At 53.5% G+C, this 115,343-nt stretch carries 95 protein-coding genes, 4 pseudogenes, 3 riboswitches and 1 other annotated feature (2 of these 103 only partly in view); of the genes and pseudogenes, 36 read left to right on the top strand and 63 right to left on the bottom strand.

Features of this window, described 5'->3' with window-relative positions:
* The 8 genes from RJP21_RS01915 to RJP21_RS01880 form a co-directional block, all read right to left on the bottom strand.
* Positions 1-188: the start of a carbohydrate ABC transporter permease gene (locus tag RJP21_RS01915; protein WP_310857869.1), read on the bottom strand. 712 nt of this gene lie to the left of the window's left edge; only the first 188 of its 900 coding nucleotides appear in the window; it begins with the start codon at positions 186-188; its stop codon lies beyond the left edge, outside the window.
* A 125-nt stretch (positions 189-313) separates the two neighbouring features.
* Positions 314-1,606 carry a glycoside hydrolase family 125 protein gene (locus tag RJP21_RS01910; RefSeq protein WP_310857868.1) on the bottom strand — a complete coding sequence of 431 codons (1,293 nt, stop codon included), beginning with the start codon at positions 1,604-1,606 and terminating at the stop codon, positions 314-316.
* 333 nt (positions 1,607-1,939) lie between these two features.
* Complete coding sequence (locus RJP21_RS01905) at positions 1,940-3,100, bottom strand: GntR family transcriptional regulator (RefSeq protein ID WP_160039101.1); 1,161 nt, start codon at positions 3,098-3,100, stop codon at positions 1,940-1,942.
* A gap of 272 nt (positions 3,101-3,372) precedes the next feature.
* The gene (locus RJP21_RS01900; RefSeq protein WP_310857867.1) at positions 3,373-4,116 is read right to left on the bottom strand and encodes an ABC transporter permease; all 744 of its coding nucleotides are present in this window, start codon (positions 4,114-4,116) and stop codon (positions 3,373-3,375) included.
* 1 nt (position 4,117) lies between these two features.
* Entirely contained in the window at positions 4,118-4,840 is a 723-nt protein-coding gene (locus tag RJP21_RS01895) for an ABC transporter permease (protein ID WP_310857866.1), read from the bottom strand.
* Positions 4,837-5,751 carry an ABC transporter ATP-binding protein gene (locus RJP21_RS01890; protein WP_212958084.1) on the bottom strand — a complete coding sequence of 305 codons (915 nt, stop codon included), beginning with the start codon at positions 5,749-5,751 and terminating at the stop codon, positions 4,837-4,839. Before RJP21_RS01890 ends, RJP21_RS01895 begins: the two co-directional genes overlap by 4 nt.
* A gap of 105 nt (positions 5,752-5,856) precedes the next feature.
* Entirely contained in the window at positions 5,857-7,302 is a 1,446-nt protein-coding gene (locus RJP21_RS01885; protein WP_310857865.1) for a sensor histidine kinase, read from the bottom strand.
* The gene (locus RJP21_RS01880; RefSeq protein WP_310857864.1) at positions 7,299-7,973 is read right to left on the bottom strand and encodes a response regulator transcription factor; all 675 of its coding nucleotides are present in this window, start codon (positions 7,971-7,973) and stop codon (positions 7,299-7,301) included. Before RJP21_RS01880 ends, RJP21_RS01885 begins: the two co-directional genes overlap by 4 nt.
* Before the next feature lie 255 nt (positions 7,974-8,228).
* Here RJP21_RS01880 and RJP21_RS01875 point away from each other — a divergent pair, with 255 nt between their 5' ends.
* On the top strand, positions 8,229-9,971 hold the full coding sequence (locus RJP21_RS01875) for an alpha-glycosidase (RefSeq protein ID WP_310857863.1): 1,743 nt from the start codon (positions 8,229-8,231) through the stop codon (positions 9,969-9,971).
* 220 nt (positions 9,972-10,191) lie between these two features.
* Here the strand turns inward: RJP21_RS01875 and RJP21_RS01870 are convergent, their stop codons facing one another.
* From RJP21_RS01870 to RJP21_RS01845, 8 genes and pseudogenes are all read right to left on the bottom strand, one after another.
* Positions 10,192-11,343, bottom strand: a complete 1,152-nt coding sequence (locus RJP21_RS01870) for an ABC transporter permease (protein ID WP_310857862.1) — start codon at positions 11,341-11,343, stop codon at positions 10,192-10,194.
* Position 11,344: 1 nt separating this feature from the next.
* Entirely contained in the window at positions 11,345-12,469 is a 1,125-nt protein-coding gene (locus RJP21_RS01865; protein WP_310857861.1) for an ABC transporter permease, read from the bottom strand.
* A gap of 27 nt (positions 12,470-12,496) precedes the next feature.
* On the bottom strand, positions 12,497-13,432 hold the full coding sequence (locus tag RJP21_RS01860; protein WP_310857860.1) for an ABC transporter ATP-binding protein: 936 nt from the start codon (positions 13,430-13,432) through the stop codon (positions 12,497-12,499).
* 146 nt (positions 13,433-13,578) lie between these two features.
* Positions 13,579-14,685, bottom strand: a complete 1,107-nt coding sequence (locus RJP21_RS01855; protein WP_310857859.1) for a sensor histidine kinase — start codon at positions 14,683-14,685, stop codon at positions 13,579-13,581.
* A gap of 20 nt (positions 14,686-14,705) precedes the next feature.
* Positions 14,706-14,906: pseudogene (locus tag RJP21_RS31205) on the bottom strand (response regulator transcription factor); the annotation flags it as partial.
* Positions 14,907-15,019: 113 nt separating this feature from the next.
* Positions 15,020-15,425 (bottom strand): annotated as a pseudogene (locus RJP21_RS31200) (response regulator); the annotation flags it as partial.
* Positions 15,426-15,534: 109 nt separating this feature from the next.
* A pseudogene (locus RJP21_RS31195) lies at positions 15,535-15,648 on the bottom strand (undecaprenyl-diphosphatase); the annotation flags it as partial.
* The gene (locus RJP21_RS01845; protein ID WP_397386158.1) at positions 15,645-15,908 is read right to left on the bottom strand and encodes a response regulator; all 264 of its coding nucleotides are present in this window, start codon (positions 15,906-15,908) and stop codon (positions 15,645-15,647) included. The gene RJP21_RS01845 and the pseudogene RJP21_RS31195, both read right to left, overlap by 4 nt.
* Before the next feature lie 237 nt (positions 15,909-16,145).
* Here RJP21_RS01845 and RJP21_RS01840 point away from each other — a divergent pair, with 237 nt between their 5' ends.
* Positions 16,146-16,691 carry a hypothetical protein gene (locus RJP21_RS01840; protein WP_310857857.1) on the top strand — a complete coding sequence of 182 codons (546 nt, stop codon included), beginning with the start codon at positions 16,146-16,148 and terminating at the stop codon, positions 16,689-16,691.
* Positions 16,692-16,783: 92 nt separating this feature from the next.
* On the opposite strand, the gene RJP21_RS01835 is transcribed toward RJP21_RS01840, so the two are convergent.
* Complete coding sequence (locus RJP21_RS01835; RefSeq protein ID WP_310857856.1) at positions 16,784-17,290, bottom strand: MerR family transcriptional regulator; 507 nt, start codon at positions 17,288-17,290, stop codon at positions 16,784-16,786.
* A gap of 176 nt (positions 17,291-17,466) precedes the next feature.
* Here RJP21_RS01835 and RJP21_RS01830 point away from each other — a divergent pair, with 176 nt between their 5' ends.
* Positions 17,467-18,324 carry an SDR family NAD(P)-dependent oxidoreductase gene (locus tag RJP21_RS01830; RefSeq protein WP_310857855.1) on the top strand — a complete coding sequence of 286 codons (858 nt, stop codon included), beginning with the start codon at positions 17,467-17,469 and terminating at the stop codon, positions 18,322-18,324.
* Between the two features lie 104 nt (positions 18,325-18,428).
* Here RJP21_RS01830 and RJP21_RS01825 read toward each other — a convergent pair whose 3' ends face one another.
* From RJP21_RS01825 to RJP21_RS01785, 9 genes are all read right to left on the bottom strand, one after another.
* Complete coding sequence (locus RJP21_RS01825) at positions 18,429-19,199, bottom strand: ABC transporter permease (protein ID WP_310857854.1); 771 nt, start codon at positions 19,197-19,199, stop codon at positions 18,429-18,431.
* Positions 19,200-19,958 (bottom strand): ABC transporter ATP-binding protein, encoded by a 759-nt coding sequence (locus RJP21_RS01820; RefSeq protein ID WP_310857853.1) that lies wholly within the window; start codon positions 19,956-19,958, stop codon positions 19,200-19,202.
* Between the two features lie 15 nt (positions 19,959-19,973).
* Positions 19,974-20,324: a DUF1048 domain-containing protein gene (locus RJP21_RS01815; RefSeq protein WP_310857852.1), complete on the bottom strand. Its 351-nt coding sequence runs from the start codon at positions 20,322-20,324 to the stop codon at positions 19,974-19,976.
* Between the two features lie 12 nt (positions 20,325-20,336).
* Positions 20,337-20,684, bottom strand: a complete 348-nt coding sequence (locus RJP21_RS01810) for a DUF1048 domain-containing protein (RefSeq protein ID WP_310857851.1) — start codon at positions 20,682-20,684, stop codon at positions 20,337-20,339.
* Complete coding sequence (locus tag RJP21_RS01805; RefSeq protein WP_310858113.1) at positions 20,681-20,989, bottom strand: PadR family transcriptional regulator; 309 nt, start codon at positions 20,987-20,989, stop codon at positions 20,681-20,683. Before RJP21_RS01805 ends, RJP21_RS01810 begins: the two co-directional genes overlap by 4 nt.
* Positions 20,990-21,283: 294 nt before the next feature.
* Positions 21,284-22,129 (bottom strand): sugar ABC transporter permease, encoded by an 846-nt coding sequence (locus RJP21_RS01800; protein WP_160039151.1) that lies wholly within the window; start codon positions 22,127-22,129, stop codon positions 21,284-21,286.
* Entirely contained in the window at positions 22,126-23,421 is a 1,296-nt protein-coding gene (locus tag RJP21_RS01795; RefSeq protein WP_310857850.1) for a sugar ABC transporter permease, read from the bottom strand. The genes RJP21_RS01800 and RJP21_RS01795 overlap by 4 nt, the downstream gene beginning before the upstream one ends.
* A 206-nt stretch (positions 23,422-23,627) precedes the next feature.
* Entirely contained in the window at positions 23,628-24,950 is a 1,323-nt protein-coding gene (locus RJP21_RS01790; RefSeq protein WP_160039155.1) for a sugar ABC transporter substrate-binding protein, read from the bottom strand.
* A gap of 279 nt (positions 24,951-25,229) precedes the next feature.
* Positions 25,230-26,969 carry an alpha-amylase family glycosyl hydrolase gene (locus tag RJP21_RS01785; RefSeq protein ID WP_310857849.1) on the bottom strand — a complete coding sequence of 580 codons (1,740 nt, stop codon included), beginning with the start codon at positions 26,967-26,969 and terminating at the stop codon, positions 25,230-25,232.
* A 416-nt stretch (positions 26,970-27,385) separates the two neighbouring features.
* On the opposite strand from RJP21_RS01785, the gene RJP21_RS01780 reads away from it, so the two are divergent.
* The 4 genes from RJP21_RS01780 to RJP21_RS01765 all read left to right on the top strand — a co-directional run bounded on the left by RJP21_RS01780 (position 27,386) and on the right by RJP21_RS01765 (position 32,895).
* The gene (locus RJP21_RS01780; RefSeq protein WP_310857848.1) at positions 27,386-28,423 is read left to right on the top strand and encodes a LacI family DNA-binding transcriptional regulator; all 1,038 of its coding nucleotides are present in this window, start codon (positions 27,386-27,388) and stop codon (positions 28,421-28,423) included.
* Positions 28,424-28,694: 271 nt separating this feature from the next.
* Positions 28,695-29,366: a beta-phosphoglucomutase gene (pgmB, locus tag RJP21_RS01775; protein ID WP_310857847.1), complete on the top strand. Its 672-nt coding sequence runs from the start codon at positions 28,695-28,697 to the stop codon at positions 29,364-29,366.
* A gap of 288 nt (positions 29,367-29,654) precedes the next feature.
* Positions 29,655-31,958 carry a glycoside hydrolase family 65 protein gene (locus tag RJP21_RS01770; protein WP_310857846.1) on the top strand — a complete coding sequence of 768 codons (2,304 nt, stop codon included), beginning with the start codon at positions 29,655-29,657 and terminating at the stop codon, positions 31,956-31,958.
* A 307-nt stretch (positions 31,959-32,265) separates the two neighbouring features.
* Entirely contained in the window at positions 32,266-32,895 is a 630-nt protein-coding gene (locus RJP21_RS01765; protein ID WP_310857845.1) for a hypothetical protein, read from the top strand.
* A gap of 112 nt (positions 32,896-33,007) precedes the next feature.
* On the opposite strand, the gene RJP21_RS01760 is transcribed toward RJP21_RS01765, so the two are convergent.
* On the bottom strand, positions 33,008-35,281 hold the full coding sequence (locus tag RJP21_RS01760) for a bifunctional 2',3'-cyclic-nucleotide 2'-phosphodiesterase/3'-nucleotidase (RefSeq protein WP_310857844.1): 2,274 nt from the start codon (positions 35,279-35,281) through the stop codon (positions 33,008-33,010).
* Positions 35,282-35,524: 243 nt separating this feature from the next.
* Complete coding sequence (locus RJP21_RS01755) at positions 35,525-35,965, bottom strand: pyridoxamine 5'-phosphate oxidase family protein (protein WP_310857843.1); 441 nt, start codon at positions 35,963-35,965, stop codon at positions 35,525-35,527.
* Positions 35,966-36,136: 171 nt separating this feature from the next.
* On the opposite strand from RJP21_RS01755, the gene RJP21_RS01750 reads away from it, so the two are divergent.
* Positions 36,137-37,381 carry an MFS transporter gene (locus RJP21_RS01750; RefSeq protein WP_310857842.1) on the top strand — a complete coding sequence of 415 codons (1,245 nt, stop codon included), beginning with the start codon at positions 36,137-36,139 and terminating at the stop codon, positions 37,379-37,381.
* A 13-nt stretch (positions 37,382-37,394) separates the two neighbouring features.
* On the opposite strand, the gene RJP21_RS01745 is transcribed toward RJP21_RS01750, so the two are convergent.
* From RJP21_RS01745 to RJP21_RS01735, 3 genes are read right to left on the bottom strand one after another with little or no spacing between them, the layout of a single operon-like run.
* On the bottom strand, positions 37,395-38,543 hold the full coding sequence (locus tag RJP21_RS01745; protein ID WP_310857841.1) for a Ger(x)C family spore germination protein: 1,149 nt from the start codon (positions 38,541-38,543) through the stop codon (positions 37,395-37,397).
* Complete coding sequence (locus tag RJP21_RS01740) at positions 38,540-39,988, bottom strand: spore germination protein (protein ID WP_310857840.1); 1,449 nt, start codon at positions 39,986-39,988, stop codon at positions 38,540-38,542. Before RJP21_RS01740 ends, RJP21_RS01745 begins: the two co-directional genes overlap by 4 nt.
* A complete protein-coding gene (locus RJP21_RS01735) occupies positions 39,985-41,028 on the bottom strand; it encodes a GerAB/ArcD/ProY family transporter (protein WP_397386166.1) in 1,044 nt (347 codons plus the stop codon). The genes RJP21_RS01740 and RJP21_RS01735 overlap by 4 nt, the downstream gene beginning before the upstream one ends.
* Before the next feature lie 252 nt (positions 41,029-41,280).
* Positions 41,281-41,392, top strand: a riboswitch (TPP riboswitch).
* Positions 41,393-41,570: 178 nt separating this feature from the next.
* Between RJP21_RS01735 and RJP21_RS01730 the strand changes: the two genes are divergently transcribed.
* The 6 genes from RJP21_RS01730 to RJP21_RS01705 all read left to right on the top strand — a co-directional run bounded on the left by RJP21_RS01730 (position 41,571) and on the right by RJP21_RS01705 (position 46,291).
* On the top strand, positions 41,571-42,623 hold the full coding sequence (locus RJP21_RS01730; protein WP_310857839.1) for an ABC transporter substrate-binding protein: 1,053 nt from the start codon (positions 41,571-41,573) through the stop codon (positions 42,621-42,623).
* Between the two features lie 51 nt (positions 42,624-42,674).
* Positions 42,675-42,968: a thiamine-binding protein gene (locus RJP21_RS01725; RefSeq protein ID WP_310857838.1), complete on the top strand. Its 294-nt coding sequence runs from the start codon at positions 42,675-42,677 to the stop codon at positions 42,966-42,968.
* Positions 42,965-43,726, top strand: coding sequence for an ABC transporter permease (locus tag RJP21_RS01720; protein ID WP_310857837.1), 762 nt, complete (start codon positions 42,965-42,967; stop codon positions 43,724-43,726). The genes RJP21_RS01725 and RJP21_RS01720 overlap by 4 nt, the downstream gene beginning before the upstream one ends.
* A 31-nt stretch (positions 43,727-43,757) precedes the next feature.
* Complete coding sequence (locus RJP21_RS01715; protein WP_310857836.1) at positions 43,758-44,594, top strand: ABC transporter ATP-binding protein; 837 nt, start codon at positions 43,758-43,760, stop codon at positions 44,592-44,594.
* A gap of 218 nt (positions 44,595-44,812) precedes the next feature.
* Positions 44,813-45,277: a DUF3888 domain-containing protein gene (locus RJP21_RS01710; RefSeq protein WP_310857835.1), complete on the top strand. Its 465-nt coding sequence runs from the start codon at positions 44,813-44,815 to the stop codon at positions 45,275-45,277.
* Positions 45,278-45,502: 225 nt separating this feature from the next.
* Positions 45,503-46,291 carry a TatD family hydrolase gene (locus RJP21_RS01705; RefSeq protein WP_310858111.1) on the top strand — a complete coding sequence of 263 codons (789 nt, stop codon included), beginning with the start codon at positions 45,503-45,505 and terminating at the stop codon, positions 46,289-46,291.
* Positions 46,292-46,306: 15 nt separating this feature from the next.
* Here RJP21_RS01705 and nfsA read toward each other — a convergent pair whose 3' ends face one another.
* The 6 genes from nfsA to RJP21_RS01675 form a co-directional block, all read right to left on the bottom strand.
* Entirely contained in the window at positions 46,307-47,050 is a 744-nt protein-coding gene (gene nfsA / locus RJP21_RS01700; protein ID WP_310857834.1) for an oxygen-insensitive NADPH nitroreductase, read from the bottom strand.
* Between the two features lie 93 nt (positions 47,051-47,143).
* Entirely contained in the window at positions 47,144-47,620 is a 477-nt protein-coding gene (locus tag RJP21_RS01695) for a YbaK/EbsC family protein (protein ID WP_310857833.1), read from the bottom strand.
* A 39-nt stretch (positions 47,621-47,659) separates the two neighbouring features.
* Positions 47,660-49,222, bottom strand: coding sequence for a 2-isopropylmalate synthase (locus RJP21_RS01690; protein ID WP_310857832.1), 1,563 nt, complete (start codon positions 49,220-49,222; stop codon positions 47,660-47,662).
* Positions 49,223-49,314: 92 nt separating this feature from the next.
* Positions 49,315-49,544: a binding site (T-box leader), on the bottom strand.
* 66 nt (positions 49,545-49,610) lie between these two features.
* A complete protein-coding gene (locus tag RJP21_RS01685) occupies positions 49,611-52,052 on the bottom strand; it encodes a heavy metal translocating P-type ATPase (RefSeq protein WP_310857831.1) in 2,442 nt (813 codons plus the stop codon).
* 190 nt (positions 52,053-52,242) lie between these two features.
* Positions 52,243-52,443 carry a copper ion binding protein gene (locus RJP21_RS01680; RefSeq protein WP_310857830.1) on the bottom strand — a complete coding sequence of 67 codons (201 nt, stop codon included), beginning with the start codon at positions 52,441-52,443 and terminating at the stop codon, positions 52,243-52,245.
* 46 nt (positions 52,444-52,489) lie between these two features.
* Positions 52,490-52,858 (bottom strand): metal-sensitive transcriptional regulator, encoded by a 369-nt coding sequence (locus RJP21_RS01675; RefSeq protein WP_310857829.1) that lies wholly within the window; start codon positions 52,856-52,858, stop codon positions 52,490-52,492.
* A 356-nt stretch (positions 52,859-53,214) separates the two neighbouring features.
* On the opposite strand from RJP21_RS01675, the gene RJP21_RS01670 reads away from it, so the two are divergent.
* Positions 53,215-55,062 (top strand): bifunctional diguanylate cyclase/phosphohydrolase, encoded by a 1,848-nt coding sequence (locus RJP21_RS01670; protein WP_310857828.1) that lies wholly within the window; start codon positions 53,215-53,217, stop codon positions 55,060-55,062.
* 114 nt (positions 55,063-55,176) lie between these two features.
* Here the strand turns inward: RJP21_RS01670 and RJP21_RS01665 are convergent, their stop codons facing one another.
* A complete protein-coding gene (locus tag RJP21_RS01665) occupies positions 55,177-55,344 on the bottom strand; it encodes a hypothetical protein (protein WP_310857827.1) in 168 nt (55 codons plus the stop codon).
* Positions 55,345-56,000: 656 nt separating this feature from the next.
* Here RJP21_RS01665 and RJP21_RS01660 point away from each other — a divergent pair.
* The 13 genes from RJP21_RS01660 to RJP21_RS01600 all read left to right on the top strand — a co-directional run bounded on the left by RJP21_RS01660 (position 56,001) and on the right by RJP21_RS01600 (position 69,180).
* Positions 56,001-57,674 carry a copper resistance protein CopC gene (locus tag RJP21_RS01660; protein ID WP_310857826.1) on the top strand — a complete coding sequence of 558 codons (1,674 nt, stop codon included), beginning with the start codon at positions 56,001-56,003 and terminating at the stop codon, positions 57,672-57,674.
* Positions 57,675-57,733: 59 nt separating this feature from the next.
* Positions 57,734-58,432 (top strand): YcnI family copper-binding membrane protein, encoded by a 699-nt coding sequence (locus RJP21_RS01655; RefSeq protein ID WP_310857825.1) that lies wholly within the window; start codon positions 57,734-57,736, stop codon positions 58,430-58,432.
* 278 nt (positions 58,433-58,710) lie between these two features.
* Complete coding sequence (locus RJP21_RS01650; protein WP_310857824.1) at positions 58,711-59,439, top strand: amino acid ABC transporter ATP-binding protein; 729 nt, start codon at positions 58,711-58,713, stop codon at positions 59,437-59,439.
* Between the two features lie 54 nt (positions 59,440-59,493).
* Positions 59,494-60,297: an ABC transporter substrate-binding protein gene (locus tag RJP21_RS01645; protein ID WP_310857823.1), complete on the top strand. Its 804-nt coding sequence runs from the start codon at positions 59,494-59,496 to the stop codon at positions 60,295-60,297.
* Between the two features lie 84 nt (positions 60,298-60,381).
* Positions 60,382-61,047: an amino acid ABC transporter permease gene (locus RJP21_RS01640; RefSeq protein WP_160039226.1), complete on the top strand. Its 666-nt coding sequence runs from the start codon at positions 60,382-60,384 to the stop codon at positions 61,045-61,047.
* A gap of 39 nt (positions 61,048-61,086) precedes the next feature.
* Entirely contained in the window at positions 61,087-61,737 is a 651-nt protein-coding gene (locus RJP21_RS01635; protein ID WP_310857822.1) for an amino acid ABC transporter permease, read from the top strand.
* Positions 61,738-61,939: 202 nt separating this feature from the next.
* Positions 61,940-63,172, top strand: a complete 1,233-nt coding sequence (locus RJP21_RS01630) for an aminopeptidase (protein ID WP_310857821.1) — start codon at positions 61,940-61,942, stop codon at positions 63,170-63,172.
* A gap of 283 nt (positions 63,173-63,455) precedes the next feature.
* Positions 63,456-64,004: a TetR/AcrR family transcriptional regulator gene (locus RJP21_RS01625; protein WP_310857820.1), complete on the top strand. Its 549-nt coding sequence runs from the start codon at positions 63,456-63,458 to the stop codon at positions 64,002-64,004.
* 76 nt (positions 64,005-64,080) lie between these two features.
* Entirely contained in the window at positions 64,081-65,253 is a 1,173-nt protein-coding gene (locus tag RJP21_RS01620) for an MFS transporter (protein ID WP_310857819.1), read from the top strand.
* 72 nt (positions 65,254-65,325) lie between these two features.
* The gene (locus tag RJP21_RS01615) at positions 65,326-65,874 is read left to right on the top strand and encodes an NADPH-dependent FMN reductase (RefSeq protein ID WP_310857818.1); all 549 of its coding nucleotides are present in this window, start codon (positions 65,326-65,328) and stop codon (positions 65,872-65,874) included.
* A gap of 181 nt (positions 65,875-66,055) precedes the next feature.
* The gene (locus RJP21_RS01610) at positions 66,056-67,834 is read left to right on the top strand and encodes a DUF5050 domain-containing protein (RefSeq protein WP_310857817.1); all 1,779 of its coding nucleotides are present in this window, start codon (positions 66,056-66,058) and stop codon (positions 67,832-67,834) included.
* A gap of 95 nt (positions 67,835-67,929) precedes the next feature.
* Positions 67,930-68,355: a DUF1801 domain-containing protein gene (locus tag RJP21_RS01605; protein WP_310857816.1), complete on the top strand. Its 426-nt coding sequence runs from the start codon at positions 67,930-67,932 to the stop codon at positions 68,353-68,355.
* Positions 68,356-68,544: 189 nt separating this feature from the next.
* Positions 68,545-69,180 (top strand): hypothetical protein, encoded by a 636-nt coding sequence (locus tag RJP21_RS01600; protein WP_310857815.1) that lies wholly within the window; start codon positions 68,545-68,547, stop codon positions 69,178-69,180.
* A 565-nt stretch (positions 69,181-69,745) separates the two neighbouring features.
* Here RJP21_RS01600 and RJP21_RS01595 read toward each other — a convergent pair.
* Complete coding sequence (locus RJP21_RS01595) at positions 69,746-70,105, bottom strand: coproporphyrinogen III oxidase (RefSeq protein WP_310857814.1); 360 nt, start codon at positions 70,103-70,105, stop codon at positions 69,746-69,748.
* An 89-nt stretch (positions 70,106-70,194) separates the two neighbouring features.
* Between RJP21_RS01595 and RJP21_RS31190 the strand changes: the two are divergent.
* Positions 70,195-70,390: pseudogene (locus RJP21_RS31190) on the top strand (helix-turn-helix domain-containing protein).
* A 152-nt stretch (positions 70,391-70,542) separates the two neighbouring features.
* Here RJP21_RS31190 and RJP21_RS01590 read toward each other — a convergent pair.
* From RJP21_RS01590 to RJP21_RS01580, 3 genes are read right to left on the bottom strand one after another with little or no spacing between them, the layout of a single operon-like run.
* Positions 70,543-71,055: a hypothetical protein gene (locus RJP21_RS01590; RefSeq protein WP_310857813.1), complete on the bottom strand. Its 513-nt coding sequence runs from the start codon at positions 71,053-71,055 to the stop codon at positions 70,543-70,545.
* Positions 71,056-71,090: 35 nt separating this feature from the next.
* Positions 71,091-77,243 (bottom strand): DUF6531 domain-containing protein, encoded by a 6,153-nt coding sequence (locus tag RJP21_RS01585; RefSeq protein WP_310857812.1) that lies wholly within the window; start codon positions 77,241-77,243, stop codon positions 71,091-71,093.
* A complete protein-coding gene (locus RJP21_RS01580) occupies positions 77,236-79,251 on the bottom strand; it encodes an S-layer homology domain-containing protein (RefSeq protein ID WP_310857811.1) in 2,016 nt (671 codons plus the stop codon). Before RJP21_RS01580 ends, RJP21_RS01585 begins: the two co-directional genes overlap by 8 nt.
* A 36-nt stretch (positions 79,252-79,287) precedes the next feature.
* Positions 79,288-79,383: riboswitch (cyclic di-GMP riboswitch) on the bottom strand.
* 419 nt (positions 79,384-79,802) lie between these two features.
* On the opposite strand from RJP21_RS01580, the gene RJP21_RS01575 reads away from it, so the two are divergent.
* Positions 79,803-81,056, top strand: a complete 1,254-nt coding sequence (locus RJP21_RS01575) for a peptidase (protein WP_310857810.1) — start codon at positions 79,803-79,805, stop codon at positions 81,054-81,056.
* Positions 81,057-81,348: 292 nt separating this feature from the next.
* Here RJP21_RS01575 and RJP21_RS01570 read toward each other — a convergent pair whose 3' ends face one another.
* A complete protein-coding gene (locus tag RJP21_RS01570) occupies positions 81,349-83,013 on the bottom strand; it encodes an MFS transporter (protein ID WP_310857809.1) in 1,665 nt (554 codons plus the stop codon).
* 166 nt (positions 83,014-83,179) lie between these two features.
* Between RJP21_RS01570 and RJP21_RS01565 the strand changes: the two genes are divergently transcribed.
* The gene (locus RJP21_RS01565) at positions 83,180-83,749 is read left to right on the top strand and encodes a TetR/AcrR family transcriptional regulator (RefSeq protein WP_310857808.1); all 570 of its coding nucleotides are present in this window, start codon (positions 83,180-83,182) and stop codon (positions 83,747-83,749) included.
* A 123-nt stretch (positions 83,750-83,872) separates the two neighbouring features.
* Here the strand turns inward: RJP21_RS01565 and RJP21_RS01560 are convergent, their stop codons facing one another.
* Positions 83,873-84,073 (bottom strand): nuclear transport factor 2-like protein, encoded by a 201-nt coding sequence (locus tag RJP21_RS01560; RefSeq protein WP_310857807.1) that lies wholly within the window; start codon positions 84,071-84,073, stop codon positions 83,873-83,875.
* A gap of 227 nt (positions 84,074-84,300) precedes the next feature.
* Here RJP21_RS01560 and RJP21_RS01555 point away from each other — a divergent pair, with 227 nt between their 5' ends.
* Positions 84,301-84,492: a WCX domain-containing protein gene (locus RJP21_RS01555; RefSeq protein ID WP_310857806.1), complete on the top strand. Its 192-nt coding sequence runs from the start codon at positions 84,301-84,303 to the stop codon at positions 84,490-84,492.
* A 169-nt stretch (positions 84,493-84,661) separates the two neighbouring features.
* On the opposite strand, the gene RJP21_RS01550 is transcribed toward RJP21_RS01555, so the two are convergent.
* The 4 genes from RJP21_RS01550 to RJP21_RS01535 all read right to left on the bottom strand — a co-directional run bounded on the left by RJP21_RS01550 (position 84,662) and on the right by RJP21_RS01535 (position 88,752).
* Positions 84,662-85,057 carry a VOC family protein gene (locus RJP21_RS01550; protein ID WP_310857805.1) on the bottom strand — a complete coding sequence of 132 codons (396 nt, stop codon included), beginning with the start codon at positions 85,055-85,057 and terminating at the stop codon, positions 84,662-84,664.
* 170 nt (positions 85,058-85,227) lie between these two features.
* Positions 85,228-86,790, bottom strand: coding sequence for an extracellular solute-binding protein (locus RJP21_RS01545; protein WP_310857804.1), 1,563 nt, complete (start codon positions 86,788-86,790; stop codon positions 85,228-85,230).
* Positions 86,791-86,833: 43 nt separating this feature from the next.
* Positions 86,834-87,718: a carbohydrate ABC transporter permease gene (locus RJP21_RS01540; protein WP_310857803.1), complete on the bottom strand. Its 885-nt coding sequence runs from the start codon at positions 87,716-87,718 to the stop codon at positions 86,834-86,836.
* Entirely contained in the window at positions 87,712-88,752 is a 1,041-nt protein-coding gene (locus RJP21_RS01535) for an ABC transporter permease (protein ID WP_310857802.1), read from the bottom strand. The genes RJP21_RS01540 and RJP21_RS01535 overlap by 7 nt, the downstream gene beginning before the upstream one ends.
* A gap of 202 nt (positions 88,753-88,954) precedes the next feature.
* On the opposite strand from RJP21_RS01535, the gene RJP21_RS01530 reads away from it, so the two are divergent.
* Positions 88,955-91,225: a helix-turn-helix domain-containing protein gene (locus RJP21_RS01530; RefSeq protein WP_310857801.1), complete on the top strand. Its 2,271-nt coding sequence runs from the start codon at positions 88,955-88,957 to the stop codon at positions 91,223-91,225.
* Positions 91,226-91,458: 233 nt separating this feature from the next.
* On the opposite strand, the gene RJP21_RS01525 is transcribed toward RJP21_RS01530, so the two are convergent.
* The 6 genes from RJP21_RS01525 to RJP21_RS01500 all read right to left on the bottom strand — a co-directional run bounded on the left by RJP21_RS01525 (position 91,459) and on the right by RJP21_RS01500 (position 97,347).
* On the bottom strand, positions 91,459-92,715 hold the full coding sequence (locus RJP21_RS01525; protein ID WP_310857800.1) for an N-acetylglucosamine-6-phosphate deacetylase: 1,257 nt from the start codon (positions 92,713-92,715) through the stop codon (positions 91,459-91,461).
* A 106-nt stretch (positions 92,716-92,821) separates the two neighbouring features.
* Positions 92,822-93,598: a glucosamine-6-phosphate deaminase gene (locus RJP21_RS01520; protein ID WP_310857799.1), complete on the bottom strand. Its 777-nt coding sequence runs from the start codon at positions 93,596-93,598 to the stop codon at positions 92,822-92,824.
* Positions 93,599-93,649: 51 nt separating this feature from the next.
* Positions 93,650-94,534, bottom strand: a complete 885-nt coding sequence (locus RJP21_RS01515) for a sugar phosphate isomerase/epimerase family protein (RefSeq protein WP_310857798.1) — start codon at positions 94,532-94,534, stop codon at positions 93,650-93,652.
* A gap of 238 nt (positions 94,535-94,772) precedes the next feature.
* Complete coding sequence (locus RJP21_RS01510; protein ID WP_310857797.1) at positions 94,773-95,708, bottom strand: Gfo/Idh/MocA family protein; 936 nt, start codon at positions 95,706-95,708, stop codon at positions 94,773-94,775.
* Between the two features lie 2 nt (positions 95,709-95,710).
* Entirely contained in the window at positions 95,711-96,754 is a 1,044-nt protein-coding gene (locus tag RJP21_RS01505; RefSeq protein ID WP_310857796.1) for a Gfo/Idh/MocA family protein, read from the bottom strand.
* A 230-nt stretch (positions 96,755-96,984) separates the two neighbouring features.
* Positions 96,985-97,347 carry a winged helix-turn-helix transcriptional regulator gene (locus tag RJP21_RS01500; RefSeq protein WP_310857795.1) on the bottom strand — a complete coding sequence of 121 codons (363 nt, stop codon included), beginning with the start codon at positions 97,345-97,347 and terminating at the stop codon, positions 96,985-96,987.
* A 141-nt stretch (positions 97,348-97,488) separates the two neighbouring features.
* On the opposite strand from RJP21_RS01500, the gene RJP21_RS01495 reads away from it, so the two are divergent.
* Positions 97,489-98,652 (top strand): MFS transporter, encoded by a 1,164-nt coding sequence (locus tag RJP21_RS01495; RefSeq protein WP_310857794.1) that lies wholly within the window; start codon positions 97,489-97,491, stop codon positions 98,650-98,652.
* Between the two features lie 79 nt (positions 98,653-98,731).
* On the opposite strand, the gene RJP21_RS01490 is transcribed toward RJP21_RS01495, so the two are convergent.
* From RJP21_RS01490 to RJP21_RS01470, 5 genes are all read right to left on the bottom strand, one after another.
* A complete protein-coding gene (locus tag RJP21_RS01490) occupies positions 98,732-101,941 on the bottom strand; it encodes an alpha-mannosidase (protein ID WP_310857793.1) in 3,210 nt (1,069 codons plus the stop codon).
* A 176-nt stretch (positions 101,942-102,117) separates the two neighbouring features.
* Positions 102,118-103,245: a GntR family transcriptional regulator gene (locus tag RJP21_RS01485; RefSeq protein ID WP_310857792.1), complete on the bottom strand. Its 1,128-nt coding sequence runs from the start codon at positions 103,243-103,245 to the stop codon at positions 102,118-102,120.
* Positions 103,246-103,426: 181 nt separating this feature from the next.
* Complete coding sequence (locus RJP21_RS01480; protein WP_310857791.1) at positions 103,427-105,814, bottom strand: glycoside hydrolase family 95 protein; 2,388 nt, start codon at positions 105,812-105,814, stop codon at positions 103,427-103,429.
* 380 nt (positions 105,815-106,194) lie between these two features.
* On the bottom strand, positions 106,195-106,467 hold the full coding sequence (locus tag RJP21_RS01475) for a hypothetical protein (RefSeq protein ID WP_310857790.1): 273 nt from the start codon (positions 106,465-106,467) through the stop codon (positions 106,195-106,197).
* A 174-nt stretch (positions 106,468-106,641) separates the two neighbouring features.
* On the bottom strand, positions 106,642-107,241 hold the full coding sequence (locus tag RJP21_RS01470; RefSeq protein WP_310857789.1) for a TetR family transcriptional regulator C-terminal domain-containing protein: 600 nt from the start codon (positions 107,239-107,241) through the stop codon (positions 106,642-106,644).
* 115 nt (positions 107,242-107,356) lie between these two features.
* Here RJP21_RS01470 and RJP21_RS01465 point away from each other — a divergent pair, with 115 nt between their 5' ends.
* Positions 107,357-107,548, top strand: a complete 192-nt coding sequence (locus RJP21_RS01465) for a hypothetical protein (RefSeq protein ID WP_310857788.1) — start codon at positions 107,357-107,359, stop codon at positions 107,546-107,548.
* On the opposite strand, the gene RJP21_RS01460 is transcribed toward RJP21_RS01465, so the two are convergent.
* Both RJP21_RS01460 and RJP21_RS01455 read right to left on the bottom strand, forming a co-directional pair.
* Positions 107,510-108,874 (bottom strand): MATE family efflux transporter, encoded by a 1,365-nt coding sequence (locus RJP21_RS01460; protein ID WP_310858110.1) that lies wholly within the window; start codon positions 108,872-108,874, stop codon positions 107,510-107,512. The two genes, RJP21_RS01465 and RJP21_RS01460, sit on opposite strands and share 39 nt — an antisense overlap.
* 372 nt (positions 108,875-109,246) lie before the next feature.
* The gene (locus RJP21_RS01455; RefSeq protein WP_310857787.1) at positions 109,247-110,677 is read right to left on the bottom strand and encodes an NAD(P)/FAD-dependent oxidoreductase; all 1,431 of its coding nucleotides are present in this window, start codon (positions 110,675-110,677) and stop codon (positions 109,247-109,249) included.
* 144 nt (positions 110,678-110,821) lie between these two features.
* Positions 110,822-110,921, bottom strand: a riboswitch (purine riboswitch).
* A gap of 282 nt (positions 110,922-111,203) precedes the next feature.
* Between RJP21_RS01455 and RJP21_RS01450 the strand changes: the two genes are divergently transcribed.
* Entirely contained in the window at positions 111,204-111,611 is a 408-nt protein-coding gene (locus tag RJP21_RS01450) for a VOC family protein (RefSeq protein ID WP_310857786.1), read from the top strand.
* A gap of 73 nt (positions 111,612-111,684) precedes the next feature.
* Here RJP21_RS01450 and RJP21_RS01445 read toward each other — a convergent pair whose 3' ends face one another.
* Together RJP21_RS01445 and RJP21_RS01440 are read right to left on the bottom strand one after the other, a co-directional pair.
* Positions 111,685-114,855: a GAP1-N2 domain-containing protein gene (locus RJP21_RS01445; protein ID WP_310857785.1), complete on the bottom strand. Its 3,171-nt coding sequence runs from the start codon at positions 114,853-114,855 to the stop codon at positions 111,685-111,687.
* Positions 114,852-115,343, bottom strand: the 3' end of a protein-coding gene (locus RJP21_RS01440) for a hypothetical protein (RefSeq protein ID WP_310857784.1). It continues 771 nt past the right edge of the window; 492 of the gene's 1,263 nt are visible here — the last part of the coding sequence; the start codon falls outside the window, past its right edge; it ends in the stop codon at positions 114,852-114,854. The genes RJP21_RS01445 and RJP21_RS01440 overlap by 4 nt, the downstream gene beginning before the upstream one ends.

Here is a 115,343-nt window from a genome sequence, read left to right as displayed (position 1 = left end):
GTGAACATGTATTTGAAATTATCGAAGCCGACAAACCGGGGCGTGTCGTAGCCGCTCCATTCAGTCAAGGCATAATAAAGGGACGACAACAGCGGATAAGCGACAAACACGCTGAAGCCGATGATCGAAGGCAAAATGAACAAATAACCTTTGGCCCAGCCGCGAAGTTTCCTTTTGTTGAACCCCATGTTTCACATACCTCCTGCACGTCTGTTTTTGGCGAAAAGATTGGGCGATGCCGCTTAGGCGGACCATAAGCTTTGTCCGGCTCTTTTTCCCGCACTTGCATCATTTTCCGGTCCGTCGAAAACTGTCACCGTTTCACCCGAATCCCGCAATAATCCATCAGCAGCTCGCAGAACATCATATTGGCCCAGGAGAACCACGGTCTGGTATATTCACTGGGATCGTCGGGATTAAAGCTCTCATGCATCAGGCCGGTTCCGGCATCGGTCTCGCTCATGAGCCGCAGCAGCCGTTCCTTTTCCTCCCGGCGTTCCTCGGTGAGGCCTTGCATCGCCAAAGCGATATGCCAGACGTAACCCCGGGGCGTATGCGGACTGCCGATGCCTTCCGCCGCGCTCCCCCGATAGAAGTAAGGATTATGCCCGCTCAAAACGAACCGCCGCGTATTCCGGTACACCTCATCGTCCGCTCCGCGGTATCCGAGGTAAGGAATGGACAGCAGGCTCGGCACGTTCGCGTCGTCCATCAGGTTGTAATGCCCCAGCCCGTCGGTTTCATAGGCGTAGACCGGACCGAACTCCGGATGCTGCACGATGCCGAACCGTTGGATGCCGTCGTCGATTTCCGCCGCCAGTTTATGCGCCCGGATGAATAACCGCTCGTCTTGCAGCACTTCGCGGGCGATTTCCTGAAGATAGCCGAGAACCACGACCGCAAACATGTTGGACGGGATCAGATAGCCGTACTCGCAGGCGTCGTCGCTGGGGCGGAATCCCGACCAGGTCATGCCGGTATACGCGGTTTCCGCCCCTTTCCCCTCGCGGATCAGCGTATCCGTAGGAGCGCCGCCCTTCCGCTCGAAGCGGTAGCCTGAGTCGGTCTCATGCTGCTGCTCCGTCGTCCACAAGTCCAAAATGACGTTCGCGGCCTGGACGAATTCCTCGCCGAACTGCGACATTCTGCCGGTATTTTTCCACAGCAGATAACTCAGCTGCAGCGGATAACAAAGCGAGTCGATCTCGTATTTCCGCTCCCAAATCCAAGGGGACATATCCGTGTCGTCGCTTTGATGGCCATGTCCGTTCGCCTCCTGATTGAAAGCGTTTGCATATGGATCGTGCAAAATGAACCGCAGCTGTCTAACCACCAGCCCTTCGATCAAGTCCGCTACTTCCCGGTCCTCGGCCGCCAACGCCAAAAACGGCCTGACTTGAGCCGCCGAATCGCGCAGCCACATGGCGGGAATATCGCCGGTAATGACGAAAGTGGTCCCATCCTCCATTTTTTTTAATGTCGTCCCCCACGTATTGCGGATGGCGTTCCGGAAAAGCTCCAAAAGCCGCGGCTTTTCGGCCAGCTTTTCGGACATTCTCCCGGCGAGCGTCCCCAACGAAACGGGTTCTATTCCCCATGTCTTCATGTGCATTCCCCTTTAGGTACGAATTATGATGACGGCATATCATGACATTCAAATTGCAAATAACAACGATATATCAACCTTGTGAGCGCTTGCATAGACACATTATAAAATCACTAATATAACATGTCAATATGTTTTTTATAACATTTTTATATACCAATATGATATTAAACACAGGATCGTTATCGAACAGCCTGCAACGCATAAAAACCCGCAAATTGCTCCCTTAGCCTCGATGCCAATTCTGCGCTTGCAGGGGAAATGCTCGTATGGAGCAAAAAAAAAGAATGCCATTCACATCGTGAGTGGCATTCTTCCATGAAGGCGCCGGCGTTATCCCTCCCGGGCGGGTCCCGAAGAGGAACCGACGATCAGCTCGGCGTCCAGCAGCATTTTATTCGGCACGCTTTCGCCGTTTCTCAGCTTCAGCACGTTTTCGAAGGCCAGCCGTCCCATCTCCTCCTGCTTTTGGCGCATGTGGGTGAACAGCGGTTCTCCGGCATAATCCGGGCTGTCGAAGCAGACGATCGACAAATCCTCCGGAACCCGGAGTCCCGATTCGCGGGCCGCTTCATAGGCAAGCAGGGCGATATTGTATTCCATCGCAAACAGCGCCGTAATTTCGGGATGCTCCCGCAGATGCTGTTTGATGTTTTCCTTCTCTTTTTCTTTATTCCCGGGGACAAAGGCAGCCGGAAGCGTAGCCGTAATGCGCTCCATCCACAGGCTGCGGTCCGCCGCGATGCCGCTTTCGGCATGGGCCTGAATAAAGCCTTCGATCCGATCCTCGATGGCCGTCGTATCCTGCGGCGGCGGCGTCATCAAGGAGATGCGGGTATGCCCCAATTCGAAAAGATATTCGATCATGCGTTTGGCCGCCGCCGCGTTGTCCGTGCTGATCGAACTTGCCGAGACGCCCTTGAGATGGCGGTCCAGCAGCACAAACGGATATTGGCCGATGACAAGCTTTAATATTTCGGCATTAAAATATTCGCCCTGCGCAGGGAAAATAATCAAACCGTCGACCCCCAGCTCCAGCAGGCCGCGAATCGCTTCTTCTTCGCTGGCGACCACGCCAAGCGATCTTCTTAGGACCAAATAGCCGTCATGCTGACGGGATGCTTCCTCCATGCCGTATATGAGCCCTGTCCCGTAGCTGTCCCCGAAATCCGTCATGACGAGCCCGATCAGCGGTTTATCGCGATGGATGCGCGGTTTGGCTGCCCCTTGCGCCATGGCGCCCTGCGCCGCTCCTTCCGAACCAAAATCCTCGGACACGAACGAACCGCGGCCGGGCTGCCTGACGATGTATCCATGCTGGGTCAGCATCTCCAGCGCTTTTTTGCTCGTAATGCGGCTGACGTTATAGGCTTCCCCCAGCTCCTTCTCCGAAGGAATCCGTTCGCCGGGTGCGTATTTGCGGGATATGATCTGATCGCGCAGCGCTTCGAATATTTGCTCGTACATCGGTTTTGAGGATGTTTCATGCGACATGATTAGTTCCCTCCACAAGAAAATATCTACCCTGCATGGATAGATACGTCGTCGATAATCTACACTGTATGCAAACATCATATAATAATATATCATGTTATATTTACTTTGTGAATAGCAAACCTTCGAAGCCGATTCAGGCATTTTGCGGGAACCTCGTAGATTATAATAAAACAAAGCGCCTTCGACGTTGCGAAGACGCTTTGTTTGAATGGATACGGCTGCTTTCTGCGATTTCATCCGCTTGAAGCGAACGTTATTTGCGTTATTTTCTAAATTTCCTTCAGTCTGAAATACGTCCAGCCGAAAATCAGGAAAACCACGAAGCTGCCCAGCACCGTAATCATCAAATTTTCGAACGGCAGGTTCATTGCCCCGAAGCCCCCGCCTTCCATCGCCTGACCGGGAATCGTGGCGAGAAACGGCTGCGCCCAAGGATAATAGGGGCCGTATTGGGCCGAGTTGACAACAAGCATGTTCGGGATGGTGAACACGACGTTCAGCGCCAGCGGAGCGGCGAAGCTGCTCCACATCAGCGATACGGCAAGCTGCAGCGCCGCCAGCGGCAGGCAGGCGACCCATCCGCCGAGCAGGCAGCGCCCGATGATCCCCCATTCGACGGGAGCATCGATGCCTTTGATCGAGCCGACAAGCAGCATCGCTCCGAGGAACAGGATCTGCATGAATGCCAGCATCCCGATCACGACCGAATATTTGGCGAAAAATACGCCCGTCCGGGTCACCGGCAGTACCAGCAGCTGCTTCCATCCTCCCCCGCTGTGTTCGTACCGGCAAATAAAAGCCGCGAATATGCCGGACAGGATCGGCAGAAACAGCAGGGCGTGCAGCATCCCCATCGTGCCCAGCAAAACCAGCCAAGGGCGGTCCGCGCCCTCTATATTCGACAGCAGTCCGACCAAAACCGCAATCGCCGGGCTCAGCAGCAGCAAAAGCACGATAAACGAACGCGACATCTTCAGGCGTTCCGAAGACAATACTTTAAAATAACCTCCCATGTCAGTTCACATCCTTTCCGCGAAAATGCCCCATACCCGCCATGTAGATGATAAAAGCGAGAATGATGCCCGCACCTACCGGAAGCGCGGGTTTCGCTTCGCTGATAAAGGACAAAAACGGCCAGGAAAGCGGAATGAATTCCGGGTAGTTCGCGGCAAACATCGAGGCGATGGCCGCCGTAATGCCAAGCGTGACGGGCAGAGCCTGATTTTTAAGCGACAAAGACAGCCACAACTGCAGCGCCAGCATCGGCAGCGCCCCCAGGTAAGGCAAAAAGCTAAGCTTCAAGATCATCAAATACGGGATATTCCCGGTTCCGAACTTCAGCAGAATCCCTAACACGACGGTTCCGGCAGATAAAATCAGGCAGGCGACTCCCATCGCGATAAAGCCGAGCAGAACCTTGGCGGTAAATACGGATGCCCTGGAGATCGGCAAAGCCAGCAGCTGCTTCCATGAATTGTTCTGATGCTCCACGTTCGCGATCTGCGAGGAGATCAACGTGGCCCCAAGATATAAGGCGATCGGCACGAAGGAGAAAATCTCCCGGATCAGCCCTTGCCACAAATCGGATTTATAATGATCGATCATGTAATCGTAACGAAGGCCGAAATTCAACGCCTGCATGGCCAGCAGCCCGACGGAGCCGAGCAGGACGAGAAACCAGACGCCTTTTCTGCGGATCTTCAGGAAATCGGACGACAATGCTTTACCGATCATCATGAAAGTCCCCCTTGCTCGATCACCTGCATGAAAATATCTTCAAGCGTGCGGCGTTTCTCTTCCACGCGGTAAATCGCGTGGTTATGGTCCACCAGCCGTTTGACGAGCAGCGCCACTTCCGGATCGCTGAGCTGGTCCAGCCTGAGCCCGCCTTCCTCCAGCTGCCCGGCGTAACCCTGTCCCCGGATCAGCTGCAGCGCTTCGACCGGTTCGGAAACGACGAGCCGGAAACCTCCCGATGCCTGCTGCTGCAAGTTGCTGATCGTATCCTGAAAGACCATCTCGCCCTCGCGGATGATGCCTACCGTTCCGGCCATCTGCTCCACCTCGGACAGCAAGTGGCTGGAGACCAGTACCGTAATGCCATGCTGCTGCGGCATGCTGCGGATCAGCTCGCGGATTTCGTGAATGCCTTCCGGATCCAGACCGTTGGTCGGCTCGTCCAAAATCAGCAGCTCGGGGTTGCCGAGAAGGGCCGTCGCGATGCCAAGGCGCTGTTTCATTCCGAGCGAATACCCCTTCACAGGGCGTTTTGCGTCTTTGGTCAGCGATACGATGCCCAGCACCTCGTCGATCCGGGATTTCGGCACATCCAAAATGCGGCGCACCGCTTCCAGGTTTTGCACCGCCGTCAAATGCCCGTAGTTGGACGGGTATTCCACCAGCGAGCCGACCTTGCGGAGGATGTTCAGTTTTTCTTTCCGCAAGTCTTTACCGAAAATCCGGATCGACCCCATCGTCGGACGGATCAGTCCGAGCAGCATCCGGATCGTCGTCGTTTTGCCGGCGCCGTTCGGCCCCAGGAATCCGTAAATCTCCCCTCTTCCGATTTCCAGGTTCAAATTTCTGACGGCGTAACGCCCGCGATATTTTTTATTCAAATCTTTTGTCTCGATCACGAGTTCTCTCACTATCAATCACCTCGGGAACTATATTAGCCCCCTTAGGTTAAAAGACAGGCGGCCCCAAGTTTAAAATTTTTTTAAACTTGGGACCGCCCGCCCTCGTTCATCTTTTCATCTCAGCTTTAATCCCTGTTCGCCCCCAAAAGCGGCGGGAGAGATCATGATGGCCGTGCCCTCTTCGGTGCTGCGGATTTCCATCCCCAGCCCCATTTCCCTCGCAAGGAAGCCGACGATCGCCAGGCCGATCCCCGCCCCCTTATCTCCCGAGGAAGCCTTCATCCCTTTGCCTTTATCCCTAATAACGATGGCCATGCCGCCGGCTGCGTCCGTTGCCGTCCCGACGCCGATATACTGCCCGCTCCGTGCATGCCTGACGACGTTTTGGAATAAATTATCGAGGATTCTCCGGAACCATTGGGCATCAAGCATCCAATAAACAGGCCCTTCCGGCAGGTCGATATCCACCTCGAAACCTTCCTTTTCCCAAAGGGGATACCAGGCCGCGGCGCTTTCCCGGACGATGCGGAGCACGTCGATGCGCTCCGGGTGGAGCGTATATTTGCCGCTTGTCAGCAAATTGTAGGACAGCAGGTTGTCGATAAGGCCGGAAAGATCGCCAAGCTTGGATTCCGTCAGTTTCAGCAGTTCCCTGCCTCGTTCCGAAAGCTGCTCTTTTTGCAGGGAATACACATGGCTGCGGACGACCGTCAACGGCGTCCTTAAATCATGCGACAGATTTGCGATCAGGCGCTTGCGCAGCTCCTCCTCTTCGCGTTCCCGCTTCAGGCTGCCGTCAAGCTGGCGGACCATACCGTTAAACGCTTCCTCAAGCTGCCCGATTTCATCGCTTTTCCGGACCGCAATCGGATCGGGCAATCCGCTCCCGTTCTGAACCGTCATAGCGTACTGCAGGCGGAGCAGCCTCCGGCGCATGTTCATGAAAAACATCCAGGATACGACGATAAACAGCACGAACATCAGCAGGATGATGCCGAAAAAAGCCATCGACTCGCGAGCCGACAGATCGTTATCCTTCGGGCTTAACTCCGCTTTGGAGACCTGCATGACCATAAACCCCCGGTTCAGCTTTTCATCGTCCCCGATAAACGCGATCACCGAAAATTGCTGCGTCGCTTCCCTGTAATGCTTCATGTACGAAATCGCGTCGGCCGCGTCCCATGTTTCGGGCAAATGCAGCCTGCCGTCGGCCGGCTGCCTTACACGCGAATCGGCGTCGACCCAAAACATATCCACTTTCGAATACGCCTTGCCGAGCTCGCCGATCCTCCGGTCGATCTCGTCCGGCGTGCTTCCCTTCAGCTTCTTGGCTTCGTCGTGCCACATGTTTTCGAGATGGATCGTCCGGTACCGTTCCTCAGGCTGCTGCCCGGACTTCGGATACACGTTCCCGTGCACCAAGTTCTGCACGATCTGGTAACCGATCAGCGAAACGGGGAACACGACCGGGATGAACAGCAGCGCAATCAGAATGATGAGCAGATATCTGGAAAGCAGGGACCCGCGAAAACGGGGTTTCGGCAGCGTCTTGTTCCTCATGCTTTCACCCGGTAGCCGACGCCGCGGATCGTCTCGATAATTTCCGGATTCGCCGGATCGCGCTCCAGCTTTTCACGCAAATACCGGATATGGACCATTAAGGTCTTATCCCCGTCGAGGTACGGATCTCCCCAAACGCCTTCGTAGATTTGCTCTTTCGTCAAAATTTGTCCAAGATGCCGGAGCAAATACATGAAAATTTGAAACTGCTTGCCTGTCAGAACGATTTCCTCGCCCGTGTCCTTGTTCATGATCCGGTTTTCCCGTTCATAGACGAGGAGATGCCCCAGCGCCAGCGGCTCTGAAGAATAGGAGCCGGAGCGGCGCAGCAGAACCTCGATCCGGGCCGCCAGCTCGTCCGGATGAAACGGCTTCGTCAAATAATCGTCCGCGAACTGCAGCCCTTCGAGTTTATCGTCGATGGAGGTTCTCGCCGAAAGCATCAGGATCGGCAGATCCGGATAGGCTTTTTTGAGCCGCTGCCCGATCGTGAATCCGTCCAGGCCCGGCAGCATCACGTCAAGGATGACGAGGCGGCATCCCGTCGCGTGGTCGACGGCCCGCTCCCCGTTTTGCAGCCAAGTGACCTCATATCCCCTCCCCGTCAAATCCTCGTTTACCCATGCGCCGATCTCCGTGTCGTCTTCGATATATAACAAATGAATGCTCATACGATTGTTGCTCATCCTTCCTTTTTCGGATCTGCATAAACCCGGTTGTGTCGTCCATGAAACCGTGATATATTTTACGTATCATTCATTATCAATTTAAAGGCTATGTTACCCTGAAATCAAGGTACAACCTCGGACAGCGCTATCCGTCCCGGTTGTGCCTTTTTTTGATGTGGTGGGGATCGATTCCGTCCCCTCCGCCACTATCGCTTTTTATCGCAGAATATCATATTTGAGCCTTAAGGAGGAAATCTCATGCTGCTTGAAGCTGTCTATCACCGCCCTAAACTGAACTGGTGTTACGCCTATGACGGGCGCACGATCCATCTCCGGATCCGCACCAAGCGGAATGACGTCACCGCCGTGTCCGCGATGGCCGGGGACAAATACATTTGGGATCGTTCCAAAACCTATGTGCCGATGACGAAGCTCGCGTCCGACGAGCTGTTCGATTATTGGGAATGCGAAATCGTTCCGGAATACCGGCGATTAAAATACAGCTTTTTGCTGCAAAAAGGCGCGGAGAAATATTGGATGACCGAATACGACTTTTTGAAGCAGGAGCCGGAAAATCCGGATCGACTGTTCGAATATCCGTTCATCAATCCGGTCGACGTGTTTGAAACGCCGGACTGGGTGAAGGATGCGGTGTTCTATCAAATTTTTCCCGAACGTTTTGCCAACGGCGACCCGGCCAACGATCCGGAAGGAACGCTCCCTTGGGGCGGAACGCCTAAGCCGGACAACTTTTTCGGCGGAGACCTGCAGGGTGTCATCGACCATATCGACCATTTGTCGGAACTCGGCATCAACGCGGTTTATTTCACGCCGATTTTTAAAGCGACGACCAACCACAAATACGACACCGAGGACTACATGCAGATCGATCCTCAATTCGGGGATCTCGATACGTTGAAAAAACTTGTCGCCATCTGCCACGAGCGCGGCATCCGCGTCATTCTCGACGCGGTGTTCAACCATTCCGGAAGAACGTTTGCGCCTTTTGTGGACCTGCAAAAAAACGGGGAAAAATCCCGCTATAAAGATTGGTTTTATATCCGGAAATACCCGATTGCCGTGGAAGACGGCATTCCGACTTACGATACCTTTGCTTTTGAGCCTTTGATGCCGAAGCTGAACACCGCCCATCCCGAGGTAAAGGAATATTTGCTGAAGGCTGCCGCTTATTGGATCAAGGAGGCCGACATCGACGGCTGGCGCCTGGACGTCGCCAACGAAGTCGATCACGAATTTTGGCGGGAATTCCGCAAAGTCGTCAAAGGCATCAAGCCGGACGCCTATATCCTGGGCGAGATTTGGCACGAGTCCTCGCCATGGCTGATGGGAGACCAGTTCGACGCCGTCATGAATTATCCGTTTACGAATGCAGTGCTGGACTTTTTCGTTGACGGCACCCGGGATGCCCGCAGCTTTGCGAACGCTCTCGCCAGCCAATATGTGCGCTATCCGCGCCAGGTTAACGAAGTGGCCTTCAATTTGCTGGACAGTCATGATACAGCCCGGCTGCTGACCAAATGCGACGGCAATAAGGAACAAATGAAACTCGCCGTCCAGTTCCAATTCACCTATACCGGAACGCCTTGCATTTATTACGGGGACGAAATCGGCTTGACCGGAGGACATGATCCGGGCTGCCGCAAATGCATGGAGTGGGATGAAACCAAACAGGACCGGGAGCTGTTCTCCTTCTACCGGGAGCTGATCGCCCTGCGCAAAAAATACGGCGCCCTCCGCACCGGATCGCTGAAATTCCTGTCGGCTAAAGCCGGCAGCACCAGCTTGGTATATACCCGTGAGGACGAAAACGACAAAATCGTCATCTTCATGAACAATGCGGCAAAAGCGAAAAACATCAACGTGTCGGTGCCGGAGGAACGCTGGCAGGACATCCGCACCGGCGACAATGTATCCGCCCACAGCGGCGTGCTCAGCATGAAGCTGCCTGCCTACGGCTGTGTGATGTTAAGGGCCTTATAAGATAACGTGCAAACTAAACGCTGCATGCGCAAAGGGGATGCCCGCTAACGCGGGACATCCCCTTTATTTTGCAAAATTCGATTCCGGCCGCTCCCGGGTACATATATAGACGAATTAAACCGTTTCGCTCTATCTATTGCTGATTGAAAGTCGCTCCTTGCAATTTTGCAAAATCCTCCATTTGGAACAAGACATTCAAACGCTTCGGAATAATCCGGCTTCATACGAAATTTCTCGTATCGTTGTTCCGTCCGAACTTGTATGTCGCGATCAGGAAGAACACGACTGCAAATGCAAGCAAAATCGACAGATGAAACCAAATGGAGCCGAACGTTTCTCCCGCCTGCAGCTTTTCGATGGACTGCAGCACCCAGCTTTGGGGCAAAAAGTCGGAGACCCGGCGAAGCGTCTCGGGCATGATGCTGAGCGGGAAGAAGCAGCCGGACAGCAGGCATGTCGGTATGATGACGAGGTTTTGCAGCGCGCCGGCCATGCCCGAGCTTTTCGAAAATGCGATGATGACGAGCGACAGGCTGATCGATACGACCGCAAAGATGGCCAATATGCCCAGCATCTCACCGATCGGAACGCCCGGGTCCAAACGGAACACGACCCGCATGAAAAAGAGCGCGATCACGATTTGCGCGACCATGACGATGGCGTTCACCACAATGTTGGCAAGCACATACGTCCTGGCGTTGATCGGCGAAGAAAGAATCCGGTAGTAGGTCCGGTTTTCCCGGTGTTTAAGCATCAATTCCGCCAAACCCGAGGCCGAATTCAACATGAACATCAGCAGGAACCCGATCGATTGGTATGACATTTCTTTCGTTACGGACGTATCGTTTACCGATTCGGACGTCAGTTTAAACGTAGAGGAGCGGTATTGATCGTACAGCTTTCCGAATTTGTCCGCATCGCCGCCCGCGATTTTGCCCATTGCCGATACGTTATCGATATATCCGTGCAGCATCGATTTCATATACGCGGTGACTTGCGCGCCTTTCACCGATTCGATCGCGATATGATCGGGACTCCCGCTCAGCACGCTTTCCGAAAAACCCGAATCGATGATCAGGCCGCTGTCGAGTTTGCTTGCAGCCAGCTGCTCTTTTAATTCGCTGCGGCTAACGTTGACGAGGCTGACATGATCCAGATTCTTAACGAATCCGACCGTGTCCTCCGCGATCTGTTGACCGCTGTCCTCGTTGACGACCCCTACCCTCAGTTCCGTCGGTCCGCTCGAACCGTAGAGCAGAACGGAGCCTAGTATGCCAATGATCGGCAGGCCGAAATATAAGATCAACGCGCTGCGTTTCCGAAACGTCATGAGCATCGTTCGGGTCGCCAGAAACCATATATCTCTCCACATATTACAGTCCCTCCCTGCGTCTCATTGCAAATATGGATACGCCCAAGAATAAAACAGCGAAACCGATGTTCAGCATAACGACGGGCCATGCCGCCGAAACGTTGTTGCCGTAGATGACCTGCGTCAAACCGTGGTTCGCCCATCGGATCGGGGACAGGTTCACGAGAAATCCCATCACGCCTCCGCCGGAATCATCCCCGATCGGGAAGTAGGCGCCCCCGAAAAAGGACAACAATTGAACGACGAGGCTGATGATGCCGCGCGATGCCGCTCCTTTCAACAAATAGCTGCCGGCCAGGCCGAAGCTCATCGCCATGATGACTTCGGATATCAGCACGATGATGACGATTCCCATATGATGACCCCAATAGGCTTTGAACACGTATTTGCTGAACACAATAATGACGATGACGCATAATAAATTGGAGACGAGCCCGCCTAAAATTTTGCCCGCAAAAATCTCGCTTTTGCGGATCGGGGCAATGACAAGCCTTACGGCCGTTCCCCGCGAAACCTCGCCTTGAATAAGCCCGCCTGCGGCCATGGCCGCCCACATGCCGACCATGACGGTCATCGCCAGCGCATAGTAATCGATCGAGCCCGGCGTCCGATTGGGGTCGACGGACGATTCCTTGATGTAGTCGCTTCCGCCGCTTGCAAGCACCATCTCCGTCTTGGCCGGTTCGATGCTCGCCACTGTCGCCGTCGCATTGTATTTATCCGTAAAAGAAGCCAGCATCCCCTGCACGATATTGCTTTCGATCGCGTCGCGGCTGCTGCCGTACATGGAGATGCCTTGGTTCGTCAGCTCCACATAATCCGCGTAGCGGTTGTTTTCGACTTCCTCTCTACCGTCCATGCCGGGTTTTAGAGGTTCGAAGGTAACGCCCATTTTGCCGACTTCCTTCGTAAAGGCCGCAAAAGCTTCGGAAAGCGGCCCTCCGCCGGTGGCGTCTTTTACGACGACCTTCACGTCCCCGATCGACACTTCCGAGCTGAACGCATTGGTCAGCGCGAGGCCGAGGATCAGCATGAGCACGATCGGAAAACAGAGCATGAATAGGATCGTGCGCCGGTCGCGGAAATCCTGTTTGATCTCTTTGATTGCAATCGATAAAATATTCACGGCATAAATACCTCTTTTCGTCGAAATTTAATCCCGTAAGTTACGGCCCGTCAGCGTCAGGAATACCGTCTCCAAATTCGGCTCCTGCTCCTCGACCGAGCGGATTTCTTTGCCGGCATCCATCAGCTGCTTGAGCATCCTGTTCAAATTATCGACAGCCGCATCGCTGTGCACGCGGATCACGTTATCCTCCTGGTGCACGGTCCGTACGCCCGGAACCGGCTTCAGCAGCTCCCCTTCCGTTCCCTGCACGGTTTTCAGCTCGATTCGGATATCCTTGACGTCGGTGATGGTCGATTTGAGCTGTTCTTTCGTTCCCTCGGCGATGATTTTGCCATGGTCGACGATCGCAATGCGCGAGCAAATTTCTTCGACTTCCTCCATGTAGTGGCTGGTATAAATGATGGTGCAGCCCGATTCGTTCAGTTTCCGCACCGAAGTCAAAATATAGTTGCGCGATTGGGGGGCAATCCCGACCGTCGGTTCGTCCATAATGATCAGCTTCGGTTTATGCGCGATCGCGCAGGCAATGTTGAGGCGGCGTTTCATACCGCCCGAAAAATTTTTCGGGAAGTTTTTCGCCTTGTCGCTGAGTCCGACGAACTCCAGCGCTTCTTCGGTCCGCTCTTTCAGCTTCTCGCCCCGAAGTCCGTACAATCCGGCAAAAAAGCTTACATTTTCATAGGCGGTCATATCTTCGTAAATGGCCAGATCCTGCGGAACGATGCCCAAGTTCATCTTGGCAAAACGGCTCTGCTTCATGATGTCCTTTTCCAAAATCCGGATTTCCCCGCTCGTCGGACGAAGCAGCGACGAGATCATGTTGATCGTGGTGCTTTTACCGGCGCCGTTGGCGCCGAGAAACCCGAAAATTTCCCCCTCGCGAACCGTTAGCGACATGTTGTCGACCGCGACGAAATCGCCGAATTTTTTCGTAAGACCCCGAATATCCAAAACGTTCATTTATTTTTCACTCCGTTTCGTTGTTCTCTTGATGTCCCCATCTTAATAAAAAAGGACGCCCTTACGTCAGTGCATAAGTTCATCCTTTGTACATGAGAAATTTCATATGTTGTTGCGGGCATCCGCCGCGGGGCGGATGAACATTCTCACTTGCCCTCATGCGGAATCAGGGTCGTGATGCTGAAACCGTTCGTGCCGTCGGCAATGACCGTCCCGCTGACCGACGCGGTACGCTCCTCCATCCCGATTAAGCCGAGACCTTTGACGATTTTGGCCGCGCCTTTTCCGTTGTCGGCGACGACGGCTTTGATCAGGCGGTTCAGCACCCGGATTTCGACGTGGACGGCTGTGGCGCCGGAATACTTCGCGCAATTGGTCAGCGCTTCCGTCACGTTTTCATAAATGATTTTCCACTGCAGCGGCGTGATGCTTTCCATGTTCCCTTCATGAACGACCGAGGTCATCAGTCCGGTTTTTCCGCTGAAGGCTTCCACGGCGGTTTTCAGTCGGCTGAGCCCGAGCTGCTCCACGGGGGGTTTATTGCTTTTGAGCGTAATCCGGATTTCCTCGATCGCTTCTTTGGAAATGCCGATGGCGTTTTGCAGCAACGTTTCCGCGGTGGCCGGATCGCTGTTCAGCAGCCGTTTGGCGGCCTCCATCTGAATCAGCGCGCCCGTCATCGAATGGCCGATGCCGTCATGAATTTCCTGGGTGAGCCGGTTCCGCTCCTCGAGCTTGACCATATATTCGGAAGCGCGAGCGAAATCCTGATTCTCATTGAGGCTTTTGGCCATCTTATGCAGCTGCCTGCGCATGCTCCCAAGCTCGTCCTCCTGCCTGACCACTCTCCCCATATAGCGGCGTACCATACAATAGTTGAAAAAACCGAGCGCAGCCACAAATGCATATAAAATCATCATCGTATCGCGCAGAAAAATGACCGGGGCCATGATGGCCAGCAGCAAATAACCGTTTGAGCCGGGATAAAAAGAAGCCAGCTCATTGAAGCTGAACGGCAGCAGCAGCGTAAAATACGGATGATAGACCGAGCAGCCGATCAAAAACAGAATAATCGCCAGAACGATCGCCTTTTTGGTGCGGGTGCGCTTGACGATATGCAGGATCAGGTTCAGCGCCAAATAGGCGAGAAACAGGAAAACCAGCCATACGTCCCTCGTGGCTGCCGTAAAATAGGTCGCGATGACGGCAAACAGCAGCATGATCGTTTTATTGCCGACCGTCCACAGTTCCATACATATGTTATCCTTTCACTCTACCGGGTTTTGCCCGTCAGGTAGTAGATCGCGATCTGCGTGCGGTGCGAAAGCGCCGTTTTGTTCAAGATGGAGGTGATGTAATTGGCCGTCGTTCCTTCGGATATAAACAGCTCCCTGGAAATCTCCTTGTTGGACAAGCCCCGGGCGATCAACGACATCACCTCAAGCTCCCGTTCGGTGAACAAGCTGCGGTCGAAGGGACAGGCATCCCCGCGATCTCCGGCATCCTTCTTTGAAGCTTCTTCCGCTGGCGGCTTCCCGGCCGCTGGCTGCGGCGCTGGCGAACCACCGCCCGGCCCGCCCGTCACCTGCGACTTCAGCTTATCCAGCACCACGTCCTGAAGGACGCTGTGCCCGTTGTGCACGCTTTTGATCGCATCGCGGATCCGCTCCGGATCGTTGTTTTTCAGCAGATACCCTTTCGCGCCGGAGCGGATGGCATCAAGTATGTATTCATCGTCATCGAAGGTCGTCAGGATCAGCGGTTTGGTCCGCGTTTCCTCGGTCAGCAATCTGGCGGCTTCCACCCCGTTCATGTTCGGCATCCGCACATCCAGCAAAGCGACGTCCACCTCATGCGCCTTGCAGTATTCCACCGCCTGCCGCCCATCGTCCACCGTAGCGAGAACTTCAAAATCCCCGAACGTATTCAGGATGATCTTCATGCCTTCCCGTATAAAGGAATTATCATCCGCGATCAGCACTTTAATTTTCATGCGCAGCCTCCTGTCTCCTTATCAAACTCATTTTACATGATGCCGCGCCCGGTGGGGAAGGGATAGAAAAAAGCCCCTGAATCAGGGGCTGGGAATAGCTGCGGTCAGCTTATAACATGAAAAAGATAACTCCCGCAAGCACGATCCGGTATACGGCAAACGGCACGAGCTTGATCCGGTTGATGAGCTTCAGGAAAAAACGGATGGCAAGCAGCACCATCACCCGGTCCATTTTGCCGTCGCGCGCGGAAATGATATGATCGGGCATGTCGAGCCGTTCCGGATTTGCCTGCACCAATAAAAGCCGTCGAACATCGGCAAATTGACGTCAAGCAGCACAAGATGGGGCTTAAACCGTTCGAAGTCGGCGATGACCGCTCCAAAATCGGCAGCGCATTTCGGTTCGTAACCGAACCTGCGTAAATGCTCTTCCAGCAGGCCCACAAGGCCTTGGTCATCCTCGACGATAAATATTTTGAACATTCCGGTTTTCTCCTTCGTCAAAGGGGTATTTGCCTAGTATTGTACCATGAAGATATGCGACTAGCTTGCATCATGGCTGCTCCTGTTGAGCGGTAGACGGACATGGAAAAGGAGCAGCTGCCGCGAGACAACCGCTCCTTTTTACTTGCTTTGCTGGGCACTCCCTTTTCTGCTTACAAGACGGCATTTTATATTCATCAGAATATTGTCCATCCTATGATTTAGGAGGTGTATAACATGGAAAAAAATATATTTATAACAATGGCGATCATTACTGTCCTCGCCATACCATCATTTTCAATGGTAAACGCTATCGATATCGACTCGCCTACTACTGCTGAAGATACGATCCAATCACCTCAAGTCTTGGATAAACCCGAAACCTCAATGGATTTAAACGCCCTTAGCCGATTTAACATGAAACTTAAAAAGCCGACTGGAAATACCACGCAAGGAGCTGCAATATCAGAAAATGATGCTATTCAAGCAGCATCTGATTATTTCCCATTGTCATCTTCTGCAAAGAACATCAAAGTGGAGTATCAGCTGTTAACAGCAGACTTGCAAATCATTCCCGAGAACGCTATTCGGAAAAACGATAAGCTGAAAGAAAACGGATTGAACGAGGCTCCTGTTTATATTGTTATATTTCAAGGGGTTTCCTTCCTCTCAGCTGGAGGGGCCATTAAAGATGGTAAAACGCAACATGAAATTTTTAGAGAGAATAACATTGTTGTAGATGCTGTTTCGGGAGTAGTACTATTCTCTTTTAGCTATAGATAAACTTCGATCCAACTTTTCATGACACATGTTCATAAGTTGAATTTCTAACCTAGCTAATGATCCTCCTAGCCATGGTCGGACTGGTAACGGGATTATCTATTCGTAACCATCGATTTAACCGCTTTGGCCGATAAGGGAAAATAACGCATCTCAACAGGCGAGACAGACTTTGCTTTTGGCCCTTCCTCCGTTTTTTCTGACGAATCGTCCCCGCTTTCATCCGAGCAATCCCGGCGGACTCTCCCCTCTCCCAGCTTCATGTCGATAAAATCGACCACCTGCTGCAACGAGGCGATTTGGCTGACGATATTTTCCCGGTGGCTCATTAAACGCTCCACCAGCTCGGGATATTCCGCGGGATCGGCATCGGCGGAAACCGCCAAAAACGGCCGCATTTCCTCCAGCGGCATTCCCGTCTTTTTCAAACAGGATAGGAGCCGGATCGTATGGATGTCCTCCTGCCGGTAGATGCGGTGCCCGTTGTCCTTCCGGTCCGCCCGGGGCAGCAGCGCGATCTTTTCGTAATAACGGATCGTATCCTCGGAGATGCCGGTTTGCTCGGCGGTTTGTTTGATCGTAAAAGTTTGCTCTGCCTTCACCCTACTCCCTCCTGGAGATTGTTTTTTGTGCATTATACATCTTGGAGCTGGCTCCAAGTCAAGTCTATTCCTCTTTGAACCAAAACCCTGTTTTCGCTCCTTGACTTGGAGCCGACTCCAAGTTCTACAATGTGCGCTACTAGGGGAAATATCCCGACTTCAGGAGGAGAAGCACAATGAACGAAAACCAACGCGAAAATATTGCACTGATTACGGGCGCAAGCGCCGGGATCGGGTTGGAATTGACCCGGAAATTATTGTCGGAGGACTGGCAGGTGGTCGCTTTGAACCGTTCGGACTTTCCGGCAGACGATGCGAGCATCCAAAAAGCGGTCAAAAGCAGGCGGCTTCGCATGTATAAAGTAACCGATCTCGCGGATTACGCCAGCTTGAGACGGGCTTTGGAGGAGATCAAAAATAAGGAACAGCGGATCGATGTGTTGTTCAACAACGCGGGCGGGAGCTTTCACGAGCTGAGTTATTCGATACAAGGGCGCGAGAAGCATTATGAAGTGATGACGGTCGTGCCGTATATCATCCTGATGGAATTGAAGGAACTCATTAACGGCGGCCGCTTAAAAACGGTGATCAACACTTCATCTTCAGCGCTTAAATTCACGAAAGAGTTCAGCATCGAAATTCTGGAGCGCCCCAAAACCTTCCGCAAGCTGATCGGCCCTTACGCTGCCTCAAAGCTGGCGCTTTCGCTGTGGACGCAGGCCATCGCGCCGCAGCTTGCCAAGGACGGCATCAAAATCCGCAGCGTCGACCCGGGCAGCAACAATACGTTAAGAAAGGGAAAAAAATCAGGACTACCCCTATTGGTCAAACCGTTGATGAAGCTGTTTTTCTCCCCGCCTACCCAAGGCGCTGGTCGGTTGTATGAGGGTGCGCTCGGGGAACATCGCCATGAGACCGGGGTGTTTTTGCTGAAGGGTCAGGTCGCGGATTTGCATTTTAAAGATCAAGCTCAGAACGTTTTAGACAGGATCACCACGATATACAGACATGAATTTCTTGGTGAGAACGCCTGAACGATTAAAAAGCTTAAGCCGATCGGCGAACACAAATACAGCGGAAGGCAGCGACAGGCTGCCTTCGTTTATGATCAAACTTACGTTTTTAATACCTGCAAACATTAAGCTGCTATCCGTTTGAACGCGCGCATCGCAAAGATATAAGCTACGAGCATAATTCCGACGCACCACCCAAGCGCGATCCATATATCATTGCCCACAGGCTGACCTGACAGCAGTGCACGGATGGATTCCACGATGGAAGTCACCGGCTGGTTCTCGGCAAAAGCGCGAACGACCTTCGGCATCGAATCGGTCGGTACAAAGGCCGAACTAATAAACGGCAGGAAGATAAGCGGATAAGAAAATGCGCTTGCACCTTCCACCGATTTTGCGGACAATCCGGCAATCGCCGCGACCCAAGTCAAAGCCAGCGTAAACAGCACAAGGATACCGGCTACGGCGAGCCATTGCAGTACCCCTGCCGAGGAGCGAAAGCCCATAATGAGCGCTACGAGAATGATGACGACAAGAGAAATGACGTTGGATACCACCGAGGTCAGCACGTGCCCCCACAGGACGGCGGAACGCGAAATCGGCATGGAATGGAACCGCTCAATGATCCCCCGTTGCTTATCCATAAACAGGCGGTACGCCACGTAGGCTACCCCGCTGGCGATAGCCATAAGCAATATGCCTGGCAACAGGTAGTTCACATAGTTATCCGTACCGGTTTGAATGGCGCCGCCGAACACATAGACGAACAGCAGCATCATCGCAATCGGAGTGATGCAGACCGTGATGATGGTGTCCATGCTGCGGAAAATATGGCGCATAGAGCGCCCAAGCATAACGCCCATATCGCTAAAAAAGTGATTCTTTACCGTCTCCATTTACATGGCCTCCTTCTTGCCAACGATTGCGAGGAAAATCTCCTCCAATGAAGGTTGTTTTTCCACATACTCCACCTTCGCTTGCGGGAACAGCTTTTTCAGCTCCGTGAGCGTGCCATTCGCGATAATCCTGCCTTCGTGAAGAATGGCGATTCGGTCGGCTAATTGCTCCGCCTCATCCAGATACTGAGTGGTTAGAAATATCGTCGTGCCGCCGTCCGACAGTTCCTTGACGGTCTTCCAAACCTCGATGCGGGCCTCGGGGTCAAGCCCGGTAGTTGGCTCGTCAAGGAAAATGATCTGCGGATTTCCGACAAGGCTCAAAGCGATGTCGAGCCTGCGGCGCATGCCCCCCGAATACGTAGATGCCTTGCGGTCCGCGGCGTCTGTCAAGCCAAAGCGTTTAAGCATGTCATCCGCAACCTGACGCGGATTTTTAAGGTGCCGCAGCTTGGCGATCATCATAAGATTTTCCCGCCCGGTCAAAATCTCGTCCACGGCGGCAAACTGCCCGGTCAGACTGATCGCATGCCGCACATTCTCAGGTTTTGACGCGACGTCAAATCCGTTTACGGTGGCGGTGCCTCCGTCCTGTTTGAGCAGTGTGGTGAGGATTCTGATAATCGTCGTCTTCCCCGCGCCGTTGGAGCCAAGCAGGGCGAAAATCTCACCTCGCTTCACTTCAAAATCGACGCCCTTTAGAACTTCCGTGTCCTTGAAAGATTTTCGCAGACCTTTCACTTGAATTGCTTTCTCCATCCTGATACCCCCCTTTTATTTTGTTTTATCCGCAGCCTCTTTTATGGCCTTGTAAACTTTTTGGTCAACGGATTCTTGATAGACATCAGCGTAAGTTTTTGAATCTTTGATTAGATCATCGCAGAAAGCCGCTACGTCACGGCCCGTCACTTCAAGCACGCCTTTCCCCATAGCCGCGCCGTCTTCAAAAAGATCGACAATCCCCGAGAGCAAACCCGTCCCTTCGGTTAGCTCAACAGGGCCGACCTTAAAGAGATATTTTTGAATCTCTTTATACACGATCTGATAATCTTGCGGGAGCGCTTTGACACGCGCCACATGCGCACGCCACTCTTTTTTGCCTTCGATGATATCTCGTATTCTCATGTTATCCTCCTCCTATTTGCCTAATTTTTTAGCGATATTATTGTTAAGTTGCTCACGCCACTTGTCGCGGTAGGACTTTGCCCCATCGATGCCTGCGAGTGCTGAACAGAAGCCTTTGATATCGTCACCGAGCACCTCTTGAACACTCTGACCGTCCGCCGACGCTTCTTCGAGCAGGCCAAGCACGCCGTCAAGAATTGGCATGAGGTTGCGACCAGAAAAATTGGTATACGACCAAATATTTGTATTGATGTCTTCCCATGCCGCTTGATAATCGGCCGGAAGCTTTTTCGCTCGCGCTTCAAAAGCCTTCATTTCTTTAGTCATGTCGCTGCCGGTGATTTTTTCCCAAAAATTCATTGTTTTTCCTCCTTTAACTCATTCATTTTTGATGATACGAACTCCCATTTTTCCCAGAACTTCCGCAGCTCCTCACGCCCCGCGTCATTGATCGCGAAAAACTTTCGCGGCGGTCCCATGTCGGAGGGTTTCTTGGTGATCTCCACCAATTTGTTTTTTTCAAGGCGGATCAGGATGGTGTACACCGTTCCCTCCACAACATCTGAGAAGCCGAGGGCGTTCAGCCGCCGCGTGATTTCGTAGCCGTAGGTTTCTTGGCGGCTTATAATCTCAAGGACGCAGCCCTCAAGCACGCCTTTGAGCATTTCCGTTAGGTTTTCCAACACAATCGCTCCTTGCTATTCTGTGTTACTGGTATGAAGTATTACTTACTACCACTACAAAGTAACACGCAGTAGTGCGTTTGTCAATAGCGTTTGCCCTGATATGGATTTTATTTTTTCAACCGGGATAACACTCGCCCCAATTCCAACCACATGTTGCTGTTCAAGTTCGGGTCGCCCCCCCATGTAACTTCATCGCAAAAAAAGAAGCCGCCAATATGGCGACTTCCTTACATATATGTTTGTATACCGCTTGATAAGCGTCTTCAAACGGCCTTACCCTTTGCTTGCGCCCGACGTCAGTCCGTCCACGAGCAAACGCTGCAGGAAAATAAACAAAATGGTGATCGGCACCGCGATCAGGACCGCTCCGGCGGAAAATGCCGTAAAGTTCGTGTTTTGGTTCGAAGCGACCATATCGTACAGCCCGACCGCCAGCGTCCAGTTTTCCTTCGTCCGCAGAACGAGCCGTGCAAAAATGTAATCCACCCAAGGGCCGACAAACTGCGTTAATGCCATATAGGTGATCATCGGTTTGGAAAGCGGCAAAATGATGCGGGTAAAAATCTTCCAGTTGCTCGCTCCATCGATTTTGGCGGCTTCATCCAGCGTGCGCGGGATCGTATCGAGAAAACCTTTGGCGATAAACGTTCCCCCGAGAGGGGCTCCGGCGGCATACACGACGATCAGCGCCAGATGCGTGTCCAGCAGATGCCACTCTTTTAACAAAAGGTAGATCGCGATCATGCTCATGAAGCCCGGAAACATCCCCAGGATAAGCACGGTCGACAACGCCGTCTTCCGCCAGCGGAAACGGAACCGGGATACCGCGTAACTGGTCAGCAGCGTCAAAAATACGCCGATGATCATTGAGCACGTGGCGATTTTCAGTGTGTTCAAATACCACTGGCCGAACATGAAGCTTTTCGAAGTAAACAGCTCGCGATAATGGTCCAGCGTAAAGGTTTCCGGAATCAGCGTCTTGCTGTACAGCGATTTCCCCGGCCGGAACGATCCCAAGACCACCCAAAGGGCAGGATAAACCGCGCATACGGACAGGATGACCAGAACGAGATAACTCAGCCCCAGCCGGAAACCTCTTCTCACTTTGCGTCCGCTCATTGGATCATATCCTCCTCTTTGAATGACTTGGTCCGCCGGTAATTGTAAATGGAGAACGAGGCGATAATCAGGAAAATGATGATGCCGACAGCGGACGCCATGTTGTATTTATTCTGATCCAGCGTCAGTTTGTACAGCCAGGTCACGAGCAGATCCGTCGCGCCGGCGTATTGATAATCCCCGACCACCGGATTGCCGTTCGTCAGCAGGTAAATGGCGTTAAAGTTGTTGATGTTGCCCGCAAACTGCATGATCAGCGTCGGCGCCGTCGAGAACAGGATCATCGGCAGCGTGACAATTTTGAATTTTTGGTATCCGCTAGCCCCGTCAATTTCCGCCGCTTCATACATGTCCTTCGGAATGGTCGTCAGGATCCCCATGATCAAAATCATGGATACCGGAATGCCGACCCACATGTTGACGATGATAACCGTCACTTTGGCCCAGAACGGGTCCGTAAGCCAAGGAAGGCCGCCAAGGCCGAAGTAACCTAGGTATTGGTTGATGGGACCGAATTGGCCGTTAAACATGTTCCGCATGACAAGCAGCGAGATAAGCTGCGGAATCGCATATGGAATAACCAGGATCGTCCGCCACAGCCCTTTGAATTTGATGCCCTGCTGATTGATCAGAAGCGCCACCAGCAGGCCTCCCAAATATGTGGTTAGCGTGGACAGAACCGCCCAGATAATCGTCCAGGTCAATACGCCAAAAAACGTATGGCTCCACGTTTTCAGCGACAATAAGTCCTTAAACGTCTGAAAGCCCACCCAATCGACAAGTTTCGCCGGAGGTATATGATTTGGCGCCGAGTAGTTGGTGAATGCCAGCATGATCATAAACAGAATCGGCATAATTGTAAAAAACAAAATGCCTATGGTCGGAAGGGCCAAAAAGGATTGCGCAAATTTATAGTCCATCACATACCGGACGGATTGTTTGAAATTGTTCGGCTTTTTGCCGTTTTCCCGGTTTTGCGCCGTTTTATAGGCATCCCGGATGTTCATGATATAGACGATAATAAACAGAACCAAAAATAAAAGCGTGATCAAGCTCTGGACCAGAATGAAAATGGAGTGGTCTCCCTCGATCTTTTTGGATATATTCCGGGGCGTTTCCCCGAGGGTTACGATTCCCCATAACGCTCTGCCCAAATTGCTGCTGAAATAAAAAACAGACCATGCTTCGACAAGCAGGAACAAGATGCCTTTAATGAACTGGCGGTTATATATTTGTCCAAGTCCCATGCTTAAAATCGACAGTATCGTTGCCTTGCTGCGGTGCCTTTGCATCAGCCCTCTCCCCTCCCCGAATTATGCGAAAGCATCTGTTGACGCTTGCGGCGTGTAACCAGACCCCCATGCGGAGTTTCTCTAGCGGCACGAGAAAAAATGCCCTTTTGACGAAAACACCAAACATGACGACGTTTTAAGGTGAATCGCCCGCCGCTCGGTGAGCGGCGGGTCGATTCAACAGGATCTGCCAAGCTTCTGTCTTATTATTTGGTCGCGCCGTTGTTCAAGTCTTTGATTTGCTGAGCCGCTTTGTCCATCGCTGTTTTCGGATCCGCGTTGTTGTCCCAAATTTCCGGCAGCGCCGCGTTCACAGGACTCCATACGTTGCCCATTTCAGGAATGGAAGGCATCGGCTGCGAGTTTTTGGCTTGCTCCGCAAATGCCGAAATATACGGGTCGTTTTTGATTTGGTCGGATTCCAGCGCTTCCTTGTTCGTAGGGATGGAGCCGACTTTTTCGTTCAGCAGCAATTGAGCGTCTTTGGTGGACGCGAACTCGGCGAACAATTGAGCCGCATTCGGGTATTTCGTAAACGAGTTGACGTACCATGCTTTAATACCGGAGAAGGAGATGGCTGTTTTGCCGCCGATCGTCGGGATCGGCGCGATGCCGAGGTTGTCGCCGAGCGCTTTTTTGTAGCCGCCAAGCTCCCAAGGCCCGTTGATGTCCATGGCTACGTCGCCGGAGTTAAACAAGCTGCGTTTGATATCCGGGTTGATATCCCCGCTCTTCACCGGCAGAATCGTTTTCAGCTCCTGGTACACTTTCAAGCTTTCCAGCGCGCCTTCGTTGTTGATGCCGATGTCGTCTTTGTCGGTTCCGTTTTTGCCGAAAATATATCCGCCGGTCGAAGCGATAAACGGATAGTTGAAGTACATGTTGCCCGTTTCCCACATGATGGCGTATTTTTTCTTGGCGTTATCCGTAAACGTTTTGCCGAAAGCGATGACATCTTCAAACGATTTGGGCGCTTCTTTCACGAGGGATTTGTTGTAGTACAACGCATAGGTTTCAGCCGCTCTCGGATATCCGAAAAGCGTGCCGTCATAGGTTACGCCTTGAACGGCTGCCTCGGTATTGTTTTTGGTGATTTCGTCCTTGAATGCTTCGTTTGGAAGCAGGAGGCCAGCTTCGACGGCTCTGCCCAGGTTGTCATGCGGGAAAATAACGACGTCGGCGGCCAGTCCGGAAGGCCCGTCTTGGGACAGCTTCGTCACTTGGTCCGTTGGATTGACTTCTTCGATTTTGACCGGAATATTATATTTGGCCGTAAATTGCTTCGCGATTTCATCCGTAAACGCTCTTTCGTCCTTGCTCTCCCAAACGACCAAGGAAGCTCCGTCCTCCGGCTGCAGTCCTTCCGCAGCTGCGGCATCGTTGTTATTTTCGGCAGGCGCCGTCGTTTCGGAGCTGTTGTTGTCTGCCGGTGCAGGCTCCTCGGCGGTTTTGTTACCGCTGCCGCAGGCCGTAATGGAAAACGCCATCGTCAGCGTAGCAGCCAAGGCCAGAAACTGTTTCATTTTCATTTCGCAATAACCCCTCTCCTGGATTTAAACTTCTGCGTCCCGATTCAAGCGCAAACGATTTCACAAGAAGCAATAACGGTCCGATTTTTATGTATGACGGACCACTTTTCTTCAATCGGTTCCGAAGTAAGCGCTTTAATCATGCGTTTATCATACACGGAGCTTTTTGTTTTGTAAAAACGTTTGCACAGTGTAATTTCGGCTAAATTGGGTAGTTTTCCGGCTGTAATCGCCCAATATCTCGAAATATTGCATGCTTTCTTAGATTCTGGGACCTATTTACTGCAAAATAACGGTGGAATAGGCCGGAAGCGATACGATATTTTTGTTGATGACAGCGCCGTCGCTGCTGTTGCGGACCATTTTTTGAAAAACGGACAGGCTTGCCGGTTCCAGGGAAACGTCCTGAGGCTGACCGGATAGATTGTGCAACACGAGCACGGTTTGCTCCGGACTTTTGCGCACGAAAGATACGATGGCGGGATTCCCCGTTTCGATACTCGCCAGCTCTCCGCCGCGAAGGGCAGGCAGCTCGTTTCGCCAACGGATCAGCATCCGGTAAGCGGACAGCAGAGAATCCTTTTGATTCGTTTGGGTTTGAACGTTCGCTTCCTTCCGGTTCGCGCCGCTGACGATCGGTTGTTCCCAAGAGGTTTGCGCTTTGCTTTTTCCGTCCGCCGTCCATGCAAACGGTTCGCGGATTTGTTCGTCCGGTTTTGCGCCAAGCATGCCGATTTCTTCCCCGTAGTAAATAAACGGGTTGCCCGGCAATGTAAGCAAAAGCGCCGCGGCCATTTTGGCATGATTCGTATTTTTTCCGAGCTGGCTCATCACACGGTCCTGATCGTGGTTGGACAAAAAGACGGCATCCGCGTACCGGTTCCCGGACTTCTCCATGTAGAACCCGTGGGTTCGCTCCAACGAAAACGCCAGATTGTTGTCCTTTTCCTGCTTGACTGCGCTGAGGATATGATCCGCAAGGCTGAAATCGAACGCCGAATCGAACGCCCGGTCCAAGTATGGAGCGATGACGGCCGCCGATGATTCCCAAACCTCGCCCACCATGTACGCGTCTTTGTTCACGGCATTCATGCCGCTGCGGAATTCCTGCCACCAAGCCGCATTTTTGGCGGTGGTTGCCGGGCTGCGGTCGCTTTGCAGGTTTTCGTAAATATGCTTGGCGCCGTCCACCCGGAAACCGTCCACGCCGAGCTTCAGCCAAAACTGCCCGACATCCTTGATCTCCTTGCGAACCTCCGGATTATCGAAATTGAGGTCAGGCATCCCTTCCCAAAAGGTACCGAGGTAATGGGCGCCTCCGCGTTCAAACCACGGATTGCCGCTGCCCGCCGCGCTGGTGCCGGAAGGGACGATCCCCTGATCCTCCGCCCATACGTACCAATTGCGGTATTTGCTGTTCGGGCTTTGGCTCGCTTCGACGAACCACGGATGCTGCACGCTGGTATGGTTCACGACCAGGTCCATGATCACTTTGATTCCGCGCTTATGGGCTTCTTCCACCAGCCTTTTCATATCCTCCAGCGTCCCGTAATCGGGGTTGATGTTGCGATAATCGGTGATGTCGTAACCGTGGTAGCTTGGGGATGGCTGGACCGGCATAAGCCAGATGCCGCCTACCCCTAAATCGTCATGGGTGTCCGGATTGCCGTCGTTCAAATAATCCAGCTTCTCCGTTAAGCCTTTCAGGTCCCCGATGCCGTCTCCGTTCGAATCCGCAAAAGACCGGACGAACACCTCGTAATAAACGGTCGACGGCTGCTCGCGAACCTGCATTTTCGTTTCTCCTGCTCCCTCCGGCGCTTGCCCATTTCCATCGGCCCTGGCGGATTCGCGCGGCCCTTCGACTGCCGCGTTCGGTTCCGATGTTTTGGATTTTTGCGCCCCGGGACCTTCGCTGCCACAGCCTGCCAGCAAAATACCGACCAATGCCGCAGCCGCCGCTCCGCGCCCCCATCTTCCCATGGACGCCTTACTTGCCGTTTGCGCTCTTTGCTTCATGTTCTCCTCCTTCGCAAAGTCATCAGACAATGTTAAGAAAACGGACGTTCAGGCAGCATGTCATCCTCTGCCGCATCATCATTGTTTGCCGCCTGTGCTTTCTTACTACGCAGAATACGCTTTCTGAAAACGCACGCGCAAGATATTTTTTTCTTCGCTGTTTTTCTTCCGAACACCCCAAAACGACGCCGAAGCTTGGCCGATCCTTGACAGCCCAGCGCGATTGCAATATCGAAAACAGGCTGGTATCCGCTTGATTTTCCGCCGTTTCCGAGCCTTGTTCGGACGGACCCGGATCAACCGTATTTACAAGCGCACATGCTTTGGATTAAGATAGCAATTGAAAAATAAGGTGAACATTTGAACAAAGGTTCCCGTCTATCAAGGAACGCAAACGGTTCCACAGGGAGGTCACCATGTCTGTAACGATAAAAGATGTCGCCAAAAAAGCGGGCGTTTCCCCTTCCACCGTGTCCCGTGTGCTGTCGAACAACACGAGAATCAGCCGGGAAACATCCCAAAAAGTGCGGGACGTCATGGAGGAGCTTGGGTATCACCCGAACATCATGGCCAAAAGCCTCGTGTCGAGAACGACGGAAACCATCTGCGTCATTTTGCCGAAACCTGCCGAAGAGCTGTTTCTGAACTTGTTCTTCATGGAGCTGATCCGCGGCATCGTCACACAGGCCAACCGTTCCGGATACGACGTGCTGATCAGCTCGGGCGGAAGCGAGCAGGAGGAAGTTGATGCCGTATCCCGACTGCTGAAGGGCAAACGGGTCGACGGCGCGATTTTGCTGTATTCCCGCAAGGATGACCAGGTCGTGGAGTTTTTGAAAAAAAACCAGTTTCCGTTTGTCCTGATCGGGCGCAGCGAAAAATATCCGGACATTTTGTCCGTGGACAACGACAATGTGCAGGCAGCCTACGATGCCACCAAACATTTGATCTCGCTCGGGCATGAGCGCATCGGGTTTGTGAGCGGCCCGCCGAACCATATCGTGTCCCGCGACCGTTTGAAAGGTTACATGAACGCGCTGGAGGAAGCCGGGCTCGAAATGCGCCGCGACTGGATCGTCGAAGGCGAATTTTTGCAGGAAAGCGGCTATCGCGCCATGTCCTTTTTCATGAACCTTCCTGAACGCCCTACGGCGCTCGTGGTGATGGACGACTTCGTCTCTTTAGGCGTTCTGCGCGGCCTTCATGAATTGGGCTACAAGGTTCCCGAGGATTTATGCATCGTCAGCTTCAACAATCTTTCGATCGCCGAGCTGGCGTCGCCGCCGGTCAGCAGCATGGATATCGGCATCTACAATCTTGGATACACCGCTTCGCAGGCTCTAATCCAATCCATCCAGCATGACGGGGACAAACAGCTTCAGAAACGTCATATCATTCCCCATCGTCTGGTCATTCGCGAATCATCCGTTTACACGCCGCCGAAAGAGTCTTGACCGGGCAAAAACTCCAGTGATGGCGCCAATCAGCGAATTCGCTGCTTGGCGGCCAAACCGAATCGACAAGGCGCTGATCCGATCGGCGCAATTTTGAACGGGGGTCGTTTGCAAGCAGGCAATACGCTCACTGCGTCACGGCTGGGCTTTCCGGCGTTTTAAGCCCATCACTTTATGATTTGTTATGAAATAAGCGGAGCATCATTGGTGCTTCTTTTATTTTTCGCTGTAGTTCAAACGTTTGCACAAACAACAAAGGAGGAACTTGCCCATGTCGCTGCATACACCGATTCGCGCCTGCCTGTTCGATTTGGACGGCGTGCTGGTCGATACCGCCAAATATCATTATCTGGCCTGGAAGCGGCTTGCCGGGGAACTTGGCTTCGACTTTACCGAGCAGGATAACGAAAGGCTGAAAGGCGTAAGCCGGATGGCTTCGCTCGACATTTTGCTTTCGATCGGCGGCATTTCGCCGGATGAAACCACCCGCCTTGCGCTCGCCGAAAAAAAGAACGGCTGGTACGTCGATTACATCACCCGGATGGATGAATCCGAGATTCTTCCGGGCGCCCTGGCCTTTTTGCAGGAGCTGAAAGCCGCCGGCCTGCTCGTCGCGCTCGGCTCGGCCAGCAAAAACGCGATGACGATTCTGAACAACACGAAACTGGCCCCTTATTTTGACGCCATCGTCGACGGAACGAAAACGGCCAGCGCCAAACCCGATCCGGAGGTATTTTTGCTGGGAGCCCGGGAACTGAAGGTCAGCCCTGCGGAATGTGTCGTATTCGAAGATGCCGAAGCCGGCATCGAAGCCGCCATCCACGCAGGCATGCGCAGCATCGGCGTCGGGTCCGAAACCACGCTTGGCCGGGCCGATGCGGTTGTGTCGTCTTTGCGGGAAATGTCGCTGGGCCGTCTGGCAGAAATCTTTCCATCCAGCTAATTTTCAACATATTTCCCTGGAAATTTTGGCCCAATATCGCTAATAGTGCATTACATGATTTCGAAAGTGGCTGCTGCGGTTACGGATCGTTCTTCCGATCGCTGTTGTCTCCAAATTTCTATAATTTACACTTTCCACAAAGGTAGAAATTCGGAGACAAAGGCGACCGCTACCGCTTCTTCAGATCGATTCCGTCCCCTCCGCCATTTTCGAACTTATCAAGCATTGGGCGAAATTTGTCAGTAAAATTTGCCGATTCTTATTTTATCTACAGAGGAGCCGATGATGATGAAACCTTATTTAAAGCTCGACCCATGGAACATCGTTGAAGAGGATTTTCAGCCGCACCTGCATGAAATTTCGGAAAGCATTTTCAGTATTGGAAACGGATACATGGGGCAGCGCGCCAATTTCGAGGAGTCCTACAGCGGGCCTTCGCTGCAGGGAAGCTACATGGCCGGCGTTTATTATCCCGACAAAACCCGCGTCGGCTGGTGGAAAAACGGCTATCCGGAGTATTTTGCCAAGGTGCTGAACAGCACGAACTGGATCGGCATCGACATCGATATCGACGGACAACCGCTGGACCTCGCCAACTGTAAAGTGAAGGATTTTACGCGGGTGCTGAACATGAAGGAAGGAACGTTGTCCCGCAGCTTCACGGCCGAGCTTGAAGGCGGCAAGGAGATCCGCGTCGAAGCGATCCGTTTCGTCAGCATGACCCGCCATGAAATCGGCGTCATCCGGTATGCGGTCACGCCGCTCAATTTTGAAGCAACCTTCACGGTTACTCCTTACCTGGACGGCGACGTGCAGAACCGGGACGCCAACTATGACGAAAAATTTTGGACGGAAGTCTCGAAGGAATTCGGCGAACATGATGCGGCGCTGACGGTAAAAACGAAAAAGCTCGACTTCCACCTGACTTCGGTCATGACTTTTGAAATCAGCAAAAACGGCGAACTCCTTGATATAAAACCGGAGCAGCTGGCGAAAGAGAAGTATGTCGGCTTCCGCGCGCAGGTTGAAGCGTCTGCGAATGAGCAGATCGCCATTTACAAATATGCGGCCAACGTGACCTCCCGCGACCATGGTTTGGGGCAGCTGGTGGATGCCGGACGCACTGCCCTTCAAAGCGCGGCGGAAGCTGGCTTTCAGGCGCTGCACCGGGAGCAGGTTCAGGCATGGGCCGATAAATGGCAGGACAGCGACATCGTGATTGAAGGAGATGTGGCGGCGCAGCAGGCGATCCGTTTTAACATCTTCCAGCTCAATCAAACCTACAGCGGCGAGGACGACCGGCTGAACATCGGACCGAAAGGGTTTACCGGCGAAAAATACGGCGGCAGCACGTATTGGGACACCGAAGCCTACTGCCTGCCTTTTTACCTGAGCACCGCCGACAGCTCCATCGCCCGCAACCTGCTCATTTACCGCTACAAGCATCTGGAAAAGGCCAAGGAAAATGCGCGCAAGCTCGGCTTTGCCAAAGGCGCCCTCTATCCGATGGTGACGATGAACGGCGAGGAATGCCATAACGAATGGGAAATCACCTTTGAGGAAATCCACCGGAACGGCGCGATCGCGTACGCGATTTACAATTACGTCAATTACACCGGGGACTTCGCTTATCTCGGCCAATACGGTCTTGAAGTGCTCGCCGAAATTTCCCGCTTCTGGGAGGAGCGCGTCAATTATGTCGCCGCCAAAGGGCAATACATGATTTTGGGCGTGACAGGTCCCAACGAATACGAAAATAACGTCAACAACAACTGGTATACGAACCGCATCGCCTGCTGGACGATGGAATACACGTTGGAAGTGCTCGATTACCTGCGTGAAAACGAACCTTCCCGATACCGCGAGCTGATAGAAAAACTGCAATTATCCGAAGCGGAAACGGCAAAATGGCAGGATATCATCGACAAAATGTATTACCCGTACGATCCGGAGCGGCAAATCTTCCTGCAGCAGGACGGATTCCTTGATAAAGATCTGACCCCTGTCAAGGAGCTCGATCCGAAACATCTGCCGCTGAACCAAAACTGGTCCTGGGACCGCATTTTGCGTTCGGCTTATATCAAGCAGGCCGATGTTTTGCAGGGGCTCTTTTTCCTGGGCGACCGTTACGACCTGGAGACGAAAAAGCGGAATTTCGATTTCTACGAGCCGCTGACGGTGCATGAGTCCTCCCTTTCGCCTTGCGTTCACTCCATCATTGCGTGCGAGCTCGGCTACAAGGAAAAAGCTTACGAAATGTATTTGCGGACCTCGCGCCTTGACCTGGACAACTACAACAACGATACCGAAGACGGCTGCCATACGACCAGCATGGCCGGAACCTGGATGTCCGTCGTGTACGGCTTCGGCGGCCTGAAGGTGAAAGACGGCGTCCTGCATCTGAATCCGTTTAACCCGGGACACTGGAAATCCTTCTCCTTCAAGGTGATGTTCCGCGGTTCGCGCCTGAAAGTGACGGTTGGGGAACATGAAGTTGTCATCGCCAACGAGTCGGAAGTGCCTGCCGATGTTCAAGTTTATGGCAAAGAGTACACGGTTGGCGGCATGAGCCACGTAAAAGTCGAACATTAATGCCTGCTTCACCCGCAAACAGAACCCGCTCCCTTTTATTCGGGAAATGGCGATGATCGTAATTCAATGAATGAAAAAATGGGCCGCCCTAAGGTTGAACTTTGACCTGGGGCGGCCCATTTGTCTGCTTGTAAAGATCTTTCATAAACTATCATTCATTTTTACCAAAAATGTATCAAACTTTCCACAAAAATGGTTGTTAATATATTTAGGATATTCTCCAAAAATAACGGTCTTGTCAAAGGAGGAAATACATAAAGGGGAGTTTATCTACTAAAGTTGTTTTATAATAAGGAGGAAAAATGGAATGGCTAAAAAGAAGACGTTTATGTTTTTTAGTGTTCTGGCTCTGATGTTTACGCTGGCCGCTTCAGCATCGGCATCCGACTCCGCATCTTCTTCAGTTGAAAGGCCCCAAGCGTCAGTTCAAACGAATGTTGTTACTGTTAAACCGCAAGGATTTATTGATAACATCAATCAAGAAACCACTAAATTGCAAGCAGCTAACGATCCGGCCCCAACAGTGACGATTGAAGAAATAAAGCCTCAGCAGAAATTGAACGCTTATCATTTGGATGATATCTCCGTTTACGGCACATCCAGACCTAGCGATTTTTGGAATTTAGCCTCCAGAAATTATAGCGGGTCATATTGGACGAACAACAGTGTACTGTTTACCAATTACTATTTTTCCCCCAATAAAGACGGTAAGTTATATTTGGATATCACAACGACTGCAAATGCCCCTGTAAAGTATGCCTACGTATACTTGTATTCAAAAGACAGCAGCAGCATTTTGTTAACAAACCAGCTGGACGTAAATAAAAGTTACCGAATTACCTATTCCAACCTCAATGTCGATAAGTTCTATTATATGGGTTTTGATTGCCAATCCTTAGGAAATGGGCATGATGGAGAGTTCACCGTCTCTCAATGAACATCATCCTTCGATGGTCACAATGAATGATTTGACAAAACAAGCCGGCGGTCACTTCAGTCAAACATCAACCGCCGGCTTGTTTTTTATTGATAGTATAAGTCACTTTTACTTACGGAATAATAATTTCCTGGCCGATTTTCAGGCCGCGGACATTGGTGATTCCGTTAGCTTTGGCGATTTTTTCCCAGTCCACGCCGAACCGGAGCCCGATGCGGTACAGGTTGTCGCCTTTTTTGATGACGTATACTTTACCGTTTGCGGACGGCTTGCCTGTTTCCGGTTTAGGTGCAGGCTTCGTGTCAGGCTGCGATGGTTTCGTAGGAACTGCAGGCGGTTCCGGTTTTGCCGGTTCGGCCGGTTTCGTCGTCTCCGGAGGCGTCGTCGTTTCCGTCGAAGGCGCAGGCGCGCTTACGGACAGATCAAGCGCATATTTCGCAAAGCCGTTGCCGCCGTCGCCGACATACGTCATGTTTTTGCTTTTCGCTACCAGATCTTTGGCATCCGGAGACGACGTAAACGTGACGTTCAGCTTTTTGTCGATCGGAGCAAACGACCAGTTGTTGTCCGCGGAAGGATTGATCGTTCCGTTTTCGCGGATGTAATCGATAATGACCTGGCGGTTTTCGTCCGGAGCCGCCATGATGATCCGTTTGCCGTCCGGATTCGCCAGCTTGGAAGACGAAGCGCGGTAGTTGTTGGTCGCCACGACGAATTTTTGCTTCGGATCGATCGGTTTGCCGTTATACTGCAGGTTTTTGATGCGGTTTGCATCCGGGTTGACCAGGTTGCCTTTCAGGTCGAATTTGTTCGGCTGCGTGACATCGATTTGGTACGTCACGCCATCGATCACGTCATAGTTATATGTCGGGAAGTCGTTGTTGATAAGCGGCTGCTCCGTCGTTTTCGAAGGATCGATCTGGTTGAACTGCCCTGCGGACCATTCAAGCCAGTTTTTCAATTCTTCGCCGTTGACGACGACCGCATGCACGGTGTTCGGATACACGTACAGGTCGGACACGTTTTTGATGGCGATCGTTCCGGCCGGAATGTTCGTGTAATACGAAGCGCCCGAACGTCCGCCCGCTTTAAACGGAGCGCCTGCGGAAAGCACCGGAAGGTTTTCGTATTCCGTGCCTTTCAGGTTTTTCTCCACATACCATTTTTGGGCGTTGGTCACGATTTGAATGGACGGATCGTCCTGCACGAGCGCGAAATAGCTGGTGATCGGCGCCGTCGTTTTGCCTACCGGTCCGCGGACGTATTCGATCGTGGCGTCATGTTCGGCTTTAACCGCATCAACGATATCCTGATCGGCATCGACCAATGCTTTTTTGTTCGTCACGTCGTAAACGGCGCGGGTTTCGGTTTTGGAGCCGACAACCTTCCATTTGCCGTCTGCCTTTTCAAGGTCCAAATCGATGATGCCGAGATGGTCCCCCCAATATCCGGGTTCGACGGAAGGAACGCCGTTGATGGTGCCCTTTTCGAGGTCTACGCCCTTTTTGCCTTTGAACTCGTCGCTTGGGAAGGTTTTATGCGCATGGCCGAACATAATCGCGTCGATGCCTTCAACCTGGCTCAAATACAGCACGGAGTTTTCCATTAGGTCCGTTTGCGGAATATCCTCAAAGCCGGAGTGCGGAATCGCGACGATGATGTCGGCGCCTTCTTTTTTCATTTGCGGCACGAACTTCTTGGCGGTCTGGATGATGTCTTTGGCGATCACCTTGCCGACCAGGTTCGCGCTGTCCCATTGCATGATTTGCGGAGGCGCAAAAGCGATCACGCCAACCTTGACGGTTTGCTCCTGGCCGTTTTCGTCAATCACCTTTTTGTTCAGAATCGTATAAGGGGTAAAATAGTTCACGTCGTTGCTTTCATCCTGATCGCCGTCGTCCTTGTAGATGTTCGCGTTAACGATCGGGAAGTTGGCTCCCTTTTCCGACAGATTCAGAAAATCGAGCCCGTAGTTGAATTCATGGTTCCCTACGCCGCCCGCATCATACTGCATCAAATCCATCGCTTTGTACACCGGATGAATTTGACCCGGTTTCAGCGGATTGACTTTAGCAACGTAATCCCCTAGCGGATTGCCTTGCAAAAGGTCGCCGTTGTCGAACAGCAGGCTGTTTTTGGCTTCCTTGCGCGCCGCGTTGATCAGGGTGGCCGTTTTGGCAAATCCGTATTCGTCCGTCGGCTTGTCCGAATAGTAGTCATAATTGACCATATTGACATGCAAATCGGATGTTTCCATCAAGCGGAGCTTGACCTTCGGGTTCGCCGTGCTTCCGTCGGCATAGGCCGCAAACGGGAGTGCCAGAACGTTAATGGCAACGGCTGCTGCGGTGATGGTTTTCGCTACTTTCTTACGGGACTTCGACATTTTACCCCTCCTAGAAAATATATACCTGATATTACAAATGCGCGGACCTTTTGTAACCGTTTTCTAATTTATAACCACCGGTTAAATATTTTAGGGTCCACTAGTAGTTTAAATCCAATTTCAGCCGAAATAAAGACAAATACCTCCATTTGCAAAAAAATAATACCCGGGACCCTGCCCCGCGTATTATGCAAGATGTTACATACGTTTTATATAGTTCGAAATCACTAGGAAAATACCGTCTTATTCGATCCACTCATGCCTTTCGCCGCTCTCCGAAACATGGATGATGCGCACCGGATCGATTTTTAGGACGACGTAGTCGGAGTCATCGGGTCCGGTAAATTTGTCTTTGAATTCCGGCTTCCAGAAATGCTCGCGAAGCTCGAGGTTGTCCGTGATGCTGCAAGTTCCTTCGATTTCGGCCCAGCCCTCGGCGCTTCCGTTTTCATAGCCGAAAAGCAAGGAAACATGCGGGTTGTCCTCCAGCTCCTCTACCTTATGCGTCTTGCGGTCCGTCACGAGATAAATGCTGAGGCCCCTGTTGTATAACATCATGTACCGCTGCTTGGGCCGGTTTCCTTCGACGGTGGCAAAAGCGCAGAACTCATGGTGATCCAAAATTTTGACGATGTTTTGCTCCATCACGATCCGGGCTTCCATAGTCCATACTTCTCCTTCCAAATAAGAACTCCTTAAACGTAGCTTGCCCTTTCCGGATTTGGATAAATCACACAGGAGAATTTTTCAATATTTTATGATTTTAAGCATTTTCTCTTGTATGATGAACATAATGCTGATCAGAGGTTCGGACGATTCATCCGACGACGCAAATTTGCTGCCAAAGGAGTTATCATGAAACGATTGATATGGATTGGGTGCTTATCTTATTTTTTGATCGGGCTGGCTCACGTCGTGCTCGGCTCTGTGCTGCCGGTGCTGCTGGAGCATTACGACCGCGAATACAGCCAAGGCGGAACGCTCATTTTTACGCAGTTTGCCGGTTTTTTGGTGGGCGTTCTCATCTCTCCGCTTCTCAACCGGCGTTTTGGCAAAAGAGGCGGGCTGCTGATCGCCATCTCCCTGCTTTGCGCAGCCGAGCTGGCATACCTGCTGCTGCCGCCATGGGAACTGCTTTATCCGACGGCCGTCTGCGCCGGCTTCGGTTTCGGCATGATTGAAGCCGTGATCGGGACGATTATCATTGCGGCGATCAAGGAAAAAACGGCCGTCGCCATGAGCCGCCTTGAAGTCTTTTTTGGCGTGGGCGCCATGGTGATGCCGCTGATCGCCAGCGGGTTCATCTCTCAAGGCTGGTGGCGCTTTTCCTTTCTTGTCATTTCCTTGTTTTCCCTCGTCACCCTGCTGTTATGGTCCAAAAGCTCGTTCGGCGAAATCGATGCGGAGCTCCGTGCCGACAGGAAGGCGGCAAACGTCAGCGGGACGGATGGGAACGCGGCCTCCCACAAAAAACGTTTTCCGTATCAGGGAAAATCATTGGGCATCCTGGTGCTGTTCATGGTGTTTTTCTTTCTCTACGTCGGCACGGAAATGAGTCTGGCCAACTTTATGCCCGCCATCCTCATCGAAAAAATCGGCATGAAGGAAGCTTTTGCCACGCTCAGCGTGACCTGCTTTTGGGTGGCGATGTCCATCGGCCGGATTTTCTCCGGCACCGTCGCTGAGCGCATCCATTACCGCGTATATGTGCTGTTCAGCTGCGCCGTTACGCTGGTGCTGCTGGCCGTATTTCCTTTGACCGGAGCGGTCTGGTCCGCTTTTGCCGTCATCCTGCTGCTCGGCTTGTTTATGTCGGGGATCTTCTCGATCGCCCTCGTCTTCGCAAGCAAGCTGCTGCAAGGAACGGAGGAGTCGACGCCAAGCATTCTGATTGCCTCCGGGGGCGTGGGCGGCGCGGTGCTTCCGCTTGTCATCGGCTGGTGCATGGATCATTTGCAGGTCAACCAGACCGCCTGGATGCTCGCCTTGTTTACTCTTTTTATGGTCATTCTCAGCATTGCGGCGTTTTTCCTGCAGCACAAACAGCTTCGGCTCAACGATGTAAAGAATACACCCTTGCCAACCTCCAACAATGGATAAACGAAGCAGAAGCTTATTTCAGCTTGGATATGCCTCCGCTGATCAAATTCACCTTAATGTCGATGTTTTCGATGCTTCCCGGATCGAGCGGGATTTTGTCTTCGGCGCTTAACCTATGCCAGGCATCGGGCATGCTTCTGCGGAGTATGCCCGATAGCCCGTATGCATCCACATCCATTTCCAAGCCTTTCAAGTAGGTCTTCATAATTTGGTCCTTAATTTCCTTCGTTGCTGCCATCTCCAGTTTTTTCTTGGTTACGTTCTTATTCAACTGGGGAAGCGTAGCCTGCGTTGACACTTTGATGTCAAATACAGGCTTGCCTTGTCTCAGCTTCGGGCGGATCGACGATTTAACCTTGTTCATGACCATCATAGCCTGTACCTCGTTCCCTTTTCGGATGACCAGAGATGTTCTTCTCGTATTCTTTTCCAGCCACCTCAGTCCCAAAATATCCGAATCCTCCAGGCATCCCCGAAACTTTTGCTTTTGCAAAAAGCAAACCCCGGTCATGCTGACGTTGGGCGAAGGTTTTCGGTTGTCGGTCCAGTCAGGAATAATCTCAGCATTCGGCAGAAGCACCGTTTCGCCCTTCTCTTTCCACTTCCATATGAATTTGTAGAGGTACAGCGGGGAGATGACGGAATTTTGTTCATAGATTCGCATCGGGCTGTTGAGCTGCGAGTAGACCACCGACAAATCGGCGATGGATGGAGTATTGAGCAAATCTTCTATCGGCTCCTTGGTCGCCATCGTCCAGACCGTATACCTGAATTCATAATACCGGTCCCATACGTCCAGCACCTGATCCACAATCCCGTTCTTTAACGCCGCCTCGCTAAATACGATCGTTTTCACATTGCTCCAGACGACCCTTTGCGGGCTAGAGGTATACAAATTAAAGACTGCGGTATCAAACGAATCGCCTTCCGCTTTACCGACAAACGTCTTCTGCGGTTGCGACTGCCCGGACTCTCTCTTGGCAATGCCGCTGAAGTTGAGCATCTGGATATACAGTACGACCTGTCCCTTTACATAATCGACCCCAACGGTATTCACATAGATCATATGCTCGATTTCCCTTGCCCCCCAGCAGCCCGTGAGCGGCATGGTCAAAAGCGCCAAGGCAAGGATGCAGCGGATCCATTTCATCATCATGTTCATCTTTTATTTTCCTTTCCATTCGTGAACCCGTCCTTGCCCCATGGCATCCTGAATAAAACTTTATACATGTCCCTGAACTTCGGAGGACTTAGCGGAGCCAAATAATAGGTGCCGAAGGAACGGAGATTGACCAGGAAAAGGACCATCGCCAGCAGAGAGAACAGCACCCCGAACAATCCCAAAAGACTGCTGATCAGAACCACAAAAATTCGAAACAGGCCGACGGTATTGACCAGGGACTGGTTCACCAGCGTAAAGGTGGAAAGCACGGAAATCGCAATGACCACTACCGTCCCCGGACCTGCGATTCCGGCGCTCATGGCCGCCTGCCCGATAATCAATCCGCCGACCACCGATAAGGTCTGTCCGAACGCGGAAGGCAATCGCATGCCCGCTTCCCGGAAAATTTCAAATAAAAACAGCATGACCGTCGCCTCCAGAGGAGCCGGCAGCGGCACCCCCTGCCTGGAGTTGACCAAGGTTGCAAGCAGCGTAAAGGGGATTTGGTCTTGATGGTACGTGGTCAACGCTATCCAAAATCCCGGCAGAAACAAAGAAAGCAGCACACTGACCCCCCTCAAAAAACGCGTAAAAGCAACAACGACATTGACGAGAAACGCATCCTCCGAAGAATTCAGCAAGAAATTGATGTTCACGGGAGCGATCAGCACCGTAGGGGCACCGTCCATCACAATGACAAATTTGCCGTGGAGCAGCGAGTTTACGGCATAGTCAGGCCTTCCGGTATAAGTTATCAGCGGAAAAACCAAGAGGCCTCGGGTCAACATTTCCTCGAGTTGACTGTTGCTCACGAGACCTTTGGTTTTTATGCGGGATAACCTCGCCCTGATCTCCTGGAGAACATCGTCCTTGATCGTTGCCTTATGGTATAAAAGATGGATTTTGGTCGCCGTTTCGGAACCGATCGTAAATTCCTCAACAGCGAGCTGATCGGTCTTCAGCCTCCTCCGGATCAAAGCAACGTTCGTATACAAATCCTCGACAAAACCGTCCCTTGGTCCTCTCGTTGAAACTTCCGTATTCGGCTCCTCCGGTTGCCGTTTGGGCGCATTGCCCATAACCATGGAGTAACATCGGTTCGAAGGCGCAAATATAAGAAGAAGATCTCCCGCAAGCACGGTCGTTTTCATCCCTTCTTCCGTTCGGTCCTGCGGAATGGGCTCCATTTGAAAAGGAACTTTAAGCGGCAAATCCATTTCATCCGACAGCAGCATTTGCTCCGGGATATTTTTTAACTCAGGGATAACGTCTTGCTCCACTTTGGCGGCATCGGACAACCCTTGGCAATAAACCAACTGAACTGAATAACCTTGGACCGGTAACAAGACGGTTCGTTTCTTAATATCCGCGCTCGATCCGAACAACCGCGAAACCATATCCTCAATGTTTTGGGCCGGCTTGCTTTTGATGTCATGCCTCTTCACGGCGCCATTTTCCCCCTTCGGCGGGCCAAGCTGATCAGCCCCGTAATAATCACGGAAAAGGACAATATCCCCCAAAACGAGACGGGAAGCACATACTCGGACAGCATGTTTAGAAAAAAACGGTCGCTTATAGGAATGGCCGTAATGGCAAAGGTAATTGCAAAAATACTCCCCAGCACCCAAGCCTTCGCCTTTTTTCTTTTGACCTGGAAAATATCGAGTATGAGAAACATGGAGAGCGAAATTCGCAAAAACGCGCCGCTGAACCATTGGTAGACGCTAAAGAAGTCCATATGCTCGATGTAACGGCCAATGGTCAGCAGTCTCCATTCCTCAAAGGCCGGAAACCGGAGCTTGTTGGCCTCGTCCACTCCGAATTCAACGATGGCGCCGATCAGCGGCCCTATAGTCAGTCCCATAAGAAGCAGGATCATGAGCATAAAAGAAAGATACGACAGGCGAGATTTGATATGATGCTGCAAAAAGAAAAACATGATCACTTCAACAAAGCCGGTTCCCGCATATAGGGCTCCTCCCCAAACGGGTTTCATGCCATGTTCAAGTATCGGCTTCAGCAACGTGTAATCCTTATGGGGCATGTTAAACGACATGATAAAAAAGCCTAATACAATGACGAAGGGCAGCAATAAGCCCGCGGTATTGGCAAGGGAATGGATGCCCAAAAAGGCGTTTACGGCCGATATCAAAAGGAAGAGGAAGCTAAAAATGAGAAAAGGCGTCTCCGGAGAAAACGTGAGATGAATCCAATATACCGTGTCTTTTGTCGTAATGGCGCAAATAGCAAACAGGTATACGGCGATGACTGAGGCAAGACCGCGGCCCACAATGGGATGATAAGCCTTGGACAGCCAACCGAACAGATGGCGTTTGTTCAGTTTGGTTATGCCGATGTGAAGCATCCATGCCCATACAAGCGCGCATCCGCTTGCCAGCAGCACCGAAATCCAAGCGTCCCGGTTTGCCGCTTGAAGCAATATAGGGATTAGGATGACATGATTCAGTAGGCCGGTGCTTAGCATCAGAATCATGACGGATTGAATAAACGAAATATTTGTTTTTATTTCCCTCAGCCTCCTGCCTTAACCAGACTCCCTTCACCCTTATCGTGGCATTTTTTAGAATATTTATTCTTCTTCCGGACGGGACGCTTTTTCAAGACCGGCGATTTTTCAGATTTCTCCCTTTTTCCGTTCCAAACGAAAGGTTTCGAGCCGCAGCGATTGAATTCTTTCAAGGTTAGGACTATAATACCAATGTAAAACCCGCAACTTCATAAGAATCCGGGGTGCTGGAATCGGCCGGCTGAGATTGTATCCCTTCAAGATACTGACCCTTAAACCTGATCTGGGTAATGCCAGCGTAGGAAAAGCCATGTCATGGCGTTCGCCATGCTATCCTTGCGCCTTAAGCGTCCCGAATCCGGGGCGCTTTTTTTGTTGAATGATCGGACCCTGAACGAAAAAGAGAATGCAAGGGGCCCTTGATTCGCTTCCAGATCGAAAAAGAAAGATTCTTCTGCATGAATGAAGGGGAGAACATAGGTAAGGGAGAGAGAAACGCAATGAAAACGAAAAAATTCGGGCTGTTTTTGCTCGCATTGCTGCTTGTGATGGCTACGGCCGCTTGCGGAAGCAAAAACGCCCAAACGACGGATGAAGGGAAACCGTCCGGGGAAACGTCCTCCGCTGCGGGCGGCAACGAGCCCAAAAAGCTGAAGGACGTCAAGATCGTCCTGGACTGGACGCCGAACACGAACCATACGGGGCTTTACGTCGCCAAGGAAAAAGGCTATTACGAAGAGGAGGGCCTGAACGTCGACATCGTGCAGCCGGGCGCCGGAGGGGCGGAAGCCATGGTCGCGTCGGGCAAGGTGCCGTTTGGCATCAGCGTGCAGGAAAACGTCACCCAGGCGCGCACGCAGGGCGTTCCGCTCGTATCGATCGCGGCGGTGATCCAGCATAACACGTCCGGCTTTGCCGCTCCGGTCGACCGCAACATCAAAAGACCGAAGGACTTTGAAGGCAAAACCTACGGCGGCTGGGGCTCCCCGGTGGAAAAAGCGGTCATCGACTCGATCATGGCCATCGATAAAGCGGACGTTAACAAGCTGAAGATCGTCAACATGGGCGAAGCCGACTATTTTACGGCGGTAAAACGCGACATCGATTTCGCCTGGATTTTCTACGGCTGGACCGGCATTGAAGCCGAGCTGCGCAAGGAGCCGCTCGACATGCTGTATGTCAAGGATTTCTCCGACAAGCTCGATTATTACACGCCGGTGATCGTCACAAACGAAAAGCAGATCAAGGAAGATCCGGAGCTGGTCAAAGCTTTTATGCGCGCCACCTCCAAAGGGTACCAGTTTGCGATTCAACATCCGGAGGATGCTGCGGGCGTGCTGATCAAAGCCGTGCCGGAGCTCGACAAGGATCTGGTGATGGCCAGCCAGAAATGGCTCAGCCCGAAATACCAGGACGACGCCAAGCGTTGGGGCGAGCAGAAGGAACAGGTATGGAAAGGGTATTCCGATTGGATGTACGAGCATAAGCTGCTCGATAAGCCGCTGGATGTCCAAAACGCGTTTACGAACGACTTTTTGCCGCAAGAATCATGATCTTTCGTATTCCTAGTCATTTATCATAACTTGCAAAGGAAGTGATCGGGTATGGCTCATACCCTGCTCAGCATTCAGGTCATCCCAAAAACGCCGAACAACGAGAACTCTTATCCCTACGTCGACCGGGCCATCGAAGTGATTCAGCAGTCGGGCGTCAAATACGAGGTGCATCCGCTGGAAACGACGATGGAGGGCGAGCTTGAGGAACTGCTGGAAATCGTGCGCCGCATGCATGAGGTTCTGGTGGAGGCCGGCAGCCCAAGCATCATCTCCCAGATCAAAATCGCCCATAACCCCGGCGGCATCAGCATGGATCGGCTTACGGAGAAATACCGTCCATGAGGCGCTGGTGGAGCCATGTATGGCCGCCCTTTGTGGCGGTCCTCTTCTTTTTGACCGTATGGGAGCTGTGCACCTCGCTGTTCCATATCGATAAATGGATCCTTCCCTCCCCGGTCGACATCGCCAAGGAAACGGCGGACGGGGCTGGGGATTTATGGGGCCATGTCTGGGCTACGGTCAGGCTGACGCTTGAAGGTTTTATCATCGGAACGGCGGTGGGGCTGGTCATCGCCCTTATCCTGCATTTGATTCCGTTTCTGAAGTCGGCGCTGTACCCGCTGCTCATTTTAAGCCAAAATATCCCGACCATTGCGCTGGCCCCGCTGCTTTTGATTTGGTTCGGCTTCGGGCTGCTGCCCAAACTGATCGTCATCACCCTCGTCTGCTTCTTCCCCGTTGCCGTCGCCACGATGGGCGGACTGAAACAGACCGACCGGGTCATGCTCAATTACATGCGGATGATCGGCGCGAACAAACGGCAAATATTCGCCAAGCTCGAGCTGCCGCATGCGCTGCCCGCGATCTTTTCGGGCGTCAAAATCGCCGCGACCTACAGCGTCATGGGGGCGGTCATCGCGGAATGGATCGGCGCGGACAAGGGCATCGGATATTATATGATGCTGCAAAAATCCGGATACCGCACCGACCGCATGTTCGTCGCCATTATGGTCATCGTCGCGCTCAGCCTGCTCATGTTCGGAATCATCGCCCTGCTGGAACGATGGCTCGTGCGCTGGAAACCGAAGCAGGAAAGTTAATGCCGGACAAAGAAAGGAGCGAAAAACCGACATGTCAACGCTAGAAAAAACGACAGCCGCCGCCAAAGCCGGTGGCCATCCCCCTGCCTCTCCCGCCCTGGAGGCATCCGGCATCAGCAAAGCCTTCCAGGAAAAGCGAAGCCGCCTGCAGGTGCTGGACGACGTGACGCTTACCGTGGGCAAAGGCGAATTCGTCTCCATCCTCGGGCCGTCGGGCAGCGGCAAAAGCACGCTGTTCCATATTATCGGCGGCCTCGTCAAGCCTGACGCGGGAACGGTCCGCATGAACGGCGCCGATGTTACCGGCCAGCAGGGACATATTAGCTACATGCCGCAGCAACCTGCCTTGTTTCCTTGGCGGACGATCGAGGACAACGTCCTGCTATCGCAGGAGGTGCAGGGCAAGGTTGACAAGGAGGCCCGCCAAAACGCCCGCATGTGGCTGGACAAAGTCGGTCTCGGCGGGTTCGAGAAAAACCACCCGCATACGCTGTCCGGGGGGATGCAGCAGCGGGCCGCCTTCCTGCGCGCCCTGCTGAGCCCGCAGGAGCTGATGTGCCTCGACGAGCCGTTCAGCGCGCTGGATGCGTTGACCCGGAGCGATATGCAGCGCTGGCTGCTCGACATTTGGGAGGAAAGCCGGCGCTCCGTGCTGTTTATTACCCATAACATCGAAGAGGCGCTGCTGCTTTCGAGCCGTATTTACGTCTTTTCGGGCCGTCCGGCATCGGTGCTTCACGTCATCGACGTGCCTTTTCCGCGGCCGCGCCGCGAGGAGATCATCGAACACCCGGACTTTATCAAGCTCAGACGGGAGCTTTCCGGATGGCTGCGCGAAGAGCAGCTGAAAATGCAAGGAGCTAACTGACATCATTTGACCCGGGCGTTTTTCCGCCCGGGTGAACGCAAAAACTCGGCCCGCGATTGCCGTTCCCCAAAGAAGGAATCGTCGCGGGCCGAGTTTTTTATGTTTATAAAATGACACCCTATGCGGTTCAGGGAGCTGTATGGTTCAGGTCGTCCGGCAGTTCCCGGCGCCGAATAATTTCATCCAAAACAGGGGAACGTTGTATACGAGGTGAAACGATGAAATTCCGAATCCGACCGGTTCTGCTGTGTCTGTCCCTGTTTCTTATGGCCGCCCCCGCCGCCACAGCCGCAGCGGAGGAGCTTCAGCCGAAAGAATCGAAGCTGCTGATGTATCAGGACATCATGGTAGAGCTGCTGCTTCCCGAAATCCAGAATGCCGTAAACGATTATTACCGGAACATGCTTGCGGCCAATCCGCTCGTATACCCGTACGAAATCGAAATCATTCAGGCCAAACGGGTCAACGGCGGACCCGGAGACCGGGGCTTCCACTTCTCCGTGACGCTGGAAACCTCCCCGGTTCTGGGACCGCATATCGCCGTCGGAAAAGACCGGATGACGATCGAAATCTCGCCCCTTTTCCCCGATAAAGTCAAGCTGGTCGCATTCCGGCATGTAGAGACCTATGAGCTTCCGCAGAACTATCGGCATCTCCTGAAGGCAATTGCGGAAAATCCGTAAGCCGGCTTGCGATGCCCAAGCTGCACCGTGCTTGAGCTTGCCCGTATAAACAACAATCGGACATGCAGCCGAACCTATTTGTTATAATGATGATACCATTTTTGAATGACGCATCATTGCGACAAATGAGGAGGTAGCCCCTTGAACTCTACACCCGACACCCGGTTCCGCTCGGAGCAAAGCTCTGCGGACCACACAGCAACGGAGCAAGCCTTGCGCGAAACGATGGCCCCGTTGATCGATGCCCATATCCACTTGGACTCATACGATGCATCCCGGCAGCAGGTTATTCTGTCCGGCTTGGCGCAAGCCGAAGTTGCGGGCGTGATTACGGTATCCATGCACCTGGATTCTGCCCGCCGCAATCTGCAGCTCGCACGGCAATACCCTTCCCTGGTCCATCCGGCCTTCGGGTTTCACCCGGAACAGCCCATACCGGCTTCACACGAAGTGGACGAGCTGCTGGCGTGGATGGAGCGGCATGCCGGAGAGATGGTCGCGGTCGGCGAAGTCGGCCTTCCTTATTACACGCGCAAGGAAGCCAAGGAAGCGGGCCGGCCGTTTGACGATAGGCCGTACGTGGAGCTGCTGGAGCGTTTCCTGGCCTTTGCCCGGGATCACGGCAAACCTGTCGTGCTCCACGCGGTATACGAGGATGCCGATACCGCCTGCGATCTGCTTGAACGATACGGCATTGGGCGTGCCCATTTCCACTGGTTCAAAGGAGCTCCCCATACGGTGGAGCGCATGGCGAAACGCGGGTACTACGTTTCCTTTACGCCCGATATCGTGTATGAAGAAGAAATTCAGGAACTCGCCCGCGCGTATCCTGCCGATCGGGTCATGTCCGAAACCGACGGTCCTTGGCCGTTCGAAGGACCGTTCGCCGGACAGATGACCCATCCGCGGATGACCGCGGCGGTAGCGGAAGCGTGGAGCCGGATTCAAGGCTCATCCCTGCGGGAAGCCCGAAAGCTTTTATATATGAACGCCAAGCGTTTTTACGGGATTTAGCTGGGGCGCACGGGCTTATTTTTTCATGAACCCTTTGGCGTCCAGAAACGCCTTCATGTGCAGGCGGGTCGGCTCGCCCAATCGGTTCGCCATGACCTGCGACCATGGCGTATCCTGCTTGCCGCCGGTCCGTTCCTTCAGGTATGCCGCCATCGTGGCATCATACTCCTGAACCGGGGTTACGCTTTGTTCCTTGGAATAACCGTTATGGTGCAGCACCGACGGCAGCGGCAGGCGCGGGCGCTGCCCCGGCTGATGGTCCGGAACGCCGACGCACATGCCGAACACCGGGTATACCAGCTGAGGCAGGCCGAGCAGCTCGGACAGTTCGGCAATTCGGTTGCGCACGCCCCCGATGTAGACGATGCCCAGGCCCAGCGATTCCGCGGCGATGGCTGCGTTTTGGGCCGCCAGCGCGGCGTCTACCGTCGCGACGATAAAGTTTTCGGTGGTATCCTCATGCGATTCCCGGCCCTGCAGCGGCTCCGCCGTCACCTGCTTCAAGCGGTACAAATCGGCGCACCAGACGAGAAATACCGGGCATTGCTCCACGTAAGCCTGGTTCCCCGCCAGCTCCGCCAATCTTTTTTTGAGTTCCGGGTCCGTCGCCGCAATGACGGTGTACGCTTGCACATTGCTTGAGGTGGAAGCCATTTGGGCTGCTGAGACAATCATGTGCAGCTGCTCTTCGGTAACCGGCGTATCCTTGAATTTTCGGATGGAACGGTGATTCATCAATAAGGACAACGTATTGTTCATGCTTCAATTCTCCTCCTGATCGTAGCTGTTTACATTCACCTTATATGATAATCCCCAGGATTCCTTGTCTCAATGCTCAAGCCCGCTGCTCTTTTATTGAATCGACATCACTTGCCCTTTCGTCATCGCCACGAGTTCCCCTGGCGTCAGTTGAAACACGGCTTTCGGATGCCCGGCTGCAGCCCATACCGTCCGAAACTTCAGAAGGTCTTGATCAATGATGGTGATCATGTTTTCGCTGTGGCCGATCGGGGCCACTCCGCCGATCACAAAACCGGTCCGTTCCCGTACGAAATCGGCATCGGCTTTGCCCAGTTCATCCTGCACATAACTCGCTATTTCCTTTTCATTAACGCGGTTCGTTCCGCTCGCGACAACCAACAGGGGCTGACCCGAGTTTTTCAAACGGAAGATGATCGATTTTGCAATTTCCGCCACCTCGCACCCGATCGCGTCGGCAGCCTCCTTGGCGGTTCTCGCGCTATCCGGCAGCCAAACGACGGTATGGCCGTACCCCATTTCGGACAGCAGGGCTTGCACCTGCTGCACCCCTTCATGAATTTCGCCCATGTCTTTTCCTCCTTGTTTCATATGTTCCTTCAATGATTTTTACTTGGCGGCTGGCGCCGACCCGGAACCGTCCGCCGAAGCGTCCAGCAGCACCGCATTGATGCCGTTCAGGAACGCGAGCGCGCTTGCTTTGATGATATCCGTGTCCATGGCGCGTCCGGAGTAGATTTTGCCCTGGTATTCGACCCGGATGTTGACGCGGCCTACGGCTTCTTTGCCTCGGGACAGGCTGTTGATTTTGTAGTCCTTCAGCTGCACGTCCAGCCCGACGAGCGATTTGATCACGCTGTACAAAGCATCGATCGGGCCGTCGCCCACCGCGCTGTCTTTGTACACCTCGGAGCCTTTTTTCAATTTGACGGTAGCCGTTGGATACAAGTCGTTTGTGACGACCTGGAACGATTCCAGCTCATACAAATGGCCGCTTGCGCTTTCGTCCAACATACGGTGATTGGTCACCAGGTAAAAGACGTCATGGTCGTACACTTCTTTTTTGGCGTCCGCCAGCGCAAGGAACTTGCCGAACAGCACTTCGAAATCCTCCGCGTTGCTGACGTCGAAGCCCATTTTCTCCACCGCGTTTTTGAAGGCATGGCGGCCCGATCGGGCGGTCAAAATCAGCTCCATGCTTTCTCCGCCGACCTCTTCCGGGGTCATGATTTCGTACACTTGGCGGTCTTTCAGCAGTCCGTCCTGATGAATGCCGGAGGAATGCGCAAAAGCATTTTCGCCCGTGATGGCCTTGTTGACCTGCACATCCAGCCCCGTCAAATGGGTCAGCAATCTGGACGTTTTAAGCAGCTCCGTCGTTTGGATGCTGGTCGTGCAGCCATAATAGTTTTCTCTGACCTTCAGGCCCATGACCACTTCCTCCAGCGAGGTATTGCCCGCGCGCTCGCCCAGGCCGTTGATCGTCACCTCGATTTTGTCGGCGCCGTTATGGATCGCGCTCAGCGTATTGGCCGTGGCCAGCCCCAGGTCGTTATGGCAGTGGACGCTCAGGATGACCTTGTCGTTCAAGTTTTTCAGCCGCTCGTTGATTTTGCGGATCAGCTCGCCGAACTCCTCCGGCACGGCGTAACCGACCGTATCGGGCACGTTGATGATGGTCGCGCCGGCTTTGACGACGGCCTCGATCGTTTGCCACAAATATTCGAAGTCCGATCTGGAAGCGTCCTCGGTGGAGTACTGTACTTCAGGCAGCAGCGTTTTTGCGTATTTGACCGCGTCGACGCCCATCTGCATGACGGCTTCCTTGGAACGGTTGAATTTTTTGTCCACATGGATGTTCGAGGTGCCAAGCACGATATGGATGAACGGATGCTGCGCAAGCTTGATGCTTTCATATACGGCGTCGATGTCGTTTTTCACCGCGCGCGCCAGCGCCGTAATCGATACCTTGTCGCCGACCGTGCGCACAATTTCCTGGACCGCTTGAAAATCGCCGGCGGAAGACGCGGGGAACCCCGCCTCGATGATGTCCACGTTCAGCCGCTTCAGCTGCTGGGCAAACTCGATCTTTTGCTGCACGTTCAGTTTTGCGCCGGGCACCTGCTCCCCGTCGCGCAGCGTCGTGTCCAAAACGATAATGTTACGGTTCATTTTGCATACCTCCCAAAGGTTATTTAATTTATATAGTGAAGGACTGTCGGTTAAACCCGGACTTTAACCAACAAAAAAACCCCGTCTCTACGTATAGAGACGAGGTTTAACCCGCGGTACCACTCTAATTCATTCCATAAAGGAACGATCTCTTTCGATGGCCATCACCACCTATCCCTGTAACGGGGGAAGCCGTCTAACCCTACATTGTCGGGCAGCTGTTCATAGACGAGTTCAAAGTGATCGACGCTGCCGTTTTGCACCAACCAACGGCTCTCTGCAAGGTCGTGTCACCTCTACTAATTCTAATCCCTACATTTGCTTTTATAAATTATTGGCTATTATAGGGCATGAAACTTTCCCTTGTCAACCTCTTCCATCGGATTTTTTACGGGTTCACCCGCTGCAGGCGCAGCGCGTTCAGCACGACAGAAACGGAGCTGAACGCCATCGCCGCACCCGCCAGCCACGGTTCAAGGAAGCCCGCGGCGGCGAAGGGGATGCCGACCGCGTTGTAGGCAAGCGCCCAAAACAGGTTCTGCTTGATGTTGCCCATCGTCCGGCGGCTCATCAGGATGGCGTCGGCGATGCCGTTCAGGTCGCCGCGCATCAGCGTGACGTCCGCCGCCTCCATCGCGACGTCCGTTCCGGTGCCGATCGCCATGCCGATATCGGCGGTGGCAAGTGCCGGGGCGTCATTGATGCCGTCCCCGACCATGGCGACGCGTTTGCCCGCCTGCTGCAGCTTCTTCACTTCGGCGGCTTTGCCCTCGGGCAGCACCTCGGCCAGCACGCGCCGAATTCCGGCCTGAGCCGCGACCGCCCGGGCCGTGCGCTCGTTATCCCCGGTGACCATAATCACCTCGATGCCCATGTCATGCAAGCGGGACACCGCTTCACGGGATGTATCCTTGATCGTATCCGCTACGGCGACCATCCCCGCATACTTGCCGTCAACGGCGACAAGCATCGCCGTTTTGCCGGCGTCCTCCAGCAGCCTCATGCCGGGCATGGCGGGATCGACGGGAACGCCCCGCTCCGCCATCAGCTTGCGGCTGCCGACCAGCACCCGCCGTCCGTCCACCCTGGCGGAAACGCCGTATCCCGGCAAATTTTCGAAATCCTTCGCCTCCGGCAGCGGGAGCGCCTTGCTTCGAACGAGCGCCCCGGCCACAATCGCTTCGGCGAGCGGATGCTCGGACCTCGACTCGACGGCCGCCGCCGTCCGAAGCAGCGACTGCTGCGTCATGAGCGGCGCCGGGACGACGTCGGTCAGCACCGGTTGGCCGCTGGTGACCGTCCCGGTTTTATCCAGCACGACTGCGTCAATCCCTTGCGCCGTCTCGAGATGCTCGCCTCCCTTGAACAGGATGCCCAGCTCGGCGGACCGGCCCGAACCGGCCATGATCGAAGTCGGGGTTGCGAGGCCGAGCGCGCACGGGCAGGCGATAACCAGCACGGCAATCGCCTTCTCAAGAGCGGACGGGAACTGGCCCGGGAGGATATAGAAATACCAGACCAAAAAGGTGACGACGGCGATCCCCACCACGATCGGAACGAAAATGCCCGATATGACGTCGGCGATCCGCTGGATCGGCGCTTTCGAGCCCTGGGCTTCCTCGACGACCTTAATGATTTGCGCCAGCGCCGTTTCGCCGCCGACTTTGGTGGCCTGAACGCGCAGCGTGCCGTTTTTATTAAGCGTCGCCCCGACGACCGCGTCCCCTTCCCGTTTGACCACAGGCAGGCTTTCGCCCGTCAGCATCGATTCGTCGACGGAAGATACCCCTTGGAGAACCCGCCCGTCCACCGGTATTTTTTCGCCCGGTTTGACGATCAGCGTATCGCCCGCCCTTACATCCTCGATCGGGATGTTCGATTCCTGGCCGTCGCGGAAGACCAGAGCGCTTTTCGCCTGCAGCCCCATAAGGCTTTTGATCGCTTCGGAAGACCGCCCCTTGGCCAAAGCCTCGAACCATTTACCGACCAAAATCAGCGTAATGAGGACGCTGCTCGTCTCGTAGTACAGCTCCGCCGGATGATGCATGTCCGCTCCGAGCGAACGGATGGTCAAATAAAGGCTGTAGAAATAAGCGGCCGACGTCCCGAGCGCCACCAGCACGTCCATATTTGCGCTCCCGCCCCGCAGCGCTTTATACGCGCCCGCATAAAACTGTCCGCCGATCAGAAACTGGACCGGCGTCGCCAGCGCCAGCTGGAACCACGGGTTCGTAAACGGCGCAGGCACCGGAATCCAGGACGTAAAGGCGAAGTGCTGGGTCATCGCCCAAAGCAGCGGCAGCGACAAAATGGCCGCCATCATCCATTTGAAGCGCTTATAGCCGATCTCCTGCCGCCTCAGCTCCGCGTTGTCTTTCGCTTCCCGTTTGGGGACGGCCTTGTAGCCGAGCTGTTCCACTTTTCTTGTCATATCTTTCACGGTGACCGTGCCTGCCGCATATTCCACCCGAGCCGTCTCCAGCGCCAGGTTCACGTTCGCCCGGGAAACCCCCGGCATTCGTCCGAGCCCTTTCTCGATTCGGGCCGCGCAGGCGGCGCAAGTCATGCCCGATATATCGAAGTCCATCGTTTCTTTCATCACGCCGTAGCCAAGCGATTCGATCTTGGCTTCCATTTTCCGCAAATCGGTGGACTTTGGATCGTAAAAGACGGAGGCCTGCTCCAAAGCCAGATTGACATGGGCCCGGTTGACGCCCTCCATCCGCCCAAGCCCCTTCTCGATCCGGGCGGCGCAGGCGGCGCAGGTCATGCCGGTGATCTGCAGCGTGGCGCGCTTCTCGTCCTCCCGGTTTCCCGTATTCCGTTCCATAATCCCGGCTCCTTTCCGCTAGATACCCTGTTGGAGCATTATATGCATGACCATGCGTTCTCAGAAGGACAAGGCCGTCCGTCTCATGAAAATGCACGAACAAAAAGGGCAGCGGCAGACCCCGTCATCAGGTCCGCCGCTGCCTGCAAGCATGGCCGGTTATATGTTTTGCCGATTCCCCGGTTGGAGATTATACGACGTCATACCCCTGCGCTTCGATCGCCTCTTTGATTTGGTCGAGGCTGATTTTGCTTTCGTCGAAATCCACCGTAACCTTATTGTCCGCCAGATCCACTTTGCCTTTGGCTCCGATTTCCTTCATCGCGCCTTCGACGGCATGGACGCAGTGGCTGCAAGACATTCCTTGAACGTTTAACGTTACGCTTTTCATGGGTTATTCCTCCTTGGATTTTGGATGATCCCTGCTTTAAGGGATGTTATTTCATCAGTTTCTTGACCGTTACGAGCAGTTCGTCAATTACCTCGTGGTCTCCGGATTCGATCCGTTCCACCACGCAGCTTCTCATGTGATCTTCCAGCAGCAGCTTGCCGACCCCATTGAGAGCGGCCTGGATCGCAGCGATCTGATTCAGGACGTCGTCGCAATAGGTGTCCTTTTCGATCAACCCCTTGACGCCGCGAATCTGACCTTCGATGCGGTTCAGGCGGGTGATCAGATTGTTTTTCGTTTGCCTGGAATGGTGGCTGTGCCGTTCGCTGCAGCCTCCCGCGCAAGCATCGTCCAGAAATTCGGCATTTTCCTCCCCGAGGGAGACTGTTGCCTTTTGTTCCGCCTGGGCAATCATCTCATTCCACCTCCTTTTATCGAAGCCTTCGCCATCATTATACTATACCCTCCCTGGGTATTCAAGTGACATTTGTGAAGTTTCGCCGGCATAAAGGATTTTCTTGGAAAATATCGAAATTTCAATGAATGGCAGCCTTTCTCAGTCCGAATATGCCGAAGAGGTCTTCAAGCCTTGTCGATTCCTTATATTGGTCCGGCAACCCCGTTTTTATGCGCATTTATAAGCGCCGGAGGCGCAGGATGTCTTTCAAAGATTTGACCGGTTTCTTGCATCTTTGCAAAATCCTCTTATGCTATATATACTACGCACATGCTACATCTTCAGAACAATCTGAACGAACAGGGGAAATATCCATGTTAAAAAAACACCCATTCCTGCAGTCCTGGATCACGAAAAACATGAACGCCCTTTTGTTCTGTATCCTTGGCATCGTCTTGTTTTCATTTTATGTACCTAGTCTGTCTTTTGAATATCGTTCGGGACAGTGGGTATTGCTGGGATCGATGTTTGCCGCGTCGCTTGTCCTCTATTTCTATACCTTTCAGATACCTCCGGAGGGCAGCAAGCAGTCGATGGACTCGGCCGTTTATTTGGCATGTCTGTTCATTTTCGGAACTTCGGCGGCGCTTGGCCTGCTTTTCCTCAGCTCGCTGCTGTTCGCCCTCATCGAACGAAAGGTGTCGTGGTGGAAGCATCTGACCAACTTTTCGATCTACGCGATCATGATCTGCGGGGCGGGCGCCGTTTTTAGCGGACTGGGCGGGCAGCTCGGACAGCTTCAAAACAAGCATCTGTTGTCTTACGTCGGCGCCTTGATCGTCTATTTCGCCTTGAATGTCCTCTGCATCGGAATCTATTATTACATGGCGGACCGGAGCCGCATCGCCGTCATGCTGAGGGGGTTGCTGCAGGAGTCGGCGCTTGTGTATACGTGCATCCTCATCCTGTCGCTCGTTCTAACCATTCTGATCGAAAACAATGGGGTGACGGGGCTCATATTATTTCTCGGGATCAGCATTTTTTTGTCCCATCTGTTCAAAAAGCTGTTCGATATGTACCTGCAGCTGCAGGAACGGGCCATCCGGGACCAGCGCACGGGGCTGTATAACCACAGCTATTTCGAAAATCTCCTCGAACATGAAATCCGGCTTGCCCGTTCTGCGGGCACTCCCCTCTCTCTGGCCATGATCGATATCGACGACTTCAAACGTTTTAACGACCATTTCGGCCATTTGGAGGGGGACAAGCTGCTGGGATTGGTAGGTTCCATTTTAAAAGAGGAGGCAAAGCAGGCGGGCATAACCGCTTCCCGGTACGGCGGCGAGGAATTTACGCTGCTCATGCCCGGATATACCGAGCAGGAGGCGCTTGTTTTCGTCAACCGGCTGCGCAAAAAGGTAAATGATACTCCCTTTGCCGGCGCGGAAATATTGCCTCATGCTTGCCTTTCCTTCTCGGCGGGCATTTCCGGGTACCATATCGACATCCACGACAAATCCATGCTTGTGCTGCAGGCGGACCAAGCGCTGTACGACGCCAAAAAGCAGGGCAAAAACGTGGCTTATATTTACGGCAGCTCCTTTCCGCTCGAGCAGGAAATCGAAATCGCACAAGATGTGCGGGACATCGAGCAGCTGCTTAATCTGTTTTTATATAAAGACATCAATACGTTTAAGCATTCCAAGCGCGTATTCCGTTACGCGATGGACATAAGCCTGCTCCTGAAGCTTGATCCGCATACGCGGAAACAGTTTGTGCTCGGCGCGCTCATCCATGACATCGGCAAACTCGAAATCCCGTGGGAAATATTGAACAAACAAGACAAGCTGACCCCCAACGAATGGGAAGCGGTCCGGAAACACGTCAACTGGGGCAAGGAAATGGCGATCACGAACGACAAGTTCAAGGAGCTCGCTCCGTACATCGAACTGCATCATGAACGATTTGACGGGACGGGTTATCCCCATGGTTATAAAGGGGCTGAAATTCCGGTGCTGTGCCGGATGCTTACCATTATCGATTCCTTTGACGCGATGACCTCGGAACGGCCCTACCAGTCCACCAAATCCGTCCAGGAAGCCGTCATGGAGCTCCGCCGCTGCTCGGGAACCCAGTTCGATCCGGAGCTGGCCGGCCTGTTCATCGAATACATCGAAGGAAAAAGCGGTCTTGGAACCGGCGGCGAGGAGCTGCCGAACTGAGCGGCCCCATTCAAAAAGGCCGTCCCTAACGGCTTTATGCCAAGGGACGGCCTTTTCTTATTCCGAGCCTGCTGCCACGTCTTTTCGGGTACTAGCTTGAGCTGCCGGAGAGTCTTATCGGCTGCCGTTCAATTCATGCGAGGTCTGATGAAGTTCTTTGATCATTTGCTGCAGAAACATATTTTGCTGCCGGCTGATGCCTTGCTGGTTATCCCGGATCAGCAGCTGTTGAATGTGTTTCTTCAGCATTTCGCTACGACGCTCCAATACGGCTTGACTCATAAGATTTCATCACTCCTGATTTGGTTTTCCCCTGGCGGGAGGTTCTTTATTCCATTATAAAACGATATGAAAAAAGATGAAAACGTTCAGAAAATACCAGAGGCTTCCCTGAGACAGCTGAGCTTGCAGGAGGTCCCGATAAGCGGTGCCAGCCGGAAAGATGCTCCCGATTCCTCCCTGATGCCCCCGTTAGGGGCCGATGAGCCTTCAAAATTAGCCGATACGAGCAGGTATGTTCTTTGAAGCCAAACCATTCGCCTTCGCGCCAAAACAGCAAAAAACCTTTCACCTGGAAAGCCCAACGCTTCCCTGCCATGAAATGCTGTGATTTCCTGCACTTTTTCGGAACTTTGTCACATCCTCTCTACTCCTGAGCTGCCGCGGGTTTCCGGCTCCTTCTTCCCTATGATGCAGACCGGCAGGGGGCGAATAGCCCACACGGGCCATTTTTTTCTGCGGGATGCGGCTATACAATAATTTCTGGGCTTAAGGAACGTCGCCGGAAAGACGACTCTGCCCGATTCATGGCATGTATGGAGCATATCTTTCGTGAAAAACGCAACATCCTCAGCAAGAAGAACAACAATCCGGCGGTTTGCAAACGGTCTTTTGAAGCATAAAGCTCTTTTGCAAATCCCCAGATCGAAGGTGATCCATTGAACAAGAACAAACGGCTCCTTTCGGGATTCATGACGGTGATGCTTGCCGTCCTCTTTCTCTTTCCCGGATTGGCTTCAGCCCATGCGTATATCGTCGAATCGAACCCGGCCGAAAACGGGACGCTGCAAAAATCTCCGGCCAAGATCGACATCCGTTTCAACGAACCTCTGCAAAAAGCCTTTCATGCGATCAAAGTGACGGACTCTACCGGAAAAACGGTTAATACGAGTGAAAGCCGCTTTCCTGATGGAGAAAACTCCGTGCTGGAAGCCGATCTGCAGCCCGATCTCCCGAATGGCGTTTATGCCGTGCAGTGGAAGGCGGTGTCGGCCGACGGCCATCCCATCGAGGGGACGTATTCGTTCCAAATCGGCGAAGGCGGCGGCAGCGGTGCGTCCGGGTCCGAAACGGTCGTGTCCGCCGGTTGGCCCGGCGCCGATCTGATCGTCAACCGCTGGCTCATTTATGTCAGCCTGGCTTTTCTGGCAGGCATTTATTTTTATCAGCTGTACCTGCTGCCGGCCGGAGCCGGAAGCCGTCCGTCTTGGTCGGCACGCAGCTTGCGGCTTATGTGGATCGGCATCGCGGTGTTTGCGCTCAGCTTTCTTGCCAGTCTGCCGCTGCAGACCGGGATCGATGCCGGCGTCGGCTGGAGCGGCGTAGCGTCCGATCCTTCCCTGCTGCTTAAAATGCTCCGGATCACGAGCTTCGGCGAGGTGTGGCTTGTGCAGCTTCTGCTGCTGGTCATCCTCGTTGCCTTGGCCTATGCCCTGCCGAAAATCAAAGACAAGGACCATGCCTACATGGCCGGCACCGTCTCCTTCCTGCTCGTGATGGTCCTGCTTTTGGCCAAAGCCTTTATCGGCCATCCGGCCGCTTCTTCGCAAAAGGCGCTTGGCATCACGATGGACTTTCTCCATCTGGGAGCCGCTTCCCTTTGGCTGGGCAGCCTGCTTGCATTTGCGGCGTTGCTCCCGAAAGAAGCGTCCCTGAAGGCGGAGACGGAAGAACGCAGAAAAGGGTATTTCGCCGTCATCCGCCGCTTCAGCTTATGGGGCACGGTCTTTGTCGTCCTGATCCTGATCAGCGGGATATACGGCAGCCTGCAAAACGTGCCGACATGGTATTCGCTTTTCCATACGCCTTACGGAACGGTTTTGTATGGCAAATGTGCGCTGCTCCTTATTATGCTGGCCTGCGCGCTCTGGAATTTTTTGACCGGCAAGGAAGCCAAAAAGACCTTGGGACCCGGCGTCTGGCTGGAGCTGGCGGCCGGCGTTGCCGCCCTGGCTCTTGCTGCGGCCTTGACCAACATGCCAACCGCCATGTCTTCGCCAGGCCCGCTTGATGTGAAGCAGACGCTGGAGAACAAAACGGTCGTTGCGCTGCACATTACCCCGAACGTCACGGGCGTCAACGACTTTGAGGTTCGGATCCAGGACGGCAAAGGGCAGCCGGTACAAGGCATTCAGCAGGTGAAGCTGACCCTGACCCACCTCGACATGGATATGGGCAAATACGAAATCGTCATGCCGGGCGGCAAACCTGAGGGGTTCAAGGCCAAAGACCTGATCACCATGGCCGGCAAATGGAACGTCCGCGTGCATGTCTTAACCGACAAGCTGGATACTTGGGACACCGATATCGTCATTCATGTCGGTAATCATTAAGGTCATTAACCGAAGATTATGCAAAAATTCCGAACCAAAAATAAAGGAGAGAAACTTTCATGAAATTGTTCAAACGCCTTCCGTTTATGGCGACCGTTGCGGCGGGGTTCCTGCTGTTCTCCGGCATCGCCAGCGCGCATGTAACGGTGAAACCCGCCGTCTCCCAGCCCGATGCCTGGGAAACTTACACGATTAAAATCCCGACTGAAAAAGAGATCCCGACAACCAAAGTCACTCTAAAGGCGCCTGAAGGCGTTGAACTGATGTCCTACCAGCCGGTCCCGGATTGGAAAGTCACCACCCAAAAGGACGGCTCCGGCAAAATCACCAGCATCACCTGGGATGCGACCGGAGCCGGCATCCAAGCCGGCGAATTCCAGCAGTTCAATTTCGTGGCGCATAATCCCGACAAAGAAACGAACGTAGCTTGGGACGCGTTCCAATACTACAAGGACGGAAGCATCGTGGAATGGACCGGCGACGAAGGTTCCGAATCCCCGCATTCGATTACGAAAATCACGACGGTTGCCGGGGAGGCAACCGAACCTGTCGACCACGGCCATGACGCTGCGGCCGGGGGTCAACAAAGCCAGCAAGGAGACGTCGGCAAAACCGAAACAGCGACTCCCGATCCGGCCCCTGCATCCGACAACTCGTCCGCAAACGGCGTACAAACCGCAACGCTTGTCGTCTCCATTGCCGCGCTCGTGTTGTCCGTCATTTCGCTTATTGCGGCTTTCGCCAAGAAAAAGCGTTAATGTCACCGGTAAGAAAAACGTCTATCGACGCACTCCCTAAGAAGTGCTGTAGTTTTTCTTACAATACCCAGGAAGCAGTCCCCGCAAAGCGGGGCCATGGCTTCGCAGCCGATTCAGCCCGTGCCTGCTAAAGGCGCGGGCTTTTTTGTGTCCTCCGTATGCGGACATGCAGTCCATAATAGCTAGCATGATGCCCGTAGCCCGGCCATATATTGTAAAGATGTATGGCGTCCAAATTGGAAGCCGGACGCAACCATATACGAAGGGAGGTCATCGATATGATCGAGTTTCGCGAGGTCAACAAAGCTTACGGAAGCTTTCAAGTTCTGCAAAATATCAATCTGCGGATCGAAGAAGGCGAGGTTGTCGTCATCATCGGTCCCTCCGGCTCCGGAAAAAGCACGCTGCTCCGCTGCATCAATCGCCTGGAAACGATATCGTCGGGCGAGCTCGTCGTCGGCGGCACGCCGCTGCATGACAAAAAGATCGACATTAACCGGTTCCGTCGCGATATCGGCATCGTGTTCCAGCATTTTAACCTGTACCCCCACAAAAAAGTGATCGACAATATTACGCTCGCTCCGGTCAAGGTGCTGGGCCTGAGCAAAACGGAAGCGAAGGAAAGAGCCCTCTCCTATTTGAAGCGTGTCGGCATCGCCGACAAAGCGGACAGCTATCCTTCCCAGCTCTCCGGCGGCCAGCAGCAGCGGGTGGCGATTGCCCGGGGGCTCGCCATGAAGCCGAAAATCATGCTGTTCGATGAACCCACCTCCGCCCTGGATCCGGAAATGATCGGCGAGGTGCTGGATGTCATGCGGGACCTGGCCCATGAGGGCATGACCATGGTGATCGTCACGCACGAGATGGGTTTTGCCCGCGAAGCCGCGGATCGGATCGTGTTTATGGACAACGGACAGATTCTCGAAGAAGCCACGGCCGCCGACTTTTTCCGGGAACCGCGCGAGGAGCGCGCCCGGCTCTTCCTAAGCCGTTTGATCCGGCATTAAAAACGCATGCCTACATATTCTCTCGGGAAATAAGCAAAGAAAGGGGTAAAACGAATGAAAAAAAGATCCTATGCAAGCCTGCTGCTGATCCTGCTGGCCGCCTGCCTGGCGCTTGCCGGCTGCGGCGGCAAAAAAGAGGCCAAAGGAGGAACGCTTGAGGCGATCAAGGCGCGCGGCAAAATCATCGCCGGCGTGAAATACGACACGAAGCTGTTCGGGCTGAAGGACCCCGCGACGGGCAAAGTCGAAGGCTTCGACATCGATATCGCCAAAGCGCTCGCCAAAAAAATCCTCGGCGACGAAAACAAGGTCGAGCTGAAGGAAGTTACCTCCAAAACCCGGATTCCGCTGCTGCAAAACGGCGACATCGACCTGATCATCGCCACGATGACCATTACGGAAGACCGGAAGAAGCAGGTCGACTTCAGCGATGTTTATTTTAAGGCGGGCCAATCCCTTCTCGTGAAAAAAGGCAGCCCCATCAAAGGCTTGGAGGATTTGAAGAAAGGGATCAAAGTGCTAGCCGTGAAAGGTTCGACTTCGGCGCAAAACATCCGCGAAAAAGCGCCGGATGCCACCGTATTGGAATTCGAAAATTACCAGGATGCGTTCACCGCGCTGAAAGCCGGCCAAGGGGACGCCCTGACGACCGACAACGCCATTTTGCTCGGCATGCAAAAGCAGGACCCGAACTATGAGCTGGTCGGCGGCAATTTCACCGACGAGCCTTACGGCATCGCCATCAAAAAAGGGGACGCGGAATTCGTCAAAACCGTCAACGATCTGCTGAAAGAAATGAAGGAAAGCGGCGAATACGACAAGTTATACGAGCAATGGATGGGCGTCAAGCCGGAGTAACGGGAGACTGCGGCATCCATCGGAGGCCTCGGCCTCCCTCCCGTCTTCCTTCGGGCCAATCTTTAGGGAAAGGAGAGTCAACGCATGGAAGGGAAGTTTGACATCCACATCCTTTTTGACCATTGGGATCGGTTTTCCGCAGGTTTTCTGCATACGATCGGTTCCAGCGCCCTTGCCCTTGTCGGCAGCTTCATTCTCGGGACGATCATCGCCGTCATGCGCATCGCGCCGGTAAAGCCGCTGAACTGGATCGGTACCGCTTACGTCGAATTTATCCGCAACATTCCGCTTTTGCTCGTCGTATTCGTCTTTTTCCTCGGGCTGCCGACGCTTGGCGTTCCGCTGGACGGTTTCACCTCCGGAACCCTCGGCCTGATGGTATACACCGCATCCTTTATTGCCGAAGCCATCCGTGCCGGGATTCAGACCGTCCCCACCGGTCAAAGCGAAGCGGCGCGGGCGACCGGGCTCACCTATATGCAAACGATGCTGCATATCATCCTGCCGCAAGCGTTTAAAATCGTTTTGCCTTCAATCAGCAACCAATTTATTAACCTGGTGAAAAACTCGTCCATCCTCGCCGTCGTCTCCGGCTTCGACCTGATGTATTACGCCGACCTGATCAATGCCGACACCTTCCTGCCGCTAACCGTCTACACGATTGTCGCATTATTTTACCTCGTCCTGACCCTGCCCCTCAGCATGGCGGTCCACTATATGGAACAGAAATTTCGAGCGGCGGATCGTTAACTGGGTCAGGCATCACTTTTGCGAGAGGAGGCTTAAGGCATGGATTTTGCAGGAGCCTATTCCTGGCCGAACCTTTCCTTTATTTTGCAGGGATTTGGCGTAACGCTTCTCGTCGCCGCCCTGTCGATTTTGTTCAGTTTTGTGCTCGGCACGTTGCTCGGCGCCATTCGTTACGCCCGAATTCCGATCTTGTATCGAATTTTGGCTGTCATCATTGATCTGATCCGAAATCTGCCTTTGCTGCTGATCATCTATTTCATTTACATCGTTCTTCCGTTGGTCGGGGTCAAGCTCCCACTCTTATGGGCGGCCATCTCAGCCTTAACCATCTTCGAAGGCGCGATGATTTCCGAAATCGTCCGCGGCGGCCTCAATTCGGTGGATCGCGGACAAATCGAAGCGGCCCGTTCCTCCGGGCTCAGCTACCTTCAGACGATGCGCTTTATCATTCTCCCGCTCGCGCTGCGCCGCATGGTGCCGCCGATCGTCAGCCAGTTTATTTCCCTGCTTAAGGACACCTCGCTTTGCGTCATTATTTTGCTCCCCGAAATGATGCATAACATACAAATTTTGCAGGGACACAGCCCGAACTACGTCATCCCGTCCTTGCTTTTGGCTGCCGTATTGTATTTTGCCGTCAACTATACCTTGTCCATCATAGCCCGGCGGCTCGAAGCCAAAACGGCCTAATCGCTCGGGGGCAACGGTGTTACCGGAACTTACGCCCTCTCGTATTCCGCTTTAATCTAGAAAGATGCAGCCTGTTTGCTTTAAGAGAAACGGCAGCTGCATCTTTTTTATGTTGCCGCAGGCCTGCTCGACTTCAAAAAAGGAAATCCCGCCGCCCGGGACGAAATGATATATCCTGATCCCGATTCCGAAGGAGGAAATCATGATAAATTTCCAAGACCATTTACAAAAATACGCCGAGCTGGCCGTCAAAATCGCGGTGAACATTCAGCCGGGCCAATCGCTTTGGGTTAACGCGCCGATTCAGCAGCCCGAATTCGTTCGTCTGGTGACGGAGCAGGCCTATAGAGCGGGTGCCAAACTCGTCCATATCGAATGGCAGGATGAGATCAGCACGCAGATCAAATACCGTCTCGCGCCGGACGAAGCTTTTGAAACCTATCCGGCATGGAGAGCGCAGGCGGTGCAGCAGTTCGGCGAGGAAGGCGGGGCATTTTTGTTTCTCGAATCCAGCAACCCGGAACTGCTAAAAGGCATCGATCCGAAACGGATCGCGGCCAGCTCCAAAGCCGCCGGTACGGCGCTGGCCAAATGGAGGGCGGACATGTCCGCCAGCAGATTCACGTGGTCGATCATCGGCGTGCCGTCGGAAGGCTGGGCGAAGCTCGTATTCCCGGACCTCGACAAGGACGCAGCGATCCAGGCTCTCTGGGAGGCGATTTTCAAGGCGTCCCGCATCGACCGGGAGCAGCCGGTGCAGGCTTGGCATGAACATAACGAAACCCTCCATGATAAAAGGGCGTACCTCAACCGCAAGCAATACAAAAAGCTTCATTACCGCGCCCCGGGTACCGATCTTACGGTCGAGCTTCCGGATCATCATATTTGGAACGGCGGCACCGCGGTCAACGTGCAGAACAACCCGTTTAACCCCAACGTGCCCACCGAAGAGGTGTTTACGTCGCCGCGCAAGGAAGGAACCCACGGCGTCGTGCGCAGCACCAAACCGCTCAGCTATCAAGGCAACCTGATCGAAAATTTCAGCCTGACGTTCGAAAACGGCAAGGTCGTCGATTTTTCCGCGGAAACGGGTTATGAATCGTTACAAACGATGCTCGGCATCGACGAAGCCGCCCGTTATTTGGGCGAAGTGGCGCTGGTGCCGCATCAATCTCCGATTTCGGAGTCGAATTTGATTTTCTTCAACACCTTGTACGACGAAAATGCCTCCAACCACCTGGCTTTGGGCGAAGCGTTCCCGACCTGCGTCGAAGGCGGACTCTCGATGTCCCGCGAGGAGCTGGACCAAGCCGGGCTGAACCACAGCCTGATTCACGTCGATTTCATGATCGGCTCGGCCGACATGGACATTGACGGCATCACCGCCGACGGCGCCATCGAGCCGGTGTTCCGGAACGGCAATTGGGCATTTTAAGTTGTAAAAGAAGCAGGAGCCCCGATATTATCGGCTGGGCTCCTCTTTTTTTGGGAGAGACCTATTCTCTTTCTCTTTTAAAACGGGAAATCTGCAGAGACAACGGCCCGCATCCTCTAAGCGTATTTTGCTATTCTTTTTCACCTATTTCTGAAGCAACCGCTTGACATCCAAAGACTGGAATTGTATGATCAAAACAAAAAATGTTAGTTGTCGCTAACTAACGTATGTAGCGAGGTGATGTCATCTGAGTACCAAAACCGAAAACACGGCCGACCGAATATTGGAAGCCACCGTCGAGCTCATGTCCGAAAAAGGCTATAAAGCCGTTACGATCAAGGAAATTGCCGCCGCCGCATCCGTCAGCGAGATGACCGTTTTTCGGACGTTTGGCTCTAAGAAGGCGATTTTGGACGCGATTTTGGAGCATTACATGTTCTCCACCCCGATCGAGCAGATCATTAAGCAGAACCTCACGTATGAGCTCGAAGCCGATTTATTGATGATCAGCAAACTGTATCATGATGTACTAAAAAGAGATAAAAAAATCTATTTGATTTCCGTCATGGAACGAAAAACGATGCCTGAAATCCATCGGGGCGTCCACAACAATGCCGTGAGATTCCTGAACATCGTCACCGAATATCTCAAAACGATGCAGGAAAAAGGCAAAGTCGTTCAAGGCGACCCTGAAATCCAGGCTCTGACGGTCATGAAGTTCAATTACGGGAAGTTCGTGGCAAGCACGATGTTGGAGGGAATCGTCCCTGAAGTACGGGAAGACCACATCGAAGAATCGATATCCATATTAGCCAGAGGGTTAAAGGCATAATTTTTTTTGAAGGATATGTTAGTTACTAGTAACTAACATACAGATTATATAAAGCGATAAAAGAGGAGGAAGTGCTATGGACCGATTGTGGACCAAAACGTTTATCGGATTGATGGCGACGTTGTTTTTCTTGTGTTTCGGTTTTTATATCCTGCTTCCGACCCTGCCGCTGCACATCAAGGACCTTGGCGCCGACGAAGCGCAGGTGGGACTCATCATCGGCGGGTTTACGTTGTCCGCGGTGGTTGCCCGACCCATCGTCGGCGGACTTCTGGACCGTTTTGGCAGACGTCCGTTTATCCTGGCGGGACTTGTTTTGTTTGCCGTCTCGATGTTTTTGTACAACTGGGCCAGCGGACTCATCCTGTTGCTGCTGCTGCGGATTTTGCACGGCTTCGGCTGGGCCCTTTCCACGACGTCGATCGGAACCTCGATCACCGACGTCATTCCGGCGGAGCGCCGGGGCGAAGGTATGGGATGGTATGGACTGTCCATGACGGTATCGATGGCCATCGGCCCCATCGTCGGCGTGTGGATGATCGGCCATTACGCCTTTGACCGCACCATTCTGCTTGCCTCCTGCCTGTCTGCCGTCGCCATCCTGATCGCTGTGTTCACCAAAGTCCCGGCCTTCCGGCCGGACCGCAAAAACAAAATGGCGTTTTTCGACAAGTCCGTGCTGCCTATCTCGGCATCGATATTTTTCCTGTCGCTGACGTACGGCGGGATCACCACCTTCCTCCCCCTGTTCGCCGAATCCATTCAAGTCAACGCAGGCACATTCTTTTTGGTTTACGCCATCGTCCTGACGATTACCCGTCCTTTTGCCGGAAAACTGGCGGATCGGTACGACGAAGGGGCGGTCGTTATCCCGGCCGTGATCATTGCGGTCATTGCGCTGGCGGTGTTAAGCATATCCACCGGTTACGTGGGCGTAATGTGCTCCGCGGTGTTGTACGGAATCGGCTTCGGGTCGGCGCAGCCCACGCTGCAGACGGCAACCGTTAACCTCGTCGCTCCAACGAAAAAGGGCGTGGCGAACGCCTCCTTTTTTACCGCTATGGATCTGGGGATCGGCTTGGGGTCGGTCATTCTCGGCCTGGTTTCCCAGTATTTGGGTTACCCTTTCTTGTTTGCCGCATGCGCGGTGTCCGGGCTTCTTTCTTTGCTGATCTTCGCTGTTTTTGTCAGAAGAACCTTACTACGAGGAAAGGAGGAGCTAGCTGGGAATAGCGATCTTTCATCTTAAGGCGAAATTTTTTTGCATGAAATGTTAGTTACAACTAACTAACAATCATTTATGTTAAGGAGGCAACAAACAATGGCCAACGATCTTTTGAACATTGGAATTATACTTGGAAGCACCCGTCCGGGGAGAGTCAGCCCGCAGGTTGGAACGTGGATTCTGGACATTGCCGCGCAGCGCGGCGACGCCGTTTACGAAATCGTCGATCTGGCGGATTACCGCCTGCCGTTTTTGGGCGATCCTGCCGGTGAACAGCAAATGGCGGCTTGGGCGAACAAAATTTCCGCTTTGGACGGATTCGTGTTCGTAACGGCGGAATACAACCACAGCATCACAGGCGTATTAAAAAACGCGCTGGACTGCGCGCGCACCGAATGGTACAACAAGGCAGCCGGCATTGTCAGCTACGGCTCCTCCGGCGGAACGCGCGCCGCCGAACATTTGCGCGGAATCCTCGCGGAGCTGCAGGTGGCCGACGTTCGCACGCATCCGGCGCTGAATTTGTTCACGGATTTCGAAAACTATACGGTGTTTAAGCCCGCCGATTTGCATGTTTCCCATGTCAACGACATGCTGGATCAGGTGGTTCGTTGGGCAACGGCGTTAAAGACGGTACGCAGCTGATTTGTTGCTAAAGCCCTTCCGGGTGCGGAAGGGCTTTGCTTTTTACGTTGGAAAATCAGACGGCAACCTCTCCCCTCCTTTTTGCGTCTATACTTTTAAACATCTTCCGTGTGCATCTCATCCCTAAACGTGCTATTTCAACTTCCGTTTTCCAACAAACCATTCACAAGGAGAGGAACAAATGAACAAATCCAAAAGCATCGCCCTGTTGTTGTCTGCCTGGCTCGCATTCGGCAGCATTCCCGCTTATGCGGCTGAAAGCACCACCCCGGAGCCTTTAAGCAAGGCATTCGACCACATCGTGATCATCCCGCAAAACTTTCAGGGAAAAGCCTATATTAACGGGCAAATGGCCAATAATTTCAGCGATTACCGGATCGTTCAGCGCGAAGGACGCGTGTATGTCCCGATCCGCTTAATGAGTACGCTCGCCAACGAGCTGGACCGGGGCCAAGGAACTTGGCAGGCCATCTGGCAGCCAAAAAATCCCGACGACGTCATGCTGGTGAACTACGAGTTAAAAAAGACCATCAAGCTGAAAGTGAACAGCACCACGATGAAGATCAACAACGAACCCCGCGAGATGGACGCCGCGCCGCAAAAAATAGACGGCCAGATCATGCTTCCATTAAAAGGCACGGCCGAAGCGCTCGGGAAAAACATTCAATGGTCCGACGGACTCCTCCTGATGGGCAGCGCTCCGGTCGATTTACAGGATGCAAAGTCGGAAGCCCTCAAAGACCGCATCAAAACGCAGCTGTCCGATCCGCGGAAGCCTTTGGAAATATCGGCGGACATCTCCCCGTTAACCCGGTACGGAAATGCGATCTATTATATCAAACGAACTTATACAAAAAACGATACGATCGAGCAAATCTTCAAAAAAACGGACGGGCAAAAAGAGGTTCAGATCCAGCTGCCCGGGAAACCGCAGATAACATCGCTTCAAGTTCTTAACGGCAAGCTTTATTATGCGACATACATCAACAACCAGGCCGAACTGCATGCACTGGATTTAAAAACCCAGAAATCGCAAAAAATCAGTTCGCTGAAGCCGATGGGACCGGGGAAAGACCTCTATTTGGGAAGCATCGAATATATCGATAACGAATTGTACGTTACGCTGCGCACCGGAGAAGTCATCATGGGTTCGGTGTCCTTGTATAAAGTCGACCAAGGCGGTTTAAAGGCGATTGCGAGTGCCAAAAGTTTTGCCGGATATGTTAAGTCAGGGGATTACCTATACAATGCCGACTTTAATTTTATGACTGAAATAGGCAACTTGGTACGCGTCAGCCTGAAAACGGGGGAACAAAAACCGATCGGCCAGCCGGAGTTTGCTTACGGGGTCTACCGGCATCAGGACTCCCAGGGTGGAGTAGGCTATTCTAGTAACAACACCATGTACGTGAAAGACGGCTACCTGTATACGTTAGGTTATAAAGAGGCCGATCCGAACGACCAAAGCGCGGTGTACAAAATCAACCCGACGGACTCAACCCAAACGAAACTGACGCCTCCGGCCAGCCGCTTTTGGATGATCGGCAGCGAAGTTTATTATATCGACGCCGAATCGGGTTACCTGAGCAAAACCAACCTGAACGGAGCAACCCCCGAAACCGTTGTGTCTAGAAAAATGCTGAACGTTCAATTTGCAAACGGAAGCTTTTATTACACCTCAAATGAGGCAGGCAAGGACTCCATCCCGGGGGACTTGTATCAATACGACCCGTCGGCAGGAAAAGAATTCAAACGAAGCGACAAATCGGTCACATCATTTTACGCAGGCAAAACAGGCCTGTATTATGTATCGAACGGATATGAGCCCGGATTGTACAAGGTCGATGCGAAAGGCAGCAACGCCCGATTGGTGAACGACCGCATTCGCGACGCCTTCCTGACGGACGAGGGCATGATCTATACGCTGGTCTATAAAGATGGAATTTACTCCGTAAAGTAACGGATAACCGGGAACAGCGACGAGGTGAAATCCCGTCCGAAAAAAGGTATGATGAATGGCAAACAAGCGAATGCCCCGCAAAGGAGTGCCAGTTTATGTATGAGCTGAAAACGAAGGAAACCGAAAACAGCGTCATCGAATTCATCGAGCAAATCGGCCACCCCGGCAAACGCGAGGATGCGTACAAGCTGCTGGATATTTTTACGGAAACGACGGGTGATCCGGCCAAAATGTGGGGACCCAGCATCATCGGCTTCGGTTCGTACCATTACAAATACGCTTCGGGCCATGAGGGAGATGCGCCGCTCGTCTCGTTTTCCCCGCGAAAAGCGAAAATCAGCCTGTATTTGGCCCCGGGAGACGATCAGCGTGAGGCGCTGCTCAAAGATCTTGGAAAACATACGTCAGGCAAGGGCTGCGTCTACATCAACAAGGTGGCGGACATCGACGTAGAAGTTTTGAAGGAGCTGATTCGCCAATCGGTGAAGTTTTTGCGGGAGACGTATCCTGGTGGGGAGTAAAAGAGGTGTTTGTATGGAAGAAAAAAGGGCGCTGGCGGCGTCCTTTTTTTCGATTGAAATTTTTTTATTGATAACGGTGATCCCCCCCCTTCTCTAGCAGTCATTGTCGTGTTGATTTTTGTAGCCATATCGGAAAATACTCACTAAAATAGTTCTGTACATATTTTATCACGAAGGGAACAGTAACCCATGAGGAAGTTATACGTAGCTTTGGTAGCGTTGTGTTTGTTTTTAAGTGCATGCGGTTCACCGTTTGATAAGGCCATGAGAGAGGGGAAAGCTGCATTAAAAGAAGAACGTTACAAGGATGTCGAGAAGCTTTTTAATGACGTTCTTATAGATAACCCTCGGAATAAGGATGCTAAAACTTTATTAGAACAAGCAAGGACTCAGAGAATCGAACTGGAAATGAAAGATAAAATAAAATCGTACAGGCAGGATACGGCTAAATTAGGTATACGACTTTTGGTTATACGACAAATACCTGGGATAATAAAGCAAAATCTTGAATTTCATGAGCAAAAATATAATAATTTGTTGGATGTAGAAAAAGAAATCGATGAGATCGCCTCGAAATATAAAGAATATCCTAAAATCATTTCAATTCATGAACACATGCAAAAATCAATAAGTTATTTAATAGAAGCTCAAGCTTTAATAATATCTCTGAAAAACGATACCTCTGAACAATTAAGTAAAGAAGAAGTAATAAAAGATCTTAAAATATACACCCATAAAAGTTACGAGGAAACAAAAAAATATATCGAGGGCTTAATAAGTATTGAAAAAGAGTACGGCATTAATCCGGATCCATTCAATAAATGATTTTCAACCGTACATAAATTTATTTCGGCCATAACCGTAGACGGATCGAGGCAAAATCAAAGGGCATGAGCCTGGTACAAATACCGAGCTTATGCCCTGGAAACGCCTAATTAGTTATCTCTTACTTTTTAGGCTCACTCTACAAAGATGAGTTGCATTGTGGCGTTTTTTCTACTAAAGCAATTCACTTTACCTCTTTTGTTGTCTTATCCAAGAGCTTGATTCCGCTTCCCTCCAAGCAATCCAACCCAGCGGCAAATCATTAAGAACTGTTACAGATGAATCATAATCCACGATTTCCTTAAAGTGCCCAATTATTTGACAAAATGAATCACTCCTATTATTTTTTTGATTTAACAATACTTATGGATTTACTGTAGCACCACATACTCAACAACACTTGAAGTAATCCCGCGTGGATCGACCTGTTTATTCATAAAGTCGTTATACTCTTGGCTGCATTTATTGGATAGTCCCGGTGGGATGAAACCCGGCGGGACTACATGGCAGTGAACCGTATTTTTCATAAAGAAACCTTGCAGGAGTTACCTTCAAGGTTGCATACCTATTTTTCTATTCCTGTTTTCTTAAAATACTCATCATAGGCTTCATGAATTTTTTTACGACATATGTCTTTCCATATTTTTTTCAATTCCGAAATTTTGGCTTCGTCTGCATCGTATGGGACCATCTCACCACCAAACCCAATCCAAGCATCCGAATCAGGTACTTCGCCAAACTCAGCTGAAAATGCCACCTCATAAGGCGCATAAGTAAAGCCAATGTGCTTACAATTATTCTCAAAACAATGATATCCTGGCTCACCGAACCCATGTTTACAATAAGGGGGCTTTTCTCCAATCCCTTCATTTTCAATGGAATTTTGAGAGCAGTATATTTCTAAAAGTAAATGCTTGATAGTCATTGATACACCTCATCTTTAATACTTAAGGTTAGTAAGTACCTCAATAACATTTATATTACCATTTGAATCTTTGGTATAAACTATACTTCATGATCCTCGAATGGGTGCACACCAAGCAGCATAAAATATGTCTCCGCGAGCTTTCTCACCTGACCGATATACGTCGTGCAACGCCTAGAAAATTAGCAAATCGTAAACGTTAACCATACTGAAAAAATTGCTGCAGCTTTAAATATTGATGATATCCGCAAGATTATTAACTTGCTTGAAGTAAATAAAGAGTAACGCTGTTAATTATTTCGAATTATAAAACTACACAATTGAACACACCCTCTATCTAACCTTTTGACTCATCTTGAAAATGCTAATAACATAACCCTTTGCATTTAAAAAGAAACCTTGAAAGGCATAGCAAATCAAGGTCAGTAAAACTAGAATCATTTTTTATTTTCTATAAATGTGTTTTTAATAGGAGGGCTTGGTTCCCAACTAATTAATTTAATATGGTACTTATCAAGTAATTCATCTGCACGGATTAATCTATTACTAGTAAATCTACCATCCTGTTCAATAATTAAAGCATCAGGAAAACCGTGTCGATACTCCTCGTTACTTTCTAAATCACCCATATAATAGTTTGGACTACCTGGAGAATAGTAAATTTCTTGTGTTTGATTGATCTCTAGCAATGTTATTCTCTCATTTCCGCTAGCCAATCGTGTCTTCCACTTGCGATATTTCCCACGCCCTTCATCTGCACCAAAACCATCAAATTCACATATTAAAGTATCGCGAATGACCTTTCGCTCTCCGTTAATTTCATACTCCAAACGAAACGGAAATTCTCCGTGTGTGATTTCAGGGTGTGGGGGATTTGGTCCTAAATGAATACCTAGGAATATGAGAATCCAAGGTAAAGCAAGATACGCTACGAGTACAAATGCCAGCAACAATGGAATACCTAGCAATAAAAATATTTTCGCTTTCAGTTATACCCCACCTCCTTCAAAGCACTTATTACTGAATCCATGGAATGATTTTGAATACGTTTATCAATGATCGAATCTTCCCCCTTTGTTAACATTTCCCAAAAGGTCCACTTATATTGAATTGGTAAATATTCTGTCTTTCCAACCGAGGCTTCTCCTAACAACCAATTTAATATCTCACCCGATACCACATAGTTTGTTACATTACCTTTATATCCTTTCTTACTTAAATTATATTGAATTAGATTTGGATCAGCAGGATTAAATGTAATGGCATTTTTATTATTAGCAACTGCATTTAAAATTGCTTCTGCTCCTCCCTTAGAATGACCAACCATCGTTATTTCAGCATTCTTATGTTTAGCCACAAAATACTTGGCTTGTTTAATCGAGTCTTTCATATCATCAGACCACCCGAAAGGTTGCTGTAAATTATTAACCCAGTCCCCTTTATTAGTGGTACCTTTATTAACCAGAGTATATTCCGTCGTTCCGTCTGCTTTGACACTTGAATATACTCCTATTTTTAATCCCTCGTCATTTGTCAGGATATCACTTATCGTCCATCTACCAGCAACTGTTTTTTTATTTTCAACGTCGTCTTCTGTAGCACCATAAATGTGTTGTGCCATTTTGGCGGCTTCCATCACAGTAGGTATATATCCACTTGGGTCAATATATCTCAGCGGATTGTTCCATACATAAGCATACTCGTTCTGGCTCTTTGGATCTTCTAATATCCCCTTATAGGAATCCTCGCTAATAAACCGTCCAATTTCCGGCTGATAATAGCGAGCTCGTGCGTATGTCAAACCGTCAGTATAACCATATCCCAAACCGGTGTATCCAAACAAATTATCCGGTCCCGGCCAGTTCAGGTCGAACTTCTTGCCGTCCAGCGGGATGCCGAATTCGTCGTAGTGGTAGCGCGCCGACACGCGGCCGTCTTTTTCTACGAGGCCCAGGGCGCTGCCGAGCGCATCCTCCATATACCAGAGCGTCTTCGGCTGCGTTCCCGGCTTGGCTCCGCCATCACCCGGAACCGGCTCCCAGCCGTTGTTCGGGTCATAGGCCGGCAGGTAGGTCATGCTCAGCCGTTCTCCGCCTGCTCCGTATACGTAAGATTCCTTCCACTTGCTGTCGTCGGTTTCAGCAACCTGCAGCGGCTCCGGAAGCTCCAAGCTGACGTCATTGGTGAAGTTCAGCTCCCAGTGCTTTTTCTTGTACTGCTTCTCCCAGCCGTCCCGTGGGCCGCCTGGATGCATATCCGGATATTCTTCGTCGTATTGGCCGCATTTTTTGGCTAGTCCCGGCGGAATGAAGCCCGGCGGTACAACATGACACTTGTCCTTCCCGTTACCGTTACCATTGCCGTTGTTGCCATTTCCGTTTCCGTTATTACCATTTCCGTTGCCATTGCCATTTCCATTTCCGTTATTACCGTTACCGTTGCCGTTGCCTCTGCCACCATGGGCATAGTCAATCGTCATCTTCATCCGGTTGCCGTCGCCGTCATAAGCATATTTCGTGACATCTCCACGCTCGTTCGTCTGCTTGATCAGGCGATTTGCTCCGTCCCAAACATATTGCTGAACGATCTCCGGAGCGGACCATTTTCCGATGGAATCCAGCAGATTTAAAGGCGCGCCCGGCCCAGGAGTCGGAAGCCCTGCTGCAGGATCCACTGCTGCAGGATCCATTGTCGCCGGATCGTATACGTCCGTTGTAACGCTTGGATCTGCGTACGTAACCCCGGTCACCGAGAATGTTTCCGGAAGCTTCAGCTGCTGCCGGATGACCTCCAGCAAATTGCCCCGCGGATCATAACGGTAATCGTTGATTTCCGTGCCGCTAGTCATTTGAAGCAACCGATCGGCTACGTCGTACATGTAATTTTCCGTATCGGCCAGGTCGCCCCAATGGCTGCTCTTGGCCGTCCGGTTGCCGACGGCGTCATATTGGTAGGTCGTGATGGATGGCAGACCCGCTTCCGCGTTCTGTCTTTGCACCTGAATGAGCTGGTTCAAGGCGTCGTATGCGTAATCGGTAATCATACGTTTCTCTTTGTCGTTTGCGTCGGCATCGTCTTCGTCGTTGCCGTCCGACATACGCTCCGTCCGGACCAGGTTTCCTGCCGGGTCGTAAGCATACGACAGCTTCTCCAGGACCTTGCCGAATTGATTCCGATGGGTCAAGCCGACGAGCTGTCCGGCATCGTCATAGCGATACGTGCTTTTCCCAAGCGTCGGAAGATGCTTGGATACAAGCAACCCTCTGGCATCATAATCATAGGAAGTGGTTCGGCCCGCCGCGTCGGTCACCGACGTCATGCGGTCCAACAGATCGTATTGGTAGCTGACGGATGTTCCATCCGGGTATTCTACGCGGCTGCGCTGACCGGTTGGCGTCCATTCGTAACGAATCGTGCGCGCATTCGGATCCTTGACCGATATAAGCCGGTTCAGCACGTCGTAGGCGTACGTCGTCGTGCCCAGATTGTCCGTCATCTGTGTTCTGCGGCCGGCGGCGTCATATTGGTAGCCGACATGTTTGCCGTCCGGGTACCGGATGCCGGTCAAACGGCTGAGCAAATCGTAAGCGTAGCTGGTTTCGGTGCCGTCCGGAGCGGTCATGCCCGTCACATTGCCGACGCTGTCATACGCAAACTCGGTAATCCGCTGATCCGGAGCGATCTCCCGGATCAAGTCGCCGCGGCGGTTATACTGATACCCTGTCGCGCGGCCGAGCGCGTCCGTCTTGGAGACGATGTTGCCTAAAGCATCGTAGGCATAAGCCGTCTTGTTGCCCAAAGCGTTCGTGACCTGCGTAAGCCGTCCAAGCGCGTCATACGCATAAGCCGTCGTCTGCCCCTTGGCATCCGTCAAACCGGTCACCAGGTCGTGAGCATTGTAGGCAAACTGGGTGGCTTGGCCCAACGGATCGACCATGCGGGTAACCCGGTTCAGCGGGTCGTAGGCGTAGGTCGTCGTTTTTCCGGCTTCGTCGGCAGACTGAACGACGCGCCCGAGCGCATCCCGGGTTACCGTCGACTCTCCGCCAAGCGGATCGATCGTCTTCACGAGCAAACCGCGTGCGTCGTATTCCATCTTCCATTCCGCGCCGTTCGGACCGGTGATCCGAGTAAGGCGGCCCGAACCGTCATAGGCATAGGCCGTTATCTGCCCAAGTGCATCCGTCTGCGAAGTCAGTCGGCCCAAGGCATCATACGCATACACAACCGCGTGGCCCAGCGGATCGGTTTCCTGCGTCAGACGTCCGGCGCCGTCATAGCTGAAGCGGGTCACGCCGCCTTCCGCATCCCTGATCTCGACCGGAAGGTTGCGCCGATCATAAGCGATCCGGGTTTCGGCGCTGCTGGCTTCCGCCTGAAGGGTCAGGTTGCCGTTGCCGTCATATTCATAACGGGTGACGTTGCCTTCGGGATCGGTCGCCGCTGCGATCCGATTGTTGTCGTCGTAGGCATAAACCGTCTCGCCCCCTTTCGGGTCGGTTATTTTGACGAGATTGCCCACCCCGTCGTATTCGTAACGGGTGACGCCGGCCAAAGCGTCCGTTTCTTTGGCTAACCGCGCATAACTGTCATATTCGTATTTCGTTTTTGATCCAGCCGTATCCGTATAAGAGGTCAGGTTGCTGTCCTTGTCATATTCGAACCGTTCCGCCTGCCCCAAAGCGTCGATTCGTTTCGTCACCCGATCGCGCGGATCGTATTCGAAGCTTGTCCGCTGTCCAAGCGCATCGATGATGTCGGTGACCCGGTGCAGAGGATCCCGGACCATTTCCATCCGGTTGCCGAGCGGGTCCTTCAAGGAACGGGCAAAACCGGACGAGTCATTTTCGATCGTCGTCGTTTCTCCGTTAGGGTTTACCACCGCTTCCGCGATGCCGCGGTCGTTGACGACGATTTTGGAGACGCCGCCAAGCGGATCGGTCACGCTTGTCAGGTTGCCTTTTCCGTCGTAACCGAACACCGTTTTATTCCCCAGCGGGTCGACCACTTCCTCCGGAAGATTGAAGGCATTGTACCGGATTTCGGTCTGGTATCCCTCAGGGTCCTTCGCCCGGATCAGGTTGCCGCTGCCGTCGTACATATACTCCCATACGTTGCCGTTACGATCCGTTTTTTGAATGACATTGTCGTTCGCGTCGTAAAGGAAACGTTCGGTCGTTCCATCCGGGTACGTGATGGCCGTTTGGCGATAGCGATCATCGTAGAAATGGACGGTTTTACGTCCCAGCGCATCGGTAGTCACTGTCTTCTTCTCATTCGGGAAATATTCGATATCCCCCCAAGCTCCGGAAAAATCGCGCTGGCGCACGACCCGGTCCTGATCGTCATATTCATTGACGAGGGACATCGTCTCGTTCGGGTTGCTGATCTCCGTCATTCGGTGCTTTTCATCGTATTTGTAAGTGATCCGCGCGCCGTCCGGCAAAATCATCGCCCTCAGGTCGTGGTTCACGGCATCGTATTCGTAAGCCGCATACCGGCCCGATTGATCCGTAACGCGGACCACTTTGCCGCCGTCCCCGTAGGTGAGCGTAAGCTTCGCACCTTCCGTCGAAATCTCCGTCAGCAGGCTGCCGGCATACGACAGCTGAACGGTATTCCCGTTGGCATCGGCGATCCGCAGCAGCTTGCCGTCTTTCCGGTAAGTGTATTTCCACTTCTGCGGCGTCTCCTGGGTGAAGGTGCCGTCCGGTTGTTGAACGAGCGTATCGTACTGGCCGTCCATGCCTTGATAACGTCCGCCGCCGATCGGCTCAAAACGGAAGCTTGCGCCTTCCGGGGACACGGCGTACAGGATTCCGCCTTCGCGGAATTCCAGCTTCCGTTCGTACGTATGATGCCATCCGACCCCGAAATCCCCGTCGTATCTGTCACGGCTGTGGTAGGTAAGGGTCATGTCGAGCGGCATCAACGCCTGGACGTCGATATTCGTTTGATAAAAAGTGAAATCCCCTGTTGCAAGGTTGATCGGGTCAAACGCGGCGGCAAGCGGAAATCCGTTGCGGTTCGCGAATTCTTCCTGGATTCTCTCGTCGTCATCCTTGCCGATTTCGCCGGCTTGCCGCGGATTCAGAATGAGCAGGTTGATGTCTTTTTCGAGGGTCCCGTAACAAACCTGGCCGCTGCAATCCTGCACGGGGAAGCCGTTAAATTCGGCGATGTCGGCAATCTTCTGAACGATGGCGTCCTTTTCGATGACATTATAATAATAGCTGGCGACGACCGCCCAATTGACGCCCCATGAAGGCGTTTTATAACGCAGCACGCTGAGCGTGTCCGACGCATTCGAACGCTTTTTGTCCAGATCCCTCGTCGCAAATGCCTGAATTTCGGCAATTTCGTATGCCGGGAGTTTGACCTTGATCTCCCACTCGCCGACGTATTTCTGCGGCTTGTTGTCGGCTCTTTCGGGAAAATCGGTAAAATAGGTTTTGTCCACCGCGATTTTTTTCGCCCAATCCGATGCGAGCGGACGAACCGGAATTCCCGAAGCGAGCGTGTCCACTTTGCCGTCGTCTACGGTCGTGTCGTTGCCCATCCGGCGAATCCGTTTCATCTTCAGCTCGACCTTGGTGCCGATTTCCGCGATTCCGCGGATGACATGCTCCTCGCTTGCCGGATCGGGCACGATTTCCATGCCCTTCGGCGCCGGCGGATTGGCGTTCGAAATTTGGACTTCGCCCGCTTTTCCGTTTTTCGGAAACCGTTTCGGCGTCACTTTAATCTCGTATTTGCCTTCCGCCGCCGGCTTTCCGTTGACTTTTCCGTCCCATACGTACTTGTTTTTATTCAGGGTCGGATAGGTTCCTTCGTGCAGTACGGCAACGGTAGAACCGTTTTGTTCCAGACTGATGACCGTTTCATGCGACTGCTGCGTCGTATCGTTCGGATCGGGATTGTCGAAGCTGAAACTGACCTCCGTCTGTCCTCCGTACACGGAACTGAAAGAATACGGGTCGATTTGCAGCGACGTTTCCGCAAAGGCTTTCGGCAATTGCTGGGACGGGAACAAAGGAAACCCTGCGATCAAAATAATGAACGCCAGCAGCGTTTTGCCGACGGTCCCAAGCTTGTCGAAGCAGCCCTTTAGCGCCCGGGGTTTCAGCCGATTAATCATGGAACACCTCTCCCTTCATCGCCAGCCAGCGGTAAATGACCATCGCGGCCTCGGCCCGTGTCGATGTCGCTCCCGGATTCAGACGATCCCCGTCGCCCTTGATCAACCCGCTTTGAATCGCGGCCTGTACGGACGGCTTGGCCCAATCCCGAACCGATCCGGCGTCCTTGTATCCTGCAAGGAGATCGCTTTGTTCGTCTTTACGAAGGCCTGCCGCATTCGCCAGCATGACCATCATTTCCGCCCGGGTGATCGGCGCGTTCGGCTTGAACAGGCCGCCTTCATACCCTTGGATCCATCCCGCTGCCGCCGCCTGCTCGACCGAGTCGGCCGCCCAATGCCCCTCAGGGACGTCGCGGAAGGAGCGGCGATTCTCAGACTGCTGCGCATCCAGTCCGGCGGCTTGAACGAGCATCTTGGCGAATTGGGCGCGCGTCACCGGCTGTCCGGGCGCAAACGCTCCGTTTTCCATGCCGTTCACGATCCACCGGGAGGCCAGCACTTCCACTTCCGCTTTCGCCCAATGGCCGTTCATGTCCTTAAAGGATGGCGCATACAGGAAAATGCCGTATAAGCCCGGCTCTTGAACCTTCGCGCGTACCGTTTTCCATAACGCGTCGACCGTTCCCCCGCAATACACCCAGCGTTCCGCGCTTTCGTCAAAGCGGTAAATGCCTGCGCGGTTTGCCGCATCGGCATTTTTCAGCGGCTCATCCAACTGGAAGGTTAGCAAAGCTGATTTCAAAGGTTTCGTGTCTGCGGTCCACTTCCACGCCACGCCGGTCCAGGTCATGCCGCTCGCGAGACGGTCGGACGGAAGGCTGCCGATTTTTTCAAGCGTAATCCGGGTATCGGAAGCGAACGCTCCCTGGCCGAATTCAAGCTGGAACGCTTGTCCCTTCGCCGCCACGCCTCCTTTTGGCCCGATAACGATGCCTTCAGCCGGTATGCTCCCGGTTCCGCTGCCGTTTGCCGGCGTGGCTTCCGTTTTTTCGGTCCGGATAATATCACGGCTAACCAGCGTTCCGTTGTTGACGAATGTCAGCTTCTCCCCGTTAAAGCCGATAAAAGCGGTAGGTTTCGTCAGGCCCAAACTGAAGATTTGCCCGCTTTTCAGATCGGCTGCCCGCATGATCGCCGCATCGCCGGAAGCTTCCAGCCAAACGGCCGTTCCGTGGGAGATACTCATTTCTTTATACTCGCGTTGCCCTTCCTTGGCCGGCTTCGTCAAATCGACCGGCTGCGGGCTGTTGCTGCTTATATCTATGTAGACGTACTTCCCGTTTCCGTCCAAATCTTTTTGTTTCCACAAAATTTCTTCGCCGTTAAATGCAAAACGCTCCACATATTCGGTATATGGCAGGTCGACGATTTTGTTATGTTTGCCCGTGGCGACGTTATATTCGTATAAATCTCCGTCTTCGCCGCCTTTGTAGACAACGCTTCCGTTCTTTATCACAGGATCCCGGCCTCGCCCCAAATCGGTTAACTCTCCAGTTGCCAAGTTGTACAAGGTCATCGTATAGGAAGGAAACGTCTGCCAGACCACGAAATCGCCGTCCGCCAGCGGCGTGCTGTTTTGTCCCGTATTTTTGTTCAGCTTGGTTTCGGTTTTCGTGCTGACATTGTAGCTGTATACGTCCCAGTTCAAATTGTCGTCGGTGCCGCCGTCATTCCGCTTATCGATCCAAACGACGACCGCTTCCCCTTTGCCGTTGATCCCGACGGAAGGAGAATCGGTCAATTTTCCATGGGTCGTGATCGCTTGGCTTTGTCCGGTTTTCGTATTCCCGTAAAAAATTTGCCCTTTCAGCTTGGCGCTGTTTCCGCGCCACACCGCATGTTCGCCCGAAATCCGGATGTTTGCGCCGCTAATCGATAACGGGGACGTTTCGTCCTGGTAGGTGAACACGGTTTCCGCTGAGACCCGCTGCACCTCCGGAATGACTCCCCCCAGCAGTCCTGCCGCAAGCAGAGCTGCCATCCATTTTTTAGTACTACCCCTCATGTTTTTCCTCCTTAAGACAGCAAAAAACCAAGCACCATGAGCAACCCGGCTGTCAGTCCATGAATAGGCTTCATGGAGTAAGACCCGTGGCTTTGCGTCCCCGACTTTCGTACGGGTTTGCCTTTGTTCAAGCACCTGGTTTAGCGCTTTCTGCGTAGTTCTTTGAATCTATTTTTAATCAAGATTATATAAATAGTTACAATAAGTTACAATATGTAATGAAATATATGGTTCTTAGAGACTTAATTTTCGTAATTATGATTTGCATAAATACGAAAATTGGGATGTCTGCTATTTCTAGTCCATTCTTTTAACAGAGAGTAAACAAACTGCAATTTGCCGTGCAGGCCTTCCTGCTAAAAAAAGAGTCGGAAGCCGGAATTTCTTGAAAACTCGCCGTTTATGCAACATTTTGCGTTAACGCCCCGTCTGGAACGATGAAAGGCATGCATCATTTTCCAATGCAAGTTTGGCAAAAGTATTTCGGAAATGAGCAGCCGACTGGTAACCAAAACGTTCGTACAAGCTCACGCATATAGGAGGAATGACAGATGAATAAAATGTACAAAGTGCTCGCGACCGCATCCATTTTGGCTCTGGCAGCCATGCCCGTGGCGGCAAACGCGCAGCAGCTCCCTGCCCAAGCGGTGCAAAAGGAAAACGCCAACAAGCAAACCGACGTTAAAAACGTTCCGGCAACTTGGGGACAAATCACGAATTTCGTGCAAGACAAATCCGATAAATTCATTACCGTGACCGGACGCGGACTCGCGCCGACCGATCAGGACGAAATCATCCTGGCCATTACGCCAAAAACGAAATTCATCGACGCCAAAGGCAAAACCGTTCCTCTGCAAAAAATCATCGACGGGCGCAAAACCGTCAAAGCTTTCTATAGCCCGAACATTACAAAAAGCCTTCCGGCCCGCGGAACCGCGCTGACGCTGGTCGTTCAGGACCAAAGCTTCTCGGCTATCGACGGTAAGGTAACCGAGGTAAGAGACGGCCGCATTTTGGTAAAAGGTACTGACCTTTACAACAAACACGACGAGGAAATTTGGCTGCATTTCGCGGATAAAGCGACGATCATCGATCAAAACCGCAAAGCCATTGCCGCCGGAGACATCAAGGAAGGCATGAGCGTGAGAGCATTTTACGGTCCGGCCGTTGCGATGAGCCTTCCGCCGCAATCCGGAACGAACTACGTGATCGTGAACACCGAAGACACCGGCAGCGGTGAAACCGGAAGTGAGGATCAAGAACTGAAAGCCGGTACGGACGGCATCATCACCAATACGGCGGACGGCAAAGTGACCGTCATCGGCAAGGCCCATGAAAAGGGCGGCGTCAACTACGTCGTTCTCTCCGTCGATGACAAAACCCAAATCGTCGACGAAGACGGGAAGGCACTGACCAAGGATGCCCTGAAGGCGGATACCCGCGTGGACGTTTACTACAGCGACATCATGCTGATGATTTATCCGGCCCAAACCCATGCCGGCAAAATCGTGGTGAAAAAAGCGGAAACGGTCAAGATTGAAGGTACCGTCAAAGCTTCGGATCGCACATCGGCCGATCAAGTCTATGTGAATGTAGGCTCCGATGATTCCATCGACAACGACGTCATTCTGAACATCTCGAAGGATACGACGATCATTCCGACACTGGGCGGCGAAACCGCGCTTCGCGCGGGCACCAAAATCATCGCCTACCATTCTCCGATCATGACCAAGTCGATTCCCGGCATCACAAACGCCGAAGTGGTGATCGTGACGTCCGACAAAGATGCGGTACAGCCTAAATAAAAAAAACGTCTATCGATGTACATCCAAGGCAGCCAGACCGCGTTTAGCTGAAGATTTACTTGCGATATAAGGATGGCGAGTCTCTAGCATATACCTTCTTATATCTAAAAACTTGCCTAAACGCGCCAAAACCCGGCCGATTCTTCTGATGAATCGGCCGGGTTTTTTATGGCCGGACTGTATATGAAAGACCGTATGCAGACATGACCACCGGACGCACGGGCGGGATGTTCGCTTACATTCGACGGGGGTTAGGTGACTTACGGCCGATGCCGGTTCGTACGGCGCTCCCTCAATCCGTCCGCTTCCTTCCGGCGAGAGCGACCGTCATCGGAATGATGAGCATTGTATAAAGTCCGAGCACCGTCATGCTGAGGATAAAGGCGCTCGTGTAGATGCGCGCATTCGCCTGCGAAACGCCGTCCGCGAACAGCCTGTCGGCACCTTCGGAAGCGAAAGCCGCAACCTTGCATGCGCCGGGAACCGACTGTGCTTTGCCGGCTGCTGCCGGGAAACAATCGCGCAGCCTGGACAGCGCCGTCTCCCCTTGCCCCCCCGACAAGGAATAGGATGCCAGATGCTGCCGCAGATCCAGCTCGGTTCGCGCCTCCGCCTGATTGGCATAATGACCGAGCGAGGTCATCCAGACGATTCCGATGAGGCCGATCCCGATGGCGGAGGCGAGCTGCATGCCCGTCGTCAAAATGCCGGAACCCGATCCGATATCCTTTTTCTCTACCTTGGACAGCACCACATTGGTCAGCGGCGCCGCGACAAAGCCTTGGCCTACGCCCAACAGCACCAGTGTCGGCAGCCAAAACCATACGTTCGGCGACCACCCGGTGGCCCAGATTGCCAGTGCAACCGCGAAATATCCGGCGGAAGTCATCACCGAACCGACCGTAAGCACATGGGCTCCGATTTTGCCCGCCAGCTTTGGCGACAACAGTGAAGCCAGGAAATATCCGATGCCCATGGGCAGGATGATCAACCCGGATTTCAGGGCGCTGAATCCATGCCCCATCTGCAGCAAATAGGCAGTTATCAGGAAAAAGGCAGCCTGGGCTGACATCAGGAGGAAGATGACGGCCAGCCCCATGCTGAATGCTTTCTGGCCAAACAGCCTCACGTTCATAAACGGCCGGCGCCCTTTGGCAAGCAGCCTGCGCTGAGTCCATATAAACGCGGCGAGGACAGGGGCGGACAAAATCAGGCTGATGACGAGCTGAGCGGGCCATCCTTCCTTCTGCCCCTGGACCAGTGGATATACAAGGAGCAGCAGTCCTACCGCAGCAATGGCCGCACCGAACCAGTCCATACGTGAGCGGTCCGCATCCCTCGATTCCGGAACAAACGGAGCCATAAACAGAATGATCAATCCGATCGGAACACTGAAGAAAAACACCAACCGCCAGTCGAGATTCCACGGGTTCCAACCGAGCAGCAAACCGCCAATCAACTGACCTGTCGAAGCGGCCAATCCCTGGGCTGCACCATACAGCCCGAAGATCATTCCCCTCTTCTCCGGCGGGTACTGCGCCTGAATGAGGGACAACACCTGCGGTGAAATCAGTGCCGCACTAAAACCTTGAAGTACGCGGATCGCCGTAAGCATCCCCACACTAGTGGAAATGCCGCATAACAGGGATGTTAACGTAAAGCCGGCAACGCCGACTAAGAGCATCTTCCGCCGTCCGTACCGGTCGCCCAGCCGCCCGCCGATAATCAAAGCCACGGCATAGGACAAGGTGTAAGCCGAGACGACGAACTGAACGCCGTAGAAATCGGCATGAAGCCCCCGCTGAATGGAAGGGGTCGCCACATTGATGATAAAAATGTTCGCTACGGCCATAAAAACCGACAGCAGCATCACCGCCAGCATTAAACGCGGCCTCTGGCGCGGCTCAGCCGCCGCCTGCGCAAGAGGCGCGGAAATAGAATTGACCGGTTGGTTCATCGCTTGTGTTTCATCCTCCTCTGGCGAATCCCGAATATTTGACAGCAGCCGGAATCACCCATTAAAATAAATGAGACAGATCTGTCTCGTTTGATAATCGTATGATACAGACAGATCTGTCTCATGTCAACAACAAACTTACCTTATTTAGGAACAGGTGATTAGAATGACCAAGAAGGAATCCGCCAAAGAACGGATATTGAAGGTGGCGTCCGATTTATTTTATAGCGAAGGCGTGCGCGCCGTAGGGATCGACCGGATCATTGAAGAATCGGGGGTCGCCAAGGCCAGCTTTTACCGCAACTTTCCGACCAAAGACCATCTGGTCGTGGCCTATTTGGAGCAGCGCTCCAAGATCAGGATGGAAGCCATTGAAGAAGTAAAGCGACAGTTCCCCGGTTCGCCCAAGGAACAGCTCTACGCCCTCCTGGAGGAATTGGTTGAACGGATGAAAAGCCCCACATTTCGCGGCTGCCCTTTTATGAACTGCATTATCGAGTTTCCGGATGAAGAACATCTAGGACATCAAGCAGCTATGACATTCCGTTCCGACCTATGGAAAAATGTGGAGGATATCGCACGGCAGGCCGGTGCACGTGATCCGGTCCAGCTCACCTACCAGCTCCAGCTGTTGAAGGATGGCGCCATCATGAGCGCCTACATGGATAAGGGGTATTTTCATACGGACTATTTTCTGAATGCCTGCAAAGCACTGATTGAGGGGCAGTTTGAGTGAGTATTCTCATTCCCGCCGGACAGCCGGATAACATGGTGCGGCAGGCAGTAAGACAGTTAAGGGCAAGACCAAGAGCACCCTTTCGCGCTTTTCTCCCGGCCTTGCCCAATTCCGCATTCCCGATTATGTTTTTGCAATAGCAAGCAAATGAGAAGTGACGCCAACATACTCCCGGAAGGAGCGGACCCGTTCCTGCTCGAAACGGAACACCATCACCAGCTCGTTCTCATACATCGTCCCGTTAAATACCCCTTCCGCTTTAAAAATGACGATCCCGGTATCTTCTTGCTCCACGCAGGTCACCGGCGTTAGTTTCGCACTCATGCTCGCCCGTTCAAGTTCGATCAGTTCCCGGAACCTCATTGAGCTTGGCGAGCTGGGCATCCCCGTATATTCCGCTCAAGGACGAGGCGGCGGTTTCCATCTGTTAAAAGAACAGCTGCTGCCCGCGATTGCCTTTACCGAAAACGAAGCGACCGCCTTGTTTTTCGCCTCCCAATCGTTGGCCTATTTCGGCTCCGTTCCGTTCGGAGAGGCGGCCGCTTCCGCACTTGACAATCGATGGCAGCGGCAAAATCGATATATCCATTCCCCGGAAGGACGTGGCGTTTTTTGCCGATATGGTCTGGATTCTCGGGCCGGACGCGGTGATCGAGGAGCCTCCCGAAGCCCGGGAGTGGATAACACGCCGGTTAGAGGCCATGCATCGGCAGTACGCCGAACTAACACCGGAATCGAGATAGGATGAAGTTCGTGCAGCCTGCGCTGAAGTAATCCAAATGAATATTCCTGATGTCGGCGTTTCAGTGCAAACCGGCCTTTTGGCCATACCAACAAAGCCAGGCCCATCAAGGACCTGGCTGTTCCTGGCTGTATTTTATCCCGGTATGAGCTTTTTGGCTTGGACAAGAACTACATCTTCGTAATCATCCACGTCACACCGAATTGATCAATGACTTCTCCATAATAAGCACCCCAAGGCTGAAGGGCAAAAGGATACTTGCTTTCTCCGCCTTCGCTTAGCTTGGCATATGCCGCTCTGGCTTCAGCTTCATCGTTATAAGTTAAAGAAAGACTGACGCTGCGGTTATACGAAACCGGTTCAAACGCATCGGACAGCATCAACGAATTCGTCCCTGCCAATGTCAGCGACAAGTGCATCACTTTATCCTTCATCGCCTCGGGCGCTCCGGGCGCATCCCCGTATGTACTGACAAACTGGATTTCCCCGCCGAGTACCTCGATATAGTAATTCGCCTGGCTTTTTGCATCCTCCGACATCAGATAAGCGTTCATTTGTGCTCCCATTATTTTCAACAACCTTTCACCCTGTTTTTTTGTCCTTACATGAATACGACGAGTGCATATCGGCGAAATCGACACGGAAGCAAAAATTTTTTCAAAAAAAGTTTTTTATAAAAAAGACACCCAGCCTTCGGCCAGGTGCCTCATGGAATCGGCGTGAATTCACGCCTTTCCTATTTATTTTCCAGCTTCGCCTGCTCGACTCTCTTCAGCGCCGCATCGTACGTATCGATCAGCTTTTGCACGCCGAGCCCGTTAATTTCCTTCACGTATTGATCCCATTCGCTTAAGTTTCTTGTGCCGAGGACGAATTTCGAGAAATTTTCCTCCCTGTACTTTTTCACGGCCTGCCCGGTAACCGAAAGCACCTCGTTTTCCTCGTCCGTAAACGCCGGTTTCGGCTGCATCGCAGGCGGATCGTATTTGACGGCTTCCTCGTAAGCTTTTTTCAAGTCCGGCGAGAATAACGACAGATGGGCGTTAAAGTCGATCCATGTGTACGTGCCGCTCGTTTGCAGCCCGGTCTGCTTGCGCATTTCAGTGACGTCGGTAAACTCGGGTTTGAATTTTTTCTGCCCGTTTTCTTCCGTATACGTCTCGCCTTCCTTGCCCCAGCTGCTTAACGTCCGGCCTTCTTCGCTGTAGAAAAAGTCCATGTATTTCATAATGTCGTCTTTATGCTTGGAGGTGGAAGCAACCGTCAATCCGCCCTCCAGGTAGTGGAAATAAGGGTTTTGCGGTTTTTGGCCCGGCAGCCCGGCCGGCGGCGCCATAAACTGCAGGCTGTATTCCGGATTGTCCTTGCGCATGGCGTTGTTGAAAAAGTCGACGCGGCTGATATAGTCGATCGTTATAAACGACTGGCCGGTAGACATGACGTCCTGCCACTGCTTCGTCTGGATCGAGAGGAAATCCGGCGGAATCAGCCCTTCCTTGTAGAAGGTATGCCACATGTCGACCATCGCCTTGTAATTGTCCTCCGTCGGGCCGAACTTCCATTTTTTCTCATCAAAATTGTAATAAACGTCCGTGCCGCTGCCGAAGTTGGTCGTCAAATTCGCCATCATTTCATCCGGGATTTGACCGAAACGCATGGAAAGCGGATAGCTCTTCGGATAAAGCTCCTTCAGCTTTTTGAGGACTTGATGCAGCTCCTCATACGTTGTGGGAACGGACAGGTTATTCTTTTTGAAAATATCTTCGCGGTACAGCCAGATCATCCTGTTCGTTTCCCCGAAGCCCTGGTTCGGGAACATATACATTTTGCCGTCGGCGGACAGCGCCGCTTTCGCTTCTTCAGGATATTGCTCCATCCATTTTTTCAGGTTCGGCATCTGGTCGACATGGTCCAAAATGTTCTCTAGGGCCCCCTGATCGCCGTATTTGTTGGAGTCGCGGCGGCTCGACATATACATCAGGTCCGGCAGGTTGCCCGAAGCCATCACCAGGTTGAGCGTATCGCTCAGCTTGCCTGACGGCGTTTCGACGTTTAACGTCACGCCCGTCTTTTCCTTGATCCACTTCCAAATCGGCCAATCCTTGCTGTACGGAAAGGTTGCGTTGTTATCCAGAAGCGCCGAGAGCGTGACCTCGCTTTTCGGCGTCGCCGCAGGTTCGGTCCCGCCTTTCGGTTCCGCGGCCGGAGTTTCTTTCCCCGTGCCTGAAGAGCAGCCTGCCGCCGCGAGCATAATTACAAGCAGTGCCGCCAAAATCGCATACGTCCGTTTTTTACCCATGTACATCCCCCTTGATTTTATGTTGAAAGCAAAATCAATGATGTCAGCCTTTCACCGCGCCGATCATGGAACCCTTAACAAAATATTTCTGGACAAAAGGATACAGGATCAAAATCGGCAGCGTCGATACCATGATCGTGGCGTATTTGAGCGAATCCTCGACCACCAGATTATCCCCGCCGATCTGCGTGACCTGCCCGGAGCTGACGCTGCCGGCAAGAACGAGATTGCGCAGCAGCACCTGAAGCGGAAACAGCTCCTGGCTCCGCAAATAAAGCAGCGGGTACAAAAAGTTATTCCAGATGCCAACGGCGTAAAACAGCGAAATGGTGGCAAACACCGGTTTGGACAGCGGCACGATGATCCGGAAAAAGATCCCGATGTCGTTCAGTCCGTCCATCCGCCCCGATTCTTCCAGCTCTTTCGGAATGCCGCTGAAAAACGTCCGCATCAGGATCAAATTCCAGGTGCTGACCGCGCCGGGCAACACCATACCCCAGATGGTGTCCACCAATCCCAGCGAACGCACGACCAGAAACGTCGGAATCATGCCGCCGCCGAAAAACATCGTAAACACGATTAAAACCGTAAAACCTTTATGGAACGTCATGTCCTTGCGCGACAGGGCGTACGCCCCCATCGAAGTTACCAGCATGGCAATCGCCGTGCCGAGCACCGTATAAAGAATCGTATTCCGGTACGACGTCCAAATTTTCGGATCGCCAAGGACCAGCTCATACATCTTAAAATTCAGGCCTTTTGGCCAGAGTGAGATTTCGCCTTTCATCACGTATACGTCTTCGCTCAGCGATACCGCAAGCATATACACAAAAGGATACAGCATCACGGCGGCAACCAGCAGCATGATGAGCGTATTGACGACCGTGAAGACGCTGATGCGGCGCCGGCCGCGCCCTAAAGTTACCATAGGCTCGTTCCTCCCAACCGCCGGCTGATGTAATTGGCCGAAAAGATAAAGACAAAGCTGATAACGCCCATAAACAGGTCAATCGCCGAGGCGTAGCTGAAATTGCCCTGCTCCATGCCGACCCGGTACACATAGGTGCTGATAATGTCGGCTGTGCTGTAGACGGCGGGATTGTACATCAGGAACACCTTTTCGAACCCGATTTCCAGCACCTTGCCGATGTCCAGGATCAAAATGATCATAATTGTCGGCGCGATCCCCGGCAGGGTTACATGCCAAAGTTTTCTCCACCTGCCCGCGCCGTCGATGCCGGCCGCCTCGTACAGCTGCGGGTCCACCGCCGTCAGCGCCGCCAGAAAAATAATCGTCTCCCAGCCGATATGCTGCCAAATTTCCGACAGGACGTAAATCGGCCGGAACAGCCCCGGCTCCATCATGAAATTGATCGGCGTCCCGCCAAGCGCGGTAATGGCATGATTGACGATGCCTCCCGTCGGCGACAGGAACATGATGACCATGCTGGCTACGATGACGTTGGAAATAAAATGCGGCAAATAGCTGAACGTCTGCACCCATCGTTTGAATATGGCGCTTCTGATCTCGTTCATCAGCAGCGCGAGAATGATCGGCGCCGGAAAACCGAAAATCAGTTTGTAAAGGCCCAGCAAAAACGTGTTCTTCATCAAAACCCAAAAGTCCGGGTTGCTGAAAAACATGCGGTAATACTTCAAGCCGACCCAATCGCTCGCCCAGATGCCCTTAAAAACATTATAGTTTTTGAACGTGATGACCAGCCCGAACATCGGAGCGTATTTGAATATTAAGTAATAGATCAGGCAGGGCAAAAACAGCAGCCATAAATATTTGCTCCGCCGGAATGCCCTCGCGATTCGCCCCCTTTCCGGGTGGGCGCGGGAACGTCCTTTTAACGCTGCACCGGCTCCCGGCAAATTCGTTTCCGCTGTTTTCATGTCCCTTCCGCACCCCCTTTTCGCCAAGTCGTTTTTCTTTTTGCCTTCCTGTACCGACAGCATAACGGATGACCCCCGGGAAAATAAATCGGCAAGTTTGCGGCGCCATCCCCTTTTTTTCGGGTGAGTGGAAAGGTTGTAGAGAATCCTGAAAAGGTGAATATTGTGTGAACGCGAAAATAAACCTTATGATAAAGTCACTGTAGGCCGATAAGTTCATTCACCCTTCGAGCCGAGCCTACACTTGCATGGAGGTGTCGACCTGATGTCGTTTGTTCTGATGAAAAGAAGGTTTGGCTTTTCCACCTTGTTCACCAAACTGCTGTCCGGTTTTCTTGCGGTCATTCTGCTGCTCACCGCCTTTAATCTCGTTTCCTTTTTTTATTTGAAAGGGCAAATCCACAAAGAGATCGTGAAGTATAATGAACTGGCCATGAACCATGCGGCGCTCGGCTACGAAAACCAGTTTCGTTTGACCCGGGAGATGGTGCTGGGCCTAAGCCAAAATCCGCAATGGATGACGTACGTGAACCAGCTGCGCCAGGTCAAGCGCAATCAGGCATACGGCTACGTGAACGACGTGATCGGGGAAATGAAGCGGCTGTACGCGAATCCCTTTTTGGGGATGGACAATTTGATCATTTATTTTCAGAAGGACGTCTATGTCGTCGAAAAGGACGGGACGAGCAGCGCAAAAGCGATGTTCGGCACGTATTACGCCAGCCCGGCGTATCCGCCGGCTTTTTGGGATGGACAGTTCGGCCAGCGTTACGCGTTCCGGGTATTTCCCGCGGCGCCGTTTACGGAAAACACAGCCGGATCGGTTCGCTCCAAAGGCAAACTCATGCCCGTCGTCGTTAAAATGATGCCTTACAAGGATATGTATTTGATCGCCATGCTGGACGCGGAACGGCTTGCCCAAAATCTGCAATCCACCATGAGCGGCAGCTTTTATATTTTGGATTCGGAAGGGCGCCCGCTTTATTCGCCTGAAACCGGACCCGACGCAGGCACGCTGCCTGCGCTCCATTCGTTCGACGGACAACGGTCATTCGTGCAGACGAAAGACGCTTATTACTTTTATCAGAAGGGAGCGGACACGGGATTTATGTACGTCAGCCGCGTGCCCGTTCAAAGCATCTCCGCCCAGCTGCTGAACCTGAATCTCGTGCTGCTTTCGCTGCTCGCCATTGTCGGCGTGCTGATCATTCTCACTTATGCGTTCAGCCGCAAGGTGCATCGCCCGATCCGCATCATGGCGGATACCCTTCGCGCCGACGAACCGGAACCGGTGCAGGGACCGGTCAGGGAAATCGAGCTGATCAGCAGGAGAGTCCAGCATTTGCGCTCCACCCATCAGCGGATTTCCAGCGACTTGGCCCGAAAAAATTCGCTGCTCCGCCATTACGCCTATACCAACCGCCTGAAAAACATCCACATGAACCTTAGCGAACTGAAAGAACTGGCGGATGTCAGCATGCCGTATGTCATGGTCGCTTATCAGATCATTTTTAAGGAAGCCAGCGCTGAATATCCTTTGGTGCAGGAAAAAGGGGCCTATTACATGCGGGAATACGTCGACCAGATTTGGCGGCAGGTGTATCCGGACTCCGTCACGCTCCAAACCGAACCCTGCCAGATTTTGTCCATCGTCTTCCTTCCCGATGAAAACGCGGAAACCTCGGCGCAGCTTCGGCATCTGCAGCAGGTGTTCGACCGGGATCGGAGCTCCTACCTCGTCACGATGGCGGAAAGCCCGGTGCAGCCTGCGGGGGCTTCTTTTACGGACGCGCTCGCCTGCGTGACCGGCATGCTGAAACAGCGGAAGCTGCTGGATCAGACCCAGTGGATTCGGCCGGGTCACGCCGCACCCGTCAAGGAAACCCGCTGCTTCAAAGCGACGTGGGAGCAGGAGCTCCACAACCGGCTGCTGAGCGGCAGCGAGGACAGCATGCGGGAGTGGATCGCGAAAAGCCTGGGCATGCTCGAGAAAAAACAGGCGGCGGCCATCGAATACCGGCGATTCGCCAAAGACGTGGCCGATGAGCTCGACAAGCTGCTGCGCAGCTTGAACCTGCATGCGGAATTTGAGGCGGCGGCGGTTCCGGCGCTGGAATCGGCGCTTCATTTCTACAGCCCGGGACAATATGAAGCCTGGTTCGGCAGCCTGCTCAGCCCGGCGCTGGAATTGATCCGGCGCAAAACGGAAAACCACGACCCGATTACGTCCTTCGTCATGACCTATATCAATGAGCATCTGGACGAGGACATCAACCTGGATATGATGGCTGACAAGCTGAACATTACTTCCGGCTACCTGTCCACTTATTTCAAGGAAAAAACCGGGCTCAATTTCAGCGATTATTTGAACGATCAACGCATCCGCGCGGCCAAGGACATGCTGCAAAACCTCGATTTGCGCATCCAGGACGTCGCGGCCCGGGTCGGCTACCACAACGTCAATTCGTTTATCCGCATGTTCAAACGGCATGCCGGCATGACGCCGGGGGAATTCCGGAAGAAATATGCTTCTTAATGGGATTTGCGTCCGGGTCCGGCAACCGGCCGGATTAAACCATGAACATGATTGTGTGCAATCATCCGGGAAGACGGGCGGCAGTTTGAGCCGCTGCTTCTTATGGCTAGGAATGTACTATCGCGAAGCGTATATAAATAAAATAGCGGCCAAGAACAAGCGTCTTGGCCGCTATTTTGCGTTCGGTTCCTCGTACTGGATTGAAAATAGTTACGGTCTCCCGTCGGTACGGCCTATGGGCCGTTTCCATAACACTCCGCCTCGCATGCGCGGCTAAACATCCGCTTCCCTCGCTTATATGTCTCTTGAATCCGGATTTGTCCTGCTTCCAGCGTAAACACGGCCAGATCCGCCGGAGCTCCCGGCTGAAGCCCGGCGTCTGCCTCAAGCTTCATCAGCTTGGAAGGCGCGGTCGAGGCCATGTCCCAAGCCTCCCCGAGGCTGCAAATTCCGCAGGACCGCATATGCGCGATGCCGGCGGTCAGCGGCAGCGCCGATCCGGCCAGCAGCGCCGGTTGGCCGGCAAGATGCAGCCGCCCCTGTTCGGTTAGCGTGACATGACCGCCGACGGGGGTATCGTAGTTCCCGGGCGGCATGCCGCCAAGGCTGACGGCGTCGCTGACGAGAATCAGCCGGTCTCCTTTTACCTTCCGGGCGACCTTCAAGAAGGCGGCCGGAAGGTGGAAGCCGTCGGCGATGACGCTGGCCCACAGCCGTTCATCCGCCAGCTGATCCCAAATGTAGTTGGGATGGCGCGGCAGTACCGGATGGGCGCCGTTGCCGAGGTGCGTGGACAAGCCGGCCCCTGCCGCGGCGGCACGCCCGATTTGATCGGCGGAGGCGGCGGTATGCCCGATCGCCGCCACGATGCCCAGCTCCGCGCAACGGGCGATAAAAGCTTCGGCTTCCGGCCATTCCGGCGACAGCGTGACGATCCGGATGCGCCCGCCCGCCGCCTGCTGCCACGCTTCGAGCCGCTTCAGGTCGGGCGCTTTGACGAAGGCCCGGTTATGGGCGCCGCGCGGTCCGTCTTCGGGCGAGATAAACGGGCCTTCCAGGTGAATGCCCGCAATGCTGTGCATTCCGCCCGGGCCGCCCTCCTGCTCAAGGCGGGAGCAGGCCCGATGAATAACGGCAAGCGCCCGTTCCATCGACTCGTCGGTGCCCGTAATGACCGTCGGATAAAACGAGGTGACGCCTTCCGCCCACAGCCTGTCGATCAACGCTTCAACCGTCTCCTCCGCCAGGTCGGGCCCGTTCATGTCCAATCCGCCGTAGCCGTTGATCTGCAGATCGACAAGCCCCGGAGCGAGCCATGGAAGCGCCTCGGCTTCCGGCAGGTTGGCGGCGTTTGACTCGCGATCCGCCGCGTCAATGCTTCTGCATTCCGCGATAACCCCTTCCTGAACGCGAACGACTATCGGTTCCCCTGTACGGTAATGCCTTCCCATCAGTTCGAAACCGGCCGCCTCCCTGTTTGATCTGTCCATCCATGCACCGTCTCCTTGCTTCATGAATCTTGAGGAAATGATAGAATAAGTCCTCGTTTTAGTGACACCGTTTTCTTTCCGTCTATCGCATGAAAAATGTGGACCTCTATTCGTCCGGAGTGGAATCCCGATCGAGGTACATTCGGCAATCGGCATGCGTTCTCAGGATCGAAGCCGGACAAGCCGTCGTGATCGGCCCTTTCAGCGTGCCTTGTACCGCTCGGCGTTTGGCGGCTCCGGGCACGATGCAAAACAGCTGGCCGGCCGACATGAGCGCCGGAACGGTTAACGTCATCGCGTACTCCGGCACGTCTTCAAATTTGGCGAAACATCCGTCGTGTACCTGCTGCTCCTTGCACAGATCGTCCAGTTTGACCGGTTTCACAAGCTCGGGATCGTTAAAATCGGCGACCGGCGGGTCGTTGAAAGCAATATGGCCGTTTTCGCCGATGCCGAGGCAGACGATATCCAGCGGGGCTTCCCGCAGCAGCGCAGCGTATCTGGCGCATTCCCGCGCAGGCTCGGCGGTGCCGTCCAGCAGATGAACCTTTCCCGGACAAACCCGGTTAAAGAGCCTTGTCGTTAAGAAATGGCTGAACCGTTGGGGCGCATCCGGGGAGAGTCCGATATACTCATCCATATGGAAGGCCGTTACCCGCGCCCAGTCGATGCCTTCCGCCGCTGCGAGCGCCTCGAGAAATTCGTTCTGGGAAGGCGCGGCCGCGAAGACGATCCTCACGGTTCCCCGCGTATTCAGCTTTTGGCGGATCGCCTCGGCCGCTTCCGCGGCGGCAGCTTTGCCCATATCGTCCCGGCCGGCGTACTGCCGCACGCGCAAACGGTCCGCCGTCCATGCTCTTTCAGCCAACGGAGTGGTACTCATCGTGCATTCCTCCTCTCTTTATCGTCGCTTTCCGTAGCAGGCAGCCCGGCATTAAATTACGCTCTGCCCTTGCTGCCGCAGCAAGCCGAGGAAACTTTCCAAACATTCCGCCGTCGCTTCTTCTCCGCCGGCGGAAAAAGCATACCCCGAAGGACGCTTCAGCTGCTCTTCGCTCAGCTCGGAAGCGAGCCTGTAATGCGTTTCGACGACCAGCCAGCCGTCGTATTCGTCTTCCGCCAGTCTGGCAAGCAGCCGATCGTATCCGACCTCGCCTCTGCCGATGGCTACGGCTTCGGTTTTGCCGTTCTCCCGTACGGCATCCTTTAGATGGATGTGACAAATATGGCCCTGCAGCGCTTCGTACCCGTCCGGATAAGGCGTTTCGCCATCCGGGTCCCACAAATCGTTGCCCGGATCGTACAACGCCCGAATCCACGGGGACGACACCTCACGTACAAGGGCCCCCACCTTGGCTCCGTTCGTAGCGTACACGGAAGGATCGGCTTCCAAGGCAAACTGAACCCCGAATTCCTCCAACACCGGGATGGTCAACTGGAGCTCCTGCACGATGCCCGGAAACGCCGTGCCAAAATCGTCCCGGTTCGCCCAGAAGCTGAATCCCCGGAGAATCCCCGTGTCGAACTTCCGCGCCAGCTCCGCGTATCGGCGGAGCATGCGGTGATGCGCTGCGACCTCCTCCTTGTTATGCAAATTGCATTTAAATACCGGCGTGGACAAGCCGCACACGCTCAGGCCCGCATCGCGGATCATGGCGGCGATCTCCTCCAGTCTTCGGTCGCCGATCCGGTGCAGCTGCTTGCCGTCGACCGAGCGCAGCTCCAATCCGTCCAAACCGTACCGCTTCGCAACGCGAATCGCATCCTCGATTGTCTGCGAAATCTCATCCGTAATCACTCCGAGCTTAAATCCCGCCATACTGAGTAGCCTCCTTTCTTTTGGGTCAGCCTGCACTCCACAGAACATCCGCTTTTTTCAAGATATTAGAACGTATAGATTCGAAGCGATTGCTTCCTTATATCTCAAGAAAAATTTCCACCAAACGCGGTCTGTCTTCCGTGAAAGTATGTCGATAGATGTATTTCTTATAACGAACGTACATTGATAGGTAGGCAGAGCAAGTCATTGCCGTCCGCATATTTACATGCGTTCGATTCTATTTTTCCCGTGACGCGAACGAGCCGCGCAGCCGAACCGGAGCGCCCGTCGCCCGGCTTTCGTTTGCCGCTTCCAGAAAGGCGATCACCTCGATCGTTTCTTCGATATCGAGCGGCGGCGTTTTCGTGCGGAACATGCGGATGACCTCCTCCAGCATGCTGGCGAAATAAGGCTTCTCCTGGGCATAAATATCGACGTATTCGGTCCCCTGCTCGCGGTGGAGCAGCGCTCCGAAGCGCCGATTCCCTTTCCGATTGCCGCGGATCGTGCCGATCCGGCCGTCGGCCCAGACGCCGACCACCAGGTCATGATCTTCATTCGCCGTCACCCGCACTTCTGTACATCCCGGGCCCATGCAGCGGTACAGCATATCCGCCATATGAATGCCGTACCAGAAAAAGCCCGGCTGGGTCGGCTGCAGCTCCATCGGCCCGCAGCAATCCGCGCCGATGATTCCGCCTTGATCGCCTGCGCGAACGGCCGCATCCAAATTTTCCGCCCAACGGACGGAAGAGCAGCTCATGAGCGGCACCCGATGCTTGCGGGCAAGATCCGCCATGGCGTGCGCATCCCCGCTGTTAACGGCAAAAGGTTTGTCGATAAAAACCGGCTTCCCGTACGGGGCCACCGCCGCGAACTGTTCCGCGTGAATCCGCCCATCGACGGTCAGCAGCAGGATCGCATCCGCTTCTTCGGCAACCTCCTCAATACTGCCGACCATACGCACGCCAAAATCGCCCTCGATTTTGGCGGTAAAACCCGCCACCCGATCGATGCTTAGCGGAAAATCGGGCGATCCCCCCGGAAAGGCGACGGTTGCCCGCGCTCCCGGAACATGATGGGGATGCGCCGGATCATTGAGCATTTCCGCAAATAAAGGGGCATGAGAGGTATCCAGGCCAATCATGCCGATGTTCAAAATCTTCGAATCCATGCTTATACCCCTCCAGGCTGTAGTCTCACTTCCCTGCCGGTCCGGGCGGATTCGTAAATGGCCAAAATCAAGTCGACCGATTTCCGCGCCTCTTCCCCGGATATGAGCGGCTCCCGGTTCTCCTTCACCGCCTTGATCAAATCGTCGATCAAAATATAATGCCCGTCGGCCGAAATCGCGCGCGGGTCGTCGGTGCCGTCGGCCGTTCCTTTTTGCGTGCCGATCGGCGCCGCCTCGCCATCCACCGTTTTCCACACTTTGAAGCCGCTGTCCCCGTACACGATCGACCCGTGTTCCCCGTGAATTTCAAACCGGGCTTCCTGGCCCGGATTAACGGTTGTGGCTCCTTGGATAACTCCGTAGGCTCCGTTTGCATATTTCAGCACGGCCACGGCGGTATCTTCCACCTCGATGTCATGAATCAGCGGCGAAGCGTAAGCAAACACGCTTTGCACGTCGCCCATCATCCACCGGATAATGTCCACGCCGTGAACGCCCTGGTTCATCAGCGCCCCTCCGCCGTCCAGCGCCCATGTTCCGCGCCAGCCGGCGCTTTTGTAATATTCCCGGCTGCGGAAATATTTCAGGTAGGCGTCCCCCAGCACGAGTTTGCCCAACTTGCCTTCTTCAATCGCCTTTTTCGTCAGGAGCGCCTCCTGCGTCGTCCGTTTCTGGAACACGGTTGCGAGCTTGACCCCGTTCGCGCGGCAAGCTTCGATCATCTCATCCATATCCTTCGCCGTAATGCCCAGCGGCTTTTCGCAAAACACATGCTTCCCTGCACGTGCCGCCGCCACGGTGATGTCGCGGTGCAGCCCGCTCGGCACGCATACGCAGACCGCGTCAACCTCCCCTCCCTGCAGCAGCTGCTCCATGTTTCTGTATGTCGGCGGTGATCCGAACTCCTTCGCTAACGCTTCGGCCTTTTCCTGCACTTCATCCACGATGGCCGTCAGCTCGGCCTCCGGATGATTGACAATCGCACGCGCATGGAGCGGGGAAATGACGCCCGCGCCGACAATGGCAAACCTCATCTTTTTCGTCATTGCGACCTCCTTATTCGGTGAGTGCACCATGGACTTTCATTCCCATTCTAAAAACCGGCACCTTAGCTGCCAATCCTCCGTTGTTCCGCTTTGCCCACACCTTTGGCGTCAGCCGCAAAACGGAAGATGAATCTGCAGAAGTGCATATTCAGATATATATGAGGCTTGCCCCCGCATTTTTCGCAAAAAAAAGAAGATGCATCCCGCATCTCCCCTCATTTCCTTCACGTTTAGGCCTGCTTCCTGCTCGGCTCTTCCGTTTGCTCCTGCCCGTTCCATCTGGCGGCCCAGCGCTCCATTTCCTGCAGCGCCGTTTTGAAGTCCATGCCCTTCTCCGTCAGCGAATATTCCACGGTCACGGGCACCGTCGGAAACACTTGCCGCAAAACGATTCCGCTCTGTTCCAAATGGCGGAGCGCGTTGGACAACGACTGCGTTTTGACAATGGCCAAATCCCGGCTGAGCTGATTGAACCTCTTCGGCCCTTTCGAGAGCTCCGCAATCACCAGAAAAGCCCATTTCGCCCCCAAAATCTGCAGCACCGAGCAAATATTCGAAAAATCGCCCGCGTCACCGGGGTTATTCCGTTCCATGCGCGAACCCTCCCTTACCTTTTGTAAGTTAGTCCAAAGAATTGGATAATATCCAAATGTTTTGCGTTCTTACGAAAGGAATGTATTGTCATTATAATGCAATCGAGAGCTCTCCAACATCCCTGAAAGGAATGATTTTTGATGAATCGTTGGTTTATATATATGCTGACGCTCGGCGTGTTTCTCACCGCCACCTCCGAACTTGTCGTTTCGGGAATTTTGTATGTCATCGCTTCCGATCTCCGTATTTCGATTGCGCTCGCGGGCCAGCTGGTCACAGCGTATTCGCTTGCTTTTGCCGCCCTGACGCCCGTCGTCGTCTTTTTTACGTCCCGCTGGGAACGCAAAAACGTGCTGCTCCTTTCGCTAGCCCTTTTCATGCTGGGAAGCGCAGCTTCCATCGTTCCTCATTTCGGCGTCGTTTTGGCCTCCCGGGTACTGCTCGGCATCGGCTCGGGCGTTTATCTGGTCACCGCTTTTGCGGCCGCGGCCAAATTATCCCCTCCCGATAAAGTCGGCGCCGCCATCGGCACGATTGTACTCGGGTTCAGCTCTGCGATGATTTTAGGCGTTCCGATCGGGATCGCCATCACCAAATGGCTGAACTGGCAGTCCATTTTCGCCATTCTTGGCATTCTGAGCTTGGTTATGGGAGTTATCATCCTCCGGTTTCTTCCCCGTATCTCCGGCGACGAACCCGCTTCGTTCAGGCAGCAGTTTAAGGTGCTGGGCTCCGGCGTTATCGTCAGCCTGCTGATGCTCAGCTTCTTCCGCGAATCCGGGAATTCCGTCCTGCTGACGTATTTGACGACTTTCATGAACGATTTGCTCCATTTGAATGCAAGCATGATCGGCCTGCTGATGCTCGGCCTGGGATTGGTCGGCGCCGTCGCAGCCCGCCTGGGCGGCTCCGGTGCCGACCGTCTTGGAGCCAAGCGCATCCTGATCGCCACCTTAACGGTGCATGTGGCGGCGCTTTTTCTGCTTCCTTTGTTTACAGGCATGCTTACCGTAGAAATTGTCCTGATCGGACTCATCATGTTTTCGATGTTTATGGGCGGGCCCGCCCTGCAAACCCACTTTATAAAACAGGCGCCCGAGTCCTCCAGCCTCGTTCTCAGCCTGAACACGTCGATGATCCATTTGGGCCTCGCGGCCGGGGCCGGTTCAGGCGGCATGCTGATCGAACGAACGTCCACCGTATTGTATAATCCGTGGCTTGCGGGAATCGTCGTCGCGCTCGGGCTTGGGACTGCCGTCTTCAGCTTTGCGCTTGGAAAACGGCGTGCCGCCCAAAGCGCGTGAAATGCCCCGGCAAACCAGCGAATCCCCGATGTTTAAACGAAAGAGGACGCCCACAACCCACAAGGCGCCCTCTTCCCGGTTAGGAAACTGCAATATTCAACGTTTTGATTTCATACGGAGCCAAAGCGATCTCGATCTTCTGTCCGTCGACCGAAAGCGGAGCCGGATGTTCCTCCATTAGGTCCGTTTCCGCCGCCGAGCGAATCGCACCGAGATACGGATCGATCTCGATCGACGCTTTCGTCCGGATGCCGCCGAATTCGTACAGGCGCACGATCAGCGAGTTGCCGTCTTCCGCTTTTTTGACGGTATCGATCATCACGTTGCGGGCATTTATGCCCAGCATGCCAAGCGATTCGGGAAGCCCGGTTTGTCCGGCAGCGCCGGCAGCCATCAGCGGCGCGTTCAGCTCGCAGGCCGCCTGATGCGTTCCCGCCTCATACCAGCCGCCGCTGTGCGGATAGAGCGAATACGTAAATTCATGCAGCCCCTGGTCCGCGCTGCCGTCCGGATAGACGGCGGATTTGAGCAAGCTCAGGCGAATGACGTGGTTCCGAATGTCATGCCCGTATTTGCAATCGTTCAGCAGGCTGACGCCGTATCCGCCCTCGGACAGGTCCACCCAGCGCTGGGCCACCGATTCGAACCGCGCGTAATCCCAGCTCGTATTCCAGTGCGTCGGCCGTTCCACGTTGCCGAACTGGATTTCATACGTCGCTTTGGTCGAGCGGATTTCGACCGGGAAGGCCGCTTTGAGCAGCTGCTGGCGCTCATGCCAGTCGACGCGCGTCTTGAAGTCGATCCGCGGATGGTTGCGGTAAACGGTCAAATGCTGCTCGATCGTCGAGCCATGGTAACCGTACACCAGCTTCAGCACGCCGCGCAGCGGACCGGCCTCGAGCACCGTCAGCTCTTTCAAGCCGTCCACGACGGTCATTTTCTCTTGGTAGTAGATATCGATATCCCATGCATCATGGGCCATCGGCTTATCCTCGAACACCTGCAGCACGTTGGCCGGCTGTCCCGGCTTCAGCACCTCGCGTCCCGCCTGCTTGTCGACAAGCGAAACGATCTGGCCGTTTTCGTTCAAGCGGATGCTGTAATAAGGGGTTTCCAAGCGATCTTTTTCGATAACCCATTCGGAAGCAGCGCTGCCGGTCCCGTTCGCTCCAACGCCGCTTTGGGTTTGGTCCGCCTCGCGACGTCCGTAAATGGTCGTGTACCCGTAAGCCGGAACATTCCGAACCGCTACCAGCACCTTGCCTTGATCCCAGGATCCCGCCGATGGCGCCTGAGCATCCAGCCGCACCCCGTCGGCCGCATACCAGGCATATTCCGCCGCGTCGTCCACATCGACCTCGGCCAGGAAGGAACGCGTCCAGCCGAGGGCATTAAAGATGCGGACCGGGAGCCCTTTTTCCGCGCCAACGGCTGCCGATGCCTCGTGACCGTTCAAGCCGGCAAGGCCCGTTTCGATCGCCGCCAGCGCAAGCTTTTCGGATTCCTCATATTCCAGCTTGCTGTCCTCATACACTTCATGGATGGAAGAGCCCGGGATGATGTCATGGAACTGGTTGCGCAGCACGATTTCCCAGCTTTCGGCCAGCTTTTCCGACGGGTAGGCATGACCCGGGTTGAGCGCAAGCGCCAGCGAGTTCAAAAATTCGGCCTGGTGCAGCAGCAGCTCCATCCGGCGGTTCATCCGCTTGTTGTACGCTTGGGATGTATAGGTTCCGCGGTGGTATTCGAGATACAGCTCGCCGTCCCACAAATGAAGCAGCGGGTTATCCTTCACCTTCTCCTCCAGCTGGACGAAGAAATCCTCCGCTCCACCGGCTTTTACCTGCGGCGCGCCCGGCATGTCCCCGTAACGCCGTACCGCCTCGAGCATATCGCGGGTCGGGCCGCCGCCTCCGTCGCCCCAGCCGTACGCAAGCAGCAGTTGGTCGTTGATGTCCTTCTGGCGGTAGTTGTTCCACAAGCCCTGCACCGACGACCCGGTCACATTGCCGTTATAGGTGTAAAACCAGCTGCCGTCGTTATCCGGCGTCGTAATGTAATGCGTCAAAATTTCCGTGCCGTCGATCCCTCTCCAGGTAAACGTGTCGTAAGGGAAGCGGTTGTACTGGCTCCAGCTGATTTTGGTCGTCATGAAATAATCGATGCCGCTTTTCTTCAAAATTTGCGGAAGCGCCCAGCTGTAGCCGAACACGTCGGGCAGCCACAGCACGCGGTTGTCGACGCCGAACTCTTGCTTGAAAAAGCGTTTGCCCGTCAGAAGCTGGCGGACGAGCGACTCTCCCGAAGGAATGTTGCAGTCCGACTCAAGCCACATGGCGCCGGTCGCTTCCCAGTTGCCCTGTTGGACGCGATCCTTGATCTTCTCGTACAACGTCGGAAAGTCTTTTTTCAAATACGCGTACAGCTGCGGCTGCGATTGGAGGAATACGTATTCCGGGAACCGGTCCATCAGCGTCAGCACCGTCGAGAACGAACGCCCCGACTTTTCGCGCGTATGCTGCAGGCGCCACAGCCAAGCCACGTCGATATGGCAGTGCCCGACGGCGGTAATTTGCGGGCGGGGCCCTCGCGGAATCGCTTCAAGCCGTGCCCGCAACGTTTGCCGCGCCTGTACGGCCGAAGCGTAAAAAGCGTCGGAACCCGGACGGCTCCAGTCCAGCTCGCGGAAAGCTTCTTCCAAAGCGGCGGTGAGCTCATGGCGTTCCACCTGGCGTTCATCCAGCTGCTTCACGGTTTGCAGCATATGCAAGGAGGTATAATACAGATCGTCCACGTTTTCGTCCAAAATCGCTACGCTAAGCGAGTCGATGCGGTGGTCGAACGGCGAACGCCCGTCATGGGCGGTCAGCCCGCTCCAGGCGTAAACCGCAAGCTCCGCGCGGCCCGCGGCTACTACCGCTTCCGGGAAATACAACTCCGCATGGTTGCGGTCAAGCGCCTGCAGCGGCTCCCCGTTCAGATATACTTGGGCTTCGTAACCCGAGCAGTTCCCGCCGCCCGTTTCTCCCAGCTTGATCAAACCAATGACATCCCGGCCTTTCCAGCTTTCGGGGAATTCGACTTCGGTAATAAACCATGCATAACGGTCCCGGCCGCCCCATCGGTCGCCAACGTGTACCACGGGACCTGATGCAGCCTGCTCCCGCGCCTCTTTCAATTCCTTCACGTCAGGTACGATATGCACCCGATCCAAAGTCCGGCCCTCCCGGTATCGGAGTCCAGCCAATTCGCGAATGCGGTTCTCCAGTTTTTGAAGAACAAATCTCATATGTTTTCTGCTCCCTTCTCCGGTTCGAATCACCTTTAATATATACAATATATCATTTATATCTAAAAATATCATTAAAAAACGTTTACTTGATCATTTTTATGGGAAAGAAAGCGGCGAAATAACAAAAAAACCGGCTTTTCCTAAGCGGAAAAACCGGTTGCATCGTGTGCAGGTCAGAAAGGCGCCGGCCCGGTGGTGCGGAGAGCGACCAGCTCCGGCTGCAAAATGATTTTGCTGTACTTCGGCGTATGCCCGGGATTTTCGAGCAGGCGCAGCAGCACCTTGGCCGCCTCGTACCCCATTTGCTCTTCCTTCTGGTTGATAAACGTAAATATGCTGAACTCCTCGAACATCGGGCTTGGGTTGTCGAAGGTGATGACCGAGACGTCCTCCGGCACCCGCAGGCCGGCCGCGCGGGCCAAGGACCAAATATGCACGCCGAGCTTGCAGTTCAGGGCGATATAGGCGGTAGCCATTTTATTTTTGATAAAACGGTACAGCGGGTAGTCCTCTTGAAACGGCTCGTCCTGAATGCTGAAATCGGTCAGGATCAGCGCCGGATTAATGAGCGCCCCCTGCCGCTTCAGCGCCTCGTTGTATCCCTGGATCCGCTCCTCGACGGTGACGGTCGGCATCGGCGTATCGGAGCAAATCGCAATGTTGCGGTGCCCTTCGTTCCATAGATGCTCCACCGCAAGAATCGAACCCTGCAGCGGGTCGGACAGCACGACGTTCGTTTCGACGCCCGGCAGGTGCCGGTCCAGCAGCACGAACGGATAGTTTTGCATTTTCAGCGCGATGATCTCCTCGTTGTACACCTCGGCGTCCACCGGGAAGATCAGCAAACCGTCCACCTTGGAGCGAAGCTCGCGGATCGCGTCTTTTTCGAGTTCCTTGGAATTGTATGTAAACATGATGATCAGCGAATATTTGCTGTCCTTCAGCGCCTTGCGGATGCCGCGCACCATCTGGATCGCAAAAAAGTCCTCGATGGACGGAAAAATAAGCCCGATTTTGGGCGTTGTCGCCTGCTGCCCTTCGTACGTCCTGTTCCCGGCGTTCTGGATGTAGTTCTCCGGTATGCCCTTGACGTAACTGCCCCGGCCGGGGATGCGGTAGATCCAGCCTTCATTCGCCAGATCGGCCAGCGCGTTGGCCACCGTAATGCGGCTGACCTGAAACTGCTCGATCAATTCCTTTTCGGTCGGAATCCGGTCGTCCTCCACCAACTGCCTGGATGAGATCAATTGCTTGAAATGGTTTTGGATCTGGATATACAGCGGTTCCCGTTCCTGACTCATCTGCTAACCCCCAGTGACATTTATTCCTCGCACGATCATGCCGTAGCAATATAACATTCATTATATCATTTCGGCTATAAGGCTAGTCAACGGAGCGGATTCGTTTTGCATCAACGGTTATCTTGATGCAGCTGATTTTATGCAGGACGTGCCTTTATGGCAATCGGGCATCGCCCAACATTCATTCGCCATGACGGATTTGCAGGTTTCCTTCTGCCGACGCCAAGATCGTAACCGGCACGCCTGCGGAAAAATCGATGTCCAGCATATGCCCGCGGCAGCGCACCTTACGCTTCCCGGCAAAATCGGCCGTCACGGAAGCTTCGGTCAGCCTTCCGCCCGCCCAGACGATGCTCACGGTATAACCTCCTCTGGCCCGCAGTCCGCTGACGCGTCCTTCAGCCCATTCCGCAGGGAGGGCCGGCAGTAAATGAATATCCTGCTCATGGCTTTGCAGCAGCATTTCCGCGATGCCTGCCGCAGACCCGAAATTGCCGTCGATCTGAAACGGGGGATGGGCGCACAGCAGATTCGGATAAATGCCGCCCCGATGGTAGTCGAAGCCTTCGCGGTCCACGATGCTCAGAAAATTGTTCAGTACCTGCACCGCCTGCTCTCCGTCGCCTAATCGCGCCCACAACGCCACTTTCCAGCCCATGCTCCACCCCGTGCCTTCATTGCCGCGAATTTCGAGGGACCGCCGTGCCGCCTGCGTGTATTCGGGCGTTCTCGTCACCGTCAGCTCGCTGCCGGGATACAGCCCGTACAAATGGGAAAGATGGCGGTGTTTCGGATCCGCATCGGCAAAATCCCGATCCCACTCCATCAGTTGGCCTTTCGCGCCGATTTGCAGCGGAGGCAGCTTGCTCCGCGCTTCCCGGCATTTTTCGGCGAACGCTTCCTCCGCTCCCAGCTCCCCGCTGGCTTCGATGACAATGCCAAACAGCTCCCGGCATAACGTGATGTCCATGGCGGTAGCCCGCGAGACCGAGCTGTATCGGTCGGTGCCCGGCACGATAAAGCTGTTTTCCGGCGAAGTGGAAGGGCTGGTGATAAGCCGGCCTGCATCATCGGCCACAAGCCAGTCAAGCAAAAACCGGGCGGCTTCGCGAATCAGCGGCCAAGCCCGCTGCTTCAGAAAATCGATGTCTTTGGTAAACAAATAATGCTCCCATAAATGACGGCACAGCCATGCCCCGGCCATCGGCCAATAGGCCCACTGCGCATCTCCGTTCGGACCGACGTTGTTCGTGCGCCATAGATCGGACATCGCGTGCGCGGTCCAGCCCCGGCAGCCGTATTGAATCCGGGCCGTCTCCGCCCCGGTCACGGCCTGCTGCCCGATCAGGTCAAAAAGCGGCTCATGGCATTCGGACAAATGGCAGGTTTCGGCAAGCCAGTAGTTCATCTGCAGGTTGATGTTGAAATGATAGTCGCAGTTCCAAGGCGGCTGCACCTTATCGTTCCATATCCCCTGCAGGTTCGCAGCCTGCGTTCCGGGTCTTGAACTCGATATGAGCAGGTAACGGCCGTATTGAAAAATCAGGCTGAGCATGTCCGGATCCTTTGCGCCGCCCATGATCCGGCGGAGCCGTTCGTCCGTCGGCAGGTTGGCGATATCCGCACGCTGCGGGGCGCCCAATCGGAGCTCCACGCGCTCGAACAAAGCCTGGTAATCGCGCGTATGCGCAGCAAGCAGCTCGTCGCAGCTTTTGCCTTCCGCTCCGCGCATGACGCTGCGGCAAACGGCCTCCGGATCGCGGCCGCTTAACCCCGGCACCCGGCCCGGGCCGTCAAAGCTTGTCGCCGACGTATACAGGAGCGTGACTTCCTTTGCTCCCGAGACGGTCAGCCGTCCATCCTCGGCATGAAGCACGCCCCCTTCATGGAACACGCGGACGAGCGCCGCGAAACGCATCGGCCTGCCCGGCCGCTCTTCGTCGTATATAACGGCGGGTTCCTGCCCGTTGTTATGATTTTGCACCCGCAGAGGACATTCGCCCGTCAGCAGCAGCGTGCCGTCCGTCGCGGCCTGCACGCCATGCCTCAGCTCCGACCCGATGGATACCGCCACCTCCAAACCTGCGGGATCGGCGCTTTCGACACGGACGAGCATCACCTGATCGGCTGCCGAAATAAACGCCGTGCGGCGCTGCCTGCGCCCGTCCGTGCCGAATTCGGTGCAAGCTACAGCCGTGTTTAAATCCAGCGACCGGACGTAGTCCCGTTCATCCGGCTCCCCCGCAAAATCCAAAAACAAATCGCCAAGCGGCTGGTACGGCTGCACGCCGTGTCCGGGCGAGCCGAGCATGCTGCGCTCGACCAGCTGCTGCGCTTCCGCATAACGCCCTTCCGCCAACAGGCGGCGGGCTTCCGGCAGCGATGCCGCTGCCGCCGGGTTATCTTCTTGGACCGGATATCCGGCCCAGAGCGTATCTTCGTTCAGCTGCAGCCTTTCGCGCCGCACGCCGCCGAATATCATCGCCCCCATCCGGCCGTTGCCGAGCGGGAGCGCTTCCTCCCATTTTTTTGCAGGCTGTTTGTACCAAAGCTTGTTCCGCTTCGCCATTTCGCCAACTCCCCAACATAACGTTTTTTTCGATTGCCGAATCTAGACCCCCGACCGAATAATAACAGCGTCCGGTTTGGCCGATGCGGATGCATTCACCGATCGTAAACGCTTCCAATCCATTGACCAACATTGTACACCGTAAAAATCCAAAATTGAACAGCGCTCTTCCCAATCATCCGTTCCTTCAAAGCAAAAAAGAGCCTCCCAAACCTCTTCCCGACGCAAGGATAGCGTAAAAGAAGCATTTGAAATAACTCTGTTTCGAAGATACTCCCCGTTATCGCTCCAAAATTTCAGAAGCGGGATCCGGTCGGCGGAAAGCCTGTTTTCCGCTTTTTCGCGTTTCGAACCGGTCATGCAGCCATTCCCGGCATGCTTCAGGGCTTGACCCTTTTCGGGGAAACCTTGTAAACCGCAAAAGCAATCAAACCGTAAATCGCCCCGTACATTGCCCATGCATCCAGATTCATCATCATCGTAGGCAGGTCATTTGCAATAAACAGCAGCGGAAGCAGCAAAGCAATTCCGACGCCGACGGCGATATGGACGCGAAGCAAACGGCAGAACACTCCGATCAATGCGGCAAGGAGCGGGCAGATGACAAATACGGGAAGAAAGACGTCCATCCTTTCGAAAAGCCAGTACAGCATGCTGCATCGACCTCCACCCTTGAATCATTCTTAAATATTAGAACGTTTGGAATGAAGGGGGAGTTACCATTGAAATCGCAGAAAACGCGATTGGGGCCGTCAACAAACCGTTTTGACATCCGTTTCACTGCGCCGTTCGCTCGTTGGAAGCCGAACAAAAAAGGCATGCCGGAATCAGTTGTCTTCCCTTTTCCGGATGCCTCCCACAAATATGGTCACTGCCTGCTGGAACAGCCGCTGCAGCGGCTCTCCTTCCATCGTCAGCGTAAACTGGCACAACGTCCCCATCCAGCTCCCGAACAGCAGCGTCGTCTCTTCGAGGTTCTCGATCGCAAATTCGCCGCTTTCCAGTCCTTCACGGAAAATCTCCGCGTAAGCGGCCATTGGAGTTGCCGCCAGCCCTTGCAGCGCCTGCAGCGTCTCGGGAGAGGTGTTCGGATTCATCGCCAGTTCCTGGCCGACCGGCAGCAGCGGCGTCTTGTAGTTGTTCATGACGAAATAAGCCATCCCGTACAGCTTTTCGACGGCCGTCGGATACGAACCGGCTACCGCTTTCCATTTTTCGCCCCAATTCCGCATCGTTTCCTGGGACAAATGGACGAACAGCTTCTCTTTATTTTCGAAATGGTAATAAATATGGCCTTTGCTGAAGCCGGCTTCCCGCGAAATGTCCGCGATGGACGTGCCTGCGAAGCCTTTTTGGGCAAATAGCTGCGCCGCTTTCGAGGCAATGATCTGCCGCGTCTCTTCGCTGTTATAATGTCGTTTGTTCATGGAATAAACCCTTCTTGCTTTTCGGTCTCGTAGTTTTGAACGATTGTTCCATTCGAGTATATTGCAAATATTTACATGCTACAAGGGGAACGCGCAGCAATTCGGAGCGCCGCCGATGTTTCATTTTGCTGCGCCAAACATCATGCCTGACCCAACAAAGAAAAAGCAGCTGCGCTTTTGCCCCTTTGAGGCCATTTTTGCGCAGGCTGCTTTTGTCGTTCGAGTGTTTGCTTGGCAGAAGGAAGCCGCCCTTTGGCTAGGGGCAGCCTTACTGCACAAGACTGGTGATCTGTTTCTTTTTCCATGACAACCAATAATACGAATAGACCAAAATCATGCTGACGATAAACGCCGCCGGATACCCCAGCCAGATGCCCCGGATGCCAAGGCTCGTATGGTACGAAAGCACGTAAGCGACAGGCACCTCGACGCACCAGATGGAGATGACGCTGAAAATCATCGGCCACAACACGACGCCGCTGGCGCGCATGGTTGCCGCAATAATTTGCACATGGCCGAAAATGAGATAACTCCACAGCGTAATGACCAGCAGTTCATGGGCGATATTCAGCGTTTCCGGACTGGTGATGAACCAGGACAAAATATTTTTCGAGAAAATATAAATCGGAATCATCAGTGCTACGCCGATAATATAATTCAGCACGATCCCCGCGCGGATAACCTCTTTCAAACGCCCGTGTTGTTTCGCTCCGATGGATTGCGCCGCCAGAACCGACACCGTCATCCCGAGGCTGATCGCCGGCATCTGGACGTAGCTCACGACCTGGTTCACCGATCCGTAGGCCGCGGTGGCATTAGAGCCAAACCGGTTGACGAACACGATGACCGCGATTTCGGACAGAGACACGAGAATCATGCTGACGCTGGACGGGATGCCCAAACGGAGCAGCAGTTTCAGCATCTCTTTGTTCATGCCCAAATGTCTGCGGACGGAAGCGTCCAGACGAAGCGGGCTTTTTTTCCAATACGTGTACCAAAGCAGCAGCACGAACGTAATGACGGTCGAAATCACGTTTGCGTACGCCGCGCCGTAAATCCCGAGTTTCGGCAGGCCAAGCCATCCGAAGATCAGGACCGGCAGGAAAGCCAGGTTCAGCGCGGTGCTGACGATCAAGGAATAAAACGGCGTTTTGGAATCGCCGGTTCCGCGCATAAACGTCGTATAAACCATATACAGGAACATGACCGGCAAGCTCCAGAACATAATGCGCGCATAGTGGACCGTGACATCCATAATGTTGGCTGGCGTGCCGACGAGACGCAAAATATCTTCCGTAAAAATGCCGCCGACGATGGCAAGCACGATGCCGAGCAGGAACGTAAAGGTCATCGTCGTGCCGACGATTGTCTTCAGCTTCTCCATATTCCCCGCGCCATAGGCCTGACCGATCAAAATGGCACTGCCTGAACCGATCCCGATCACAAACGAAACGAGCAGGAAAAAGAGCGGGAAAAAGGCCGAAATGGCCGCGAGCGCATCCACCCCGATCCAGCGACCGACAACGATCGTGCCGACCAACTGGCCGACGGATTGCAGCGCATTGCTCAAAATGAGCGGAATCAGAAAAGCAATCATGGCGCGGTACACGCCGGACTGCGGTTGAACATTCATTGGGGACGCGCCTTCGGGCCTTCGGATCTCATCCGCGTGCCCCGCGGCCTGCTGTGAGGAACTCATATGACAACATCTCCTTTTATTAGACAAATAATTCATCGGTTTGAAATTCACTTAGACATTATATTGTATTGTTTGTTATTTATCAATATAGAAGCCGGTATTTTATTTTTAAAAAAATGCTATCCCATTCCTTCCCGTCATAGCTTGTTTTCACACGTATGTTTTGCAAATTCGGATAAAAAAAAGGTGCGCCCTCCCGAAAATCGGAAGAGACATACCTTAAACAAGCCTCTGATGATAATCATTTTGGAGCACCGTTCACGGCTTTTCCGCCATGTTACAGAGCGCCTTTTCATATCAAATTTTTTAGAGTGAATCCACGATGCTGCGCGCAATCCAAACGCCGGCCGCGCCGGCCTGGGCCAAACCGCGGGTAATGCCTGCCCCGTCGCCGCCGCAATACAATCCGCTGATTTCCGTTTCCAGCGTCTCCGACAGCTTCGGCCGGGCCGAATAAAACTTCGCCTCCACGCCGTAAAACAGCGTATGCTCCGACGCAATCCCCGGCGTCACCTGATCCAGCGCCTGCATCATTTCGATCAAGCTTTTCATCGTATTGTAAGGAAGGACAAGCCCCAAATCCCCCGGCACCGCTTCCTTCAGCGTCGGCTCCAGAAACCCTTCGCGGATCCGTGCCTCCGTAGAACGTCTGCCGCGCAGAATGTCCCCGTATTTCTGAACGATGATGCCGCCGCCCGACAGGTCATTGGCCCGCTTGCAAATTTCACGCGCGTATTCGTTCGGCTTGTCGAACGGCTCCGTAAACTTGTGTGAGACAAGCAGGGCGAAGTTCGTATTGTTCGATCCGAGCGCAGGGTCTTTGAAGGAATGGCCGTTGGCCGCCATCGCTCCGGTATGGTTTTCCACCACGACATGGCCCGAAGGATTGCTGCAAAACGTTCGGACCCTTGTTCCTACCGACGTGTTGAAAATAAACTTCCCTTCATATAAATGCTCGTTGATCTCCCGCATGACGACATCCGACGTTTCCACGCGGACGCCGACGTCAACCTGGTTGTTGTACATTTTCAACCGGCGTTTTTTCAGGATCGAGGTCAGCCAGACCGAACCGTCCCGCCCAGGCGCGATCATGACGCGGTCCGCTTCGTACGTCTCCCCGTTTTTCAGCACGATCCCGTGCACCGTATGCGTGCCGCCGTCCTTACTCGTGACGATGTCCTCAACTTCGGCTTTGAATATCATATCGATGCGCGTTTTCAAAAACTCGTATATCGATTTCAGGATCTCCAGGTTCTGTTCGGTTCCAAGATGCCGAACCTGCGCCCGCAGCAGCTTCAATCCGGCGGCATAACCGCGCTGCTCGATGCTCCGGATGACGTCGGTCGTCGGATCGGTGATGTTCGTCGTCGCTCCATGCTCCAAATTGAGCGCGTCCACATAGCGGATCAGCTCTATGACCTTGGAGGGAGACAAATAATCCGTCAGCCAGCCGCCGAATTCGGTCGTGATGTTGAACTTCCCGTCGCTGTATGCGCCTGCGCCCCCGAAACCTGCGGTGATCGAGCAAGCGGGCACGCAGCCGGCAAATTCCTTCCGGCCTCCTGCAGGCGGACATAGCTTGATTTTGTCTTCCAATATCGGACAACTGCGGCGGTAAATATCATGTCCTTTATCCACCAGCAGCACCTTCAAATGCGGAGCCTTCAACACAAATTCATAACAGGCGAAAATGCCGGCCGGACCGGCTCCAACAACAATCACGTCATATTTGTTCATCGTGAACCTCCTGAAAGTATGAGTAGTCGGATTTGGCCTCCGCAGGACTTTTCTTGTTCCTTGACCCATCAAACGGGGTGCCCGGCGGCGTCCCGACAAATTTCCATAAGCGCAAAAAAAATCCCCGGCCGAGGAACAGGTATGCCAAAAAGCAAGCCTGTTCGTAGCCAGAGATTTACGGTCTCTTGTAGAAACCCTCAAACCATATCAATGAGGATATACGAACGATCTCTATCTATGAGCAACAACATTGTTAAGTTTACCGGACAAAAACGAATGTGTCAATAATTTATTAGAATATAGTTCGTGTTTAACGGTACTGTAGTCCATAAAGAAATCTATTCGGCATGGTAATTCAACAAAATCCGAACATTGGACAAGAAACAAGACCGATCCCTTTCTTTCCCCGCATTCTGCGAATTTTTCAAGGTATTGAAAAAGACGGCAAACGGGGTTATGATGTATCCGCTTCCATTAAAACGGCACCGGGTTATATTCATCCCAATGTGATGAGGAGGTCATCCAAATGATCAAACGGATCGGGCATCTGGCTTTTGACGTGGCGGATATGGAAAAGTCCCTTCATTTTTACTGCGGCGTTCTCGGCTTTCAAAAGGCATTTTCTATCGAAGACGACCAAGGGAATCCCTGGATCGAGTACATTAAAGTGGCCGACGGCCAGTTTATCGAACTGTTTTACGGCGGGCAGCAGAAGCCTGAACGGCCGGAGCGGCCCATCGGTTTTTCTCATTTATGCCTTGAAGTCGACAGCATCGAAGAAATCGCGGCCCATCTGAAAAAGAACGGCGTCGCCCTCGACGTGGAGCCGCAGCAGGGAAAAGATCTGAACTGGCAGTGCTGGGCGCGGGATCCTGACGGCAACCGGATCGAATTCATGGAAATGCACCCGGATTCGCCGCAGATGAAAGCTTAAGGATAAAAAAATAAAGAGTGTCCATCCGTCATGCGGATCAGGACACTCTTTTCGTTGATGTCACGTCGATCGATCAATTTCCCGTATCTTGCGTGCCGGTTTGCGAACCGTCCTCCATGCCTCTTCCCGCGGCATTTTGGTCGTCCGAATTTTGCGCGCCGTCCCCGGAAACCGCCGTTTTGCCGAGCTGGTCTTCCGGTATGATGGCGTAAGGCACGTTGTCGACCAGCACTTGATCGACTTTGTTCAGGTCAAGCTTTTTGATGAGCTTGAGCGTTACCGTGCTCGTATAAGCTTCCGGGCCGTCGGTCTCCGTCGTCCCGGCATCCCCGCTGCCAACGGCGTTATCCGTTCCGTTTCCGGAGTTTCCGGAAGTGCCGGATGCACCCGCGCCTTTCTGATCGGTTGCGGTTCCATCCAATGCGGCGGTGCCGTCCGAATTTCCGGTCTGGTTCGTCGTGCCGTCCGTACCGGACGCGATGTCTGAGCCATTCGCCGTCCCGTCGGTTCCGGTTTGCCCGGCGCCGGTTCCCGTTCCGGAGGCCGACCCCGCCCCCTGATCCGATGCCGGTTGTTCTGCGCAGGCATGAACCAGCTTCGGCGTCGGAACCTCCAAAATGATGCTTCCGTCTTTCCCCATTACCGTTACTTCATTCGCCGCGAAATCGCGGCAGGACGCCGGCTGCTTGAAATGGAATACAAGCTGGGTCACGCGGGTTTTGTCCGCGTTTTTGATCGTTTTGGCCGTTAAGACAGGCACTTCCTTCTCGATCTTTGGCGTTTCTGGCGGCGTCTCCGGCTTATCCTGCTGTGCGGTTCCCGTTGCGGGCGTTTTCGTCTCGGCATTAGCCGGCTTATCCGGTTCTTTCTTGAATCCTCCGTTGGCCTGCATGACGATCAGCATGCCGCCGATCACGACGATCATCAGCATCAGCACGGCGCTCAGCCTGAACACCCGCGGGTTGCCGCGGAAAAACTTGACGAGCGGCGACGCCAGTTCATATTTAATTTTGTCGTAGACCGGTTTCAGCACCGGAGCGGCCGTATCGAAATATTTCCGAACGTTTTCTTTGTTTTTGAATGCGTCCGTATCGTATTTCTGAAAATATCCCATAATTGCCGTCGCATAAGCCGGTACTAATCCCCGCGGGCGGACAAACGCAGACTCCTTCGCGGACCATTCGATAAACTCGTAGACCGTCTCCGGATGCGGGGCATGTTTATGCAAAAATTCCATCAGCCCGTTATAATCCACAGCCCCTGTAGCGACGTCATAGCAGAAAGCAAGGGTGATGCTGCCGAAACGGGATGGTCCCACTTCTTTCCGCAGCCAGCCCTGGGCGATCCGCTGAACTTCGTCCCTCTCCTCCGGAGACAATCCTCTAAAAAGGGAGGCCTCCGGATAAGGACTCGAAAACCACTGGTGCGCCGCCAGCATGACCTCCGCTTTCGAACGGGTGCGGGAATCAAACCGGGATACCCATGAGCGGAATTCCTTCGGATTGTTCAAAAATCCGATTTGCAGCAGCTGCTCTTTCGTAATCTTGTCGAGCTGAACGTCTTTCAGAAGGAACAGGTTCGCCGCGTACATCAGCCTGTCGACGAAAAACGAACCCCCTTCCACCAACGAAAAACCATGCTGCGGGTCTTGGTCCAGCTCATCCAGCTGATCCAGCACCTGGTTCACGGCTTTAACCGGTTCCGCTTCCTTGCGAAGCTTGTCCACCAGCTGGTTTTCGGCGGTTTGAACGAAAAAGTCGCTGTGCAGGACAACCGGATGCGACGTCACCCAATGATGCAGCAGGTCCGCGACGTCCCGCGCTTTCTGCGCTTTTTTCAGCCGGTTTTCAATATATGGATTAAACAGCAGCTTCGGCAGGCCCGGACTGGCGAGCACCCGGCCGAAAAATGCCGCGAACAGGTCCGGGTCGCTTTCGATCATCCCGTAGATCGGGGACAATACATCCTTGCGCCCGAGCGTAATGGCGTTGTTCAACGTGCGGATAAAATACTCTATGATCTTCCGTTCGCTATGCTTTTTGTCGACCCGGTAATAATCCTTGATGCATTCCAGAACTTCAAGCTCGGGGAGCTCCCCTTGCTTCACCCGGTCGAATTCCAGATCGAAGCTGGCGAGGAACAGGTCGTTAAGCCGCATTTTTGCAGGCAGGGCGTCCGCCGGCGTCAAATAATCCAGCATAGCCCGGAGCACGCTCAGCCTGTTCGGCTCGTACAGCTCCAGGTTGCCTTCCTCCATCTGGAAAAGCACGGCAAGCTCATGATAGCTTGCGATCGCGATTTGGCGGATCGGTTCCATGTCTTTAAGCATCCGGGCGGCAAAATCGTAAAAGCGTTCCGCACGCTCCGCATTGCCAAGATTCGCCCATGCAAAATCCAAATAAGGCTGGTCATCCCAGTCCAAATCCGTGTTTAACACGCGTCCCGCCGCCAGCTCGAACAGAAAATCCTTTTCGATGCTGCGGTCGTTCAAGCGCAGGCTTCCCTTTTCCACGAACATGATCTGGATGCCTTTTTTGCTCTGCGGCTCCCGGGCGTAGGTCTGAAACCCGAGATGGCGGCGGACGCCGTAAGGCAAACTGGCGAATAGCAGCATGAGCAGCCGCTTCGCTTTTTCGGACAGCTGCTCGATCTCCACATCCAGCACGACATAGACCTTCTTCTTGCCGGCCACCGAAGCCATCGCGGCAAACAGCAGCTGCTTGAACACCTGCTCGTCGATTTTAAGCTCCTGGAGCAGCCCAAGCGCCTCATCCCGGGTCGGGTGACCGTCATGCTCCATGGCCGGGATCGCGGGCAGTTCCGGAAGGTCCATTCCCTGCTCGATATCGTACCGTTCGGCAAACGAAGCGTTCAGCCAGGTACGGTAATCCGTTTCCGGCGAATCTTTGAAATCTGCGGGAATGACGTAGTTATGCGTAAAAAAGGCGCTGCGCAGACCCGTAAAATCCGCCGGCAGGTACACACTCCGCCCGACGATCGTTTCGCCGGACTCGGTATGGATGACATGCAGGGAGTCCGGATATTCCTGCCCTTCCTTTTCCGCCCGTGCCGTAAGCTCCGCAGGAGCATCGTATTGGCAGTACGGATGAAGCACTTTTTTGATATAAGCATGATCCAGTCCCGTGGAACGGGCGATGGTGTCAAACCCTTCGTTATCACGGAAAATGCCCCGCCGCTCGCGCGTATACATCTGCTGCTGCACTACATTCGGGGGTAACATCATGCGTCTTCTCTCCCCTCTATGTAATTCAGCTTATACATCAGCCAGATAAACGGCTCATCCACGCGGATCGGGCTGACGACGGACTGCATTTTTTGGTTGACCGGGTTGCTGCCAAGCGCCGATACCGCAAAATACGCCGTATTGGAAAAATACACATCCATCGTTCCTTTGAACGGACGGTCCACCTTTTCGATGAAGCGGCGGATCTCGCCGTCGATGTTTTCGAATTCGGTCAAATTGAGCGCCTTGCGGTGCACCATGTTGTGGAACACGTTGCTGTTCGATTTGATGTATTCGCCTTCCTCGTCCTTCAAGGAATGGAGCATATCGCTTTTGGTCAGCACCACGGCGGTCGGAATATCGGTTTTGCCCTTATCCTCGTAAGCGATAAAATCGCCGAACAGCGTCAGCACCACGTCCCGCGGCTCGTCATACTGCGATACCCATTCCCCCGGCTCGTCGCCCATCTGGATGCGGATTTTATCGCG

The sequence above is a fragment of the Paenibacillus sp. VCA1 genome (assembly GCF_031583795.1).
GTDB lineage: Bacteria > Bacillota > Bacilli > Paenibacillales > Paenibacillaceae > Paenibacillus_AQ > Paenibacillus_AQ albilobatus.
This window is presented reverse-complemented; position numbering and strand designations above follow the sequence as displayed.

Bases quoted from the DNA above. Each gene is read 5' to 3' on its own strand.
- RJP21_RS01910 (WP_310857868.1), bottom strand. From the start codon at position 1,606: ATGAAGACATGGGGAATAGAACCCGTTTCGTTGGGGACGCTCGCCGGG.
- RJP21_RS01905 (WP_160039101.1), bottom strand. From the start codon at position 3,100: ATGTCGCATGAAACATCCTCAAAACCGATGTACGAGCAAATATTCGAA.
- RJP21_RS01900 (WP_310857867.1), bottom strand. From the start codon at position 4,116: ATGGGAGGTTATTTTAAAGTATTGTCTTCGGAACGCCTGAAGATGTCG.
- RJP21_RS01895 (WP_310857866.1), bottom strand. From the start codon at position 4,840: ATGATGATCGGTAAAGCATTGTCGTCCGATTTCCTGAAGATCCGCAGA.
- RJP21_RS01885 (WP_310857865.1), bottom strand. From the start codon at position 7,302: ATGAGGAACAAGACGCTGCCGAAACCCCGTTTTCGCGGGTCCCTGCTT.
- RJP21_RS01880 (WP_310857864.1), bottom strand. From the start codon at position 7,973: ATGAGCATTCATTTGTTATATATCGAAGACGACACGGAGATCGGCGCA.
- RJP21_RS01875 (WP_310857863.1), top strand. From the start codon at position 8,229: ATGCTGCTTGAAGCTGTCTATCACCGCCCTAAACTGAACTGGTGTTAC.
- RJP21_RS01870 (WP_310857862.1), bottom strand. From the start codon at position 11,343: ATGTGGAGAGATATATGGTTTCTGGCGACCCGAACGATGCTCATGACG.
- RJP21_RS01860 (WP_310857860.1), bottom strand. From the start codon at position 13,432: ATGAACGTTTTGGATATTCGGGGTCTTACGAAAAAATTCGGCGATTTC.
- RJP21_RS01855 (WP_310857859.1), bottom strand. From the start codon at position 14,685: ATGGAACTGTGGACGGTCGGCAATAAAACGATCATGCTGCTGTTTGCC.
- RJP21_RS01845 (WP_397386158.1), bottom strand. From the start codon at position 15,908: ATGTTCAAAATATTTATCGTCGAGGATGACCAAGGCCTTGTGGGCCTG.
- RJP21_RS01840 (WP_310857857.1), top strand. From the start codon at position 16,146: ATGGAAAAAAATATATTTATAACAATGGCGATCATTACTGTCCTCGCC.
- RJP21_RS01830 (WP_310857855.1), top strand. From the start codon at position 17,467: ATGAACGAAAACCAACGCGAAAATATTGCACTGATTACGGGCGCAAGC.
- RJP21_RS01825 (WP_310857854.1), bottom strand. From the start codon at position 19,199: ATGGAGACGGTAAAGAATCACTTTTTTAGCGATATGGGCGTTATGCTT.
- RJP21_RS01820 (WP_310857853.1), bottom strand. From the start codon at position 19,958: ATGGAGAAAGCAATTCAAGTGAAAGGTCTGCGAAAATCTTTCAAGGAC.
- RJP21_RS01815 (WP_310857852.1), bottom strand. From the start codon at position 20,324: ATGAGAATACGAGATATCATCGAAGGCAAAAAAGAGTGGCGTGCGCAT.
- RJP21_RS01810 (WP_310857851.1), bottom strand. From the start codon at position 20,684: ATGAATTTTTGGGAAAAAATCACCGGCAGCGACATGACTAAAGAAATG.
- RJP21_RS01805 (WP_310858113.1), bottom strand. From the start codon at position 20,989: ATGCTCAAAGGCGTGCTTGAGGGCTGCGTCCTTGAGATTATAAGCCGC.
- RJP21_RS01800 (WP_160039151.1), bottom strand. From the start codon at position 22,129: ATGAGCGGACGCAAAGTGAGAAGAGGTTTCCGGCTGGGGCTGAGTTAT.
- RJP21_RS01795 (WP_310857850.1), bottom strand. From the start codon at position 23,421: ATGCAAAGGCACCGCAGCAAGGCAACGATACTGTCGATTTTAAGCATG.
- RJP21_RS01790 (WP_160039155.1), bottom strand. From the start codon at position 24,950: ATGAAAATGAAACAGTTTCTGGCCTTGGCTGCTACGCTGACGATGGCG.
- RJP21_RS01785 (WP_310857849.1), bottom strand. From the start codon at position 26,969: ATGAAGCAAAGAGCGCAAACGGCAAGTAAGGCGTCCATGGGAAGATGG.
- RJP21_RS01780 (WP_310857848.1), top strand. From the start codon at position 27,386: ATGTCTGTAACGATAAAAGATGTCGCCAAAAAAGCGGGCGTTTCCCCT.
- pgmB (WP_310857847.1), top strand. From the start codon at position 28,695: ATGTCGCTGCATACACCGATTCGCGCCTGCCTGTTCGATTTGGACGGC.
- RJP21_RS01770 (WP_310857846.1), top strand. From the start codon at position 29,655: ATGAAACCTTATTTAAAGCTCGACCCATGGAACATCGTTGAAGAGGAT.
- RJP21_RS01765 (WP_310857845.1), top strand. From the start codon at position 32,266: ATGGCTAAAAAGAAGACGTTTATGTTTTTTAGTGTTCTGGCTCTGATG.
- RJP21_RS01760 (WP_310857844.1), bottom strand. From the start codon at position 35,281: ATGTCGAAGTCCCGTAAGAAAGTAGCGAAAACCATCACCGCAGCAGCC.
- RJP21_RS01750 (WP_310857842.1), top strand. From the start codon at position 36,137: ATGAAACGATTGATATGGATTGGGTGCTTATCTTATTTTTTGATCGGG.
- RJP21_RS01745 (WP_310857841.1), bottom strand. From the start codon at position 38,543: ATGAACATGATGATGAAATGGATCCGCTGCATCCTTGCCTTGGCGCTT.
- RJP21_RS01735 (WP_397386166.1), bottom strand. From the start codon at position 41,028: ATGCTAAGCACCGGCCTACTGAATCATGTCATCCTAATCCCTATATTG.
- RJP21_RS01730 (WP_310857839.1), top strand. From the start codon at position 41,571: ATGAAAACGAAAAAATTCGGGCTGTTTTTGCTCGCATTGCTGCTTGTG.
- RJP21_RS01725 (WP_310857838.1), top strand. From the start codon at position 42,675: ATGGCTCATACCCTGCTCAGCATTCAGGTCATCCCAAAAACGCCGAAC.
- RJP21_RS01720 (WP_310857837.1), top strand. From the start codon at position 42,965: ATGAGGCGCTGGTGGAGCCATGTATGGCCGCCCTTTGTGGCGGTCCTC.
- RJP21_RS01715 (WP_310857836.1), top strand. From the start codon at position 43,758: ATGTCAACGCTAGAAAAAACGACAGCCGCCGCCAAAGCCGGTGGCCAT.
- RJP21_RS01710 (WP_310857835.1), top strand. From the start codon at position 44,813: ATGAAATTCCGAATCCGACCGGTTCTGCTGTGTCTGTCCCTGTTTCTT.
- RJP21_RS01705 (WP_310858111.1), top strand. From the start codon at position 45,503: ATGGCCCCGTTGATCGATGCCCATATCCACTTGGACTCATACGATGCA.
- nfsA (WP_310857834.1), bottom strand. From the start codon at position 47,050: ATGAACAATACGTTGTCCTTATTGATGAATCACCGTTCCATCCGAAAA.
- RJP21_RS01695 (WP_310857833.1), bottom strand. From the start codon at position 47,620: ATGGGCGAAATTCATGAAGGGGTGCAGCAGGTGCAAGCCCTGCTGTCC.
- RJP21_RS01690 (WP_310857832.1), bottom strand. From the start codon at position 49,222: ATGAACCGTAACATTATCGTTTTGGACACGACGCTGCGCGACGGGGAG.
- RJP21_RS01685 (WP_310857831.1), bottom strand. From the start codon at position 52,052: ATGGAACGGAATACGGGAAACCGGGAGGACGAGAAGCGCGCCACGCTG.
- RJP21_RS01680 (WP_310857830.1), bottom strand. From the start codon at position 52,443: ATGAAAAGCGTAACGTTAAACGTTCAAGGAATGTCTTGCAGCCACTGC.
- RJP21_RS01675 (WP_310857829.1), bottom strand. From the start codon at position 52,858: ATGATTGCCCAGGCGGAACAAAAGGCAACAGTCTCCCTCGGGGAGGAA.
- RJP21_RS01670 (WP_310857828.1), top strand. From the start codon at position 53,215: ATGTTAAAAAAACACCCATTCCTGCAGTCCTGGATCACGAAAAACATG.
- RJP21_RS01665 (WP_310857827.1), bottom strand. From the start codon at position 55,344: ATGAGTCAAGCCGTATTGGAGCGTCGTAGCGAAATGCTGAAGAAACAC.
- RJP21_RS01655 (WP_310857825.1), top strand. From the start codon at position 57,734: ATGAAATTGTTCAAACGCCTTCCGTTTATGGCGACCGTTGCGGCGGGG.
- RJP21_RS01650 (WP_310857824.1), top strand. From the start codon at position 58,711: ATGATCGAGTTTCGCGAGGTCAACAAAGCTTACGGAAGCTTTCAAGTT.
- RJP21_RS01645 (WP_310857823.1), top strand. From the start codon at position 59,494: ATGAAAAAAAGATCCTATGCAAGCCTGCTGCTGATCCTGCTGGCCGCC.
- RJP21_RS01640 (WP_160039226.1), top strand. From the start codon at position 60,382: ATGGAAGGGAAGTTTGACATCCACATCCTTTTTGACCATTGGGATCGG.
- RJP21_RS01635 (WP_310857822.1), top strand. From the start codon at position 61,087: ATGGATTTTGCAGGAGCCTATTCCTGGCCGAACCTTTCCTTTATTTTG.
- RJP21_RS01630 (WP_310857821.1), top strand. From the start codon at position 61,940: ATGATAAATTTCCAAGACCATTTACAAAAATACGCCGAGCTGGCCGTC.
- RJP21_RS01620 (WP_310857819.1), top strand. From the start codon at position 64,081: ATGGACCGATTGTGGACCAAAACGTTTATCGGATTGATGGCGACGTTG.
- RJP21_RS01615 (WP_310857818.1), top strand. From the start codon at position 65,326: ATGGCCAACGATCTTTTGAACATTGGAATTATACTTGGAAGCACCCGT.
- RJP21_RS01610 (WP_310857817.1), top strand. From the start codon at position 66,056: ATGAACAAATCCAAAAGCATCGCCCTGTTGTTGTCTGCCTGGCTCGCA.
- RJP21_RS01605 (WP_310857816.1), top strand. From the start codon at position 67,930: ATGTATGAGCTGAAAACGAAGGAAACCGAAAACAGCGTCATCGAATTC.
- RJP21_RS01600 (WP_310857815.1), top strand. From the start codon at position 68,545: ATGAGGAAGTTATACGTAGCTTTGGTAGCGTTGTGTTTGTTTTTAAGT.
- RJP21_RS01595 (WP_310857814.1), bottom strand. From the start codon at position 70,105: ATGACTATCAAGCATTTACTTTTAGAAATATACTGCTCTCAAAATTCC.
- RJP21_RS01585 (WP_310857812.1), bottom strand. From the start codon at position 77,243: ATGATTAATCGGCTGAAACCCCGGGCGCTAAAGGGCTGCTTCGACAAG.
- RJP21_RS01580 (WP_310857811.1), bottom strand. From the start codon at position 79,251: ATGAGGGGTAGTACTAAAAAATGGATGGCAGCTCTGCTTGCGGCAGGA.
- RJP21_RS01575 (WP_310857810.1), top strand. From the start codon at position 79,803: ATGAATAAAATGTACAAAGTGCTCGCGACCGCATCCATTTTGGCTCTG.
- RJP21_RS01570 (WP_310857809.1), bottom strand. From the start codon at position 83,013: ATGAACCAACCGGTCAATTCTATTTCCGCGCCTCTTGCGCAGGCGGCG.
- RJP21_RS01565 (WP_310857808.1), top strand. From the start codon at position 83,180: ATGACCAAGAAGGAATCCGCCAAAGAACGGATATTGAAGGTGGCGTCC.
- RJP21_RS01560 (WP_310857807.1), bottom strand. From the start codon at position 84,073: ATGAGTGCGAAACTAACGCCGGTGACCTGCGTGGAGCAAGAAGATACC.
- RJP21_RS01550 (WP_310857805.1), bottom strand. From the start codon at position 85,057: ATGGGAGCACAAATGAACGCTTATCTGATGTCGGAGGATGCAAAAAGC.
- RJP21_RS01545 (WP_310857804.1), bottom strand. From the start codon at position 86,790: ATGGGTAAAAAACGGACGTATGCGATTTTGGCGGCACTGCTTGTAATT.
- RJP21_RS01540 (WP_310857803.1), bottom strand. From the start codon at position 87,718: ATGGTAACTTTAGGGCGCGGCCGGCGCCGCATCAGCGTCTTCACGGTC.
- RJP21_RS01535 (WP_310857802.1), bottom strand. From the start codon at position 88,752: ATGCTGTCGGTACAGGAAGGCAAAAAGAAAAACGACTTGGCGAAAAGG.
- RJP21_RS01530 (WP_310857801.1), top strand. From the start codon at position 88,955: ATGTCGTTTGTTCTGATGAAAAGAAGGTTTGGCTTTTCCACCTTGTTC.
- RJP21_RS01525 (WP_310857800.1), bottom strand. From the start codon at position 92,715: ATGGACAGATCAAACAGGGAGGCGGCCGGTTTCGAACTGATGGGAAGG.
- RJP21_RS01520 (WP_310857799.1), bottom strand. From the start codon at position 93,598: ATGAGTACCACTCCGTTGGCTGAAAGAGCATGGACGGCGGACCGTTTG.
- RJP21_RS01515 (WP_310857798.1), bottom strand. From the start codon at position 94,534: ATGGCGGGATTTAAGCTCGGAGTGATTACGGATGAGATTTCGCAGACA.
- RJP21_RS01510 (WP_310857797.1), bottom strand. From the start codon at position 95,708: ATGGATTCGAAGATTTTGAACATCGGCATGATTGGCCTGGATACCTCT.
- RJP21_RS01505 (WP_310857796.1), bottom strand. From the start codon at position 96,754: ATGACGAAAAAGATGAGGTTTGCCATTGTCGGCGCGGGCGTCATTTCC.
- RJP21_RS01500 (WP_310857795.1), bottom strand. From the start codon at position 97,347: ATGGAACGGAATAACCCCGGTGACGCGGGCGATTTTTCGAATATTTGC.
- RJP21_RS01495 (WP_310857794.1), top strand. From the start codon at position 97,489: ATGAATCGTTGGTTTATATATATGCTGACGCTCGGCGTGTTTCTCACC.
- RJP21_RS01490 (WP_310857793.1), bottom strand. From the start codon at position 101,941: ATGAGATTTGTTCTTCAAAAACTGGAGAACCGCATTCGCGAATTGGCT.
- RJP21_RS01485 (WP_310857792.1), bottom strand. From the start codon at position 103,245: ATGAGTCAGGAACGGGAACCGCTGTATATCCAGATCCAAAACCATTTC.
- RJP21_RS01480 (WP_310857791.1), bottom strand. From the start codon at position 105,814: ATGGCGAAGCGGAACAAGCTTTGGTACAAACAGCCTGCAAAAAAATGG.
- RJP21_RS01475 (WP_310857790.1), bottom strand. From the start codon at position 106,467: ATGCTGTACTGGCTTTTCGAAAGGATGGACGTCTTTCTTCCCGTATTT.
- RJP21_RS01470 (WP_310857789.1), bottom strand. From the start codon at position 107,241: ATGAACAAACGACATTATAACAGCGAAGAGACGCGGCAGATCATTGCC.
- RJP21_RS01465 (WP_310857788.1), top strand. From the start codon at position 107,357: ATGTTTCATTTTGCTGCGCCAAACATCATGCCTGACCCAACAAAGAAA.
- RJP21_RS01460 (WP_310858110.1), bottom strand. From the start codon at position 108,874: ATGAATGTTCAACCGCAGTCCGGCGTGTACCGCGCCATGATTGCTTTT.
- RJP21_RS01455 (WP_310857787.1), bottom strand. From the start codon at position 110,677: ATGAACAAATATGACGTGATTGTTGTTGGAGCCGGTCCGGCCGGCATT.
- RJP21_RS01450 (WP_310857786.1), top strand. From the start codon at position 111,204: ATGATCAAACGGATCGGGCATCTGGCTTTTGACGTGGCGGATATGGAA.
- RJP21_RS01445 (WP_310857785.1), bottom strand. From the start codon at position 114,855: ATGATGTTACCCCCGAATGTAGTGCAGCAGCAGATGTATACGCGCGAG.